This is a genomic window from Clostridium sp. AF12-41, assembly GCF_003461685.1.
GTDB lineage: Bacteria > Bacillota > Clostridia > Lachnospirales > Lachnospiraceae > Otoolea > Otoolea fessa.
The window spans coordinates 49,595-142,323 of record NZ_QTXO01000007.1 but is presented as its reverse complement, the minus strand read 5'-3'; the positions used below and the strand labels follow the sequence as shown (position 1 = coordinate 142,323).

The 92,729-nt window shown below is 49.9% G+C and carries 84 protein-coding genes and 2 tRNA genes; 70 read left to right on the top strand and 16 right to left on the bottom strand.

All coding sequences use genetic code 11. The annotated features are described in order from the left end of the window. Positions 1–59 precede the first annotated feature (59 nt). From DWV73_RS11355 to DWV73_RS11340, 4 genes are all read left to right on the top strand, one after another. Positions 60–131, top strand: a tRNA-Glu gene (locus DWV73_RS11355). A 5-nt stretch (positions 132–136) separates the two neighbouring features. Beyond that, a tRNA-Cys gene (locus tag DWV73_RS11350) sits at positions 137–207 on the top strand. 188 nt (positions 208–395) lie between these two features. Beyond that, positions 396–782 carry a thioesterase family protein gene (locus DWV73_RS11345; RefSeq protein WP_117796753.1) on the top strand — a complete coding sequence of 129 codons (387 nt, stop codon included), beginning with the start codon at positions 396–398 and terminating at the stop codon, positions 780–782. A gap of 87 nt (positions 783–869) precedes the next feature. Continuing rightward, a complete protein-coding gene (locus DWV73_RS11340) occupies positions 870–1,529 on the top strand; it encodes a hypothetical protein (RefSeq protein ID WP_117796752.1) in 660 nt (219 codons plus the stop codon). A gap of 269 nt (positions 1,530–1,798) precedes the next feature. On the opposite strand, the gene DWV73_RS11335 is transcribed toward DWV73_RS11340, so the two are convergent. Continuing rightward, positions 1,799–3,163 carry an MATE family efflux transporter gene (locus DWV73_RS11335; RefSeq protein WP_117796751.1) on the bottom strand — a complete coding sequence of 455 codons (1,365 nt, stop codon included), beginning with the start codon at positions 3,161–3,163 and terminating at the stop codon, positions 1,799–1,801. Positions 3,164–3,491: 328 nt separating this feature from the next. Here DWV73_RS11335 and DWV73_RS13155 point away from each other — a divergent pair, with 328 nt between their 5' ends. The 21 genes from DWV73_RS13155 (at position 3,492) to DWV73_RS11230 (ending at position 24,105) form a co-directional block, all read left to right on the top strand. Beyond that, positions 3,492–5,546 (top strand): GNAT family N-acetyltransferase, encoded by a 2,055-nt coding sequence (locus DWV73_RS13155; RefSeq protein WP_117796750.1) that lies wholly within the window; start codon positions 3,492–3,494, stop codon positions 5,544–5,546. A gap of 102 nt (positions 5,547–5,648) precedes the next feature. Beyond that, entirely contained in the window at positions 5,649–6,371 is a 723-nt protein-coding gene (locus DWV73_RS11325) for an NAD-dependent protein deacylase (RefSeq protein WP_117796749.1), read from the top strand. Positions 6,372–6,394: 23 nt separating this feature from the next. Beyond that, positions 6,395–6,589, top strand: a complete 195-nt coding sequence (locus DWV73_RS11320) for a DUF951 domain-containing protein (protein ID WP_022358896.1) — start codon at positions 6,395–6,397, stop codon at positions 6,587–6,589. A 240-nt stretch (positions 6,590–6,829) separates the two neighbouring features. After that, a complete protein-coding gene (gene rpsF, locus DWV73_RS11315; RefSeq protein WP_107001800.1) occupies positions 6,830–7,117 on the top strand; it encodes a 30S ribosomal protein S6 in 288 nt (95 codons plus the stop codon). 25 nt (positions 7,118–7,142) lie between these two features. Continuing rightward, entirely contained in the window at positions 7,143–7,604 is a 462-nt protein-coding gene (locus tag DWV73_RS11310; RefSeq protein WP_022358894.1) for a single-stranded DNA-binding protein, read from the top strand. A 77-nt stretch (positions 7,605–7,681) separates the two neighbouring features. Then, on the top strand, positions 7,682–7,948 hold the full coding sequence (gene rpsR, locus DWV73_RS11305; RefSeq protein ID WP_022358893.1) for a 30S ribosomal protein S18: 267 nt from the start codon (positions 7,682–7,684) through the stop codon (positions 7,946–7,948). A gap of 290 nt (positions 7,949–8,238) precedes the next feature. Continuing rightward, the gene (locus DWV73_RS11300; RefSeq protein WP_107001801.1) at positions 8,239–9,096 is read left to right on the top strand and encodes an amino acid ABC transporter substrate-binding protein; all 858 of its coding nucleotides are present in this window, start codon (positions 8,239–8,241) and stop codon (positions 9,094–9,096) included. A 199-nt stretch (positions 9,097–9,295) separates the two neighbouring features. After that, on the top strand, positions 9,296–9,946 hold the full coding sequence (locus tag DWV73_RS11295; RefSeq protein ID WP_333489850.1) for an amino acid ABC transporter permease: 651 nt from the start codon (positions 9,296–9,298) through the stop codon (positions 9,944–9,946). A 20-nt stretch (positions 9,947–9,966) separates the two neighbouring features. Continuing rightward, entirely contained in the window at positions 9,967–10,731 is a 765-nt protein-coding gene (locus tag DWV73_RS11290; protein WP_022358890.1) for an amino acid ABC transporter ATP-binding protein, read from the top strand. 514 nt (positions 10,732–11,245) lie between these two features. Continuing rightward, positions 11,246–11,512: a TM1266 family iron-only hydrogenase system putative regulator gene (locus tag DWV73_RS11285; protein WP_022358889.1), complete on the top strand. Its 267-nt coding sequence runs from the start codon at positions 11,246–11,248 to the stop codon at positions 11,510–11,512. Between the two features lie 90 nt (positions 11,513–11,602). Beyond that, positions 11,603–12,658, top strand: a complete 1,056-nt coding sequence (gene hydE / locus DWV73_RS11280; RefSeq protein WP_242995805.1) for a [FeFe] hydrogenase H-cluster radical SAM maturase HydE — start codon at positions 11,603–11,605, stop codon at positions 12,656–12,658. Between the two features lie 165 nt (positions 12,659–12,823). Then, complete coding sequence (gene hydG, locus DWV73_RS11275) at positions 12,824–14,251, top strand: [FeFe] hydrogenase H-cluster radical SAM maturase HydG (protein WP_117796747.1); 1,428 nt, start codon at positions 12,824–12,826, stop codon at positions 14,249–14,251. Between the two features lie 19 nt (positions 14,252–14,270). After that, positions 14,271–15,470 (top strand): [FeFe] hydrogenase H-cluster maturation GTPase HydF, encoded by a 1,200-nt coding sequence (gene hydF, locus DWV73_RS11270; RefSeq protein WP_117796746.1) that lies wholly within the window; start codon positions 14,271–14,273, stop codon positions 15,468–15,470. A gap of 346 nt (positions 15,471–15,816) precedes the next feature. After that, positions 15,817–16,770: a biotin synthase BioB gene (gene bioB / locus DWV73_RS11265; RefSeq protein WP_117796745.1), complete on the top strand. Its 954-nt coding sequence runs from the start codon at positions 15,817–15,819 to the stop codon at positions 16,768–16,770. 18 nt (positions 16,771–16,788) lie between these two features. Further along, the gene (locus DWV73_RS11260; RefSeq protein WP_117796744.1) at positions 16,789–17,364 is read left to right on the top strand and encodes a biotin transporter BioY; all 576 of its coding nucleotides are present in this window, start codon (positions 16,789–16,791) and stop codon (positions 17,362–17,364) included. A 319-nt stretch (positions 17,365–17,683) separates the two neighbouring features. After that, positions 17,684–18,298, top strand: coding sequence for a cytidylate kinase-like family protein (locus DWV73_RS11255; protein ID WP_117796743.1), 615 nt, complete (start codon positions 17,684–17,686; stop codon positions 18,296–18,298). Positions 18,299–18,768: 470 nt separating this feature from the next. After that, entirely contained in the window at positions 18,769–20,817 is a 2,049-nt protein-coding gene (locus tag DWV73_RS11250; protein ID WP_117796762.1) for a DHH family phosphoesterase, read from the top strand. Between the two features lie 2 nt (positions 20,818–20,819). Then, entirely contained in the window at positions 20,820–21,266 is a 447-nt protein-coding gene (gene rplI / locus DWV73_RS11245) for a 50S ribosomal protein L9 (protein ID WP_022358874.1), read from the top strand. Between the two features lie 16 nt (positions 21,267–21,282). Beyond that, positions 21,283–22,614: a replicative DNA helicase gene (dnaB, locus tag DWV73_RS11240; RefSeq protein ID WP_022358873.1), complete on the top strand. Its 1,332-nt coding sequence runs from the start codon at positions 21,283–21,285 to the stop codon at positions 22,612–22,614. 78 nt (positions 22,615–22,692) lie between these two features. After that, on the top strand, positions 22,693–23,175 hold the full coding sequence (locus tag DWV73_RS11235) for a GNAT family N-acetyltransferase (protein WP_117796742.1): 483 nt from the start codon (positions 22,693–22,695) through the stop codon (positions 23,173–23,175). A gap of 207 nt (positions 23,176–23,382) precedes the next feature. Then, on the top strand, positions 23,383–24,105 hold the full coding sequence (locus tag DWV73_RS11230) for a helix-turn-helix domain-containing protein (RefSeq protein ID WP_117796741.1): 723 nt from the start codon (positions 23,383–23,385) through the stop codon (positions 24,103–24,105). 83 nt (positions 24,106–24,188) lie between these two features. On the opposite strand, the gene DWV73_RS11225 is transcribed toward DWV73_RS11230, so the two are convergent. Then, a complete protein-coding gene (locus DWV73_RS11225) occupies positions 24,189–24,359 on the bottom strand; it encodes a 4Fe-4S binding protein (protein ID WP_107001811.1) in 171 nt (56 codons plus the stop codon). Positions 24,360–24,498: 139 nt separating this feature from the next. Then, on the bottom strand, positions 24,499–25,248 hold the full coding sequence (locus DWV73_RS11220; protein WP_117796740.1) for an adaptor protein MecA: 750 nt from the start codon (positions 25,246–25,248) through the stop codon (positions 24,499–24,501). A gap of 323 nt (positions 25,249–25,571) precedes the next feature. Here DWV73_RS11220 and DWV73_RS11215 point away from each other — a divergent pair, with 323 nt between their 5' ends. The 4 genes from DWV73_RS11215 to DWV73_RS11200 all read left to right on the top strand — a co-directional run bounded on the left by DWV73_RS11215 (position 25,572) and on the right by DWV73_RS11200 (position 29,976). Next, positions 25,572–26,993, top strand: a complete 1,422-nt coding sequence (locus DWV73_RS11215) for a serine/threonine-protein kinase (protein WP_117796739.1) — start codon at positions 25,572–25,574, stop codon at positions 26,991–26,993. Between the two features lie 72 nt (positions 26,994–27,065). Continuing rightward, complete coding sequence (locus tag DWV73_RS11210) at positions 27,066–27,683, top strand: hypothetical protein (protein ID WP_146143932.1); 618 nt, start codon at positions 27,066–27,068, stop codon at positions 27,681–27,683. Between the two features lie 91 nt (positions 27,684–27,774). After that, the gene (locus DWV73_RS11205; RefSeq protein WP_022358865.1) at positions 27,775–28,029 is read left to right on the top strand and encodes a hypothetical protein; all 255 of its coding nucleotides are present in this window, start codon (positions 27,775–27,777) and stop codon (positions 28,027–28,029) included. A gap of 261 nt (positions 28,030–28,290) precedes the next feature. Beyond that, positions 28,291–29,976 (top strand): glycosyl hydrolase family 18 protein, encoded by a 1,686-nt coding sequence (locus tag DWV73_RS11200; RefSeq protein ID WP_117796738.1) that lies wholly within the window; start codon positions 28,291–28,293, stop codon positions 29,974–29,976. A gap of 321 nt (positions 29,977–30,297) precedes the next feature. Here DWV73_RS11200 and DWV73_RS11195 read toward each other — a convergent pair whose 3' ends face one another. Next, on the bottom strand, positions 30,298–31,182 hold the full coding sequence (locus DWV73_RS11195) for a gamma-glutamyl-gamma-aminobutyrate hydrolase family protein (protein ID WP_181357266.1): 885 nt from the start codon (positions 31,180–31,182) through the stop codon (positions 30,298–30,300). Between the two features lie 411 nt (positions 31,183–31,593). Between DWV73_RS11195 and DWV73_RS11190 the strand changes: the two genes are divergently transcribed. The 19 genes from DWV73_RS11190 (at position 31,594) to trmL (ending at position 54,236) form a co-directional block, all read left to right on the top strand. Continuing rightward, positions 31,594–33,555, top strand: coding sequence for an aconitate hydratase (locus DWV73_RS11190; protein ID WP_117796737.1), 1,962 nt, complete (start codon positions 31,594–31,596; stop codon positions 33,553–33,555). 326 nt (positions 33,556–33,881) lie between these two features. Next, positions 33,882–34,763 carry a LysR family transcriptional regulator gene (locus DWV73_RS11185; RefSeq protein WP_117796736.1) on the top strand — a complete coding sequence of 294 codons (882 nt, stop codon included), beginning with the start codon at positions 33,882–33,884 and terminating at the stop codon, positions 34,761–34,763. A gap of 169 nt (positions 34,764–34,932) precedes the next feature. Next, entirely contained in the window at positions 34,933–35,814 is an 882-nt protein-coding gene (locus DWV73_RS11180; protein ID WP_117796735.1) for a LysR family transcriptional regulator, read from the top strand. Positions 35,815–36,077: 263 nt separating this feature from the next. Then, positions 36,078–37,124, top strand: coding sequence for a beta-propeller fold lactonase family protein (locus tag DWV73_RS11175; protein ID WP_117796734.1), 1,047 nt, complete (start codon positions 36,078–36,080; stop codon positions 37,122–37,124). A gap of 9 nt (positions 37,125–37,133) precedes the next feature. Next, entirely contained in the window at positions 37,134–38,387 is a 1,254-nt protein-coding gene (locus DWV73_RS11170; RefSeq protein ID WP_117796733.1) for an SLC13 family permease, read from the top strand. Between the two features lie 84 nt (positions 38,388–38,471). Next, positions 38,472–39,149 carry an RraA family protein gene (locus DWV73_RS11165; protein ID WP_117796732.1) on the top strand — a complete coding sequence of 226 codons (678 nt, stop codon included), beginning with the start codon at positions 38,472–38,474 and terminating at the stop codon, positions 39,147–39,149. 411 nt (positions 39,150–39,560) lie between these two features. After that, positions 39,561–40,730 (top strand): alanine dehydrogenase, encoded by a 1,170-nt coding sequence (locus tag DWV73_RS11160; RefSeq protein ID WP_117796731.1) that lies wholly within the window; start codon positions 39,561–39,563, stop codon positions 40,728–40,730. A gap of 153 nt (positions 40,731–40,883) precedes the next feature. After that, positions 40,884–42,251 (top strand): sodium/glutamate symporter, encoded by a 1,368-nt coding sequence (locus tag DWV73_RS11155; protein ID WP_022358860.1) that lies wholly within the window; start codon positions 40,884–40,886, stop codon positions 42,249–42,251. A gap of 149 nt (positions 42,252–42,400) precedes the next feature. After that, positions 42,401–43,855, top strand: coding sequence for a sigma 54-interacting transcriptional regulator (locus DWV73_RS11150; protein WP_117796730.1), 1,455 nt, complete (start codon positions 42,401–42,403; stop codon positions 43,853–43,855). 110 nt (positions 43,856–43,965) lie between these two features. Beyond that, on the top strand, positions 43,966–44,838 hold the full coding sequence (locus DWV73_RS11145; protein ID WP_107001826.1) for a YitT family protein: 873 nt from the start codon (positions 43,966–43,968) through the stop codon (positions 44,836–44,838). An 87-nt stretch (positions 44,839–44,925) separates the two neighbouring features. Next, entirely contained in the window at positions 44,926–45,663 is a 738-nt protein-coding gene (locus tag DWV73_RS11140) for an N-acetylmuramoyl-L-alanine amidase (protein WP_333549907.1), read from the top strand. Positions 45,664–45,867: 204 nt separating this feature from the next. Further along, the gene (locus tag DWV73_RS11135) at positions 45,868–46,920 is read left to right on the top strand and encodes an L-threonylcarbamoyladenylate synthase (protein ID WP_242995804.1); all 1,053 of its coding nucleotides are present in this window, start codon (positions 45,868–45,870) and stop codon (positions 46,918–46,920) included. 4 nt (positions 46,921–46,924) lie between these two features. Further along, positions 46,925–48,730, top strand: coding sequence for a B12-binding domain-containing radical SAM protein (locus DWV73_RS11130; RefSeq protein WP_117796728.1), 1,806 nt, complete (start codon positions 46,925–46,927; stop codon positions 48,728–48,730). A gap of 260 nt (positions 48,731–48,990) precedes the next feature. Beyond that, the gene (locus DWV73_RS11125; RefSeq protein ID WP_022358853.1) at positions 48,991–49,716 is read left to right on the top strand and encodes a 3'-5' exonuclease; all 726 of its coding nucleotides are present in this window, start codon (positions 48,991–48,993) and stop codon (positions 49,714–49,716) included. A 127-nt stretch (positions 49,717–49,843) separates the two neighbouring features. Next, the gene (locus DWV73_RS11120) at positions 49,844–51,346 is read left to right on the top strand and encodes a VanW family protein (RefSeq protein WP_242995802.1); all 1,503 of its coding nucleotides are present in this window, start codon (positions 49,844–49,846) and stop codon (positions 51,344–51,346) included. 115 nt (positions 51,347–51,461) lie between these two features. Further along, positions 51,462–52,079 (top strand): AIR synthase-related protein, encoded by a 618-nt coding sequence (locus tag DWV73_RS11115; protein ID WP_242995801.1) that lies wholly within the window; start codon positions 51,462–51,464, stop codon positions 52,077–52,079. Positions 52,080–52,093: 14 nt separating this feature from the next. Then, positions 52,094–52,576 carry an Lrp/AsnC family transcriptional regulator gene (locus DWV73_RS11110; protein WP_022358850.1) on the top strand — a complete coding sequence of 161 codons (483 nt, stop codon included), beginning with the start codon at positions 52,094–52,096 and terminating at the stop codon, positions 52,574–52,576. Next, positions 52,573–53,748, top strand: coding sequence for an aminotransferase class I/II-fold pyridoxal phosphate-dependent enzyme (locus DWV73_RS11105; protein ID WP_117796727.1), 1,176 nt, complete (start codon positions 52,573–52,575; stop codon positions 53,746–53,748). Before DWV73_RS11110 ends, DWV73_RS11105 begins: the two co-directional genes overlap by 4 nt. Beyond that, the gene (gene trmL / locus DWV73_RS11100) at positions 53,742–54,236 is read left to right on the top strand and encodes a tRNA (uridine(34)/cytosine(34)/5-carboxymethylaminomethyluridine(34)-2'-O)-methyltransferase TrmL (RefSeq protein WP_022358848.1); all 495 of its coding nucleotides are present in this window, start codon (positions 53,742–53,744) and stop codon (positions 54,234–54,236) included. The genes DWV73_RS11105 and trmL overlap by 7 nt, the downstream gene beginning before the upstream one ends. Before the next feature lie 51 nt (positions 54,237–54,287). Here trmL and DWV73_RS11095 read toward each other — a convergent pair whose 3' ends face one another. Continuing rightward, on the bottom strand, positions 54,288–54,719 hold the full coding sequence (locus DWV73_RS11095) for a NifB/NifX family molybdenum-iron cluster-binding protein (RefSeq protein WP_117796726.1): 432 nt from the start codon (positions 54,717–54,719) through the stop codon (positions 54,288–54,290). Positions 54,720–54,830: 111 nt separating this feature from the next. Here DWV73_RS11095 and DWV73_RS12775 point away from each other — a divergent pair, with 111 nt between their 5' ends. After that, a complete protein-coding gene (locus DWV73_RS12775) occupies positions 54,831–54,971 on the top strand; it encodes a hypothetical protein (RefSeq protein ID WP_181986255.1) in 141 nt (46 codons plus the stop codon). Positions 54,972–55,053: 82 nt separating this feature from the next. Here DWV73_RS12775 and DWV73_RS11085 read toward each other — a convergent pair whose 3' ends face one another. Genes DWV73_RS11085 through DWV73_RS11070 form a run of 4 tightly spaced genes read right to left on the bottom strand, consistent with a single transcriptional unit; the run spans position 55,054 to position 59,468 of the window. Next, positions 55,054–56,982 carry an extracellular solute-binding protein gene (locus DWV73_RS11085; protein WP_117796725.1) on the bottom strand — a complete coding sequence of 643 codons (1,929 nt, stop codon included), beginning with the start codon at positions 56,980–56,982 and terminating at the stop codon, positions 55,054–55,056. Further along, the gene (locus DWV73_RS11080; protein ID WP_022358845.1) at positions 56,982–57,803 is read right to left on the bottom strand and encodes an ABC transporter permease; all 822 of its coding nucleotides are present in this window, start codon (positions 57,801–57,803) and stop codon (positions 56,982–56,984) included. The genes DWV73_RS11085 and DWV73_RS11080 overlap by 1 nt, the downstream gene beginning before the upstream one ends. 18 nt (positions 57,804–57,821) lie before the next feature. Continuing rightward, positions 57,822–58,898 (bottom strand): spermidine/putrescine ABC transporter ATP-binding protein, encoded by a 1,077-nt coding sequence (gene potA / locus DWV73_RS11075; RefSeq protein ID WP_107001835.1) that lies wholly within the window; start codon positions 58,896–58,898, stop codon positions 57,822–57,824. 36 nt (positions 58,899–58,934) lie between these two features. Continuing rightward, positions 58,935–59,468, bottom strand: a complete 534-nt coding sequence (locus tag DWV73_RS11070) for a helix-turn-helix domain-containing protein (RefSeq protein ID WP_107001836.1) — start codon at positions 59,466–59,468, stop codon at positions 58,935–58,937. A gap of 397 nt (positions 59,469–59,865) precedes the next feature. On the opposite strand from DWV73_RS11070, the gene DWV73_RS11065 reads away from it, so the two are divergent. From DWV73_RS11065 to DWV73_RS11015, 11 genes are all read left to right on the top strand, one after another. Continuing rightward, on the top strand, positions 59,866–60,942 hold the full coding sequence (locus tag DWV73_RS11065) for a lactonase family protein (RefSeq protein ID WP_107001837.1): 1,077 nt from the start codon (positions 59,866–59,868) through the stop codon (positions 60,940–60,942). Between the two features lie 25 nt (positions 60,943–60,967). Further along, positions 60,968–62,071: a chorismate synthase gene (gene aroC / locus DWV73_RS11060; protein WP_117796724.1), complete on the top strand. Its 1,104-nt coding sequence runs from the start codon at positions 60,968–60,970 to the stop codon at positions 62,069–62,071. Positions 62,072–62,162: 91 nt separating this feature from the next. After that, positions 62,163–62,753 carry a TIGR01440 family protein gene (locus DWV73_RS11055; RefSeq protein ID WP_022358840.1) on the top strand — a complete coding sequence of 197 codons (591 nt, stop codon included), beginning with the start codon at positions 62,163–62,165 and terminating at the stop codon, positions 62,751–62,753. A 30-nt stretch (positions 62,754–62,783) separates the two neighbouring features. Next, positions 62,784–64,304: a 23S rRNA (uracil(1939)-C(5))-methyltransferase RlmD gene (gene rlmD / locus DWV73_RS11050; protein WP_117796758.1), complete on the top strand. Its 1,521-nt coding sequence runs from the start codon at positions 62,784–62,786 to the stop codon at positions 64,302–64,304. A gap of 396 nt (positions 64,305–64,700) precedes the next feature. Then, a complete protein-coding gene (locus DWV73_RS11045) occupies positions 64,701–65,567 on the top strand; it encodes an NYN domain-containing protein (RefSeq protein ID WP_022358838.1) in 867 nt (288 codons plus the stop codon). 159 nt (positions 65,568–65,726) lie between these two features. Further along, positions 65,727–66,365, top strand: coding sequence for an endonuclease III (nth, locus tag DWV73_RS11040; RefSeq protein WP_117796723.1), 639 nt, complete (start codon positions 65,727–65,729; stop codon positions 66,363–66,365). Positions 66,366–66,426: 61 nt separating this feature from the next. Next, complete coding sequence (locus DWV73_RS11035) at positions 66,427–67,272, top strand: CPBP family intramembrane glutamic endopeptidase (protein ID WP_181986254.1); 846 nt, start codon at positions 66,427–66,429, stop codon at positions 67,270–67,272. Between the two features lie 75 nt (positions 67,273–67,347). After that, positions 67,348–68,403, top strand: a complete 1,056-nt coding sequence (locus tag DWV73_RS11030; protein WP_117796721.1) for an aminotransferase class I/II-fold pyridoxal phosphate-dependent enzyme — start codon at positions 67,348–67,350, stop codon at positions 68,401–68,403. A gap of 2 nt (positions 68,404–68,405) precedes the next feature. Beyond that, the gene (locus DWV73_RS11025) at positions 68,406–69,149 is read left to right on the top strand and encodes a YkgJ family cysteine cluster protein (RefSeq protein ID WP_117796720.1); all 744 of its coding nucleotides are present in this window, start codon (positions 68,406–68,408) and stop codon (positions 69,147–69,149) included. A 95-nt stretch (positions 69,150–69,244) separates the two neighbouring features. Further along, a complete protein-coding gene (locus DWV73_RS11020) occupies positions 69,245–70,060 on the top strand; it encodes a histidinol-phosphatase HisJ family protein (RefSeq protein WP_117796719.1) in 816 nt (271 codons plus the stop codon). Positions 70,061–70,295: 235 nt separating this feature from the next. Next, positions 70,296–70,886 (top strand): 50S ribosomal protein L25, encoded by a 591-nt coding sequence (locus DWV73_RS11015; protein ID WP_022358832.1) that lies wholly within the window; start codon positions 70,296–70,298, stop codon positions 70,884–70,886. Between the two features lie 173 nt (positions 70,887–71,059). On the opposite strand, the gene DWV73_RS11010 is transcribed toward DWV73_RS11015, so the two are convergent. From DWV73_RS11010 to DWV73_RS10985, 5 genes are all read right to left on the bottom strand, one after another. Beyond that, positions 71,060–72,106, bottom strand: a complete 1,047-nt coding sequence (locus DWV73_RS11010) for a TRAP transporter substrate-binding protein (RefSeq protein WP_117796757.1) — start codon at positions 72,104–72,106, stop codon at positions 71,060–71,062. Positions 72,107–72,238: 132 nt separating this feature from the next. Then, positions 72,239–73,528 carry a TRAP transporter large permease gene (locus DWV73_RS11005; RefSeq protein ID WP_117796718.1) on the bottom strand — a complete coding sequence of 430 codons (1,290 nt, stop codon included), beginning with the start codon at positions 73,526–73,528 and terminating at the stop codon, positions 72,239–72,241. Further along, entirely contained in the window at positions 73,528–74,148 is a 621-nt protein-coding gene (locus DWV73_RS11000; protein ID WP_117796717.1) for a TRAP transporter small permease, read from the bottom strand. The genes DWV73_RS11005 and DWV73_RS11000 overlap by 1 nt, the downstream gene beginning before the upstream one ends. Before the next feature lie 335 nt (positions 74,149–74,483). Continuing rightward, positions 74,484–75,248, bottom strand: a complete 765-nt coding sequence (aroD, locus tag DWV73_RS10990) for a type I 3-dehydroquinate dehydratase (protein ID WP_333549908.1) — start codon at positions 75,246–75,248, stop codon at positions 74,484–74,486. A 31-nt stretch (positions 75,249–75,279) separates the two neighbouring features. After that, positions 75,280–76,494 (bottom strand): MFS transporter, encoded by a 1,215-nt coding sequence (locus tag DWV73_RS10985; RefSeq protein WP_117796714.1) that lies wholly within the window; start codon positions 76,492–76,494, stop codon positions 75,280–75,282. A gap of 458 nt (positions 76,495–76,952) precedes the next feature. Here DWV73_RS10985 and DWV73_RS10980 point away from each other — a divergent pair, with 458 nt between their 5' ends. From DWV73_RS10980 to aroE, 5 genes are all read left to right on the top strand, one after another. Then, complete coding sequence (locus DWV73_RS10980) at positions 76,953–77,909, top strand: LysR family transcriptional regulator (RefSeq protein WP_117796713.1); 957 nt, start codon at positions 76,953–76,955, stop codon at positions 77,907–77,909. Positions 77,910–77,981: 72 nt separating this feature from the next. Further along, positions 77,982–80,003 carry an FAD-dependent oxidoreductase gene (locus DWV73_RS10975; RefSeq protein WP_117796712.1) on the top strand — a complete coding sequence of 674 codons (2,022 nt, stop codon included), beginning with the start codon at positions 77,982–77,984 and terminating at the stop codon, positions 80,001–80,003. 98 nt (positions 80,004–80,101) lie between these two features. After that, entirely contained in the window at positions 80,102–80,989 is an 888-nt protein-coding gene (locus tag DWV73_RS10970; protein ID WP_117796711.1) for a quinate/shikimate dehydrogenase, read from the top strand. Positions 80,990–81,125: 136 nt separating this feature from the next. Continuing rightward, positions 81,126–81,914, top strand: coding sequence for a shikimate kinase (locus tag DWV73_RS10965; protein ID WP_347472259.1), 789 nt, complete (start codon positions 81,126–81,128; stop codon positions 81,912–81,914). A gap of 48 nt (positions 81,915–81,962) precedes the next feature. Next, entirely contained in the window at positions 81,963–82,832 is an 870-nt protein-coding gene (aroE, locus tag DWV73_RS10960) for a shikimate dehydrogenase (RefSeq protein WP_117796709.1), read from the top strand. 69 nt (positions 82,833–82,901) lie between these two features. On the opposite strand, the gene DWV73_RS10955 is transcribed toward aroE, so the two are convergent. Beyond that, the gene (locus tag DWV73_RS10955; RefSeq protein ID WP_117796708.1) at positions 82,902–84,821 is read right to left on the bottom strand and encodes an ATP-binding protein; all 1,920 of its coding nucleotides are present in this window, start codon (positions 84,819–84,821) and stop codon (positions 82,902–82,904) included. A gap of 259 nt (positions 84,822–85,080) precedes the next feature. Here DWV73_RS10955 and clpB point away from each other — a divergent pair, with 259 nt between their 5' ends. The 4 genes from clpB to glyA all read left to right on the top strand — a co-directional run bounded on the left by clpB (position 85,081) and on the right by glyA (position 91,002). Then, positions 85,081–87,672 (top strand): ATP-dependent chaperone ClpB, encoded by a 2,592-nt coding sequence (gene clpB, locus DWV73_RS10950; protein ID WP_117796707.1) that lies wholly within the window; start codon positions 85,081–85,083, stop codon positions 87,670–87,672. Positions 87,673–87,882: 210 nt separating this feature from the next. Then, positions 87,883–88,326: a ribose 5-phosphate isomerase B gene (gene rpiB / locus DWV73_RS10945; RefSeq protein WP_022358818.1), complete on the top strand. Its 444-nt coding sequence runs from the start codon at positions 87,883–87,885 to the stop codon at positions 88,324–88,326. A gap of 129 nt (positions 88,327–88,455) precedes the next feature. Continuing rightward, positions 88,456–89,604 (top strand): FprA family A-type flavoprotein, encoded by a 1,149-nt coding sequence (locus DWV73_RS10940; protein WP_117796706.1) that lies wholly within the window; start codon positions 88,456–88,458, stop codon positions 89,602–89,604. A gap of 150 nt (positions 89,605–89,754) precedes the next feature. Then, a complete protein-coding gene (gene glyA / locus DWV73_RS10935) occupies positions 89,755–91,002 on the top strand; it encodes a serine hydroxymethyltransferase (RefSeq protein ID WP_022358816.1) in 1,248 nt (415 codons plus the stop codon). 156 nt (positions 91,003–91,158) lie between these two features. Here the strand turns inward: glyA and DWV73_RS10930 are convergent, their stop codons facing one another. Next, entirely contained in the window at positions 91,159–92,145 is a 987-nt protein-coding gene (locus DWV73_RS10930; protein WP_181986253.1) for an ornithine cyclodeaminase family protein, read from the bottom strand. A gap of 85 nt (positions 92,146–92,230) precedes the next feature. Here DWV73_RS10930 and DWV73_RS10925 point away from each other — a divergent pair, with 85 nt between their 5' ends. Beyond that, positions 92,231–92,602 (top strand): L-serine ammonia-lyase, iron-sulfur-dependent, subunit alpha, encoded by a 372-nt coding sequence (locus DWV73_RS10925; RefSeq protein ID WP_107001857.1) that lies wholly within the window; start codon positions 92,231–92,233, stop codon positions 92,600–92,602. The last annotated feature ends 127 nt before the right edge of the window (positions 92,603–92,729 follow it).

Here is a 92,729-nt window from a genome sequence, read left to right as displayed (position 1 = left end):
GCTGTTAACCGCGCTGTCGTAGGTTCGAGTCCTACTCGGGGAGTTTTAATTTAATATCTGGCCCCATGGTCAAGCGGTTAAGACATCGCCCTTTCACGGCGGTAACACGAGTTCGAATCTCGTTGGGGTCATTTATGGCGACATAGCCAAGTGGTAAGGCGTGGGTCTGCAACACCCTGATCACCAGTTCAAATCTGGTTGTCGCCTCTGAGGAATCATCGAAAGATGGTTCCTTTTTTTATTTTACAAGAATTTTCGGAATTTTAACTGTTTGATTAGCTGTAAAGTAAGATGCGCTATCCGATTTTCACATCTTCTGCTATAATAGAATCATTCACGAAACGGCATTTTAAATAGCCGCGACAAAATCATTTTATAATATGGAGGAAGCGAAAATGGCAGAAAAATTACAGGAATACAGCCTGACCTGGAAAGTAACGGATGAGATGACGGCAAAGCGAATCGGAAGCGCAGGTTCCCAAATTTTGTCTACTCCGAATATGGTGGCCCTGATGGAGGCGGCAGCGCTGGAACTGGCGAAATCGTATCTGGAGGAAGGACAGACGACGGTCGGAGCGGAGATTCACTGCCGCCATCTGGCGCCGACGCCGGTGGGAATGAAGGTAACAGCGACTGCAAAACTCCGCAGCATTGAACGCCGGAAAATGTGGTTTGATATTGAAGTAAACGATGAGAAGGGCAAATGTGGCGAAGGGTCCCATCTGCGGATCATGGTAAATTCAAAGGCGATGAGCGACAAGGCTGCGAGCAAGGCGGAATAAGGAGTATCAGGTTTAAGTATCATGCACGGAGATAAAGAAAAGTGACTGGCCACGTGTGTGTGCAGCAACATAGAAAGAGAGGCAGCGGTGCGGACAGAAACGATAGGTTGGATCATTGGCATTTTGATTGCGGCAGCGCTTGTCTGGTGGATTTACCGCAAAATAAAGAGGAAAATGCGGCAGCTGGCGAGTACGCCGGAGGTACAGGTGCTTCGGTATATGGCAAAGCATTTATCGGAAGGTGATTTGACGCAGCCAGACGCATCTAAACCGCGTTCGCTGGCGGGAATGGACCGGCTGTGCCTGCCGCAGATTGCAAAAGATTTCCCGGAGTTTAACTGGAGCGAGTGGAAGGCTCAGATCGAGACAGAATTGAGAAAAAAACTGGAAAAAGAGTATCAGAAGGTACATATCCACCGGACGGTCATCAGCCGCTATCAGAAGGAAAAAGGACTCTGCCGGATTCTGTGTGAGTCGGCGGTCGAGTATGAGGAAATGACTGAATATGAGAAAACGCCTGAGATGCAGTCAGAACTGCATTCGAATCTGATTCAGACGGTTTATGAGACGGAACTGGTATATGTCTATGAGGATGCGAAAACAGCAGGGGCAGCGGTTTCGCTTATCTGTCCAAACTGCGGTGCACCGATTCAGAAGCTGGGGTTGAAAAAGTGTGAATATTGTGGTTCCGTGCTGGAAGTCCAGAATAAGAAGGCATGGAGACTGCTGGAGATGCGGGAAAAGTAAGCGGGTGATCTCACGGTAGAATCCGGTGATGGGGAGAGAATGCTCCCGGATAAATTGCAGAAGAGTTTTATATGGGGCAGGAGCTTCCTGATGGCTGTCGCGAAAGCGGACAACCATGCAGGTAGTTTCCTGCCATTTGTCTGTGCTCGGAACGGAGGGAGATTCCGGCGAAATGCCGACACCGACCTTTCCAGGCCAGACCGCTGTTTCAGTCTGAGACTTGTCGAACTGGCGATGGAAGTTTCAAGATTCAGATGGGAATGGAGCATTTATTCAGTTTCAACTGGATGTAAATTCATAACCAGCTTTTCTGGATGCCGTCTAATCCACCGCAATGCAATCAGGCAGATGGCAACGGAGATGAGAGATCCGATCGGCGCTGCGAGTCCCATCGGATACAGTGTTTCCGGGAAATAGCGGCAGGCGAGCCATGCGAGCGGGATGCGCGCTACCACGATCGAGATGCAGTTGTGCAGGAACGACAGCCCGGACAGTCCGCAGGCGCAGAAGAAACCGCTGCAGCAGAAATGGATACCGGCGATCATGCAGTCCAGCACATAGCTCTTCATATACTGGGTTCCGAGTCGGACAACTTCTGCCTCATCAGTAAAGAGGGAGACGGCGGCACCGGCAGCAAACTGCATGGCAATTGAGATGACCAGCCCGAAAGAAAATGTGATGCAGATCGCGTAGCGCAGCGTCTGACGGGCACGCTCAGGTTTTCCGGCGCCCAGGTTTTGAGCGGAGAGGGCGGAAACCGTGGAGAGAAGCGAGGATGGAACCAGAAACAGGATTCCGATCAGCTTTTCAACGATTCCGACCGCCGCCGCATCATTTAATCCGCGCTGGTTGGCAAACATGGTAATAACCAGAAAAGAAACCTGTATAAAGCCGTCCTGAACTGCAACTGGGATTCCGACCTGCAGGATGGAGGCTATGGTAGTCTTATGTGGATGGAGGTCACGGAGACGAAAACCCGGAAACATCCGTTTTTTAATGATTACGACCAGGGCGATCAGGACACTGCACATCTGTGACAGGGTCGTGCCGAGTGCCGCGCCGGACGGACCGAGCGAAAACACGCCCATTAAAAGGTAATCAAGCGCAATATTGATAATACAGGCGATTGCAACGAAATACATCGGACTTTTGGAGTCGCCCATGCCGCGGAAAATAGAGCTGATGATATTGTAGGCGGTGATGAACGGGATGCCGGTAAAGCAGATCATCAGATATGCCGCGGTGCCGTTTATCGCTTCCTCCGGGACAGACAGCAGCCTGATAATGCCGTGAACTGCCGTCAGCAGAAGTCCGGTCAGAAGAATGGACAGACCTGCAAATAAGGAAATCGTGTTACCGATGCCGCGCGCCGCAAGCTTCCGGTCACCCGCGCCGACCGCGCGTCCGATGAGAACTGTTGCGCCCATCGCCAGACCAACGATCATAACCGTCAGCATATGCATGACCTGACTGCCGACCGAGACCGCCGTCGTCCCATCCACGCCTCCAAACTGCCCGATAATAAACAGATCCGCCATGCCGTAGAGTGTCTGCAAAAAATAAGATAACAAATATGGCAGGGAGAAATAGATAACTGTTTTCAGCACACTGCCGGAGGTGAGATTCTTTTCCATGAATAAATCCTCGTCTTTCTGGTAAAAATAGATGACTCTGCCGTCGGCTGTCAGAAAGAAAACGCCGCAGAAATCATCTTCTGAGTATAGTTTATCAGAAATAACTATAATGTCTACAATAATTATGGAGTCAAGGAAAGAAAATCCTTGTTTTTAAGTAGGAAATTTGTGGTATAATATGAGCACTTAGCGAGGTGTTTTCGAGCTTAGTGCGAGTCATACCTAAATACTTAATGAAGCAGAGCCAAAGGCGATAGCTGAATTTAGTATTTATGGTATAATATGAGAAGGCAAATAAAACCCACTTTGATTTTACACAGGAGGTTTCATGAGTTTAGAGTTTAAAAAAATTGAAGTTAACAGTATCCAGGAGATGCTTCCGTTTTACGCGATGCGCCACAATATGACGTGCGACAGCGTATTTCTGGAGAGCTATGTCTGGAAAGATTATTATAATGTCCGTTATGCAATCTGGGAAAATAAGGCGCTTTTATGGCTGATGGAGAATGAAGGACATTGTTTTTCCGCGATGCCGCTGTGCCGGGAGGAAGACCTGCCGGGGGCGTTTGCGGCGATTGAGGAGTATTTTAATGAAGAACTGGGATATCCGCTGGTTATCAATCTGGCGGATGAGTATGCAGTGAAATATTTAAATCTGCCGGAGGACAAATATCTGGTGGAAGAGCAGGTCGATTCGAGGGATTATCTCTACAACGGCGATGCGATGCGTTCCCTGGCGGGAAAGAAACTGCATAAGAAGAAAAACCGCGTCAACGCATTTAAGCGCGAATATGAGGGGCGCTATGAGTACCGCCGTCTGTGCTGTTCGGACAGCCACGATGTCTGGGTTTTTCTGGACCGCTGGAGACAGCAGAAGGGCGAGGAGGTCGAGGAACATCTCGATTATGAGGTAAAGGGCATTCACGATATTCTGAAAAACTGTTCAGAATTCAGCATCCACATGGGCGGCGTGTATATCGACGGTCAGATGGAGGCATTTACGATCGGAAGCTACAATCCGGTGGAACATATGGCGGTTATCCATATTGAGAAGGCAAACCCGGAGATCAACGGTCTGTACCAGTTTATCAACCAAGAGTTCCTGATAGAGGAATTTCCTGAGGCTGAGTGGGTAAACCGCGAGGACGATATGGGCTTAGAGGGACTCCGGAAGGCGAAAATGACGTATTATCCGGCGGATTATGCACGCAAATATCTGGTAGAACAGCTGTTAAACGGCAGCAAGGGCTATCACTGGGCGGAGCAGATCGCCAATACGACGGCGGGAAGTGTGCTGACGTATCTGGATGCGGAGGATAAGGACGAGACGAAGCATCTCTGGCATATGTGTTTCCCGGAAGATTCGGAGAGTTTTATCGAGTATTATTATAAGGAAAAGACGAAGGATAACGAGATTCTGGTGAAAAAGGATAATGGACTTCTGATTTCGATGGTGCAGTACAATCCGTATGCGGTGAAGCTGCGTGGACGCCTCTGGAAGCTCGATTATCTGGTCGGAGTAGCAACCGAGGAGAGCCGCCGCCGCGAGGGACATTTCCGGGACGTATTTGTGAAAATGCTTCACGACGAGGAGGCAGCCGGAAAGCCGATCACGTATCTGGTTCCGGTCAACCCGGCTGTGTATGCGCCGATGGGATTTACCTTCATCGGAAATGTGGCATCCTATGAGCTGACCGAGGAGGCGAAACAGACGCTGACGCGCACGGTGTGCCAGGATACGCCGGAGGACTGCGGGAGGGCTGCCGTCTATATGGAACAGTGGCTGGGCGCACGGTATGAGATGTATACGCGCCGGGATGCGGCGTATGTGAGCCGTCTCATCAAGGAGCTGGCTTCTGAAAATGGCACGTTGGAATTCCTGGAACAGGACGGCAGGCTGGTTGGCCTGGATGCCTACTGGGGCTGGGAAGTCCGTGAACACCGGCTTTTGTATGCGGAGGACGCATACACGGTCAAGACGGGCGAGAAGCCGTGGAATATGGCGCGCCTGACGAATATCGGGGCGCTGCTGGCGGCATTTGGCTTAAAAAAGGCAGAGCAGCAGGGAGAAGAAAAACGTATGCTCACACTGGGCATCCGTATGAATGATCCGATTCTGGAAATGAACAACGGTGAGTTTGTCTGGACGATTGGGGAGAACGGTTCCAGCCTGAAGGTGCGGAAAACGGAGCCGGATACCTGCGGCTGCACGGAAAATGTTTCCATATGGCTGGAGACGAAGCCGGAAGAGCTGGTGAGCTGGCTGTTTGGCTGCCGGAAAGCGGAAGAAATCTGGGGCGGACAGCTTGAAAATAAGGGCCTGGCAGAGATTCTGGCACAGGTGGATACGGTGAACGGCGTGTATCTGGATGAGATCGTGTAGAGTGCGTGCTGTAATTGTATAGGATAGAGAATGTGCTGATTTTATGTAAACTAATAGCAACCGCTTTTATGTTTTCAGAAAAAGGAGAGGAGAGTGCGTCAGATGGGAGAGACAGACACATTAAAAAAATGGATTAATGAGTCAAATTATATTGTATTTTTTGGCGGGGCGGGTGTTTCGACCGAGAGCAATATCCCGGATTTTAGAAGCACGGACGGGCTGTACCATCAGGAGTATGACTATCCGCCGGAAACGATTTTAAGCCACAGCTTTTATATGAGAAAGCCAGAGGAATTTTACCGGTTTTACCGCAATAAGATGCTGTTCCCGAATGCAAAGCCGAACCGGGCGCATCTGGCGCTGGCGAAGCTGGAGCAGGAAGGAAAGCTGAAAGCGGTCATTACCCAGAATATCGACGGGCTGCACCAGGCAGCAGGCAGCAAAGAGGTGCTGGAGCTGCACGGATCGGTGCTCCGCAACCATTGTACGCGCTGCGGCAGGTTTTACGGATTGGATGATATTTTGAAGATGAAGGGCGTGCCGAAGTGCGGCTGCGGCGGCGTGATCAAGCCGGATGTCGTGCTGTATGAGGAAGGACTGGACAATGAGGTAATTGAGCGGTCAATTGCCCATATCCGCAAGGCAGATATGCTGATCATCGGCGGTACCTCGCTGGTGGTGTACCCGGCAGCGGGGCTGATTGATTATTATCATGGAAATAAACTGGTTCTGATCAATAAATCAGCGACCTCGCGCGATGGTCAGGCGGATCTGGTTATCAGCGACAGCATCGGGAAGGTGCTGGGGGACGCGGTCGGAGTATAAGGTAGTAACAGGGGAGAGAGGAAATGGTATACGAGGTTGGAGATATTGTAAAACTCAAAAAGCCGCACCCGTGCGGCAGCCATGAGTGGGAGATCCTGCGGGTCGGCGCGGATTTCCGTTTGAAATGTGCCGGCTGCGGGCATCAGGTGATGATGGCACGACCATTGGTAGAAAAGAGTACCAGAGGACTGAAAAAAGCGGGAGAGAAGTCCGAATAAGAGCGGCGGGTGGGCGTACAGATGCAGGCAGCTTCATGCTCTGGCAGTCAGTAAAAGAATGCAGTAAGAAGGGGCAGAAAGCCCGGAAAAAACGAGAAAATTTACATAGAAAATCTCGAAAAAGTGCTTGCCAAGCCGTTCCTTTTTTGGTATCATAGATATTCGGTAATATATAACACAAAAATCCTTACTCCCTGCTGGAGTCAGGGGGTCAGTGACCACAAGGAGGTAAGAAAGAGCATGAACAAATATGAATTAGCAGTTGTTCTTAGCGCAAAACTCGAGGACGAAGAGAGAGCCGCAGCGATGGAGAAAGTAACAGGTTACATCACACGTTTTGGCGGTACAGTAACTGACATTGATGAATGGGGCAAGAAGAGACTTGCTTACGAGATTCAGAAAATGAAAGAAGGATTCTACTACTTCGTACATTTCGAGTCTGATTCCGTATGCCCGAATGAGGTGGAGAACCACATCCGCATCATGGAGCCGGTTATCAGATACTTATGCGTAAGACAGGATGCGTAAGAGTAGATAAAGAAAGAGTGATCGTATGAATAAAGTAATTCTGATGGGCAGATTAACGAGAGATCCGGAAGTGAGATACTCTCAGGGCGAGAGAGCTATGGCAATCGCCAGATACACGCTGGCAGTAGACCGCAGAGGCCGCAGAGGCGGAAACGGAGACGACAGCGCACAGACAGCGGATTTCATTCCGTGTGTTGCATTTGACAGAGCAGGCGAATTCGCTGAGAAGTATTTTCATCAGGGAACCAAGCTCGTAGTAACCGGAAGAATTCAGACTGGCAGCTATACCAATCGTGACGGCCAGAAAGTATATACGACAGAAGTGATTGTAGAGGATCAGGAATTTGCAGAGAGCAAGAATGCGGCATCTGGCAACAGCGACGGCGGTTACCGTCCGGCAGAGCGCCCGGCTCCGTCCAGCGCAATCGGCGATGGATTCATGAATATTCCTGATGGAGTAGAGGACGAAGGCCTTCCGTTCAACTAGGTTCGGGAATCGGTCCCCCGGCGGACGGAGTGCGCGAGAGCGCCATCAGGCTGATGTGTGTGAAGGAGGAAAGACCAATGGCATTCAATAAAGGCGATAAAACAGACGCTTCCAAGATCAGAAGAGGCGGTATGCGTAGAAGAAAAAAAGTTTGTGTATTCTGCGGCGAGAAGAACGGCGAAATCGATTACAAAGATACAAATAAATTAAAGAGATACGTATCCGAGAGAGGAAAAATCCTTCCGAGACGTATCACTGGCAACTGTGCTAAACATCAGAGAGCTCTGACTGTAGCTATCAAGAGAGCAAGACATCTGTCCCTGATGCCGTATGTTTGCGAGTAATCCTTGTAAAATAAGGTTTTTTTAAGGGTAAAAGAAGATTTTTACTCAAATTTCACTCAATTATTGAGGATAAAAATGATGGGGATTCCATGTGAGAGATCATGTGGGATCCCTTTTTGTATAATAGGAAATTCCATGGAATTCCCTATTACACAAAAAGACAGATTTCAAAAATAAGTGCTTTACAAAAACGCTTTAGTATGCTAATATGGTAGCATATTAAAAAGCGAGACGGAAACCGGCAAAGGGAGAACGGCTTCCACTGTCTGAAAATGAGGAGGACACCAATTATGAAAAAGAGATTTGTGAGCGCAGCGCTGGCTGCAGTAATGGCACTTTCCATGACCGCATGTGGCAGCAGCAACAGCGCAGCAGAGACAACCGCAGCAGACACAGAGGCGGCTGAGAGCCAGGCAGAGGAAACCACCGCAGAAGAGGCGAAGACAACCGACGGCGGCACTCTGATTGTTGGTTTTGATCAGGATTTCCCGCCGATGGGATTTGTAGGCGATGACGGCGAGTACACCGGATTTGACCTGGAGCTGGCACAGGAAGTTGCAAAACGCCTGGGTCTGGAATATAAGGCACAGCCGATTGCCTGGGATTCTAAAGATATGGAGCTTGAGTCCGGCAATATCGACTGCATCTGGAATGGATTTACGATGACGGGTCGTGAGGATGATTACACCTGGACTGAGCCGTACATGGCAAACCAGCAGGTATTTGTCGTAGCCAATGATTCGGATATCAGCAGCCAGGCGGATCTGGCAGGCAAGATCGTAGAGGTTCAGGCAGATTCTTCCGCAGAGGCAGCTTTAAAAGAGGCACCGGAACTGACCGCTACTTTCAAGGAGCTTCTGACAACCGCTGATTACAACACCGCATTCATGGATCTGGAGCAGGGCGCCGTTGATGCCATTGCGATGGACGTAATCGTAGCAGGCTATCAGATTCAGCAGAGAAACGCTGATTTCAAGATTCTGGACGATTCCCTTTCTGAGGAAGAATACGGCGTAGGCTTCAAGAAGGGCAACACCGAGTTAAGAGATAAAGTTCAGAGCACTCTGGAAGAGATGGCAGAGGATGGAACCTTACAGGAAGTTTCTGAGAAATGGTTTAGCAAAGACGTAACTACCATCGGCAAATAGTAATTAATCGTTGATTGTAAAAACGAAACATTATTAAATAATAGGAATAGGGACGGCTGTGAATGATTTCATGGCAGTCCCCATTCGCGGTTTATGTGTTTAACTGTGAAGTCACAGCACATTCCGTTACCGGGCACGTATGCGTGAACAGTAACGAATCTACATTTTAGAAAGCAGGTATGGGATAATTATGGGTAAGATGACACTCCAGCAGATGATTACACAGCTTGCGGGTGGTATGGCAGTCAGCACACAGATTTTTGTGATCACACTGCTATTTTCACTTCCGTTAGGACTCGTGATCGCGTTCGGGCGTATGTCGAAGAACAAGCTGATCCAGACGATTGTAAAAGTATATATTTCGATTATGCGAGGCACACCGCTGATGCTGCAGCTGATGGTGGTGTATTTTGGACCGTATTATCTGTTCCGCATCAAAGTCGGCAGCAGTTACCGTCTGTGGGCTACCTTCATCGGTTTTGTCATTAACTATGCGGCATATTTTGCCGAGATTTACCGTAGCGGCATCCAGTCGATGCCGGTCGGACAGTATGAGGCAGCGGAGATTCTGGGTTATGGAAAGGCACAGACCTTCTTCAAGATCATCCTGCCGCAGGTAATCAAGCGGATTCTTCCGTCGGTGACGAATGAGGTCATCACGCTGGTAAAAGATACGTCTCTGGCGTTTACGTTGAGCGTGGCGGAGATGTTCTCAATCGCCAAGGCACTGGCGGCATCCCAGACGAATATGATGCCGTTTGTGGCAGCAGCCGTCTTTTACTATATTTTCAATCTGGTTGTGGCAGTTGCAATGGAATGGATTGAGAAAAAGCTGGATTATTACCGATAGAAGCGGGAGGAATGTGGAAAATGAACTTGTTAGAATTAAATCATGTGGAAAAATCATTCGGCGATCTGTCGGTTTTAAAGGATATTTCACTGAGTGTGAGCGAGGGCGAGATCGTGTCCATCATCGGACCGTCCGGTTCGGGTAAATCGACGCTTCTGCGCTGCGCGACGATGCTGGAGACGATGGACCACGGCGAGATCGTATATTTAGGAAAGAGAGCAGCCTGGACGGGCGCGGATGGCAAGGTCAGCTATGCGGACAAGAAGGACATGAAGGAGATCCGCAGCCAGTACGGTCTGGTATTCCAGAATTTTAACCTGTTTCCGCACTATTCTGTGCTGAAAAATATCACAGACGCGCCGATCCATGTGCAGAAGCGCGACAAGGAGACGGTTTATAAAGAGGCGCGCGAGCTTCTGAAAAAAATGGGTCTGGAGGATAAGGAGGACTATTATCCGTACCAGCTCTCCGGCGGTCAGTGCCAGCGTGTGGCGATCGCCCGTGCATTGGCACTGAATCCGAAGATTCTGTTTTTCGACGAGCCGACCTCCGCACTGGATCCGGAGCTGACGGGAGAAGTATTGAAGGTTATTAAGTCGTTAGCGGATCTGCACATCGCGATGGTGATTGTTACCCATGAGATGGCGTTTGCGAAAGATATTTCCCACCGCGTGATCTTCATGGCAGACGGACTCATCGTCGAGGAAGGCGCGCCGGAGAAGGTGTTTGCTTCGGATAATGAGAGAACGAAGAGCTTTTTGGGACGGTATGGGAAGATTCTGTAAGAAATAATTAGGAAAATGGGCGTTGCTGGTTTTGGAGTGGAAAATCGGCGACGCCCGTTTTTTATGGGGAAGCATTTTATGGGGAAGCATTTTATGGGGAAGCATATAAGTCTTATTTGCAATTTTACAGTAAATGTGATACGCTTTTATCAAGTATTCCGATTTGCGAGGCAGTAGATACCTTTCAAAAAGGAATGGAACAGAAATAATCGAGTGTTCCGGTGATGCTGGAAGTGGTGAAAAGCGATGCTGACGTTTGAGACGGGTCTTGAAGGAAAGGGGAGCGGTTCATGGAGATTCGTATACCCTTTTTGAGATGGATGGAGTCCGCGTCTGCGCGGGCTCTTTTTGATCCATTTGCTCTATAGAAAGGCGGGGCTGGAAAAAGTGGTGCCTGTGGATGGAAGATTTTGCAGGACAGGATCGCAGCATGGTTTTTAGCGGAGATATTTGAAATGGTATCTGTTGTAGAGAAAAATTTGGACAGATAAACAGGAAGATATGAGGGAAAAACATGGAGACAGAATCAAGAGTTGCCGTGATCGGTATTGTGGTCGATCAGACGGGAGATACGGAAGAGTTGAATAAGGTGCTGCACCAGTACGGGCAGTATATCGTAGGGCGGATGGGGATTCCTTACCACAAACGGAACGTGAATATTATCAGCGTCGTGATTGACGCGCCGGGTGATGTGATCAGTGCGCTGTCCGGGAAGCTGGGGATGCTGCGGGGGATTTCTTCGAAGGCGCTGTATTCGAAGGCGCCGGAAGCACAGGAATGAAAACGAGGTGACGGAATGGCAGATTTTACACGCGCGGGGCTTCGACCGTCTGACTGGTGGCGGGAGGCGGTCCGTCCAGGCGCTGAACAGATAGAAACGATTACAGAATTAAAGAGATTGATTGACCGTCTGGAAGCGGGGGAGTCCCTGACGGAGGATGAGTGGGTCAGTCTGATCGAGGGACGTTCACCGGAGCTGGCGGACTACCTCTTTGAAAAAGCGCGCTGCATCCGGGAAAGAGAGTACGGAAAAGCGGTGTATGTGCGGGGACTCATTGAGTGCAGCAATTATTGCAAAAACGACTGTCTTTATTGCGGCATCCGAAGGAGCAACCGAAATGCAAGCCGATACCGCCTGAGTCGGGAGGAGATTCTTTCCTGCTGTGAGAATGGTTATCAGCTGGGATTCCGCACCTTTGTTTTGCAGGGCGGTGAGGATCCGGCGATGACGGACGACTGGGTGATGGAGATGGTGCAGGCGATCCGGGCAGGATTTCCAGATTGTGCGATTACTTTGTCGCTCGGAGAAAAGAAGTATGATACGTTGAAACGCTGGAAAGAGGCAGGGGCGGACCGGTATCTGCTGCGCCATGAGACGGCGGACGCGTGCCATTACGCGAGCCTGCATCCGGCAGAGATGTCATTTGAACACCGGATGCAGTGCCTGCGTGATTTAAAGGCGCTTGGATATCAGACCGGATGCGGTTTTATGGTCGGTTCGCCGCACCAGACGGCGCGCTGTCTGGCGAGAGATATGCGTTTTATCGAAGAACTGGATCCGGAAATGGTGGGAATCGGTCCGTTTATTCCGCAGCATGACACTCCGTTTGGCGGGGAGGCGGCAGGAACGTTGGAAGAGACATTGTTTCTTTTAGGGCTGCTTCGCCTGCTGAAGTCGAAAGTGCTGCTTCCGGCGACGACGGCGCTCGGAACGATTCACCCGATGGGGCGCGAACTGGGGATTCTGGCAGGCGGAAACGTCGTGATGCCGAACCTGTCTCCGGTCGGGGTGCGCGCCAAATATATGCTTTATGACAATAAAATCTGCACGGGAGACGAGGCGGCGGAGTGCGTCAGCTGCATGAAACGGCGCATGGAAAGCATCGGGTACGAGGTAGTCGTCGACCGGGGAGATTATAAGGGGTAAAAGTCTGCGATTTGGTTTGTTGGCATCGAAAGATGCTTACAGATAAATAAACTGACGGGGAAGGACGCGATGGACGGCTGATCATGCTGGCATTTTTGAAATTGAAAATGCCGGAGGAAAACATGGCAGCTATCATCCTGACCTGTAAGAAAAGGAGAAGAGACTATGAGTTACAATTACAACCCATCATCCAAAAAGGCAGAGGAATTTATCAACCATGAGGAAATTTTAGAGACTCTTTCCTATGCCGAGAAGAACAAAAACAATGTGGAACTGATCGATCAGATTCTGGCGAAGGCGCGGCTTCGAAAAGGGCTGAGCCACCGCGAGGCGGCAGTGCTTCTTGACTGCGAGATCCCGGAAAAGGTGGAGGAGATCTTTGAGCTGGCGCGCCAGATCAAGCAGGATTTCTACGGAAACCGGATCGTCATGTTTGCGCCGCTGTATCTGTCGAATTACTGCGTGAATGGCTGCGTGTACTGTCCATATCACATGAAAAACAAGCACATTGCCAGAAAGAAGCTGACGCAGGAGGAAATCCGCCGGGAGGTAATTGCGCTTCAGGATATGGGACATAAACGTCTGGCGCTGGAGACGGGCGAGGATCCGGTCAACAATCCGATTGAATATGTGCTGGACAGTATCAAGACAATTTACAGTATCAAGCATAAAAACGGGGCGATCCGCCGGGTCAATGTCAATATTGCGGCGACGACGGTGGAGAATTACCGGAAGCTGAAAGAGGCGGGAATCGGAACGTACATCCTGTTCCAGGAGACGTACCATAAGGAGAGCTATGAGCGCCTGCATCCGACGGGACCAAAGCACAATTACTGTTATCACACGGAGGCGATGGACCGCGCGATGGAGGGCGGTATCGACGATGTAGGAATCGGCGTTTTATTTGGTCTGGAGTTGTACCGGTATGAATTTGCAGGACTTTTGATGCACGCGGAACATCTGGAGGCAGTTTTTGGTGTTGGTCCGCACACCATCAGTGTGCCGCGCATCCGCCGGGCAGACGATATCGACCCATCGACCTTTGACAACGGCATCAGCGACGATATTTTTGAGAAGATCGTAGCCTGCATCCGGGTGGCAGTTCCGTACACGGGCATGATTATCTCAACGAGAGAGAGCAAAGCCTGTCGGGAGCGGGTGCTGCGGCTGGGCGTATCGCAGATCAGCGGCGGTTCCCGCACCAGTGTCGGCGGATATGCAGAGGAAGAGCCGGAGGAGGAAAATTCGGCGCAGTTCGATGTGAGCGACAACCGGACACTCGACCAGGTGGTCCGCTGGCTGATGGAATTAGGCTATATCCCAAGCTTCTGTACGGCGTGCTACCGGGAAGGACGGACGGGCGACCGCTTTATGAGCCTGTGCAAGAGCGGGCAGATTCAGAACTGTTGTCATCCGAATGCGCTGATGACGCTCAAGGAGTATCTGGAGGATTATGCGGCGCCGGGGACGAAAGAGATTGGAGAGAAGCTGATTCAGGCGGAGATCGGTTCGATTCCGAAAGAAAAAGTGCAGGAGATCGTGAGAAAAAATCTGGTTGAAATTGAAAAGGGGCAGCGGGATTTCAGGTTTTAACTAAATCAGGAGGATCAAAATGGGAATGAATGAGACGCCGTCCGGCGAGCGGGTACATATCGCGTTTTTTGGACGGAGAAATGCGGGAAAATCGAGTCTGGTCAATGCGGTGACCGGGCAGGAGCTGGCGATCGTGTCGGACATCCGGGGAACGACGACCGATCCGGTCTATAAATCGATGGAGCTTCTGCCGCTCGGTCCGGTGGTTATCATCGACACGCCTGGAATCGACGATGAGGGCGAGCTGGGCTTAAAGAGAGTTGGCAAGACTCGTCAAGTCTTAAATAAGGTGGATCTGGCAGTCCTGGTGGTGGATGCGGTGGAAGGAATCAGCAGCTGGGAAGAAGAGATGATCCGGCTGTTTGAGAAGAAGGAAATCCCGTATCTGGTGGTTTACAATAAGATGGATTTGCTGACGGGAAAATCGGAACAGGAACCGGTTGTGGAACATACCGCCTATGTGAGTGCCCGGACGAGAGAAGGAATCCAGCAGTTAAAAGAGCAAATGGCACGTCTTACGTCACAGGAGACGGATGAAAAACGGCTGGCTGCGGATCTAGTAAAACCGTTTGATACGGTAATTCTGGTTGTTCCGATTGACAAGGCGGCGCCGAAGGGGCGGCTGATTCTGCCGCAGCAGCAGGTCATCCGGGATCTGCTGGACATTGGTGCGATGCCGTTTGTCTGCCGGGAAAGTGAACTTTCGGAGACGTTTGCAAAATTGAAAGAAGCTCCGGCATTGGTAATCACGGACAGCCAGGTATTTCCGCTGGTAGACCGGCTGACACCGCCGCAGGTGCGTCTGACTTCCTTTTCCATTTTGTTTGCGCGGTATAAGGGGGATCTGAAACAGGCAGCGGAGGGCGCCAAAGCGCTGGAAATGATACAGAACGGAGATCCGATTCTTATTTCTGAGGGCTGTACGCATCATCGCCAGTGCGGTGACATCGGCACGGAGAAGTTGCCGGACTGGATCCGCCAGTACACGGGAAAAGCGCCGGAGTTTCATTTTACATCGGGGACGGAATTTCCAGAGGATGTGTCCGGTTATAAGCTGATCGTTCATTGCGGCGGCTGTATGCTGAATGCGCGGGAGATGAAGAGCCGTCTTCGCAGCGCTGCCGATCAGGAGATCCCGATGACCAATTATGGGATTTTGATTGCCTATATGAAGGGAATTTTGAAACGGAGCATGGGGGCACTGGAGCCGGTCAGGTAGGAAATTTGGGCGGAGAAATGAACGGAAAGAGCGTAAATAATTAGAAATTTAGAAATAAAGGCGGATAAAGTTGCTGGACGATGGAAATGCCTGTCGGACAGCAGCTTTTTTCATAAGAAATTGCGTCCTATGAAAAAACGCTCCGCGAGGATGTGCACTCGCGTGAAGCAGTTTTTAGATTTCGCAGATGCCAGAATGTAAACTATATTAATCCAATGTGTTGACATTTAAAAATCAACGGTTTATAATAGCGAAAGTTAGCTAAATGAGAAAAATAGGATATTTTTTAAGTTGGACCGAAGGATAACCAAAAAAAGTGTTTTGATTTTGATAAGGAGTAGAAGATATGAGTTTACAACTGGCAGAAGAGATTATAAAGGGACGCCGTCTGAAACGGGGCGAGGATTTAAGCTTTTTATTGAGTGAGGATCTGGATGAGCTTTGTGCGGGAGCTGATAAAATCCGGAAGGAGCTCTGCGGAAACCATGTGGATCTGTGTTCTATCATTAATGGACGAAGCGGACGCTGCGGTGAGGACTGCAAGTTTTGCGCGCAGTCAGCCTGTCATCATACGAAGGTGGAAGAATATCCATTTCTGGAGCCAGAGGAGATTCTGGAGGACTGTAAGCGTCATGAGGCGAAGAAAGTACATCGTTACTCCATCGTGACGGCGGGACGTGCGCTGACGGGAGCGGAAATGGAGAAGGCGCTTCGGGCATACCGCGCTATGAAGAAGGAATGCAAGGTAGAGCTCTGCGCCTCCCACGGACTTCTGTCACAGGAAGATTTCAACCGTCTGAAAGAGGCGGGCGTGGGACGGTATCATGCCAATATTGAGACTTCCCGGAGAAATTTCCCGAATATCTGTACCACACATACATTTGAGGACAAGCTGGAGGTCATCCGGCGCGCGCAGGCGGCAGGACTTTCCGTCTGTTCCGGCGGCATCATCGGCATGGGAGAAACCTGGGAAGACCGGATCGACATGGCGATCACGCTGAGCGAGCTCGGGATCAAGTCAATTCCGATCAATATCCTGCGTCCGATTCCGGGCACGCCGCTGGAACATCAGGCAGCGCTTTCGGAGGATGAGATTTTGCGGACGATTGCCATTTTCCGTTATATCAATCCGACCGCGATGGTCCGTCTGGCAGCAGGACGAAATTCAATGGAACATTCCGGCGAACAGGCATTCCGTTCCGGCGCAAACGCAGCCATCACCGGAGATATGCTGACAACCTCCGGAAACCGCATCAGCGAGGACCAGGAAATGCTGGCGGCGATGGGATTCACATTATAAAAAAGGAGTATCCATATCATGAGTAAAACACTTTCCGCAGAAGTGGAGCACAAACCTTACTTTACAACTAAACGGATGGCGCTGATTGGCGTGATGACGGCGGTAACCTGTATTCTGGGACCGCTCTCGATTCCGCTTCCATTCAGCCCGGTTCCGATTTCCTTTACAAATCTTGCTATTTATCTGGCGGCATATGTGCTGGGAATGAAAGCCTGCACGGTGAGTTACCTGATTTATATGCTGCTTGGCATGGTGGGCATTCCGGTATTTTCCGGATTTACGGCAGGAGTCGGTAAACTGGCAGGACCGACCGGCGGCTATCTCGTCGGATTTATCCTGATGGCGCTGATTGTTGGATTTTTCGTAGATCATTTTCCGGGCAAAGTAGCCCTGCATATCGTAGGCATGGTATTGGGACTGGCAATTTGCTATATTTTCGGAACGGTATGGCTGGCAGGTCAGCTTAACATGACCTTTGTAGCCGGACTGGGTGTGGGCGTTATCCCGTATCTGCCGGGCGATGCAGTCAAAATCATTTTCACAGCTTTGATCGGACCGAAGCTGCGCCGGGAAATTTACCGGTTAGGAGACTAAAAAGCGTTTGGCTGTAAAAACGACAGTTTAGATAAAATGATAATTTAAAATGAAGGCCAGATGGGTGAAAGTGGAATACATAAAACGCTTTCACCCATCTTTTTTGTGAATGAAACGAAGAAGTTAGTTGAAATTTTATAGAAAGTAAGAAGAAAAGAGAAAAATAAAAGCAAAAGAAAACAGAAATAATTACATATATGGAATAAGATGCAGAAAAATAAGAAGGATATGCGACTAAACTTGAACAATTTTGAGGCATATGTTATACTAAAGACAGAAAAAGAGGGAGTCCCCGGAGGAACAGGGAGGAGGCAGTTGTATGGAGAAAAAGATTATCACTATCAGTCGTGAATATGGAAGCGGAGGTCGTCAGATTGGTCTGACAGCCGCTAAAAAACTGGGAATGGAATTTTATGATAAGGAATTGATCGATGCTGCTGCGAAGGAGATCGGTTTTCCAGCGGAAATTATTGCGGATCGTGAGCAGCGCTTGACAAATAGCCTGCTTTACAATTTCGCGATGGGAACTTTGTATGGACTTTCCTATCCGAAGGAGCCGAAGCTCAGTGAACTGCCATTGACAGAGCAGATCTATGTGGCGCAGAAGAAGGCGATCGAGGAGGCGGCAAAGCGCGGAAGCTGCGTATTCATCGGCAGATGTGCTGATTATATTCTGAAAAGCCGTCCGGATGTACTGCGTGTCTTTGTTTATGCGGATCGTGATATCCGGCTTCGCCGCGCGATTGATGAGTACGGGGATCTGGAAGAGCATATTGATGAATTTATGCACCAGACCGACAAACGCCGCCGGATCTACTATGAAAACTATACGAATCAGCGCTGGGGCGACAGAGAAAACTATGATCTGATGCTGAACAGTGGAGATTTGGGAATTGAGAGGTGCGTGGAGTTGATTTGCCAGGCGGTGAAGTAAAAGAAGAGTGGCATTTATAGTTTCATGCAGTCGATATGAGGATATCTAAGATAACAGATGCAAAGAAGATGATTGAAATTTTTTGTAGTTATGTTATCTATATATAAAGGATCTCACCGATAGACGGTTGGACCCTTAAATGATAAGTTAAAAATAACCGCTCAAGTTTGCAGGACCGGGGCGGTTATTTTTGTGTCTTATTACTAGCTCGACCAACTTTATAGCCGAGACTAAAGCATATAAAGCATTTTGTAAAAGATATACGAGCGCAGGTTACTGGGCACGTATGCGTGCACAATAACTAGCACGGCGGCTCTGGTTTGTCAATGGGGGATTGTCTGGACGAATCCCCCTCACTATGCTATAATAAGGGGCATCAAGTCATTTTGGTTGCTTTATCGTTACTGCTCATGGCAGGTGTTTTGAAAATCGGCACATGGACAGCAACATTTTATGCACGGGAGAATGAGATGAAGGAAAATATGAAAATACGGGGTCAGCTGCGGACGTATCTGCAGTGGCCGATTATACTGTCAGTCTTCCTGTTGGCGGCAAATCTGGCAGTTGGGATTGTGAGCCCGGCTGCCGGTCTTGTGATGTCCGGATTTACGGTTATGTATGTGCTGGTGGCACTCTGGCTGTTCATGTACCGGAGAAAACGTCTGATGGGCGGATTGGTGGAGTTTTCGGCAGAGTATGCGTGGGTGCAGAAACAGCTCCTCTATGAAATGGCGGTGCCGTATGCCATTGCGGACACAGAGGGACATTTCCTCTGGTTGAACCACTCCTTTTCGGAGATCGTCGGGGAAGATAAAAACTGCCGTAAGAATATCGCAGCGGTCTTTCCGGAATTGACGCGGGAATTTTTGGATGAGATGGACGAAAAAACGAGCGTTCATTCTTCGTTTGACGGCAGATTTTACCGGATCGATATCCAGCAGGTGGCTCTGAGCGAGACGGAAGGTATGAAGCTCGGTGCGGTGGACGAGGATAGCGGCGAGATGCTTTTAGTGCTCTATCTCTGCGATGAGACAGAGATCCTGCGCTGCAAGCAGCAGATCAACAACCAGCGTCTGGTGGCGGGACTTATCTATCTCGACAACTACGATGAGGCGCTGGAGAGTGTCGAGGAGGTACGCCGTTCCCTGCTGGTTGCCCTGATTGACCGGAAAATTACGAAGTATTTTATGGCGATGGAAGGTATCGTCAAGAAGCTGGAAAATGACAAGTACCTGTTTGTGATCAAGCAGCAGTACACGAAAGAGATTCAGGAGAGCCGCTTTTCGATTCTGGAGGATGTCAAGACGGTTAATATCGGAAATGATATGGCTGTCACGCTGAGTATCGGCATGGGTATGAACGGCGACAGCTACATCCGCAACTATGAGTATGCGAGAACGGCGATTGATATGGCGCTGGGACGCGGCGGCGATCAGGCGGTCGTCAAGGATGGCACGAAGATCCGCTACTACGGCGGCAAATCGCAGCAGCTGGAAAAAACGACCCGCGTCAAGGCACGTGTCAAAGCGCATGCGATGCGCGAGCTGATGGATACGAAGGATAAGATGCTGATCATGGGGCACAAGATCGGCGATACGGACTCTTTTGGCGCGGCGATTGGTATCTGGCGGATTGCGACCTCTTTTAATAAAAAGGCGCGGATCGTCATCAATGGGGTCAATTCTTCCGTGAAACCGATGATGGCGCGGTTTGAAAACAGCTCTGATTACCCGGAGGATCTGTTCTTAACCGGCGAGGAAGCGGCGGAGTGGGCGGATTCCAACACGATGTTAGTTGTGGTTGATGTCAACCGCCCGAGTATCACGGAGGCACCGGAACTGCTCAAGCAGATCAAAACCATCGTGGTGCTCGACCATCACCGCCAGAGCAGCGAGATCATCGACAATGCGGTGTTATCTTATGTCGAGCCGTATGCGTCTTCGGCGTGTGAGATGGTAGCCGAGGTATTGCAGTATATCGGCGACGACGGCATCAAGATCAAGCCGGCGGAGGCGGATGCGATGTACGCCGGTATCGTGATTGACACAAACAATTTCATGAACCAGGCAGGCGTCCGCACCTTTGAGGCGGCGGCGTTCCTGCGTAGAAACGGCGCGGATGTCGTGCGTGTGAGAAAGCTGTTCCGCGACCGGCTGGAGGACTACCGGGCGAGAGCTGAGGCGATCCAGAAAGCAGAGATTTATCACGGCGCATTTGCGATTTCCGTGTGTCCGTCCGAAGGACTTGAAAGTCCTACCGTGGTTGGTGCACAGGCGGCAAATGAGCTGCTGGATATTGTAGGCATCAAGGCGTCATTTATCCTGACGCAGATGGGCGACACGATCTATTTCAGCGCGCGTTCGATCGATGAGATCAACGTGCAGATTATCATGGAGCGCTTGGGCGGCGGCGGACACCGCACGATTGCGGGTGCACAGCTTAAGGGTGCGACGATCGATGAAGCCAGAGAGAAATTAAAAGATCTCATTACGGATATGATGGAGAAAGGAGAAATATAACGATGGAAGTTGTATTATTAGAGGATGTAAAGGCACTTGGCAAAAAAGGTCAGATTGTAAAGGTAAGCGACGGCTATGGACGCAACTTTATTCTGACAAAGAAACTGGGAATCGAGGCAACACCGAAGAACTTAAATGATCTGAAGCTGCAGAAGGCAAATGAGGCGAAGATCGCGGCAGAGCACCTGGCAGCAGCGAAGGATCTGGCAAAACATCTGGAGGATAAGTCCATCACCCTGTCCATCAAGGCAGGCGAGGGCGGAAAAGCATTCGGCTCTGTTTCTTCCAAGGAGATTGCAAAGGCGATCAAAGATCAGTTAAATCTGGATATTGACAAGAAGAAACTGGTTCTGCCGGAGCCGATTAAGACCTTTGGCACACACGAAGTTCCGATCAAGCTTCACAAAGAAGTAACCGGAAAACTGGCAGTAAAGGTTGTAGAAGCTTAATATGGAGGACTGAATCATGGATGAAGCCCTGATAAAGCGGGTTCTCCCGCACAGTGTAGAGGCGGAACAGTCAGTCATCGGATCCATGCTTATGGATCGGGAAGCAATTATCGCGGCGTCTGAGATTATCACAGGCGCCGATTTTTACCAGCACCAGTACGGCGTCATGTTTGAGTCGATGGTCGAGCTTTTCAATGAAGGAAAGCCGGTCGATCTGGTGACGCTTCAAAATCGGCTGCGCGAAAAAGATGTTCCGCCGGAGGTCAGCAGCCTGGACTTTGTCCGGGATATCATGACATCTGTGCCGACCTCGGTCAATGTCAAATCGTATGCCAATATCGTGCGGGAAAAGGCAGTCCTGCGCCGTTTGATAAAAGTGAATGAGGAGATTGAAAACCTCTGTTACGGCGGAAGGGACAAGCTGGAGGATATTCTGGCGCACACGGAGAAATCGGTGTTTGACCTGCTTCAGAGCCGCGGAGGCGGAGAGTTTGTGCCGATCCGCCAGGTGGCGTTGAATGTTCTGGAAAAGATTGAGGCGGCGTCGAAGAGCAACAGCACCGTCACGGGTATTCCGACCGGATTTATCGATCTGGATTACCGGACGTCGGGATTCCAGCCGTCCGATTTTATTTTGATTGCGGCGCGTCCTTCGATGGGTAAGACGGCGTTTGTTCTGAATGTCGTCGAGCATGTGGCGGTCAAAAAAGGGCTTCCGTGCATGGTATTCAGCCTGGAAATGTCGAAGGAACAGCTGGTCAACCGTATGCTGTCGATGGAGTCGAATGTCGATTCCCAGAAGCTGCGTACCGGTACGCTGACGGATTCCGACTGGGATGCCGTCGTGGAAGGCATCGGTACGATCGGAAGTTCCAAGCTGATCATCGATGATACGCCGGGTATCTCGATCTCGGAGCTGCGCTCGAAATGCCGCAAGGTGAAGCTGGAGTACGGTTTAAGCCTTGTCATTATCGACTATTTACAGCTGATGAGCGGCAGCGGAAAGAGCGGAGAGAACCGCCAGCAGGAGATTTCGGAGATTTCCCGTTCACTAAAGGCGCTGGCGCGAGAGCTGAATGCGCCGGTTATCTCCCTGTCGCAGCTTTCCCGTGCCTGCGAGACACGTCCGGACCATCGCCCGATGCTTTCGGATCTGCGTGAGTCTGGTGCGATTGAGCAGGATGCCGATGTGGTTATGTTTTTGTACCGTGATGATTATTACAACAAGGATACGGATACGCCGAATATCGCGGAGGTAATCATTGCCAAACAGCGTAATGGTCCGATAGGAACGGTGCAGCTGATGTGGAGACCGGAGCTGACGAAGTTTGCGAATTTGGCGAAATAACGATAGAATCGTGTAAGGGACGGGACCGGATAAATATATGATTGATAAAAGATTATTATGTAAAAAGGAATATGAGAAATGTTTGAATTGATAAAAGAATCGGATCTGGACACCGTCCGCCATTTTTACCGTGCCTTAGCTGGAACCGAGTTCTGCGCGTGGACGGACATCTATCCAGGGGAGCCGGAGCTACAGTCGGATTTTTCTAGGGATTCGCTTTTTTGTATCCGGGATGATGTGTCGGGGGAGATCGCGGGGCTGGTTTCGATCGATGATGATCCGGAGGTGGAATCGATTGCTTGCTGGTCGGAGGAGCTGCAGCCGTCGGCAGAAATTTCCAGACTGGGTGTGGCGGAGAAGTACCAGAACCGAGGCATCGCACGCGAGCTTCTGGCAGGCGCGATGGAGGAACTTAGAAGACGCGGCTGCAAGAGTGCCCATATGCTGGTGGCGAAGGACAATGTGAAAGCGCTGCGGTCATACGCGAAGCTGGCCTTTGAGAAGGTCGGTAAGTATGTGCTGCAGGGGCATGATTACTGGTGCTTTGAGAAGAAGCTGTAGAATGGAGAGGGGAAATTTAATCCCCTCTTTTTATTTATGTCATTCATTCGCCTTCTACCGTCAGCGAGCTGGCATTTAGCTACGATATGGTAATCGTTCCGATCGATGGTGAAGGAGTTCCGGAACTTGTTTTTTATGTAAATGCTATTCATATTTAGTTTGAACCCCGCATATAGTAGTAGTAAGGTACCGGGGAGGACAAGCAGAATGAATAAGAACAAGCATTACCTGATTTCGGATGCTTCCAGACAGGTGCAGGTGGAGGCTCACGTGCTCCGGTACTGGGAGGACGAGCTGGGGCTTCCGATTCCGAGAAATGAACTGGGGCATCGGTACTATACGGAGTTTCATATCCGGCTGTTCCGTCAGATCAAGCAGTTGAAGGAACAGGGGTACCAGTTGAAAGCCATACGGGGAATCCTCGGAAAAGTGGAAGAAAATCAGAAAACAGAACCGGAAGCGCTTTTGGAAGCGCAGGCACAGGCGGTTTTCCGGGAAACGGGAACAGGAGAGCGTAACATGAGCAGGCAGGAAAATATGGAAATGAAAAAAAATACAGAGGTAGAAAACAAGGAAACAGAACTGCCGCAGGCAGAGGTTTCCCAGCCTCTGGCGGGGGAGAAGATGCGCCAGTTTCAGGAGATCATGAACCAGGTCATCGGGCGCGCGATCGAGGAAAACAGCGAAAAACTGAGCCAGGACGTCAGCTATCTGGTGCATGATAAATTGATGAAGGAGCTGGAATACCTGATGCGGGTCTCTGATGAGCGGGAGGAAGAGCGCTTCAAGCGCCTCGACGAGGTCATTCGCGCGTATCAGCGGGAAAACCAGGGGCGAGCGGAAGCAGCGGCTGCTGCGCCAGGGCGGTTTCCATTTTTCCGGTCCCGTGTAAAGAAAAAGAAATTTGGACGGAATGGGAATAAGATGTGATAAGTTCTGCAAAAGGGCATAAAAAAACCTGTCGGAAACGACAGGCTTTTTTATGTAGATATTTCGTTTTTGTTTGTGTTTAATTAGCCCTGCTCGATAGCGCCGGTCGGACATACGCCTGCACATGTACCGCAGTCGATGCAGCTGTTAGCGTCGATATCGTATTTGCCATCTCCCTGAGAGATTGCTCCAACTGGACATTCGCCAGCACAGGAACCACAACTTACACAAGAATCAGTAATTACAAATGCCATGATAAAATCCTCCTTTTATATTTATGCGTTTGGCTATATTCTATACTAAAAATGCGAAATATTCAAGGAGAAATTGATGGTTTTCATGTTCTAAAATAAAAGCAATGGAAAAAACCGATTTTTCTGGAAGTCAGTATTCCTACAGGGTCGAGAGCGTTGAGAGCGCGTGCTCCCGGACGATCGTCTCATAATGCTCCTCATAGTATGCCTCAAATGCATTCGGGGCAGCGGCAGTCTTTAATGGTTCGCTGTACTCGGACAGGAGATTGCACAGGCGGTTGAATGCGTCGGTGCTGTCGGCTGTCTGGCGGACAACAAGGTAGTAACGACCATCGGACGGGTGTTTATAAAGCGTGTTCGGTGTTTCGCAGACTGGAGCTGCGATGCGCGCTGCCCGGCAGACCTCGTCGAGGGAGCCGAAAGTAAAAATACGCGCTGCCGGCAGTTTGGAACCTGGCTCTGCATTTTCAGTGGAAGGCGCGTCCGAACCGGTCAGCGGGCTTGCGGCGGTATTTTTGCCATTGTCAGTAAATAGGCTTAAAAGCCCGTCCGCGCCCTCTAAAAGCTCGTTGGCAAGCGCTGTCAGAGGCTCGTCCTCGTTTCCCGGGGAAAAGCGTGAAAAGCGGGTGTCCAGCTCTTCCGGGTCCTCGATCTTGGTAATGATCAGCATGATGCTCTCACTGGAGAGCGGAATTGCTTCCACCATCAGAGGAATATTGTCCGCCTCGAAGCCGACTTCATTCGATGCCTTCTGGATCATTTCATGGAACAGTTTTTTCGCCTTTTCCGTGCCATAGGCGAGTTCGCCCAGATTTAAGTTGCGGGCGCTCAGATCGCTGCTTGTCAGGGTGCAGCGGATCTGGTTTTCGTTGATGCGTTCTATTTTCATGGATTTTCACTTCCTTGTCTTTTGGGTGGTTAAGATACCGAATGCTTCGTGCTTCGCACTTCCGCAATTTTGCAAGACATTCGTAAGCCGCTCATTTTTCTGCGGAAAAAGGCTGCTTACTCATGTTTTGGACTTTGGAACCTTGGTATTCATCATACTATATAATATAATCACTTGGCAATTTGAATATGAAAAAAAAGCATAAAATCTTTCTAAAAACGATTGCGGGAACCGAGGGGATCGTATACAATGAATCTTGAGAGGTGGTATAGACCGAAAGGAGGCGCGGTACGGAAGCAGCCGTTCTATTTGGAAAATACCAGCTGGAACGTGTGATCGGACGCGGTCGGAGCGGAACTGTTTTTTTAGCCAGGCATCTGGGGCTTGATGAAGAGAGAGCGATTAAGCGTGTCAGGCGGACAGAGAGCGGTTTCATTCAGGAAGCAGCGCTTTTGAAGCGGCTGCGCCATCCGGGAATCCCGATCATCTACGATCTGGAAATTGACGAAAATTATTATTATCTCATCGAGGAATATCTGTGCGGTGAGTCGTTGTATGCCCGAATTGAGAGAACGGGCAGTCTGCAAACGGGAGAGCTTATCCGTCTGGGAATTGAGCTTTGCCGGATCATGAATTATCTGCATTCATTCAAACCAAATCCAATCTTATATTTAGATCTCCACCCCGGGAATCTTCTAATCTGCCGGGAACAATTAAAATTGATTGATTTTGATCAGGCGGCACTGGCGTCTTTGAGCCAGGAACGATCTGTTTGCTATGGAACAAAAGGCTTTGCAGCCCCCGAACAGTACGAGGGAGGGACTCTGGATGAGAGGACCGACATCTATGCCATTGGCGCCCTCCTGTACTATATGGGGACAGGGCATGCCCCAGAGGGGGAGATAAAAGCAGGACAGGGAAGCTGTCGGGGAGATCTGTACATTCTTATGGGGCGATGTCTCAGAATAGAGAAAAAAGAGCGCTGCCAGAGTGTCCGGGAAGTGTTAGAGGCATTGGAAAAACTGGAGGCTCGCATATTTGCAGAACGTCATATACCACTTCTCAGGATTGCCGCAGCAGGCAGCCGGAGCGGAATCGGGGTTACACATACCGCATTTGGCGCGGTCCGATATCTGCGGCAGAAAGGAGTTTCCTGCCTTTACAGGGAGCAGAATGACACGGGGGCAGTCCGCAGGCTGGCATCCTGGTATGGGCTGGCGCCGGATGAACATGGAATTTATTACATGGACGGTCTGGCGTTGAAACCCAGATACAGCGATGTGGTGCAGCTGGAACAGCCAGTGTTTGAAGTGATTTTAGATGACTGCGGAACCGAGCTCCAGACGGTTCTGGAGGGGGAGTATGATTTGATTCTTTTCGTCTGTGGATTGCAGCCGTGGGAGAAAGAAGATTCTCTGCGGGCGATCCGGTTTCTGGGAGCAGAAGAGGGACTCCAGATTTTATTAAATCACAGAAAATGCGGGCGGGATTATCTTCCGGAGGAGGTCCGGCATCTTAGGTATCTGCGGCTTCCGTTTTTAACCCCGCCGTTCGATGCAGGCGGAAGGCGGGGGCAGGAAAATGAGGCAGCGGAGGAGACAGAATTTTTTGAAAGGATTTTCTGGGAGGCAGCTCTCAAAAAAGGACGGGGGACCAGGCAGGCAGCAAAAGAAGGGGGACTCTGGCGGAACATCCGGCGAAGGTGGGAGCGCTTTATGGGTGGATTCCCGTGGCAGTGGAAATAGGAGGAAATACAGATTAAAATCGGAAAACGGGGCGAAAGCTCAAAAGTGGGGCGAAAATTCAGGCAAAAACCAGTGCCAGACACAAAGCAGGTCGGGACAGAACGCTTGGAATGTATCGGGATAGCCGGGAGCGGACCATCGGTTGGGGTGACACACTTTTCGCTTATGACGGCAGCATATCTGTCCGGGGTTCTGTGCCGGCGAACGGCGGTTCTGGAACAAAATGAGAGCGGCTCATTTGCACAGCTTGAAAAGATATTCCGGACGGGAAAAAGAAGGGAAAAACCGGTTATAGACGGGGCAGGACAGCCGTTTGAAATTAGGGGAATTTTTTTCTATCAAAAGGCTGAACGTGCAGAATGGTACGATTGTTCGGAAAGGGGGATGGAGGCGATGGTGATCGACTTCGGAGCCTTGACACAGAAGAATCAGGATGCCTTTTTTCGATGCAGCCGCTGTTTTCTGGTCGGTTCGGTCAGCGGATGGCAGCTGGCAGATTTTGCGGCATTGGCAGCAGAAAAGCAAAAATGGAAAAAATGGTGTGAGTATTTCGTCTCATTTGGAGAAGAGGAAGCTGTAAAAATGGCAGAGCAATATCTGGATATCCGGATCCGGCGAATCCCACTGCAGAAGAACGCATTGATGGTTACGGGAGAGTCCATGACTTTTTTTGGAAAATTCCTACGATAAGCGAGGCAGACCTGGGGTTATAAATTACCGATTATCTCCGAAAGGTCAAAAGTTAGAAGGGGCTGTTTTCGCGGAATGGAGAAGGTGTGGAATGGTAGTGAGAAAAAGTAAAAAAGAAGAGGCAGAGAGGAGGCGTAGGGAACAGCAGAGAATATTTGTCGAGGGATTACAGCGATATAAAAGCAAAGGAATCCAGATTTTAATTGATGGGAGGGAGTGCAGGCCAGAAGAATACAGGAAGCTGTGTGAGTTCCGGGAGGACGGCTCGTTTTATATGGCTGATTACGTCGGAGCGGAGACAGGAGTGCTGACAGAGATACATTTTGACCGGGTTTACAACCGGTGATAAGAGAGGTGCCGTTTTGTCCGTATCTGGACAGTCCGCCGGATTTTTCTTTCGGAGAAAATGGTGAGAACTGTTTAGATGGTGCTATTACAGTTACTGGGCACGTATGCGTAAACAGTAACCTATTACAGGGAAAATGAAAGAGGAGTTAAGAAAAAAGTCAACATTCCATGGAGCTGGTGTGATATAATAAGGGCACTTAGCGAGGTATTTTCGAGCTTAGTGCTTATGGTATTACCTTAACATACACCGGAGGAAAACATGGAAAGAGGAAGATCAAGGAAAGCACGTTCGGGCTGTCTGGGACGGATTTTCGGGTTTGTGCTGTTTTTAATCGTGGCAGCCGTTGGTGTGATTGCAGCGGTCAAATATATGCCAAGCCGGGAGAGGGCGGATCTGGATGCTCTGTACGCGGCGGGCGGCAGCGACCGGGTGGCGCTGTATCTGAACTATGAACGTCAGGAGGAGAGCGGGGTCTACGTGGACGGGCAGACGTATCTGCCGGCTACGTGGGTAGATGCGAACTTAAATGAACGTTTTTACTGGGATGCCAATGAGGAAATACTGGTGTACGCCCTGCCGGAGGAGATCGTGAAAAGCGACGAGACGACAGTGGATGAGGACGGAAAAAAGATCCTTTACCGGGATGGCGATGCAGTTTATCTTTCACTGGCTCTGATTCAGAAATACACCGATGTGCGTCTGCAGGCGTATGATGGTGAGGCACAGAAGCGGGTTTTCGTGGAAAATAACTGGGATCCGGTCACGGTGGCAGATGCGGCGTGGAGCGCCAAGATCCGCTTAAGAGGCGGCTTGAAAAGCCCGATTGTGACTGAGATAAAGCGCGGCGGGACAGTGACGGTGCTGGAACAGTATGACAACTGGGCGAGAGTCATGACACCGGACGGTCATATCGGATATATGCACAAGTGGAAGATGAAAAATCTGCATGAGGAGACGTTAAAGAGTGATTTTACTGCTCCGGTCTACCAGAATATTTCACTGGATCAGAAGATTGTGATGGTCTGGCATCAGGTAACGATCGCGGCGGCAAACCAGGCGATGGATTCTCTGATTGCAAAGACGAAAGGTGTCAATGTCATCGCGCCGACGTGGTTTACGCTTAGCAGCAACAGCGGCGCGTATGAATCTCTGGCAGATAAGTCCTATGTGGATCGGGCGCATGAAAAAGGTCTGCAGGTCTGGGCGGTACTCGACAATTTCAGCCGCGAATGCAGCAAGAACGTGCAGGCGGAGGTGCTTCTTTCCAGGACGTCTGTGCGCGAAAAACTGATTGAAAATATGATGACAGAGGCGGACCGTTATGGATTTGACGGTATCAATCTGGATTTTGAGAGTTTGAAGACGGCGGCGGGTGTCCATTACATTGAGTTTATCCGCGAGCTGTCGGTTTCCTGCCGTAAGAAAGGGCTGGTGCTGTCGGTCGATAACTATGTTCCGGCGGTATATAACCGTTTCTACAACCAGAAAGAGCAGGGCAACGTCGCAGATTATGTGATTATCATGGGTTATGATGAGCACTATGCAGGCGGCGAAGCCGGTTCTGTTTCTTCGATCGGATATGTCGAAAACGGCATCAAAGATATGCTTTCCCTGGTTCCGAAGGAAAAGGTAATCAACGCAGTCCCGTTCTACACAAGGCTCTGGACGGGAAGCGGCGACAATGCGTCCTCCCGTGCGATGGGAATCTCCGAGGAGACAAAATGGGTGTCGGAGAGCGGCATGGATCTGACCTGGGATGATTCGGCTGGTCAGTATTACGGCAGGCTGGACAGCCAGAACGGCGAACAGCAGCTCTGGATGGAGGAGACAAGGTCTCTGGGACTCAAGATGGATTTAATCAAGAAATACGACCTGGCAGGCGTAGCCGGATGGCGGCTGGGGCTGGAAACCAGCGACGTCTGGGATGTGATTGGCTGGGAGTAGAGACAATTTAATTAAGATTCAATGATTCAAAGTAGGGTGGAAGTCTCATGCGGGAGCGTGGGGCTTCTGCTTTTTTATGTAATAGGAAATTCCTTGGGATCCCCTATTACACAAAAAGGCACTAACGTGCCAATGATGCGCACTCGCGCGAAGATGTAGTTTGTCGCAAGCGACCGCGCTCGGCGCGAGAATGTGCCAAGGCACATTCTTCTTTATAAAAAAGAGCGTCTTGGACAAAAAACCTCCGGGCGGAAAGATTGATTCATCCGCCTGGAGGTTATTAAAACATCAAAAATATTGTTTTGTCTGGGAGAAATGTGATTATTCTGCCTCTTTTGCCTGATCGATCAGGTTGGTGTAGAAAGCAAGAAAACTGTCATCACCTTCAGCGATCATAGCTTCCGGATGGAACTGTAAGCCCATCACGTAGTCTTTATCTTCTCTGACGATTGCTTCGATGATTCCATCTGGAGCAGTAGCAACGACTTTCAGGTTGTCACCTAACTGATCGACTGCCTGATGATGCCAGGAGTTTACAGTGTAGGTGCCTTCTCCGCCAAATGCGGCAGCAACGATGTTATCTTTGTCTACGGTAATCTCATGTTTTGCGAATACCTTACGGTCCGGATCGCGATGTTCGATATCGGACGGATTCTGAGTCGGAAGATCCTGATATAAGGTACCGCCGCTTAATACGTTTAAGAACTGCATGCCACGGCAGGTGCAGAGCATCGGGATATCCTCATCGAGAGCTGCCTTGATTAAAAGAGAATCAGAAGTATCTCTGACTTCGTTTACAGTCTCTAATTTTTCGTTTGGCTCTTCGCCGTAGTAGCTCGGATCAATATCTTCGCCGCCGGTCATAACCAGAGCATCGATTTCTGCCAGAGCATTTTTCGCGTCATCCTCGGTTTTGATCTGAGGAAGATAAATTGCTTCGCCGCCAGCTTTGGTAACGGCATCTATATATAACTGTGCATCTTCGTCGATTTCGTCTGCATTCCATGAAACGCCGACTTTGACTTTCTCTTCTTCGTCATTCGCCGCTTCTTCGGCAGTCTCTGCTTCGCCTTCTGTCTCGGTGACTTCGGCTTCAGCCGCTGTTGTATCGGCTGCCGGTTCAGACTTTGTTCCACAAGCTGTTAAAGAAAAAGCCAGGGATAAAGAAAGAAGCACTGCACTGGTCATCATTTTAATTTTTCTCATTCGAATTTCCTCCCTAATACAAATTGTCCTCCCAAACATGGCTGGATTCTAACATAAAACAGTCAGAAAAATACAAAAAGATACATAAAATTACAAAATAAAATAAAATAACTTTTAATGCTACCTAAAAGATATAATATAATTTTGTAGATATACGAAAAATGAGCGAAAATAAGGAGGCGTAAATGGAAGCGAAGAATTGAGTAGGGAGGAGTACGGGGAAAAGCCCTGATAACAGAAAGTTATACCTTCATTCCCTTTCTTAATTGGATTTTCCCCGCAGGCAGGCGTTACAATAAGGACGGAAAAAACAGACGGGCAGCCGGGTCAAGGCTGCGGGGCTGATAGAGATGGCGGAGTGCAGGAAAGACTCCGAGAGAATATGACAAACCAAATGGAGGAAATCAAAACATGGGGAAATCACTTACCAGAAAGATTATTGAGTCACATTTCGTATCGGGCGATATGACGCCGGGCAAAGAAATTTTTATCAAGGTGGATCAGACATTGACACACGATATCAATGCCGTTATGACTTATCTGGCATTCGAGGCGATCGGGCTGGACCGTGTCCGCACGGAGTGCAGCGTCAGCTACCTCGATCACAATTTATTATATGTAGATAATAAGACGCCGGACGACCACATTTATTTGCAGTCCGCAGCAAAGAAATTCGGCGTGTATGTGTCCAGACCGGGCAACGGCATCTGCCATACCGTTCATGTATCCCGTTTTGGTGTGCCAGGCAAGGTATCGATGGGCGGAGACAGTCACACACCGCATGGCGGCGCGATCGGTATGCTGTGTATCGGTGTCGGCGGCATGGATGTAGCAACGGCGATGACGGGTGTTCCGATGCGTCTGACGATGCCGAGAGTCGTCCGTGTCAACCTGACCGGTAAATTAAGACCGGGCTGCAACTCGAAGGAAGTTATCCTGGAAATGCTTCGCCGCGTGACCATCAAGGGCGGTCTGGGAAATGTATATGAGTACGTGGGACCGGCAGTTGCCGAGATGGAGATTCCGGCACGTGCGACTATCGCAAACATGGGTGCGGAAATGGGCGCGACCACTTCCATTTTCCCGGCAGATGCACAGGTAAAGAGATTTCTGGCTGCACAGGGACGTCCGGAAGCATACACAGAGCTTCTTCCGGATGAGGACGCCGAGTACGACGAGACGATCGATATCAATTTAAGCGAGTTAGAGCCGTTGATCGCATGTCCGCACCAGCCGGACAATGTTATGCCGCTGCATCAGGCGGAAAAGAAGAGAGTACAGCAGGTATTTATCGGAAGCTGTACCAATGCAAGCTATGCCGATATTGCAAAAGCAGCACTTGTATTTAAGGGACATCATGTGAATGAGGATGTAAGCTGTACCTGTGCGGTTTCTTCCAAGCAGGTGTACCGTCAGCTGATGCGCGATGGATATGTGGAGATGCTTCTGGATGCAGGTGTCCGTCTTCTGGAGATTGCCTGTGGTCCGTGCTGCGCAATCGGTCAGACTCCGGCGACCGACGGTGTGGCAGTCCGCACCTCCAACCGTAATTTCAAGGGACGTGCCGGAAATCCGACCGCGAAGATTTACCTTGTCAGCCCGGAGAGTGCTGCGGCAACTGCGATTGTGGGAACTTTCGCAACGGCAGAAGATATTATGGGTGAAAATGTGAAGATTCTGGATACCATCCATGAGCCGGATCAGTACGATATTGATGATTCGATGATTCTGCCGCCACTGTCACCGGAAGAGGCTGCCAAGGTGGAGATTGTCCGCGGACCGAATATTAAATTCCTTCCGGTTCCGGAACCGCCGCAGGAGACCCTGGATGCCCCGATCAGCTTAAAAGCACGTGATAATGTATCAACCGATGATATTACACCGGCAAGTGCTGAGTTCAGCAGCATGCGTTCCAATATTCCGCTGATGTCCCAGTATTGCTATCACCGCTATGATCCGGAATTTGCAGCCCGTGCGAAAGAAATGGGACAGAGCATCATCATCGGCGGTGAAAACTATGGACAGGGTTCCTCCCGTGAGCATGCGGCAATCAACCCGATGTATCTGGGTGTTAAGGCAGTCATTGCCAAGAGTATTGCCCGTATCCATAAGGGAAACCTGGTAAACCACGGCGTAATTCCAATGTTGTTTGAGGATGGAGCTGATTATGACCGCCTGGAGCAGACAGATGAGCTTCATATCGATAACCTGCGGGAGCAGATTGCAGCACGCCGTGTGCAGATTACTGATAAGACAAAAGGATTCTCTTTCTGGGCTAAATTAGAATTGACGGATAAAGAAATCGAAGTTGTCTTAAATGGCGGACAGCTGAGAACACTGAAAAAACAGCTGGAAGCGGAGAAAGAAGCGTAGTCATTTATTAATTATGCCTCCATTATATTTTTTATATACAATAACTACTTATTCACCAACCTATTTATTTTAGAAAAAGGCGCCTGTGCAAATGTGCAGGCGCTTTTTCGTGCGAGTTGACGGAAGAAAGACATTTGTAGTAATCTTGTGGTAGAATAAGAGTGAAGATTGTGAAAGAAATTGAGAAAAAGACATTGTTTGGAGCGCTTTTTGGATATGCGGATTCAACAAGGATAACACAGGAAGAAACAGCGTATCCAAAAGCGGCAGAAGAGAAAGAAAAATAACGACAGAATCAATTTAAGTGATAAAATGGGGGATGTTCCGTGAGAGATACAGACTGGCAGATCTTACAGGCACTTTATAAAAATCCAAATATGACGAAGGTTGCCAATTCGTTTTACATGACGCAGCCGTCTTTGACCAAGCGGCTCAAGCAGATGGAGGAGGAATTTGGCGTGACGATCGTCAACCGGACGCCGAAGGGGCTTTCGTTTACACCGGAGGGACGCTACCTTGCCGATCAGGCGGAGCGGTATCTGGTGTTTATGAAGGAGACGACGGAGACGCTGGCGGCAATGCAGAAGAGCACGGAGGAGACGATCGTGATCGGTTCTTCCTATACATACAGTAAATACATGCTTTCGGAACTTTTATTCCAGTATCGGAAAGAACATCCGAGTGTGCAGTTTGAGGTTGTGACGGATCAGAGCGATGCGCTGTTTCGCAAGCTGCTTGACGGGACGGTGGATGTCGGATTTATCCGCGGCGATTATGAGGGGGCGCTGGAGCGCATCCGGGTCGGTAAAAGCGCTGCCTGTCTGGTGACGAAGGAACCGGTTAAGATGGAAGATTTGCCGGGGTTAGATCGAATCGAGTATAAGACAAATGATCGGACAAGAGAGATTCTGGAGCGCTGGTGGAATGAAAATTTCAGCACCCCGGTTGGGAATGGTATGCCAGTTGGTTATATTGATGTGGCATGGCAGATGATAGAACGAGGGTTTGGTTATACACTTTGTTTTCTTCCAGAACATTTTGCCAATGAACACAACCTGTGTCTGACCCCGCTTTTCTGGAAAGATGGGACGCCGGTGGAACGGAATACCTGGTTTTTCTATCCGAAGAGTAAGCGGCTGTCCCCGGCGCTTTCGCAGTTTGTGGAGTATGTGGCGGAAGGTGCGAAAACTGGGAAAAATAGAAAATAAAATTCATCCTGAGTTATTCACGAAGCAATCTCTAACCTAAAAATTGCACCATGAATCGAAAAAATGATCCGTTCAATAATTTTACCACAAATGGGTGCTTTTTTCATTCATTTAACAAGTACAAAGCAATATGCAATTAAAATGTTGAGATAAAGGAGAACTGGAAGAAATGCGGGAACTAGACTGGCTGATTCTTAGAAAATTATATGAAAAACGCAGCATCAGCAAGGCGGCGGAGGATTTGTACGTGACGCAGTCCGCCCTGACGAAGCGCGTCAAGACGATCGAACAGGAATGGGGCGTGGAGGTTGTGAAACGGAGCAACCAGGGCGTGACCTTCACGGAGGATGGGCGCTACCTTGTCAAAAAAGCGGGGATCATGCTGGATTTCCTCGGTGAGATCCGTGAACATTTCTCTGAGCGCCACGGCGTCAAGGAGCTGGTGCGCGTCGGTGTCCCGAACTCCTTTGCAAGACTCCATATGCCGAAACTGCTGAAAGGTTATGTGGACGCGTACAACCGCCTTCAGTTTAAGACATTTCCAAACTCCAGCGATATGCTGATCCGCCAGATTACCGACGGAACGATCGATATCGCGATCGTCTGCGGCGATTACCCATTTCTCGGGGAGAAAATCTGCCTGTTTGAGGAAGAACTTTACATCATGGCACCGATGGGGACGGCACTGGAGGATGTCGAGCACCTGCCGATCATCGAATCGTATTTAAATCCGATGGTAAAATTGCTGCTCAACCAGTGGTGGAAGGATCACTTTGGAGAATCCCTCCATGCCGCTCATTTCGTTCCATATTCGGATATCGCGATCGAGATGGTAGAAAATGGACTTGGCATCTGCTTCCTCTTCGGCTCCGACTGGGCGTTTGACCGCAGCCGTTTCCAGCTCATCCCGATCTACAATAAAGAACAGGAACCTGTCTCCCGCCGCGTCTGGATGATGCTTTCCGATTCCTGCTATCGGAACCAGGATATCATGGATTTTATATCCTTTACAGAAGAGTATTATCACATCAATAAGATAGAACGGAAATAAATATGATAACAAGCGCAGACCCAAGAGCGCAAGCATTTTCTGGAAGAATATCCCTGGGACTGCGCCGTCCCTCTCGCGATCTCATCCATCACCCGCACCATTCCATTCTGGAATACCCCTACATTCAAATCCTGAATTTCCATTTGTCAATTCTCCATGTTACAATTTTATCAAACCAAGAAATAAAGAATCCGCATATTCGAGGGAACGCGGATTCTTTGGGTAAAAATAAAATGCATTAAAAGGGTCAGGAGGAAACAAACATGAGTTACGCATACGTAGGATGCCGTACCACCCGCGAGAGAAATGCACGCGGCAAGGGTTTAAAGGTTTACGAAATTTCGGAGGCAACCGGCGAATGGAAAGAGATTCAGTGCTTAGAGACGCTGCCGAATCCGTCCTATCAGGCGATGGATCTGGAGGAGAAATATCTCTACTCCGTACACGGCGATAATACGCAGGTCAGCAGCTATAAGATCGAGGCAGACGGAACCTTATCTGCCTTAAACACCATCGAGATCGGCGGCAAGAATCCGGTCTTCATCACACCGGACCGCACCAACCAGTACATGGTAGTGGCAGCTCTGCAGGGCGGCGCTGTCTATGTCATCCGCCGCAATGCGGACGGAAGTCTGGGAGAGATTGTCCACACTGCGCACATGGCAGGGAAGAAAGAAGGCGCTATCTCCTTTGCACACCAGTGTATTTGGGATCAGAAGAAAGAATACCTTTTTGTTGTATGCCAGGCGAGACTGCAGGGCTACGGCCAGATCGTCGTATTCCATTTCAATCCGGTGGACGGCAGCCTGACACAGACTGACTGCTACCGCGGACGCGAGTACGATGAGCCGCGTCACGTATCGATTCACCCGAACAACCGCTTTGTTTACTTAATCAATGAAAAAGGAAATTCGATGACCTACCTTTCATTTGATGAAAAAAACGGTAAATTAAAGGCGCTGCAGGTACTTCCGACTCTGCCAGATACCTATACGGGCGAGGGACAGGCGAGTGCATCCTTGCTCAGCAAAAATGGCGAGATTCTCATCGGTTCCAACCGCATCCATGAGTCTATCGTGCTCTACCGCATCGACCAGAACACTGGATATATGAAGGAATTGGGCTATTACCCGACTCTGGGTCTGACACCACGTTTTATCTCCTTCAACCGCGATTACAGCCTGTTTTATGCGGCAAATGAGGACAGCGATACCATCGTAGAGATGCGTCTCTGCGAGGAAACAGGCCGCATGGAATACACGGGACGGATCATCCACACCGAGAGTCCGGTCTGCATTACATTTCGATAGGAGGTTGCTATGAACTTAGGTCTTATTTCTTTAATCTGCCTTCTGGCAGCCATTGTGATTGGATTTGTGAAAAACTGTAACGTCGGTATTCTCTGTACCGGTATCGCTGCCGTGCTGGCGCTGGTATTCGGCATCAAGGCGTCCGATATCATCAAGGGATTCAGTGCATCCCTGTGCATCCAGATGGTCGGTATTACTTATCTGTTTGCGATTATTAACGGAAACGGAACCCTGGAACTTTTAGCACGCAAGATGGTAGCGCTGGTTGGCAAACAGAAACGTCTGATTCCGTTTGTTATCTATATTTTAGGATTTATCATCAGTGCCGTAGGACCGGGCGCAATCCCGAGCCTGGCAATCATCCCGGTTATCGCAATCCCGGTTGCGGCATCCGCAGGCATCAACCCGATTATGACGGCGATCATCGGTGACCTGGGCGTTATGTCCGGACGTATGAGTCCGCTGACCCCGGAGGCAGCCGTTGTCCGTGAACTGATGGCAGCACAGGGACTGGAGGCAGACACCGTTCCGATCATGTTCTGCCTGATTCTGACGGCGTTGGCAACCATGGTACTTGTCTACATTTACTATAAAGGCTGGAAAGTGGATATAAAGGCAGTCGGAAAAGAAGCAGAGCTTCCGAAATTTACCGGAAAACAGCTCCTTTCCCTGGCAGCACTGGCTGGTCTGGCAGTCGGCGTTCTGTTCTTCTCCTGGAATGTCGGTCTGATGGGATTTTTAATGGGGTCGCTGTTAATTATCTTTGGCTGCGGTGATGAGAAGAAAGCAGTTCAGATGGTGCCGTGGAATGTGATTATTATGGTTTTGGGCGTTGGCATTTTAATGAATGTTATCTCCCTGTCCGGCGGTATCGATATCATGGTAGCGGCTCTGGAGCATGTTATGAGCAAACGGACTGCTGCGATGATCATGGGTATTACTTCTGGGTTTATGTCCTTTTTCAGTTCCGGTCTTGGAGTTGTATTCCCGACTTTGATTCCGACAGCAGGCGGACTGGCTTCAACGCTGGGAGCAGATGCCATCGAACTGGTATCGGTGATTGTAATCGGTGGAACGATCGTAGGATTTACTCCGATTTCCACAACCGGCGCACTCATCATGGCAGGTGTTTCTCAGCAGGAGAATGCGGAAGAACGTTTCCCACAGAACCGCATGTTTGTAGAGCTGTTTGCCGTTTCCTTCCTGGCACTGGCAGTAGTAGCGGTATTTTCTTTTTTGGGAATCTATCATCTGTTTGTATAGTGGAAAAAAAGCATCATATCGGATAGATGGAAGAGCCGGGCAGAAGCCTGTAAAGATATGGTTTGAGAATAGGAAGAGGAAAATATGACAGCAGAAGAGAGAATGATGTGGGTGGAGCGCTATAGCGCCCTCCCGACCGGAAATGTGGCAGATGCCATGGACGGACTTGGTTTAAAACGCGGCAGTGTGCTGGGACTTCATCCGATCGATCCCTCCCAGAAGCGTGCAGCCGGATTTGCCCGCACGATTTTGCAGAAGCGCCGGAGTACGCCGTGGGACGGCGTGAACCTGGCAAAGCACGGAAAAGTGATTGATGACAAAACGGAACCGGGCGACCTGCTGGTGATTTCCATGGGCGGTATTATGGATGTATCGACGGGCGGTGACCTGCTGGCACTCCGGGCACAGCTTCGCGGCGTGCAGGGCGAGCTGACCGACGGCTGCCTGCGCGATACCGATGACATCGCGGCATTTGGTTTTCCGGCATACAGCGCCGGAACTGCACCGAACAAGAGTGCTTACGATATCGAGACGGTCGGCGTGGATGTGCCGGTGACACTCTGCGGCGTCCTGATTTTTCCGGGCGACATGGTCGTGATGGACCGGACCGGCGTAGTTGTGGTTCCGTCCGGAAAGATCGCGGAAGTCTATGAATCTGCCTCCCGGATCGCGAAGCGCGAGGAGCGCGTGGCGGTTCATCTGCGCGAGGGAAAGACGCTGACGGAGTCGCGAAAGCTGGCAGCGGCGGAAGTTGGGCAGTAGGACTCAAACTGGGTGAAAAAAATAAAAAGTTTATCAGCGAAAGCGCAGAAACCAAAATGAGCACCCTAGAAATGAAAGACTCAAAAATCGGCATATGACTTAAAAATAAAATTTGAATGACTCATTTATGAGCACATAAAAGCTCATAAATGAGTCATTTTTTTACATTATGAAAAAAATGAGACAAGAACGAGTCATTCCTGGAAGGTTATCAAAAAAATAAATAAAAATTTTAATTCGACAAAAACCTTGTATTTACAAGGAAAACCTCGAATTTTTTGGAAAATAAAAAAGAAAAATATTAAATAAAATCGAAAAACGTAAAAGTTGGCACGGAACTTGCTGTATATATGAGTATCAAGCAAAAGTATCAAGCAAAAAGAAAAATATATTACATGGAGGGAACACATTATGAAAGTTGGCGTATTGAAAGACATCAAAGTAGGCGAGTACCGTGTCATCGCAACCCCGGCAGAGGTAAGCATGCTGGTAGGTGACGGCAATGAGGTTTACGTTCAGAAGGGCGCGGGCGAAGGTTCTGGATTCCCGGATGAGGCATATGTGAAAGAGGGCGCGAAGCTGGTTGATACAAAGGAAGAAATTTATGCAACCTGCGATTTCGTCGCAAAGGTAAAAGAGTTTGAACCGTGCGAGTACAAGCTGCTCCGTGAAAACCAGATCGTATTTACCTGCATCCATCCGGCAGCACATCCGGAGGAGGTACAGGCACTTCTCGACAGCAAGTGTATTGCATTTACCGCAGAAGATTCCCACCGTTACGGTTCACCGAACTGCGAGGCAGCTGGTAAGGCGGGCGCACTTTTTGGTCTGGAATCCCTGCTCTCCATCAACGGCGGCAAGGGCAAATTCGTCAACGGTCTCGGCGGTGCTCCGGGCGTTAAGGCGCTGGTCATTGGAGGCGGCGTGGTAGGACGCGCAGCAATCTCTGTTCTTCATGCGCTGGGCGCGTGGGTAACGGTTATGGATATTAATATCGGAACCCTGCGTGATATCGGAAAACAGTTCAATGAGGAAGTCAATACCCAGATTTCCAACCGTTATAATCTGAAAAAGATTTTACCGGAGATCGATGTCGTGTATAATTGTGTTAGATGGCCGAAGGATGCCAAAGAATACATGATCGACCGCGAGATGGTCCGCTCGATGGAGAAAGGTTCCGTTATCGTAGATATTAGCAACGATTATGGTGCAATCGAGACATTCCATGAGACCACCCATGAAAATCCGCGCTACATCGAAGAAGGTGTCGTACATTATTGCGTAAGCAACATTCCGGGTGCAATTTCCCAGTCTACCTCGATCGCATACGCAGCATCCGTACTGCCGCACTTCAGAAGCATCATCAACAATGGTGTGGCGCAGGCGTGTGCAAAGGATGGTTTCCTGCGCCGCAGCTTAACTGCCTACAAGGGATACTTAACCCATGAGGAGACAAGTGCTATCCAGGGCAGACCGTGGGTTCGTCCGGAAGACATCTTAGAGATCGCAGATCAGAAACTGGATCTGGCTCCGTCGGCAACCAAGAGCCATTCGGATAACTTTATCAAATTAGAGAAGTGATTTTTCAGATAAAGGATACCGGCAGAACGCTTTTCGTGAAACGTATGGGGATACGGATGAAAAGCGCTCTGCCATTTGAGGGGAGAATAGAAGCGCTTCCGGATGGGAAATAGCTGGAGGCGCATTTGATACAGAAGAATAGGAGGGGTATCTGTGAGTGTTACAGACATTTTAGTGGACTTTGCGATCGCATCGTTTTTTATCGCGGTTGGTCAGCTTTTACGTGCAAAAGTGCCGTTGGTACAGAAATTTTTCATTCCGCCAAGCATGATTGCCGGATTTATCGCGCTGGCACTCGGGGCGCAGGGACTGGGAATCCTGCCGTTTTCTGAAAATATTGGTTCTTATGCAAGTGTTCTGATTATCCTGATTTTCGCAGGTGTCGGAATTAATGGATTTTCTTTCAATAAGAAAGATTTTAAAGCGGAAATTGACCGGATTGGTTCTTATTTTTCCTATAAAGTGCTGGCACAGGCGATTCAGTTCTCACTGGCACCGTTGTTTAGTATTTTAGTAATTTCGAAATTATTCCCGAACATTAACTATGGCTTCGGTCTGCTGCTGGCAGCTGGTTTCTCCGGCGGACACGGAACGGCAGCGGCTGTTGGTACCGCGTTTGAGAGACTGGGTGATCTGGATGCAATGGATATCGCGATGACCTGTGCAACTGTTGGTATTTTATCGGGTATCTTTGGCGGTCTGTTCTTCATCAAGCTGGGAACGAAAAAGGGCTGGACCAAATATATGAAAGGCTTCAATCAGATCTCCGATGATCTGCGCTGTGGTCTGGTGCCCAAAAATGAGCGCAAGTCGATGGGCGAGGAAACTATTTCATCCAACGTCCTGGATCCGCTGGCATGGCATCTGGCAGTGATGCTGATCGCATCCGGTATCGGTGTGGGACTCAGCAAGGGAATCTATGCAGCGATCGGTCTGGATCTGCCGAATTACCTGATGGCATTTTTGACCGCGATCGTGATGTTCCTCGTTTTCCGAAAAGTCGGCGTCGGTGATTATATTGATGAAAATGTAGTGGGACGTATCTCCGGTACTGCGACGGATTATCTGGTGTTTTTCGGAATCGCTTCCATCAAACTGGCAGTTATCGTTAAATATGCAGCTCCGCTGGCACTTCTTCTGCTCTGCGGTATTGTAATCGTAGTGGCAACTCTGATGTTCTTTGGTCCGGCGATGAACCGCGGCAGCTGGTTTGAGCGCGCGATCTTCGTATTTGGCTATTCAACGGGCGTTTTTGCGATCGGCTTCATCCTTCTTCGAATCGTTGATCCGGAAAACCGCTCCAAGACGCTGAACGATACTGCATTTGCAGCGCCGTTTACAACTCCGGCAGAGATGTTTGCGTGGTCGATGGGACCGATGATGCTCTTAAATGGCAGCCATTGGAAGTTTATCGGCATCTATTTGGTAATCATGGCAGCATGCATCATCGCAAATATCGTATTTAAATGGTGGTGGCTGAAACTTCCGCTGGATCGCCCAGGTGTGGAGGAGATCGGATAAACTTGTCTTTGCCTGTTTCCTCTGATACACTTGGAACAGGTGTAAACATAACACCGTTGTCAGGCCGGATGAACGCAGATTCAAGTCGAACGTCCGTGAGACTTGGCGCGTGATTCCGGTCAGCGGTGTTTCAGACAGGGGAGAAATGCATGGAGTTTTTAAGACAGTTATTTCATGGAAAAGGATATATTGACGGAATCACGATCATCAACCTGGATGGCGAGATTCTGTTTTCAGCAAAGTTAAATAGTAAATTTTCAAACCGGAAAGAGAGAGAAGCTTACCAGGCGCTGGTGGGACAAAATTTTTTCGATGTATTTGAAAACCTGAACGCTAAGAACAGCAGCATGATCCGGGCGATGGAGGTCGGACTGCCGGTTTACGTGGAAAATCAACTGCTTCAGACCAAGGGGCAGGAGGGCATCCATATCAGCTCTCTTTCGATTCCGATCAAGAGCGGGCGCGCCGTGGTGGGCGCGATCGATCTGTCGATGGAGGAGATGACAGACGGCGAGGAAGAGCCGGAGAGTGTGGAACTGACTTCGGAACAGATCCCGGTCGGCGGCGCTGGAAAGCTGAAAAAACACAGCGGCGCATCTTTTACGATGGAAGATATCATCGCAGTGGATGAAAAAATGAAAAATGCCAGAGACTATATACCGGTGGTGGCGGCGTGCGATCTGCCGGTTATGATCTATGGGGAAACGGGAACCGGAAAAGAGGTGTTTGCACAGTCGATCCACAATGCCAGTGAACGGAGGGATAAACCGTTTATCGCGCAGAACTGTGCGGCGTTGCCGGATACCTTGCTCGAAAGTATCTTATTTGGAACGTCCAAGGGCGCGTTTACCGGGGCAATGGAAAATAAGGGACTCTTTGAGCTGGCGGACGGCGGAACACTGTTTCTCGACGAGATCAATTCGATGCCTCTGTTTTTGCAGTCAAAGCTTCTGCGGGTTCTGCAGGACGGTAGTTTCCGCAGCCTGGGCGGCAGTGAGACGAAACGCACGAATGTGAAGATCATTGCGGCGACCAATGTGGAACCGCTTGAGGCGATCGAGAAAGGACAGCTTCGGCGCGATATTTATTATCGTCTGAGCATGATGTCGATCCGGATTCCGCCGCTGCGGGAACGGAAGGCGGATATTGGACATTTTGTCAAGTTTTATGTAAACAAACACAATGGCACGTTCCACAAGCAGGTTCAGTATGTGTCAAAGGATCTGCTAAAAAAATTGGAAGAATATGACTGGCCGGGCAATGTCCGGGAGCTGGAACACGTGATCGTTTACGGCATGAGCATGGTGGACGAGGCGAGCTCCCTGCTCCAGTATAAAGACATCAAGGGAAAGCTTCTGCTGGAAAAGCAGGCGGACAGGAAAAAGACGCCGGAAAGCTTGGAAGAAGTTCCAAAACTCTGCTCGTCGCTTCGTGAGGCGGTGGCTGCCTATGAGGAAAAACTGATTTGGCAGGCATTGGAGGCGGCGCACGGAAATATATCTGAGGCAGCGCGGATTCTGGATGTGCCGAGGCAGACGCTGCAGAGAAAGGCGAGCCAGCTGCGGGGCGAAAAGGCGAAGGAAAAACAGGAAAAAGAAATCTGAGCGATGGAGGATAGATACGGAAAATTGAGGACGATGCGGGAAGCAGAACCAGCAGAATCAGCCCGGAAAGGATGGAACGCTCAGACAGAATAACAGGAGGAAATGCAGAAATGGAGAAATACATTGGAAAATATTCTGTAAAAGATTTTTTATATCTGATTCTGGGCGCATTTATCTACAGTATCGGCACGCACAGCTTTATTGAGACGGCGAATATTGCGCCGGGCGGTGCGGTCGGCGTGGCACTGATGTTAAACCATGTGACGAACCTGCCGGTCGGACGGCTGACACTGATGGTCAATGTGCCGCTTTTAATATTGGCGTGGTTTCATTTGAGCCGTGCCTTTGCGCTGCGGACGGCGTTTGCGTGCGGAATCTGTTCGGTGGTGCTTGACTACGTGATCGCCCCGGTCTTTCCGGTTTATATGGGCGACCAGCTTATGGGAAGTCTCTACGGCGGCATTCTGGTCGGCGTCGGCATGGCGTTCATCTTTCTGTCCGGTTCGACGACGGGCGGCAGCGATGTGGTCGGCTACCTGCTCCAGAAGAAATATCCGCATGTCTCGATCGGGCGCGCCCTGATGATGATCGATGGAATCATCCTCTCCACCTCGATCTTCGTCTTTGGAAATGTTGATGCGGCACTGTTCGGACTGATTTCCCTGTACGCGCAGACGAAGGTCATCGACATGATCATCTACGGAAATGATGCCGGAAGCGAGGCGTCGATCGTGACGAAATACCCGCAGAAAATCGCAGAACGTGTCATTAAGGAAATTGACCGTACGGTAACGCTGCTTCCGGGCAAGGGCGGCTACAGCGGCGAGGACACGACGGTGGTTTTATGTACCGTCCGCAAAACGGAGTTCAATCGTTTAAAACGCATTATTGCGGAGACGGATGAGAATGCGTTTGTGATTGTGAAGGAAACCTCGGGCATTTTTGGACTTGGGTTTAAGGATGTAGCGGAGGCACAGCAGTAGGAGCCGGGATTAGAATTAGAAAATAGCGGGATATGCCGCGAACAAGGCGAATATAGATATCATAAGAATGCATCAGGAGCGGTGCACTTGAACGAATGGTTTGAAACACACCCGTTTCTAAAACAAATGCGAAGGCGGCTGTCAGTGGAATTGGCAGTCTGCCTTCTTTTATTTTGCGGCGTCTTTCTGGCGGCACGGTATGCGGGGCTGGCATCAGCGGGGGCGGACGCTGTGCTTGGAAAGCAAAAGCCGGTTGTTTTCTTGGACGCCGGACATGGGGATTTTGATCCGGGAAAGGTGAGCGTGGACGGAAGCCTGGAAAAGGACATCAATCTGGCAATCGCGAAGCGCCTGAAATGGTATCTGGAGCAGTCGGATGTGGAGGTCGTGATGAGCCGGGAGGATGACCGGGGACTTTACGATACGTCAGCCGGAAGCCGGAAAATGTCCGACATGAAAAACCGCTGCGCCCGCGTCGAGGAATCCGGCGCGGATCTGGTCGTCAGCATCCACCAGAACAGCTACCACCAGGAGGATGTATCCGGTGCGCAGGTATTTTATTACCGGAAGTCAGAGAAGGGGAAACGGCTGGCGGAAATACTGCAGAAGCGCTTCGACTATGCGCTGGGAGACCAGAACCGCAGAAAAGCCAAACCGAATGACAGCTATTACCTCCTGCTCCACGTCAAATGCCCGATTGTCATCGTCGAGTGCGGATTTTTGTCTAACTGGAAAGAGGCGGCACTGCTGAAAACAGAAGAATATCAGGACCGCGTGGCGTATACGCTGCATATGGGGATCATGGAGTATCTGAATGGGCGCTGAAACCTTGAACTGGCGAGGAATCTTGTGTATACTAGGAGTACTTAGCGAGGTATTTTCGAGCTTAGTACGAGTCATGCCGCGCATACTAGGAGTACTTAGCGAGGTGTTTTCGAGCTTAGTACGGAAGATAGATTTATTCATTGTGAGATAGTAGAAAGAAGAGTCAATATGCAAAACGAAACGAAAAAAGAACTTCACACCCAGATGTGGAAGATAGAAAATCCAAAGGACTTTACGGCGCATGACCGGGAGGTGCTTGAGAAGGCGGCAAAGATCATCCGCGCGGGCGGTCTGGTGGCATTTCCGACGGAAACTGTGTACGGCCTGGGCGCGAATGCGCTGGACGAGGCAGCAGCGAAGAAGATTTATGCGGCGAAGGGACGCCCGTCTGACAACCCGCTGATCGCGCATGTGTCCTGTCTGGAGGAGATCGCGCCGCTGGTATCGAATATGCCGGAAAATGGCAAAAAGCTTGCAAAGGCATACTGGCCGGGACCGATGACGATGGTATTTCCTAAGAGCGCGATCGTGCCGTATGGAACGACCGGCGGGCTTGACACGGTGGCAATCCGGATGCCGTCTGATCCGATCGCGGCAGAGTTAATCCGTCTGTCAGGCGTGCCGATCGCGGCTCCGAGTGCAAATACATCGGGACGCCCAAGCCCGACGCGCGCGGATCACGTGCTTCAGGATATGGACGGAAAGATCGATGCGATCATCGACGGCGGTCCGGTTGGAATTGGTCTGGAATCGACGATCGTGGATGTTACGGAGGAAATGCCGATGGTTTTAAGACCGGGTGCGATCACCGTGGAGATGCTGCGTGAAACGGTCGGGGAAGTCGGCATTGATCCGGCGATTTTAGGACCGGTCAGCGCGGATGTGCGCCCGAAAGCACCGGGAATGAAATACCGCCATTATGCACCGAAAGCCGATCTGACACTGGTCGAGGGCGAGACGGAGGCAGTTGTGGAGACGATCAACCGCCTGGCAGGCGAAAAGCTGGCAGAAGGGCGCAAGGTTGGAATTATCTGCACGGACGAGACGAAAGACCGTTACCCGGCGGGGATGCTGGAAAGCATCGGTGCGCGGGCGCGTCAGGAGACTGTTGCACACAACCTGTATGCGGTTCTGCGCGATTTCGACGATCGCGGCGCGGAATATATCTTTTCGGAGGGATTTTCGGAAGACAATTTAGGACGGGCGATTATGAACCGGCTCAATAAGGCGGCTGGCTATCATATTTTGAAGGTGTGAGACGATGCGGTACTTATTGGCGGCGATTAATGCCAAATATATACATTCAAATCTGGGGATTTACAGCCTGAGACGGTATGCGATGGAGCGGCTGGGGCTGGGACAGAAGGATGAGCAGGGTGCGGCTGTTGGAATGGAAATGGTTTCGGAGGCAGCAGAAGGCGCGAATCGAACGAAAACCGTGTCGGAAATCCAGATCGATCTCGGCGAGTACACTATCAACCACCAGATGGATCAGATTTTGCAGGATATTTACCGGAGAAAACCGGATGTGGTGGGATTTTCCTGTTATATCTGGAATATCGTTTACGTGAAGGAACTGATCCACGATTTGAAGAAGGTTCTTCCGCAAGTCCGCATCTGGCTGGGAGGTCCGGAGGCTTCCTATGACGCGGTTCACCTGATGGATGAGCTGCCGGAGGTCGAGCTGATCATGCAGGGCGAAGGCGAGGAGACATTTACGCGGCTGGTGGAGGCGTGTGAGCGCGGGACGGAAGTTTGTTTTTCAGAGATCCCCGGCATTGTCCTACGCTGTTCGGACGACACCGTCGAGGTTCATCGCCCGGCACCGCTCATGAATCTGGACGACATTCCGTTTTCCTACGGAGATTTAAGCGGGCTGGAACACCGCATTATCTACTATGAGAGCAGCCGTGGATGTCCATTTTCCTGTAGTTACTGTCTGTCTTCGATTGACAAAAAAGTGCGGTTCCGCAGCCTTTCGCTGGTAACAAGGGAGCTGCAGTTTTTCCTTGACCGGAAGGTGCCGCAGGTGAAGTTCGTAGACCGGACGTTTAACTGCAAAAAGAGCCATTCGATGGCAATCTGGCAGTATTTGCTGGAACATGATAATGGAATTACCAACTTCCATTTTGAAATTTCATCGGATCTTCTGGATGATGACGAGCTGGCGCTGATGAAACAGATGCGTCCGGGGCTGATTCAGTTGGAAATCGGTGTGCAGACGACGAACCTGGTGGTTGTGAAGGAGATCCGGAGGACGATGGATCTGGACAAGGTGGCGCGCCGTGTGGCGCAGGTCAACACCTTTGGCAACATCCATCAGCATCTCGACCTGATTGCGGGGCTTCCGTATGAGGATATCGAGAGCTTTCATCGTTCCTTCAACGATGTATACAAAATGGAGCCGGAACAGCTTCAGCTTGGCTTTCTGAAGGTGCTGAAGGGTTCCTATATGGAAGAAATGAAGCAGAAATACGGTCTGCTCAGCCAGAGCAAGCCGCCGTATGAGGTGCTTAGAACCAACTGGCTTTCCTATGAAGAGGTGATCCGTCTCAAGGGTGTGGAAGAGATGGTCGAGGTCTATTACAACAGCGGGCAGTTCCGCCGCACGATGAAATGCCTGTCGCAGGAATGGGGCGATGCGTTTGATTTGTATGACTGCCTGGCGGCATTTTATGAGGAAGAGGGACTGAATGGAGTGAGCCATAACCGGCTGGCACGGTATGAGATTTTGTATCTGTTTATTCAGAAATGGGGGAACAAAGAAATTTCCTATCAGGATCTTCTCATTTATGACCTCTACCTCCGTGAAAACGTCAAGAGCCGTCCATCTTTTGCCCCGGATCCGTCGGAGTGGAAGAACGAGACGAAGCAGTTTTTCATGCGCGAGGCGAAGGAACGCCGTTATTTGAAGGGCTACGAGGCATACGATTCCAGGCAGATGGCGAAAATGGCGCATTTAGAGCGGATGGAAGACGGGAGGTTTGTGCTGTTTGATTACAAAAACCGGGACGTTCTGTTTGGCAATGCGGCGGCATTTTCCATTTCTCAGGATGAGATACAGTGAGGAATGGGATTTTCCAGAGAAAGCCGGGAAAAAGAAATTGCGTATGGCGGCAGTCTGAACACCTGAGAATGGGAAGAAATGTAAGACAGCCATATTTTAAATTAGATGGATAGTAAACTGTTCAGTAGGTCTGTGCATTTACTGCGCTGACCGTACGAAAACATGGGCCAGCAGGCAAAAATCCCATTGCCGTAGGCAATTTTTAATGGATTTTTGCGCGTGACTGTGAAGGTACTGAACAGTTACGATGGATAAATAAAATGGAAAAAACAGACAATTCTTATATAGCGATTGACCTGGAGACAACAGGGTTAAATCCCAAAACCGAGCGGATCATCGAGATTGGCGCGGCGCGGGTGGAAGATGGAACCGTGGTGCAGACGTATTCGACGTTTGTCAACCCGGAGCGGGAACTGGATGCGCGCATCCGGGAGCTGACGGGAATCTGTGACGATGATTTGAAGGATGCGCCGGTGCTGGATACAGTTTTGCCGGAACTTCTGGCATTCTGCGGGGAGCTGCCGCTTCTGGGGCATCATGTTATCTTTGATTTCAGCTTTCTCAAGCGGGCGGCGGTCAACCGGAAGTATACATTTGAGCATGCGGGGCTTGATACCTTGAAAATCTGCCGCCATTTTATGCCAGAGGAGGAAAAAAAGAATCTGGCAGCCGCGTGTCGGTATTTTGCGGTGGATCCGGGCGAGAGCCATCGGGCGCTTTCGGATGCGCTGGCGGCGCACCATCTGTATCAGGAGCTTAAAAACAGGTATTTTCTGGAAGTGCCGGAGGTGTTTGCACCGCAGCCTTTGATTTACAAGGTAAAACGCGAACAGCCCGCGTCAAAAAAGCAAAAAGAAGTCTTGCGGGAATTACTAAAATATCATAGAATAAATTTATCTGCGCAGATTGATTCGCTTTCGAAAAATGAGATTTCGAGACTTACGGATCAGATTATCGCGCAGCATGGCAGAATGCAGAAGAGGTGAGAGATATGTTTAAATTTTCAAATCAGAAAACACGCCAGATCGTATCAGCGGTTGTTATTATAATCGTAGTAGTAGCGATGGTAGCGGGAACCATTTTGGCAGGTCTTATGATGTAAAGGTTCGGTAGATGATGAAAAAAAGAAATTGGATGGCAGGCGTATGCGGTGCGGCAGTGATGGGACTGCTTATAGCCGGTACGGGCACCGCGTCAGCGGGGACGATTCCCACGGGTTTTCAGGTCGGTGGGTTTGATCTTTCCGGGATGACGCGGGAAGAGGCGGATCAGACGATTGAAAAATCCATCGGGGAGATGGAAAATCAGACCATTTCGATCCGGGTAGAAGGTCATGAGGTTCAGACGAAGGCGGCGGAGCTGGGATTTTCCTGGGTCAACCAGAACGAGATTGATGAGGAAGTGGAGAAACTCTCCGGCGGAAATCTTCTGCGCCGGTATCTGAATCAGAAGGAATTAGAGCAGTCCGGTGTGGATCTGCAGATTGAGACAGCGGTCGATGAAGCGAAGGTTGCCGAGTTTGTGCAGACCCGGTGCGCGGAATTTACGACAGCGCCGCAGGACGCCGTGATCACGCATGAAAATGGAGTCTTTCAGGTCAGCCAGTCTTCGGCGGGACAGGAAGTGGACATAGATGCGACGACAAAAGCACTGAATGAGGCGCTCGCGGGCGGTCTTTCGGAACCGGTTTCGGTGGATGCAACAGTCAAAAATGCAGAGCCGACCCGCACGACAGAGGCATTATCTACGATTCAGGATGCACTTGGAACATTCAGTACCGGATTCAACCCGGGAAATGTGTCGCGTTCCAAGAATCTGCGGAACGGTGCGGCGAAGATCAACGGCACGGTTCTGATGCCGGGAGAAGAATTTTCGGCTTATACATGGCTGACCCCATTTACGGTGGAAAATGGCTATGCATCGGCAGGTTCCTATGCGAACGGTCAGGTAGTCGATACGGTCGGCGGTGGCGCCTGCCAGATCTGCACGACGCTCTACAATGCAGCGCTTCTGGCGGAGATGGATATCACCCAGCGCCAGAATCATTCGATGATTGTTACTTACGTTCCGGCATCGCAGGATTCGGCGATCGCGGGTACTTATAAGGACCTGAAATTTAAAAATCCATACGATACCCCGATCTATATGGAAGGGGCAGTGAACGGCGGAACTATTTCATTTACGATATATGGAAAAGAGACACGGCCGGCAAACCGGACGATCAAATACGTTTCGGAGACACTGTCGAAGAAGGATCCGGGCGAGCCGATCACAAAGGTGGACGCATCTTTGAAGCCGGGTGCGAGGGTGAAGGAACAGTCGGCGCACTATGGGCTGCAGTCACGGCTCTGGAAATACGTCTACGTGGACGGCGTGGAGACGGAGAAAACCTTGCTGCAGACGGATACCTATATGGCATCGAAGGCAATCTACCGTGTAGGTCCGGCCGTTGCAGCTGCGGCACCGGCGGTTCCGGCTGGACCGCAGCCTGAGACACCACAGCCGGAAAATCCGGTTCCGGCACCGACGGAATCACCGGCAGCACAGGAGCCGACTCCGGCACAGCCGCAGGGACCAGCCGGTCCGGCGCAGGAAGCAGCGCCGCCGATGGAGTGATAGCTTATATCGGATCATATATAGTGATGGTATGAGAGCAGAGATTTGTGGTAACATGGCGTGGTAAACGCAGAAAATTACTGTACTTGAATGTGAAGCTGGGAAAGGAATCAGAATGAACATAAAAGATGAAATTTTCGAGGCATACGGGGAGATGAAAGCCGAGCAGGATCTTCTGGCGGTCGGTTACACCGCGCTTCTTGGTACCTCGATGGCGGCAAAAAGCGGCGAGGCGGCGCTTTTGAACCGATTTTCTGCACGGTATGTGAGAGAATGCCAGAATCTCTATGAGAAATGGAATCCGTCTCCGCTTCTGGAGGCATTTGCTGCACATAAAGAGCGGAAAGTGCTGACCTGTCTCGGCGCATCTGCGTGGTATCCAGCGGGCGGGGGCGGCGTCATGGCAGCGCTGTGGCATTTTTTTGATGGATTCGGACTCGGATTTGAGATGGATCTTAGGAAACTTCCGATCCGCCAGGAGACGGTGGAGGTCTGCGAGGTATTTGACCTCAATCCATACCGTTTACAGTCGCAGGGCTGCATTTTGCTGACAGCGCCGAGCGGTCCGAAACTGCTAAAGAATCTGGAGAGAGAGGGCATTCCGGCGGCGCTCATCGGTCGGACGCGCACCGCGATCGGACGTGAGATTTACAGCGGCGAAGTACATAGCTTTCTTGACCGGCCAAAACCGGATGAGATAGATAAAATGAAAGACTTACCAAAATCCCATTAACAGGAGGTAGTAAAGTGAGAGAGAGAATTTTAGCGGTCATTGAAAAAAACAGCCGCATCAGCGTCAAAGAGCTGGCGGATTTACTCGGGGAGAATGAAGCTGCGGTCGCGGCGGAGATCGCCGAAATGGAAAATGAACATATCATCTGCGGTTACCATACCCTGATTAACTGGGATAATACAGATGAGGAGAAGGTCATTGCACTGATCGAAGTAAAGGTAACGCCGCAGCGCGAGATGGGCTTTGACAAGATTGCCGAGAGAATCTATCAGTACAGCGAGGTGACTTCGGTATACCTGATGTCCGGCGGCTATGATTTTACCGTTATGATCGAGGCGAAAACCATGCGTGCAGTTGCACAGTTCGTGGCAGAAAAGCTTTCCACGATCGATTCTGTGCTGAGTACCGCGACCCATTTTATTCTTAAAAAATACAAAGACCATGGTACCGTTCTCTGCGACGGTCCTCAGGATGAAAGGATGTTGATTGTTCCGTGAGAAACCCATTATCAGATACGATTGTAAATATTCCGCCGTCCGGAATCCGGAAGTTTTTTGACGTTGTCAGCGAGATGAAGGGCGCGATCTCCCTGGGCGTGGGCGAACCGGATTTTGATACACCGTGGCATATCCGCGAGGAGGGCATTTATTCGCTGGAAAAAGGACGTACCTTCTATACGTCGAACTCTGGTTTAAAGGAACTGCGCCAGGAGATCAGCCATTATCTGAAACGTCGTCAGCGCCTTGAGTATGATCCGAATACAGAAGTGATGGTAACGGTCGGCGGCAGCGAGGCGATTGATATCGCCCTGCGTGCGATGCTAAATCCGGGCGATGAGGTTCTGATTCCGCAGCCGAGTTACGTTTCCTATGTGCCGTGTACGGTGCTGGCGGGCGGTACGCCGGTCATTATCGAGCTGGAGGAGAAGGATGAGTTTCGTCTGACGCCGGAGAAGCTGCTGGAGAAAATCACACCGAAAACAAAGGTGCTGATTCTTCCATTCCCGAACAATCCAACGGGCGCGATCATGAACCGCACCGATCTGGAGGCGATCGCGAAGGTGATTGAGGAGAAGGATCTGTTTGTGCTGAGTGATGAAATTTATTCCGAGCTGACCTACAGCGGCAAGCACGTTTCCATCGCGGAGATTTCCGGGATGCGTGACCGCACGGTGCTGATCAACGGATTTTCCAAGGCATATGCGATGACCGGGTGGCGTCTCGGCTATGCGGCGGCTCCAGCGCTTATCTTAAAACAGATGCTGAAAATCCATCAGTTTGCGATTATGTGTGCGCCGACCACCAGCCAGTATGCAGCGGTTGACGCCCTGCGGAATGGCGATGAGGACATTGCCCGCATGAAGAAAGCCTACGATGAGCGCCGCCGCTATCTTTTGAGAGAGTTCCGGGGGCTCGGCATGGACTGTTTCGAGCCGTATGGAGCATTTTATATGTTCCCGTGCATCAAACGGTTTGGCATGACCTCGGATGAATTCGCAAACCGCCTGTTACAGGAAGAGAAGCTGGCGCTTGTGCCGGGCACCGCGTTTGGAGACTGCGGCGAGGGCTATCTGCGTGTTTCCTATGCGTATTCGCTGGAGGATCTGCAGAAGGCGATCGAGCGCATCAAGCGGTTTGTGGCACGGCTGGATGGAGAGAAGAAATGTTAAATATTGTACTCTATGAACCGGAGATGCCGATGAATACAGGAAATATAGGACGAAGCTGCGTGGCAACGAACACGCGGCTTCATCTGATCGAGCCTCTCGGTTTTAAATTGAATGATAAAATGGTAAAAAGAGCGGGTCTTGATTACTGGCCACATCTGGACGTGACAGTTTACAGCGATTTTAAAGATTTTCTGGAGAAGAATCCGGGCGCGCGCCCGTATATGGCGACCACGAAGACGACGCAGGTGTATACGGACGTTCACTACGATCCGGACTGCTATATCATGTTCGGACCGGAAAGCCGCGGCATCCCGGAAGAACTCCTGATCGAAGACCCGGAGCGCTGCGTCCGCATCCCGATGTGGGGTGAGACGCGTTCTCTGAATCTGTCAAACTCGGTGGCGATCATTCTGTATGAGGCGCTGCGGCAGAATGGGTTTGAGAAGATGAATACGGAGGGGCATCTGCATCACCTCCAGTGGAAATAAGGTGGATTCTGTCCCACACGTGCGTCATCAACGTCTCAGATGAAACAGGAATTAGTGGCACCAAGTCCCACAGGCACTGATATTTCCGTCGCATTCGGCGTCGGAGTCAGTGCCATTTTTATTGTTGTCCGGCAGGTGGACGCCGCAGGATGGTCCGTTATTTCCGCTCCGGTCAAAGTGAAGCATTCCGTTTAAGAAGTCTTCGATGCGGTCTTTAGGAGCGCCTTTGGCGCCGCCGAGAACCTGAATGCTGGTTTCGCGCAGGGCGATCATCATCGGGATCGGAAGGGCGTCGCAGAGGAGAACGGCAGTATTTTCTTTTTTCAGAAACTCGACCAGCGCGCCGGGATCGTTTGCATAGGTCTGTTTCACGGTTTTGGTGGAAATAATCTCATCGTCAACTACATCAAAAATTAAAAATTCTTTCACCTGAGCCAGGTGGGAGCAGATTTCTCCGTTTTCATAAGGGACTGCAATTTTCATGAGTGACCTCCTTTTTTAGAGATAGTATAGCGCTTAGAATTGAAAAATCAATATAAATGTATATGTTATTTATGAAAAAATATATAATAGACATATATGTAGGTGGCTTGTATGGATGAAGTAAATATTGAGAAGAATGAAAAGAAGGATGCGTTACTGATAGCAATCGAAGAAGGAAGAACGATTGTAAAAGATCCAAATGCACCGAGATATTCCAGTATGGAAGACTTAAAAGCGGCATTGGAAGTATAATATCTTTGATAGAAAAAGAGAGCCAGCAGAATGCACTTCTGTTGACTCTTTTTTACAATTATGATTTGAAGCAGCAAGCCCCTTAATCCGACTTAACTTCTTTCCACAAACTATTATAAAGCTCGTCCGCCTCATCCCCAAGATACCGGTAAACCTCGCAGTTTTTCAGCTGCTTCGCATCTGGGAAGACGGCTTTGTTGTTCTGGATTTCTTTGTCCAGCATTTCCTTGGCTGCCTTGTTTGGCGTCGCGTAGGTAATGTACTCAAAGTTTTTGACTGCGACATCCGGGCGGCAGAGAAAATTGATCCATTTTTCTGCGTTTTCCTTATTTTTCGCATTTTTCGGAACTACCCAGGAATCGAGCCAGACGTTGGTTCCCTCTTCCGGGATCACATATTCCAGAGAGAATGGGAGGTTCTGTGCGGCTACCTCATCCTGGATGTACATGATCTCGCCGGAGTAGATGACGCCGATGGCTGCCTCGCCGCCGATCATCTTGTCACGCACCTGATCGATGACGTAAGCCTGTATGAGCGGTTTCTGGTCAATCAGATCCTGCTTTGCCTGCTGGAGTTCGGTTTCGTCGGTCGAGTTGGCAGAGAAGCCGTCTTTTTTGAGCGCTACCATGAAGGCATCGCGGACGCTGTCCTGCATCAGGATCTCGCCTTTATAAGCCGGATTCCAGAGATCGGACCATTTGGCCGGAACTGGAAGTCCTTTTTCTTCGATGAGCTTCGTATTATAAAGAATACCGACGGTTCCCCAGGTGTATGGCACGGAATATTTGTTTTCCGGGTCGAACTGCTTGGACATTTCCATGTACTGCGGGTCAATGTTTTTGACATTTGGAATATTGTCAAAGTTGAGTTCGGCAAGCAGGTCATTTTCCTTCATTTTCTGAATCATGTAGTCGGATGGGCAGACTACATCGTAGTTGACGCCGCCGGCTTCGATGACCGGATACATTTCTTCCAGTGTCTCAAATACGTCGTAGGTAACCTTGATTCCGGTTTCCTGTTCAAATTCCTCAATCAGGTCTGGATCAATATATTCGCCTGCATTGTAGACGTACAGTTCGTTTGAATGAGTTGTGGTGTAGCGGCTGTAGGTGCTGACACCAACGACAAGCAGAATCAGCGTGCAGGCAAGTCCCAGAACGCCGTTCTTGATCTGGTTGTTGCGTTTGCGGCGCTTGATGGTCTCTGTGTCAATCACAGTCGCATTGCCGGTGGATTTTTTCTCCGGGGCAAAGTTGGTGATTACCAGGAGCACCAGGACTGCCACGAAAATCAGCGTGGACAGGGCGTACATCGTCGGCTGGATGCCTCGGCGCACCTGGCTGTAGATCAGGGTGGATAAGGTATCCATACCGGCACCTCTTGTAAAGTGCGTAATGATAAAATCATCGAGGGACATCGTAAATGCCATCAAAAAGCCGGAGAGGATACCTGGGACGATGTCTGGAAATACGACCTTGAAGAAGGCATATAGTGGGCTGGCACCGAGATCCAGAGCGGCTTCGTAGGTGTACCGGTTCGTCTGCTTGAGTTTCGGCATGACACTTAATATCACATATGGAATGTTAAATGTGATATGCGCGATCAGCACGGTTTTAAATCCGAGAGAGATACCGAACGCGATAAATGCCAGCATCAGGGAGATACCGGTTACGATATCGGAGTTCAGCATCGGGATGTTGTTGATTCCCATGACGATGGTGCGCGGAATCCGTTTCATGCTGTTGATGCCGATGGCGGCGATCGTGCCGATGACGGTCGCGATCAGAGCCGACGCAAACGCGATGAGCAGCGTATTGTTTAAGGCATTCATGATGGCGGAATCCTGGAACATCTGCGTATACCAGCGGGTGGTAAAACCGCCCCAGACGGTTCTCGATTTTGTGTTGTTAAAGGACAAAACGATCATGGTCACGATCGGGATGTATAAAAAGAGCAGGATGAGCGCCAGGTAAAAGTCCTGGAAAAACAGTTTTAAGCGGTTATGTTTCATCAGAACGCATTGCCCTCCCCTTCTTTATCGTATTTGGCGATGAGCGCCATACTCAGTAAAATGAAAATCATCAGAACCAGCGAGAGACCGGAACCTAAGTGCCAGTTGCTTCCCTTGGTGAACTCCTGCTCGATGACATTTCCGATGAGCAGGATCTTGCTGCCGCCTAAGAGACTGGAAATAACGAAGGTTGTCAGCGCCGGGACAAATACCATGGTAATGCCGCTGATGATGCCCGGGATGCTGAGCGGAATCCAGATGTGAATGAGTGTCTGGAAATTGTTTGCACCCAGGTCTTTGGCGGCGTTGATGGTATTGTCGTCGATCTTTGCCAGCACATTATAAATCGGGAGAATCATGAAAGGCAGGAAGTTGTATACCATACCCAGAATGATCGCCCACGGGGTATTGATGATGGCAATATTTGGCAGATGGAGAAAGGAAAGAATGCCGTTGATAACGCCATTTTTCTCCAGGAGCGTCTGCCACGCGAGGGTGCGGAGCAGGAAATTCATCCACATCGGAAGGATGAAGACGAATACCATGAAGCTGCCTGCCCCAATGCCGCGGCGGCGCAGCACCAAAGCCAGCGGATAGGACAAAAGCAGGCAGATGGCGGTCGCAGCCAGAGACAGACCCAGGGATAAGAGCAGCGCCTTCATATGCTCCGGTGTCGTGATGGAACAGACATTTGCCAGTGTAAATGCCCCGCTTTTGGTTGTCAGACCGTAGTATACGATCAGCAGGAGCGGGATGATGGTAAAACCGATCATCCAGAGAATATAAGGACCGGCGAAGAGCCGTTTCACGTTTGATTTCATGCTAAGTCCGACTCCTTTCTATTCATTGACGCCCACAGCTTCCTCGTCCTCTGACGCCGGCTTGTTCATGATCTGGATGTCAAACGGGTCTACATGGATGCCGACCTTCTCGCCGACCGGGAACATATCCGTGCTGTGAACCAGCCATTCATAGCCGTCCGGTGTGGTGACTTCCATCTCATAGTGGACGCCCTTGAAAATCAGGTGGGTGACAATGCCCTGCAGCGTGCCTTCCTCCGGTTTTACGAGGTCGATGTCCTCCGGGCGGATGACAACGTCTACCGGTTGGTTTGTTCCGAATCCCTTATCGACGCAGGCAAATTTCGCACCGAAGATTTCAACCAGCTCGTCGTGGATCATCAGACCGTCCACAATGTTGCTCTCGCCGATGAAGTCGGCAACGAATGCGTTTTCCGGCTCGTTGTAGATCTGTTCCGGGGAACCCATCTGCTGGATATAACCCTGGTTCATGACAACGATGGTATCGGACATCGTCAATGCCTCTTCCTGATCGTGGGTAACATAGATAAAAGTGATGCCTAACTCATTTTTCAGACGGATCAGCTCATACTGCATGTCCTGTCGCAGTTTTAAATCTAGGGCACCGAGCGGCTCATCGAGAAGCAGGACCTTTGGCTCGTTGACAATCGCACGCGCAATGGCGATACGCTGCTGCTGACCGCCGCTCAAAGAGTCAATGCTGCGATGCTCAAAGCCGTTTAGGTTTACAAGCTTTAAAGCGTACTTAATTTTGTCATCAATATATGCTTTTGATTTATTCTTAATTTTTAGCCCAAATGCGATATTATCTGCGATGCTCATATGCGGAAACAGTGCGTATTTCTGGAATACGGTGTTTAGCTGGCGCTTGTTTGGCGGAAGTTTGGTGATGTCTTCGCCGCCGAAAATTACTTTTCCTGTATTTGGGGATTCAAATCCGCCGATGATGCGGAGCGTGGTCGTCTTGCCGCAGCCGCTGGGACCTAAGAGCGTTACAAAGGAATTTTCCTTTACTGAAAGGCTCAAGTCATCCAGGACCAGGGTGTCGTCAAAGCGTTTCGAGATATGCTGTAAATCGATTAATGGCTGGCTCATGCGTTTCCTCCGTAAATAGTAAAATAATGTGTAGTATTAGAAACTTGGCGGCGAGCTGACCCAGAGGATCGTCGCGCCGGAGCGGCTTTCAAGGTAATGCGTCTTGTCGCTCGTATAGTAAAAAGATTCGCCCTTTTTGGCTTTGTACGTCCGGTTCCCCAGATGAATCAGGATGCTGCCGGAAAGAACGTAGCCAAATTCCTCACCCTCATGCGGGCTGTCCGGATAGGTGGAGCCGCCGACACCGAGTGTCAGGCGGATCGGTTCCATCGTGTTCTTCTGGGCGTTCGGGATGATCCACTGAATCTCATTTTTCAGTTCCGGATCTTCCTTGATAAAATAGTCGTTTTTTTCAAATACAATCTGCTCTTCCGGAGCCTCGTTGAAAAACTCCCCTATGGTTGTGCCGAGACACTGGAGAATATCCATCAAAGTAGCGATGGACGGGGAGGTCAGATCGCGCTCTACCTGGGAGATAAATCCCTTCGAAAGCTCTGCGCGGTCAGCCAGCTCTTCCTGCGTCAGACCCTTTAAAATTCGCAGTTCCTTTAATTTTCCTCCTATACTCAACAGAGGGAACCTCCTTTCCTGGTTTCATAGGAAATTGCGTCCTATGAAACAAAAAACGCTCCACGAGGATGCGCTAGGGCACATTCTTTTTTATAAAAACTGGGTGGGAAAACCATCCGTCCGGCGTTTTTTAGAAACATGCAAAAGTAAGATGAAAGTTTAGAAATTCTAAAATGAATGTAAAATTAATCTTTTTGTTTAGAAATAATAAACTTGCTTCCGAGTATCTATTATACAGAATGTGGGGAAGGTGTCAAGGAAAAAAACGGGAAAATCCGGGGGTTCTCAAATTGTGTGAAAAAAGAGTGCAAAAATGGCGGTATGATGATAAAATAGGGGCAGATAATTTGATAGAAACCGTTATAACGGTTCTGGGGGATCAAAGGAGGAACATTTCATGCAGGATAAGTATATGGCATATGTGGGTTCTTACTCATACAACGGTCAGGCAAAGGGAATTACCGTGTATGATGTGGATGTAAAAAAGGGAAAATTTATCTACCGGTGCGAGGTGGAAGTGGACAACTCTTCCTATTTAACTGTTTCACATGACGGGCGGATGCTCTATTCCATCGCGGATGAGGGCGTTGTGGCGTTCCGGATTCTGGAAAACGGCGCACTCAGCCGTGTGAACAGCGCAAATATCAAGGCGATGCGCGGCTGCCATATTGCGACCGATGCGGAGGACAAGTTTATCTTCGTATCCGGCTATCATGACGGCAAGGAGACGGTGGTCCGCCTGAAACCGGACGGTTCTATCGGGGAAGTGACCGACGGCGTTTACCACAAGGGACTTGGAAGCGTGGCAGAGCGCACGTTCCGCCCGCATGTGAGCTGTGCGGAGCGCACGCCGGATGGCAGATTCCTGCTGGTAGCCGATCTGGGAATTGACCAGGTCAAGATTTACAGGTTTGATGGCGAGAAGGGAACCCTTTCATTGGTGGACGCGATCCGCTGTGATTTGGAATCTGGTCCGAGACATTTCATGTTCAGCAAGGATGGAAAATTCTTGTATTTGATGTATGAAATCAAAAATGTGATTGATGTATACACGTATGAAACGGGCGATCGTGTGCCGAAGATCGAGAAGATCCAGACGATCCCATCGACCGCACCGGAGCGCACTAGCCAGCTGACTGCAGCGTGCACGATCCGGATGTCCGAGGACGAGACACATCTGTTCTGCAGCAATGCGGGCGATAATTCAGTCAGTGTCTACGAGCGTGATGCACAGACGGGGCTTTTGAAGCTGCTCTGCTGTCTTCCGATCAGTGGAGATTACCCGAAGGATATCGCGATTTTTCCGGATGGAAACCATCTGGCGTCGATCAACCACGGCAGTAACAGCATTTCTTTCTTCCAGGTGGAATATAAGGAGAAACTGCTGGTGATGAGCGGACGCAGTATTTCGGTGAATGAGCCAAACTGCTGTGTGATTACAAAGGTACCTACGAGAGGAAAGAAAGCAGACTAAATGGCAGAAGGAGTTAATAGCGAGAATGGCAGGATCAACATACGGAAAAATACTGACAATGACAACGTGGGGCGAATCCCACGGCGCAGGCGTGGGCGTGGTCGTAGATGGCTGTCCGGCGGGGCTTGCGCTTTGTGAGGAAGACGTTCAACGTTATCTGGACCGCCGCAAACCGGGGCAGAGCCGTTTTACGACGAAGCGCAGCGAGAGCGATACGGTGGAGATCCTGTCAGGCGTTTTTGAAGGGCGGACGACGGGCACGCCGATCTCGATGTTGGTGCGGAACCAGGATCAGCATTCGAAGGATTACAGTGAGATCGCCAGTTATTACCGTCCCGGACATGCGGATTATACCTTCGATGAAAAATACGGTTTCCGGGATTATCGGGGCGGCGGACGTTCTTCGGGACGCGAGACGATCGGACGCGTGGCAGCAGGCGCTATCGCGGCAAAGCTGCTGGAATCCTTGAACATTCAGGTAAAAGCATACACGAAAGCGATCGGACCGGTGGAAGTGGCGCCGGATCGGTTTGATCTGGCGGAATGTGAAAAGAATAAGCTGTATATGCCGGATGCTGCCGCAGCCGCAGAGGCAGAGCAGTATCTGGAAAGGAAGATGGCGGAGAAAGATTCTGCTGGCGGTATCGTGGAATGCGTGATTGCCGGTCTTCCGGCAGGGCTTGGTGAACCGGTTTTTGATAAATTTAATGCGAACCTGGCAAAGGCAATCTGCTCGATCGGTGCTGTTAAAGGCTTCGAGATCGGAGAGGGTTTCCATGCGGCGCAGATGGCAGGAAGCGAGAACAACGACGCATTTGTCATGGATCCGGATGGAAGCATCGGCAAGGCGACGAACCATGCAGGTGGCATTTTAGGCGGTATGACGGATGGAAGCGAAGTTGTGTTCCGTGCGGCATTTAAACCGACCCCGTCAATTGCCGCAGAGCAGAGAACCGTCAATAAGAGCGGCGAGGAGATCGGTATCAGCATCAAGGGACGCCATGATCCGATCATTGTGCCGAGAGCGGTTGTCGTGGTTGAGGCGATGGCGGCATTTGCGGCGGCGGATATGCTGCTGGGCGGCATGACGGCGAGGCTGGATCGGATTCAGGAGTTTTACCGGAAGTAAGGGAATGTAAATAAAAATTTTGGAAAAGCTGCGGCGGGCTCAGCCTGTTTGGTCCGCGGCTTTTTCTGGCATTAAATCAGGAGGCAGCAGGATGAGTGCAACAGGAATTTCAAAAGAAATAGAGACAGCAGGACAGTTAGAGGAGCTGCGCCAGGAGGTACGGATTGCCGCAGAGGAACTTCTCAGTGCGGCAAATATGAAGCCGGGACAGATTTTGGTGGTCGGATGCTCGTCCAGCGAGATTGCATCGCATAAGATCGGTTCCTATTCCAGTGCCGAGATCGGAAAAGCGGTGTTTGAGGAGCTGTATGCAGTTACCAAGTCGCAAGGGCTTTATCTGGCGGCACAGTGCTGTGAACATCTGAACCGGGCGCTGATTGTGGAAGAAGAAGCGGCGGAAAAATATGGTCTGGAGATGGTAAACGTCGTGCCGCAGCTAAAAGCAGGCGGTTCCTTTGCAACGGCAGCCTATGCGGGATTTGAACATCCGACAGCCGTAGAGCGGATTCAGGCACACGCGGGCATCGATATCGGAGACACTTTCATCGGTATGCACCTGCGCCCGGTTGCAGTTCCGGTGCGGACCTCGATCCGTGCGATCGGCGGCGCCCATGTGACGTGTGCGAGAACGAGGCTGAAATATATTGGCGGAGAGCGGGCGCATTATCTGGATGCGAAATAAAGAAAATGAGGAGTACAAAAAAACGTGGAAATCAGGAAAAATGATGAATTTGAACTGACAATCGAAGATATGAGCGAAGATGGAGCCGGGATCGGAAAGCAGGACGGTTATATCTGGTTTGTAAAAGATGCCGTGATCGGGGATCGGATCCGGGCGCGGGCGATGAAAATGAAGAAAAATTACGGCTTTGCCCGTCTGATGGAGGTGCTGGAAGCATCCAAAGACCGTGTGATGCCGGAATGCCCGGTCGCAAGACAGTGCGGCGGCTGCCAGCTTCAGATGATGAGTTATGAGGCGCAGCTTCATTTTAAGGAGCGCAAGGTCTACAATAACCTGCGCCGGATCGGCGGGATGGAGAACCTGCGGCTGCCGGAGCGGGCGGATGAAGTGAGTGTGCCTGAGAATGTATCTGAAAGAAATACATCCGAAAGGATGGAGACAACCGATGCGGGGGTGAAAGCAGAGAACGTGTCGGGGAAAAGTGCCGGGGAAGGTGTGGATAAAACTATCACCATGGAGCCGATCCTGGGGATGGAGCACCCGTGGCGCTACCGCAACAAGGCACAGTTTCCGTTTGGACGCGATAAGGATGGAAGAATCATTGCCGGATTTTACGCGGGACGCACCCACCATATTGTGGAAGCGGAGGATTGCCTGCTGGGTGTCGAAGAAAATGCGGTAATTCTGGATATTATCAAGAAAATCATGGAAGAATACCAGATTGCGCCATATGACGAGGAGACGCATAAGGGTCTGATTCGCCATGCATTGATTCGGAAGGGATTTTCAAACGGCGAGCTGATGGTCTGTCTCGTCATCAATGGAAAGAAGCTGCCGCACGCGGATATTTTTGTGGAACGCTTAAAAGAAGTCCCTGGCATGACCAGTATTTCCTACAACATCAATCAGGAAAAAACAAACGTGATTCTTGGTGCGGAGCTTGTAAACTTATACGGACCGGGTTATATCACAGATAAAATCGGAAATGTATCGTACCAGATTTCGCCGCTTTCTTTCTATCAGGTCAATCCGGTGCAGACGGAAAAACTCTATGGAACGGCGCTGGAATACGCGGGGCTGACCGGTGGGGAGACTGTATGGGATCTGTACTGCGGAATCGGAACCATTTCCCTGTTTCTGGCGCAGAAAGCGAAGAAAGTGTACGGTGTAGAGATCGTCCCTCCGGCGATCGAGGATGCCCGCCGGAACGCGGCATTAAATGGCATGGAAAATGTCGAGTTTTTCGTCGGAAAAGCTGAAGAGGTACTTCCAAGGGAGTATGAAAAAAATCAGGTCTATGCCGATGTCATCGTCGTCGATCCGCCGCGCAAAGGCTGTGACAGCGTCTGCCTCGACACGATCGTCCGGATGCAGCCAAAGCGGGTAGTCTATGTCAGCTGCGATTCCGCCACATTGGCGCGCGATGTGAAGTATCTGGATGAAAGAGGATACGCGGTGGAGCGCGTGAGATGCTGTGATATGTTCGGGATGAGCGGGCATGTGGAGACGGTAGCTTTATTAACTAAAAAGATAGCGACAAGAGAAGTGTAAAATTCAGGGTATCCTGCGTGCGTATATCGCACAGGGCGAGGTGCTTCCGGTCGCGACGCATTCCTTTGGTTTCATCGGAATTTTTGCCATCCCGGAGATTGGCTTTAACCAGCCGAAGGGAATGCTTTATAAGACGGAGAATCCATTTGCCTGAACAATAAAAAGAATATTTGCTGATTTCTCATGAACGTGATACACTTATAGATAAGCTGTATCGGCTGTCGATCACGACCGTTTCGGCGGTGTGAAAATGAGAAATTCCGGCACCGGAGGCTTTCAGAGTCACGATCATGCGACCGTGCGAAAGTTCCGGTGCCTTTTTATTTCAAAGGAAAGTGCGCCCTGATGAAAGCGGCAGAGAATATTTTGAGCGGTATTTGAGAAAGGAAACAGGAGATGGATGACAAAAAAATAGCCGTACTGATCGATGCGGAAAATGTGTCCGGCAAGTATATCAAGCTGATTTTAGATGAGGTCAGCAATTATGGAAGTGCGACATACAAGCGCCTTTACGGCGATTTTCAGACGCCGAGCGTGCGGGCGTGGATGAAGAACCTGCGCGACTATGCGATCACGCCGGTTTTCCAGTACAATTATACGCAGGGGAAAAATGCCTCCGATTCGGCGCTGATCATCGATGCGATGGATATTTTATATTCGGGCAATGTGGATGGCTTCTGTATCGTCACCTCGGACAGTGATTTTACGAAGCTGGTGCTGCGCCTGCGTGAGTCAGGCATGACGGTGATCGGCATGGGAGAGCGCAAGACGCCGAATGCATTTGTTTCGGCGTGTGAGACATTTAAATTCCTGGATATTTTATTAAACGATGAAAATCCGTCGCAGAATCCGTCCCTGCCGCAGACGCGCAAGGAGAGTGAGGCGGATGGTTCCAGAAAAGAGGCAGAGAAAGAAAGCGATCCGAATGCAGTCAGCAATATTCCGAACATGGAGGAGATGGAGAAAGAGATTATCTCGATCATCAATACACATGCGGACGATGACGGATGGGTGGATTTATCGGAGCTGGGAGACAATCTTCCAAAGCGTGTGCCGGGATTTGACCCGCGAAATTATAAATGCACGAAGTTGAAGCAGTTTATCGAGCTGTTTGATTCCGTTGAGGTTCGGTCAGCGCGCAATCCGCACAATAAGATTCTGTCGATCATCTATGTGCGTGTCAAACAGAAAGAAGAAAAGCCGGTACTTTCCAAGGTACGGCGCGGCGGAAAACGAAAGAAGGATGCGGACGCGGAAGAATAGTAAGCATATGCGGTTCGTATGAGAATAAAAAGTTGCAGAAGCGGCTGTGATTCGTATGAGGCTGGAAGAATGCAGCAGTGGTTGTAGTGTTGTGTCAGCTGTTACAAAGACAGACTGTAAATTGAAAAGTGAAGGATAGAAGATAGGAGAGACAGGAACATGACAAAGGAAGAGCTTGCATTAGAGGTAATTGACCGCCTGAAAAAAGAATATCCGGATGCGGGTTGTACGCTGGACTACAATCAGGCGTGGAAGCTGCTGGTCAGTGTCCGTCTGGCGGCGCAGTGTACCGATGCGCGTGTCAATGTGGTAGTCAAGGGATTGTTTGAGAAATATCCAAATGTGGCGGCATTGGCGGATGCCCCGGTGGAAGACATCGAGGCGATTGTGAAGCCGTGCGGTCTGGGACACAGCAAGGCGCGGGACATCAGCGCCTGTATGAAGGTGCTGCGCGACGAGTACGGCGGGCATGTGCCGGATGATTTTAACGCTCTGTTAAAGCTTCCGGGAGTCGGCAGAAAGAGTGCCAACCTCATTATGGGGGATGTGTTTGGAAAACCGGCGATCGTCACGGATACGCACTGCATCCGCCTGGTAAACCGGATAGGGCTGGTGGAAGGAATCAAGGACCCGAAGCGCGTGGAAATGGCACTCTGGAAGCTGATTCCACCGGAGGAGGGCAGCGATTTCTGCCACCGCCTGGTGTATCACGGGCGTGAAGTCTGTACGGCGCGGACGAAGCCGTACTGTGACAAGTGCTGTCTGCAGGATATCTGCGCGAAGGCAGGCGTGGAGTAGAAAGTCTGAAAAAGTCATGGAAACAGATGCAGATAGGAAAAGGATGACAGGAGGCAGAAAAATGGACGAAGAACGGCAGGAGACAGCGGATTGGCGTATCGTCTGGCAGATGTTTTTTCCGTGCGTCATCAGCGATTTAATCGGCGGATGTGTGGAGGCGCTGGGACATCTGGAGGGAAATGTGGGAAGAACCGTGTCGTCGTTTCTTACATTTGCTGTGATTTATCCATTTTACTGGCGGAGGATCCAGAAAAAGAAAGAGAACAGGCGCATAGCAGAGGCAGACGGGATGAAAGAGCAGGTCTCTCCACAGATAAAGACGACAAAGGAAGAAAAATGTGGATATTTCTGGGAAAAAGTGCCGGATGTGTGGAAAATCCTGCTGGGGGCAGCTGCGTTCAGTGCTGTGTTTAACATGATTTTCTGGGCATTAGAAAAAAAGGAGATTTTCCTGGGAGTGCTGCATATTGCAGTGCAAAAGGTTCGGATGACTGGGCAGGTAGCTGAAGCGGTGTCTCTGTGTTTGAAAATGCCTCAGGGGGATATGCTTGCGGCAGCTCTGGGAAAAGGTGCGTCGGAGGGCACCGCCGCTTTATTTTCCGGCGCCCTGTGGCAGCAGTTCTTTCTCATGGGCATTGCCGCCCCACTTTCCGAAGAACTGCTGTTTCGCGGCATTATATTTGAGCGCCTGCGTATGGCGCTCCCATTTTTCTGGGCGGCACTTGGGTCGGCGGCATTTTTCGGGTTGGTGCATGGAAACTGGGCGCAGGGGATTTATGCGGCGCTCATGGGACTTATACTGGCGTGGCTGTATGAAAAAAAGAACCGTCTGTGGGAACCTGTGTTATTTCACAGTGCAGCAAATTTGACGGCGATGCTGATGCGGGGGCTTCTCTGGCACTGGTGAGGACATAAAAATATAAACAATTTTGAGAACGCAGGATTGTGTTTGCTCGAAGAAAGGACAGGAGGAGATATTAAGATGCTTTCATTTGCAAGCGATTATACAGAAGGCGCCTGCGAGGAGATACTCCAGAAGCTGGCGGAGACGAACCGGGAGAGTCTGCCGGGATATGGCATGGACCGGTACAGCCAGAGTGCTGCCAGAAAAATACAGGAGGCGACCGGATGCCCGGAGGCGGAGGTTTATTTTCTGGTGGGCGGTACCCAGACGAATGCGGTTGTGATCAGCAGTATTCTTGCACCGTATGAGGGAGTAGTGGCAGCGCAGACAGGGCACGTGAGTATTCATGAAGCCGGGGCGATCGAGTACACCGGGCATAAGGTGTTACAGCTTCCGGAAAAGGATGGGAAGATTGATCCGGCGGATCTGCAGGAATATCTGCAAAATTTCGAGGCGGATGGAAACCACAATCACATGGTGTTTCCGGGAATGGTGTATATTTCCCAGCCGACGGAATACGGAACCTTATACAGCCGGAAGGAGCTGCAGGCGCTTTCGGAGATCTGCCGTTCGTATGAAATCCCGCTCTATCTGGACGGGGCGCGTCTTGGATATGGTCTGGCGGGAGAAGGAAATGACCTGAGTCTTTCGGAGATCGCGCATCTGTGTGATGTATTTTATATCGGCGGCACGAAGGTGGGCGCATTCTGCGGAGAGGCAGTTGTATTTGGTGAGAAGAAGAATGTCCCGGCGCATTTTATTACCCGGATCAAGCAGCAGGGCGCGCTGATGGCAAAGGGACGCCTGCTGGGAATCCAGTTTGATGTGCTGTTTACTGACGGGCTGTATGAGCGCCTGGGACGCCATGCGGTAGAGATGGCGGTGGCTTTAAAGAAGGGATTAAAACAGCGTGGTTATACGTTTTTCCGTGAGTCTCCGACCAACCAGCAGTTTGTGATTCTGGAAAATGACCGGATGGAGCAGATTGAAAAAGAGGTTTCCGTGAGCTTCTGGGAGCGGTATGACGAGGATCACACCGTTGTCCGCTTTGCGACGAGCTGGGCGACCAGAGAGGCGGATCTGGAACATTTGTGGGAGATTCTGGATCGGATTGAGGCAGAAAGAGAGAAGTAGAGATGGAACGTAATGTAACGATGGCGGAGATTTCAGACGGAAAGCTGTACAGCCGGGATGATATGGTGAAAGCTGGATGCGATGATTGCCGGGGCTGTTCGGCGTGCTGCCGCGGAATGGGTAATTCGATCGTGCTGGATCCATATGATGTGTACCGTCTGACCGCCTTGCGCGGGGACACACTGGAACATCTGCTGGAGGAAAAAAAGGTAGAGTGGAACGTCGTGGACGGACAGATTCTGCCAAATCTGGCGCTCCGGAGTGGGGCGGAGGAAGCCTGCGGATTTCTTGATGAGGCGGGGCGCTGCCAGATTCATGCGTACCGGCCGGGCATCTGCCGCCTGTTTCCACTGGGTCGCTTTTATGAAAATGGAAGTTTCCAGTATTTTCTCCAGATTCATGAGTGTAAAAAGGAAAACCGGACGAAAGTCAAAGTGAAAAAATGGATCGATACGCCAGATTTAAAGCGGTATGAGGCGTATATCAGCCGGTGGCATTATTTCTTAAAAGATATAAGAATGGCGGAAACGGAGGCGGCGCAGAACCTTTTGGCAGAACCATGCATCGGAACGCCGGAGGAACAGGAGATACAGAAGAAAAACCGTGCCACTGCGGCAGCCGAGCGCGAAAAACGGCGCAATCTGTTGATTATGAAACTGTTCTATCTGCTTCCGTATGATGGAGAGAAGGACTTTTACGAGCAGTTTGAAAAGCGGATGCAGATGGCGGAGCGGAGTTTGCGATAAATCCTTTGTTGAAGACAAATCCGCAAGGATGTTTGCCCGCAGCTGTGAAGAGGCAGAAACGTTTTGACAGAGTGAAATAAGAAAGGAGATTACCGATGCTTCATACAGATTTTCACACCCACACCACGTTCTGCGACGGAAAGAGTACACCGCGGGAGATGGTGGAGGCGGCATACCGGATAGGAATGACCGATTTTGGTGTTTCAGGACATGCTGATTTTTCGATGTTTGAGCCGGGATTCGGGATGGACGACGAGAAGCTTTGCCAGTATACCGAAGAACTTCAAGAACTCCGGGAGGAATACCGGGGAAAGATGAATCTCTATATCGGGATCGAGCTGGATGGACTGGGACCGGTGCAGAAAGCAGAGTACGCGATCGGCTCGACCCATGCGCTCATCAAGGATGGCGAGTATGTTTGTGTGGATGATACGGAAGAGAAACTGGTAAAAGCAGTCGAGACGCTGTGGCATGGTGACTGGTACGCCTTTGCACAGGAGTATTTCGAGGCAGAGGCGCAGATTTATGACCGGACAAAATGCGATTTCATCGGACATTTTGACCTGTTGACAAAATTTAACGAGGGATATAAACATTTTGACGAGACGAAAGACGCCTATCTGGAACCGGCGATCACGGCGATGCACAAACTGGCGGCTCTGGGGATTCCGTTTGAGATCAACACAGGCGCCATGTCCCGCGGCTATCGGAGTGCGCCGTACCCGTCCGCAGCTCTGTTAAATGAGCTGTGTGCCTGCGGCGGACGTATCCTCATCAACTCCGACAGCCACAGTGCCGACACGATCGGATATGGGTTTAAGCAGGCGCAGGAGCTGGCGGTGGCGTGTGGATTTAAAAGTGTGTGTGCCCTGAAACCGGGTGGCGGATTTAGGGAGATACTTCTTGTATAAAAAAGACAGAAAGAAAAATATACAAATTCTAAATTTCAATCTTAAAAATGCTGAAAATAAAGCCGAAATATTTTTATTTTTGGTGAATCGTTTTCAGAGAACACTGCTATAATATGAGCCGTAACAAGGAGATAGATACTTAACAAAACCCCATGGCTGAGGGCTGCTAAGCACAATGTGTTTTCCACACAGGGTGTGCGGAAGGCGCAGATCAGATTTTTGGAGGAAAAGACAAATGACTACTTTAAAAGCTGAAAAAAGAAGCATGGATGTTAAGGCAAAGAGACTCAGAAGAGAAGGCTATGTAACAGGCAACGTATTTGGTAAGAAGATTCAGGGCTCCATTCCTGTTAAGATGGAAAAGAAAGACGTGGATCGTCTGCTGAAGACCGAGACCAAGGGCGGACAGATTATGCTGGATGTAGAAGGTGAAGTCTACGATGTCCTGATCAAGGAAGTTGACTATGATGCAATGGCAAATCAGGTTGTAGAGATAGATTTCCAGGCGCTGGTAAGCAATGAGAAGGTTCATTCCGTTGCTGAGATTATCTTCGAGAACCACGACAAGGTAGAAGCTGGCGTTCTGCAGGAGGTACTGAAAGAAGTATCGTACCGCGCATTACCGGCTGCACTGGTTGAGAAAGTCAAAGTTGATGTTGGTGAGATGGAGATTGGTGATACGATTCGTGTCAAAGACCTTTCGATCGCAAAAGATAAAGACATTGATATTCTGACCGATCTGGAGGCAGTAGTTGCTACCGTCACAGCGGTTCACAACAATGTACCGGAGACCGATGAAGAGGCTGACGCAGAAGAAGCTAAATAATTGAAGCGCAGTGCCAGGATGAAGCGAAACGGGATGCTGTCCGCAAGGCAGATAAAAAGTTTCGCGGAATGATTGAAACATGAGAAAAGGCGGATGTACTGACCAGATGGTCGGTATATCCGCTTTTGAATTTTGTATGAACTTTTTTTTGCAGACGGTAAAAGAGGATGAGGTTATGGCTCCATATATGCGTCATAAATTTCCGGATCAATATTCTCGCGGATATTCTCATATACGCTTCCAGCCGCCTCCCGGATGGCATCGCGCGTTTCATCCGAGAGAGTTAAAATCGCGGTGCCGCTCGCTTCGATCGTAGCGATACGGTTGGAGATGCGCGCGTCGGACTGTTCTCTGGCATACTCGGTCGCGGTTTTGGCTGCCTGCGTCATGATTTCCTGTTCTTCTGGAGTCAGGTTCTGGAAGAAATCGTCATTGACAATCAAGGAGATCAGATGCGGCAGGTGGTTCGTCTCGACCACATAATCCTGCTGTTCGTAGAGACGGTTGGAGACGATGACCTCATACGGGTTCTCCTGCGCGTCGATCGTGTGCTGCTGGAGACCGATATACACCTCGCTGAAGGTCATCGGCGTCGGATTGGCGCCGATTGCTTTCCAGAATGCGAGATGATAGCTGTTTTCCATGGTACGGATTTTCTGCCCTTTGAAATCTGCCAGGGAGTAAACTGGTTTATTTGTGCTCATGATGCGGAATCCTTGATCTGCCATGCCGAGCAGGTGGTAACCGCCGTCGGTGTACACCTGGCTGATGAGATTGTAAAAATCCGGATCATCCAGCTTTTTGCGGCAGTCATCCAGCGAATCAAAGACGCATGGAAGGTCAAAAACGGCGAGATCCTTCATGAAAGAAACCTGAGGGGCGGTGTTCTGCACGACAAACGGGATATCGCCGTCCGCGCACGTTTCGAGCAGGTCGCGGTCACCGCCGAGTGTGGAGTTGGCGTAAACCTGAATCCGCATTGCGCCGTTGCTTAAGTCATGTACTTCCTCCGCAAATTTTTCGGCAAACAGCTGCGTTACCGTGTCCTCTGGGCTGGCGGTCGCCAGTGGCCAGGAATAGCGCTGTTCTTCCTTGCTGGAGGCGCAGCCGCTCAGCGCAAGCGAGGCGCCGAATAAAAGAACCGACGAAGAAATGAGCGCCGTAGCGAATCGGGAAGAAGTCCGGCATCGGCGGGACACTAGGTTTGAAATATAAATCATAATGGGAGATCCTTTCAAATTTAAAAACATCCATTTCATATGTGAAATATTCCATTCACAGCCTGAAAGCGTGAAGCAAGTCGTTATATGAAATCTTTCAGAACTTCAACATTTCCAAGCGTCCATTCAGCATTATAACAATCCCAGCGACAAAGCCGGTATAAACGTAATCAGCAGCAGCGCCACCAGGAACAATCCAATCATCGGCATCGCTTTTTTTGCGATCGCCATGATCGGGACGTCGGTCAGGGAGCTGGCGACAAAGAGGTTGACGCCGATCGGCGGGGTTACGAAGCCGATTGCCAGATTGACAACCATGATCACACCGAACTGGACCGGATCCATGTTGATCGCTGTCACGATCGGGAGCAGGATCGGGGTCAGAATCAGGATCGCCGGGGTTGTATCCATGACCATTCCCACGATAAGCAGGAACAGGTTGATGACAAGCAGGATCATGATCGGGCTGTTGAAATGTTCCAGGATAAAGCTGCTGACCGCCTGCGGCACCTGCATCAGGGTCAGGACTCTGGAAAATGCCGTGGAAGCTGCCAGAATAAAGAGGATCGGTGTGAATGTGCGGATCGCTTCCACAAAAATCGGCGGGATATCCCGAAATTTCATGGTCCGGTAGAGGAACAGGCTGACAAACAGGGCATAGAAAACGGAGATAACTGCTGCTTCCGTGGGGGAGGCGATGCCGCTGTAGATACAGCCAAGGATGATGACCGGGCTTAAGAGAGCGAAAAAGCTTTCGCGCAGCACCCGGAACAGTCCTTTTTCGTGCAGCAGATGGGTTTCAGCGTGGATTTTTTCTCTATCTTCACCGTAACGTCGGCAGTGATAGATGGCATACAGCATCAGGAGCAGACCAATCATCAGACCCGGAATGACGCCGGCTAAGAACAGACTGCTGACAGAGGCACCGGACGCCATGCCGTACATGATAAACGGGATACTCGGCGGAATGATAACGCCCAGACCGCCTGCGACTGCCACGATCGCGGTAGAGAAAGTCCGGTCATAGCCGAGGGCGCTTAAAATCGGGATCGTCATGCTTCCGACGGCTGCGACGGTTGCCGGGGCAGAGCCGGAGATAGCGCCGTAGAAGAGGCAGGTCACGATAACCGCGCATGGCATACCGGCGGTAAAATTGCCAAGAAAGAAGGCGAATACGTCAAACAGCTTCTTGGAAATACCGCCCTTTGCCATGATGATGCCGGATAAGACGAACATCGGCACGGCGAGCAGGGGAAAAGAATCCAGTCCGCCGAACATGGCGCGGATCAGATACTTAGCGCCGACCGTGAAGGACGGGTCAAAAACGGAAGGGAGAACCGAGGCGATACCGAGCGTGATCGATACCGGGATTGCGATGACAAGCAGCACGACAAAGATAACAAATAAGAGAGCAGCAGGCATCAGTGTTCCTCCTTTCCAGATGGTGTATTTGCCTCGATGAGAGATTCGATTTCATTGGATTCCTTTTCCGGCATATCTGCATTTGCATGGATAAAGGATTCCGGTGTATTGCGCTCCGGGTGGGCCGGATCGTAGACATCTTCGCCGCGGGCAACCTTAAATTCGATGATCCAGCGCTGCAGAATGCGGAATGTTACCAGAAGAAAGGAAACAAACGGCGCTGCCTGAATATAGTACATCGGAATCCCGCAGGCGGGGGATAACTGTCCGCTGTGAATGGCGGACATCATGTAAGAGTATGCAAATGGGATCATATAGAGGAAAAAAATCAGCTCAAAGGTGTGGTTGACAACCTTAAAAAGAGCCTTACCTCTGCGTGGAAAGGCAGCGACGAACTGTTCGATCTTGATAGACAGGCACTTTTTGCTGCAATAGCTGACGCTTAAAAAACCGCTCCAGATAAAGAGAAAACGAGTAACCTCCTCGGACCAGGACAGCGACTGCCCAAGCGCGTAGCGGGAAAATATCTGGATTCCCATAATGAGTGTCATCGCAGCCAGCATGACAACCAGCAGAAATTCTTCCAGGTTTTCATCCAGCCAGTGAAGTGTTTTTTTCATGAATAATCCCCTTGTAAATACGGATAATAGGTTGCTGTTTATGCAGGCACGTTTGAAAACGGATGTGCCGCTTGATAACAATAATAGACCTGCGATGGAGGTAGCAGGTCTTGAGTGTCTCGCGGAAAATCCCTCCGTACCCGCAGGTACAGGGATTTCCGGGAGTAAAAAAATAGGTGGCTAAAAGTATAATATAGGCACTTTTGGAACCGAAAGTGCCGTAAGATAGCGTGGTGGCAGCTGGAATTTGCCGTATTTAAATGCGAAGCCACGGCAAATTCAGTTACTGGGCACGTTAGCGTGAACAGTAACCGAATAACTGGATAAGCCAGATATTACATCGCACTGTGAAGCAGTCCCAGTACAGTCTCCAGATCCTTTACGCCCATCTGACCCGGTGCGGATGCTTTCTTGGCAGCGCCGAAGGTCATGGAAGAACCAAATACCTCGCCGCAGAGACGGCTGATAACGCCGGTGCCAGCCATCGACATGGTAATGATTGGACGGTCCGCATAGAGGGAAGTCATTTCCTCAGTGGCAGAGAGAAGTGTTAAAACATCTTTCTTGTTCTGCGGCATAACTGCGATCTTCGGGATATCTGCATTCATCTCCTGCATCTTACGCAGGCGGTAGATGATGTCGGATTTCTCCGGCGTCTTGTGGAAGTCATGATTGGAAGCGATGACTTTCACGCCAGCCGCATGTGCGCCGTCGATGATCTTGGTTACAATCGCGTCGCCGGTAAAGATCTCTACGTCAATGAAATCGACATAGCCGGTCTGAGCTGCCTTGATGTTCAGCTTTGCGTAATCTTCCGGCTCGATGGATTTCTCGCCGCCCTCTTTGGAGGTACGGAAGGTCATCAGAATCGGAGTCTCGCCGAGAACGGCACGCAGTTCTTTTAAGACGTCTTCTACCTTCTCAAAATCAAAGACACCTTCGAACCAGTCTACACGCCATTCTACCACATCAACCGGAATAGAATCAAACGTTTTGGCCTCGTCGATGATTTCCTGTTTGGTAACGCCTACGATCGGAACGATGATCTTCGGTGTGCCGGAGCCGATTTCGATATTTCTAACTTTGATAGTATTCATAATCAGAGAATCCTTTCATTTTATCAATAAATATTTATTCGTCGCTTTCTGCCAGAGACACCATTTTCGCGTAGCGGGCATTGACAAAGAGTCCCAAGAGAACGCCGATGGCAGTCAGTACGATATTCATTATCATAACATGGGATGGTGCCATTTTGGAAGCGGCAGTCAAAATTGTGTAATTACATAAGGAAGAAGCAATCATAACCAGTGCGGTTACGGTTCCCTTGATCTTCGGGAACAGCATGTTGCAGACGGAGGTTACAATCTGTAACAGACCGCCCGCGCCTGCCCAGCCGATGATGAAAGCGCCTGCAATCATAAGGGTCTGGCTGTGACCGATGAGTACGGCAACCAAAGTAACGAGGCAGATAACCGGGTAAACGAGGATGAAACGTACATCCTTGATTTTACGGGTCAGCAGGGAGGTAACAACGAGCGCCATCAGGGTACCTGCGGAATAGTAGGTCTGCATGATGGACGGGTTCGCCCAGCCTGCATTTTCTTTTGCGAAGTTCTGCGCGCAGTTTAACCATAACTGGAAGGTACCGGTGCAGGTGAAACCAATCACGATCATGGCGATGGACTCAAACGAAAAATTTGTGTGTTTTAAGCTGGCGATGAGTCCCTCGGATTTGCCCTCTGCCTTCTGCTCAGAATCTGGCAGCGGGAACAGGAAAATAAGTACAAATAAAACAGCGTAAATAATACCGCATCCGATAAATAACGGATTGTAAGATACCATGCCGGTGGCGGTGGTTGTCACAGCAACACCGAGTACGAACGGCAGAAGCATCTGCGCGATCGCAATGAAAAATTTGATTCCCATGGTAGCGACACCCGGAGCACTGCTGATAATCTCGGCAACCGCCGGATAGATACCGGTATCAAGGAACGAGTTGGAGATACCTCCGATGATTGCACATACATAAGCGATTTGATAGCCGCCGTTTTGTCCGGCGTTGAATGCGAAAGCAAGTCCAATCAGGTAAACTGCGTAGGAGGCGCTGCCGATCGCGGTTGAGATGCGGCGTCCCAGTTTGTCGGAAAGTGGTCCGGCAAATGGAAGTGCAATCAGACGTCCGAGTCCTAAAGCAGCGGAAATCGCGGTGATCGCCATTGCCTCAACGCCCCAGGCTGCGGCAAGTGCTTCCTTGATGACTGCCTGTCCGAGAATCGAACAGCCGACGCCATGGATAAAGTAGTTTAAGTACATGATAAGTGCACTTGGCAGATATTTCTTGTTCATGATTTTCTCCTTAATTCAAGATCCGCTAGTCGGGCTGCCGTTTCGGAAACCGGGCGGATGATGGCTGATGTTCTGTCACAAACACAAAGGAGATGCCGATATAAAAAGTTCTGTTTTAGTGTTAGAAAAATAACACGTTTGATGCCTTTATTCTAATAATTATTATAGCCGAAGTCTAATACTTTTATAGCAAAAAAACAATGCATTTTAAGCATTAATGTGTTATAAATATGATTATGGGTTACTGTTCACGGGTAGGCACTTTTGGAACCGAAAGTGCCGTAAGAAAACGTGGTGGCAGCAGGAATTTGCCGTATTTAAATGCGAAGCCACGGCAAATTCCGTTACTGGGCACGTATGCGTGAACAGTAACGATTATGGAAGTTTGGTGTGATGCATTTACGGCTGATATTGCGAAGAGTTAATACGAAGATACATAAAGACGGGGGACGTTAGGAATGACATTGAATCAGATTTTATATTTTCAGAAGATAGCGAATCTGGAAAATTATCATCAGGCGGCGGAAGAATTATATATATCACAGCCATCCCTGAGCCGGTCGATGGCGTCACTGGAAAATGAGTTGGGCGTGACGCTCTTTGAAAAAGAAGGACGCGGGGTGACCCTGACGAAGGCGGGGAAGATGTTTTTGGAGTACGCGGACCGGATTCTCACAGACTGCCACATAGCGGTCGGGAAAATGCGGGAAATTTCGATGGATGGGGGAAAGATCGACATCGGTTACGTGTTTCCGCTGGCCGGTCACTATATCCCGCACCGGGTCAAGCTCTTTTTAGAACAGCCGGAAAATCAAAAGGTTGTGTTTAATTTCTGGCAGAATCACACACCGGCGATTGCAAAAAAGGTAAAAACGGGTGAATTAGATGTAGGCTTTGGCGGCTGTCTGGAAAAGGATGACATGGAATTTTTCCCGGTGGCGAACCAGAAGCTTGTCATCATCACGCCGAAGGATCATCCGCTGGCAGAGCGGGAGAGTATTCCATTTGCGGAGCTGAACCGGTATCCGGTAATTGGATACGATAAGGACTCCTGGATGGGGACGCGCACCCGCGCGCTCTATGCGAAATACAACATCCAGCCGGACATCATTGTGGAGTGTCCGGACGAATATTCGATCGTCGCACTGGTGCGGGAGAGTTTTGGCATCGCACTGATGCCGCGCACGGACATTCTGGAGCTTTCTCCGGGAGTCTGCATTCACCCGATTGAAAATCTGGACATTTATCACCAGATTTTTATGTTCTGGATGAAAGAACGCTACCGGCTTCCGGCGGTGGAACGCTTTATTGAATATATGAAACAGCAGGCGCGTCAGGACGGTCTGCAGGCGGAACGGGAAACCGATAGCAAAAACGTATTGAAAATTTACTTGAAAGATATTGTTAATTTTTAAGCAAAACGGTTAAGATAAAAGTGTCACAAACACAGGGATGCCTCTCATGCAATGGAGAAGGAGAATTTCATCATGAAGAGCAAATACCCGAAAATTTTTGAACCGATTACCATTAAGCGCATGACGATCAAAAACCGTGTTGCCATGACGCCGATGGGTACTAACTATGGCGAGACGAGCGGTGAGATGAGCAACCGCCATATGAATTATTATTCCCTGCGTGCCAAGGGAGGAACTGGTCTGATTATTCTGGAGAATGCCAATATCGAATATCCGGTTGGTTCCAATGGCACAAGCCAGATCCGCATCGATCACGACAGCTTTATGCCGCGTTACTATCAGTTAGTCGAGAATCTTCACAAGAATGGCGCGATGGTAGCGATTCAGGTCAACCATGCGGGTGCTTCTGCATCCTCTGCCAGAACCGGTATGGAGACGGTGTCTTCCTCCAATATCCCGACCAAGGCAGGCGGCGAGATTCCGCGTCCGATGACAAGGGAAGAGATCCTGACGACCGTAAAAAAATACGGCGAGGCGGCGAAACGTGTACAGGCGATCGGATTTGATGCGATTGAGATCCACTGTGGTCATTCTTATCTGATGAGTCAGTTTATTTCCCCGTATTACAACAAAAGAACCGATGAATTCGGCGGCTCCGTCGAGAATCGTCTCCGTTTCCCGAAGATGGTTCTGGAAGAGGTGCGGAAAAATGTAGGTCCGTGGTTCCCGATCATCGTCCGTATCTCTGCGGAAGAGCGCGTGCCGGGCGGCAACACGCTGGAAGACACACTGGAATACCTCGAATATCTGGATGAGTACGTAGATATGTACGATGTATCCTGCGGTCTGAACCCGTCCTTACAGTATCAGATTGACTCGAACTTTCTGCCGGATGGCTGGCGTTCCTACATGGCAAGAGCCGTGAAGGATAAATTTGGTAAACCGGTTATCAATGCGGGCAACTACCGCGATCCGGAGGTCGTTGAGAAAGTATTGGAGAGCGGCGATGTCGATATTGTCGGCATGGGACGCGGACTCATTGCAGAGCCGAACTGGGTCAGCAAGGTGCAGAACGGCGAGGAGGAGATTCTCCGTAAATGTATCTCCTGTAACGTCGGCTGTGCGGGAAACCGAATCGGCGTCAACCGTCCGATCCGCTGTACCGTCAACCCGGCTGTTCCGGAGGGCGATATCTACAAGAAGCTGAAAGTCAATAAAAACTGCAACGTAGTTGTAGTCGGCGGCGGTACAGCCGGTCTGGAAGCAGCCTGCACGGCAGCCGAGGTTGGATGCAACGTATTCTTATTAGAAAAGAGTGGTAAATTAGGCGGACTTTCCACCTTCATTTCCGACCTGCCAAGCAAGAACCGTATGAAAGACTTCCCGAAATATCTGGAAGCACGTGCGAAGAGACTGAAAAATCTGTATGTATTTCTGAACTGCGAGGCAACCGTGGACAAGATCAAACAGTTCAAGCCGGATATCATTGTCAACGCAACCGGTTCCGTTCCAGTCGTTCCGCCGATCAAGGGACTCAAGGAAAACATCGCAGCCGGTCATGTCGATACCATTTTCGAGATGATTCAGAAAGTAAAAGCCGGAGAATACCCGGATGATTTCTGCAAGGGCAAAAAAGTGGTTGTAGTCGGCGGCGGCTCCGTTGGCCTGGATGTTGTGGAGTATTTCGCACCGCGCGGCGCGAAGTGTACCATCGTGGATATGCTCCCGCAGATTGGTATGCTGGCAGATCCGATCACAAAATGTTCCATGCGTGAGACACACGACAAATATGGTGTGAAAGAGTATGTGAATACTGCGCTGCAGGAAGTCAAAGAAAACGCATTTACCGTGAAGCTGCCGGATGGCACGATCGAGGATCTGAACTTTGACCTCGGTTTCAACTGTCTGGGAATGCGCGCCAACAATCCGATTCTGGCACAGCTTGAAGAGGCATTTGACAACACAGATACATTCATTTACCCGATCGGAGATTCCGTCCGCGCCCGCCGTATCATGGAGGGAACGATGGAAGGACGTGCGATTCTGAACGTGCTGGAAGCGAGAGGATTTTTAGAGCTGGCACCGTTGGAGTAAGAAATTGAATATTGCATTTGAAAGATTCTGACTGTTCGCTGAACGAATGATATCGTTTTATTTGATTATAAAAATAGAGAAGAAAAGAGGAAATTATCATGCCAAACATTACAGGACATACCGAATTAGTAGGATTAATGGCTTACCCGATCCGTCATACACAGTCTCCGACCACCCACAACCTTGCCTATGACAAGAATGGCGACGATGTTATCCAGCTTGCGTTCGAGGTAGACAACGATACCCTGGAAGCAGCGGTTGAGAGTATCCGTGCGCTGAAGATGCTGGGCTCCAACATCTCCATGCCGAACAAGACCGTCGTTCACAAATATCTGGATGAGGTAGACGAGGCTGCAAAGCTGTGCGGCGCGATCAACACTGTAGTCAACACCCGTGACAAAGACGGCAATGTAACCGGATACCTGAAGGGTTACAACACCGACGGTATGGGCTACTGGCAGGGAATCAAGGAAGAAGGTATTGATTTCAAGGGAATGAAGATGGTTCTCATCGGTACCGGCGGCGCAGCAACCGCCATTGCAGTACGCGGCGCACTGGACGGCATTGCAGAGCTGCATATCTTCAATATTAAAGATAAGTTCTATGCACGCGGAGAGGAGATCGTTGACATCATCAACAAGAACTCTAACTGCAAGGCCGAGATGCATGACCTGGGCGATCTGGCACTCTTAAAAGAGAAAATGCACGAAGCAGACATTTTCTGTGATGCAACCGGCGTTGGTATGCACCCGCTGGAGGATCTGTCCAATATCCCGGAGCCGTCCTATTTCCGCAAGGATCTGATCGTAACTGATACAGTATATGCACCGCGTGAGACCGTGATGATGAAGCAGGCCAAAGAAGCTGGCTGCACCCGCGTATACAACGGCATGAGCATGATGCTGTTCCAGGCGCTGATCGCGATTGAACTGTATACAGGAAAATCAACACCGGTGGATTACATGAAGGAGAAGCTGGGAATCTAATTAAACTATATCCCCTGCAGTTATACCTGCTATTCCGCATTAGCACTTGCGTTCATATCCTGATTCGGGTATAATAATAAAACACACTTTCAATGTAAAGTGCAAAAGTGATTTGAATGAATACAAGTGAAGAAGGATGAGACAGATGGATGAATTAAAGAAGCTGCGAAATGATCTGGACATGTGCGACGAGATTCTGATCGATGCCCTGCGGATGCGCTGCCAGATTATCCAGGAGATCACAAATTATAAACAGAAAAACGGACTTCCGATTTATCAGGCAGAAGAGGAAGAGCGCAAGAAGAGCAAGATGCTTGCGAAGCTGGATGATTATGAATACAAAAAGTCAATCATGGCAGTTTACGACAGCGTCCTCTACCGGAGCAAACGGATCCAGTCCCATGAGTTGTTTGGATTCAATATTTTCCTGATCGGATTTATGGGAGTCGGAAAGAGCACCGTTTCGAATGCACTGCAGAATACCTTTGCGATGGATGTGGTGGAAATGGATGAAATGATCGCGAAAAAGAACAACATGAGCATTTCCGAGATCTTCGATCTGCACGGCGAGGAATATTTCCGCAACGAGGAGACAAACCTGCTTAAAGAGGTAGGAAACGAGAAGAACAAGATTGTATCCTGCGGCGGCGGCGTAGCGATGCGCGAGGTCAATGTACAGGAGATGCGAAAGAGCGGCAAGGTTATACTTCTGACCGCGAAGCCGGAGACGATTCTGGAGCGTGTCAAAGAGAACCATGACCGTCCGCTTCTGGAAAATAATAAGACAGTGGAATATGTTTCCGAACTGATGGAGAAGCGCAGACCGGCGTATGAAGCGGCAGCGGATATTGTGATCGCGACCGATGGAAAATCAGCGAATGAGATCTGCGAGGAGATCATTGCACAGGTGAAGAAGTTTAAATAATGTGACTGCTCAGAAAGTTCTGACAGAGAAAACGAAAGGGGAAAAAAGATGTCGAATCATATCACAGGACACACAGGTTTACTTTGTTTACTGGGAAGCCCGGTCGCACACAGTGTTTCGCCGGAGATGCACAACGAGGCGTGCAGCCAGTTGGGTCTGGATTATACATATCTGGCGTTTGATGTGCCGGAAGAGAAGATGCCGCAGGCGGTTGAGGGACTGCGGACGATGGGCGCGCGCGGCTGGAATATCACGATGCCGGGCAAAAATATCATGTGCAAGCTGGCAGACAAGGTTTCACCGGCTTCCGAGATTTCCGGCGCCTGCAATACGATTGTCAACGACGACGGTGTTCTGACTGCTTATACGACCGATGGCGTCGGATTTATGCGTGCAGTTGCAGAAAATGGTGTAGACATCATTGGCAAGAAAATGACGCTTTTAGGCGCTGGCGGCGCCGCAACCGCGATTCTTGTACAGGCAGCTTTAGACGGCGTGGCAGAAATTAACGTATTTAACGTCAAGGACGCGTTCTATCCGAGAGCCGAGGAGATTGTAAAGAAACTGAACGAGCGCACAGGGTGCAAGGTAACCCTGCATGATTACTCCGATCCGGAGATCCTGCGCCAGTCCATCGCAGACAGCGCGATTCTGGTAAATGGTACTTCCGTCGGCATGGCTCCGAAGACAGACAACACGATCATTACTGATACAACGATGTTCCACAAAGACCTGTTCGTATTCGATGTCATCTACAATCCTCAGGAGACCCGTTTACTGCGCGAAGCAAGAGCGGCAGGCTGCAAGACCAGCAACGGTATGTACATGCTTCTCTATCAGGGAGCTGCATCCTTTGAACTCTGGACAGGACAGCAGATGCCGGTGGAGATCATTAAAGAGAAATATTTTACAAAATAGGATTTGAAGAACGGCACACCGCATTCTCGTTACTTAGTGATGAGAATGCGGTGTGCCGTTTTTCATCATTTATAAACCTTTATGCCCATAAATCTGCTCCTCCAGCACACTCATCAGCACCTTCATATCAATCGGCTTCGCCATATGATCATTCATTCCGGATTCCAGCGCCCGCTCTTTATCCTCTGTAAATGCATTCGCTGTCATCGCAACGATCGGAATGCCAGCCTTCTTCTTATCCGAAAACCGCCGGATCGCCCGCGTTGCCTTGTAGCCGTCCATGATCGGCATCTGGATATCCATCAGAATCAAATCATAATAATCTTCCGGCGCTTTTTGCAGCATTTCCAGGCAGGCAACCCCGTCATTTGCCCGTTCGACCAAAAGCCCCTCGCGGGTCAAAAGTTCGATGGAAATTTCGGCGTTCAGATCATTATCCTCCGCAAGAAGAATCCGGCAGCCGGATAGAGTCTGGGCAGCTGTTTCATCGAATGCGGTAGGCTCTGTTTCCTCCCGCGAGGAAATCCGGCATGGGATCCGGACGGTAAACGTTGAACCTTCTCCGAGCTTGCTCTTTACCTCGATCGTTCCATGCATCAGATCCACCAGATTTTTCACGATTCCCATGCCAAGCCCGGTGCCTTCAATGCCGCTGACGGTGGAAGAACGCTCCCGTGAAAATGATTCAAAAATATGCGACTGGAATTCTTCGGAAATGCCGATGCCGGTATCGGTGATTGCGATTTCTGTGATACACCAGCCGTCCGTTTCACCAGGCTCCTGGCGGAGGGCACAGGAGATCGTCCCGCCCTTGGCGGTATATTTGATCGCATTGCTCAAAATATTCAATACAATTTCGGACATATACGTCGTGTCAATGTAGATATATGGGTACGAAATGTCCTTAGTCACATGAAAATGCTGCTGTTTTTCTTCCAGGGCAGTCTGAACCATGACGATACAGGAATCAAAACTTTTCTCAGTCTGGATGGAGGTTTCTTCAATGTGTATCTGGTTATTCTCAATCTGTGAAAACTGAAGAATATTGTTGATGATAGAGAGCATCTTTTCACCGGAAATATGGATCTTGTCCATATATTCACCGATTTTTTCCGGTTCCTGCAGATGGTTTCTGGCAAGTTCTGCGTAACCGAGGATCGCATTCATCGGTGTCCGGATATCATGCGACATATTGAACAGGAAGGTCGATTTCGCCTTGTTGGCTGCCTCTGCTGCTTTTGCGGTCTGTTCCAGAAGCTGCTGCTGGGTGAGTTCTCTGGACTTCTGTTTCTTTGTATAAAAATAGGAAATAACAATTAGCAGAAGTGCTATCATGCTCGCGGCAGCGGCGATTCCAAAGGAGGAACGGTTGATCGCCTCAATCGATCGGTAAGTGTCTTCCATATCAATCTCGATACAGAGGGCACCGAGAATGTCATTGGTTCCGTCGGAGGCAATGACCGGATAGCAGGCGGTAAAAATATGCCCCCATGTGGTATCAATGATCTTTTGTGAGTGGATCGTTTTGCCGGAGAGGGCAGCTTCCAGATATGGAGCCATTTCCTCTTCCAGGTAGGTGCCCGGATAAGCAAAATCAGGTGCTTTCAGATCCAGGCCATCGATCAGGTAGATGGGTTTTCCGCCCGGTCCACGCTTGGCGGTGTATAAGTAGCGCGTCGAATTGAGGCTGCGAAGCTCATTTAAATAAGACTGCAGGCTTCGATACTGCGCGGAGCTTATATCGGATTTTGTGTTGATTTGTTCAAAATCTGCCCGCGTCAGCCGGCTCGATATCGCCCGGTGAACCGCGTCCGAACAGGAAATATTCCGTTCTACGGCGGCGGTCAGGGTGATGCGGCTGTTGCTTTTCAGCAGTGCAACGGTGTATAAGGAAATGAAAAATATTGCCAGAAGAAGCAAAAAGGTAAAGTTAAAGGCATGATAAGAAAAGCTTCTTGATGGGATATTTTCGTTGGATGGATGGTTCATAAGTTAGATTCAACTTTCATGTAAATGCAGGGTTTATAGTTAAAAAACAGATCGAGTTGTTGATAATAAATGTAACATAAAACAGGTAAATCAGCAAGAAAGATATGCTTACATGAAAATTTTAAAAAAAAAATTTCACAAATTCTTCATAAAAAATTAGCACTCTACACTTGACAGTGCTAACAACAAGTGTTATATTACTGCTAGAACAAAAGAAGACCAAAAGGTTTTCACAGATTGTTCGAAAGGAGGCAGGTTTATGAATATCAGTAAATTTACCCAGAAGTCTCTGGAAGCCGTTCAAAATACGGAAAAGCTGGCGTATGAATATGGAAACCAGCAGATTGATCAGGAACATTTGCTGTACAGTCTTTTGACTGTGGAAGACAGCTTGATTTTTAAATTAATAACAAAGATGGGAATCTCGGGCGACCAGTTCCGTGATGAGGTGCAGCAGGCGATTGGAAAGCTGCCGAAGGTATCCGGCGGTCAGGTGTATTTCTCCAACGATGCCAACAAGGTGCTGGTGAACGCGGAGGACGAAGCCAAGGCGATGGGGGACGAGTATGTTTCCGTCGAGCACTTATTTCTGGCGATGTTAAAACAGCCGAATAAGGCGGTCAAGGAACTGTTCCGTCTCTACGGCATTACGAAAGAGAGCTTTTTGCAGGCGCTTTCGACAGTGCGCGGTAACCAGCGTGTTGTCAGCGATAATCCGGAGGCAACGTATGACACTTTAAATAAATACGGTTACGATCTGGTGGAACGTGCGAGAGATCAGAAGCTCGATCCGGTCATCGGCCGTGACGGTGAGATCCGTAATGTGGTTATGATTCTCTCCAGAAAGACGAAAAACAACCCGGTTCTGATTGGTGAACCTGGCGTCGGTAAGACAGCCGTTGTCGAAGGACTGGCACAGCGTATCGTGCGCGGCGATGTCCCGGAGGGCTTGAAGGACAAGAAATTGTTTGCTCTGGATATGGGAGCTCTGATGGCGGGCGCGAAGTACCGCGGCGAGTTCGAAGAGAGACTGAAAGCGGTGCTTGACGAGGTCAAGAAGAGCGAGGGACAGATTATTCTGTTTATCGATGAGCTGCATACGATCGTCGGCGCGGGCAAATCCGAGGGCGCGATGGACGCCGGGAATATGCTGAAGCCTATGCTGGCTAGAGGTGAACTGCACTGTATCGGTGCGACGACCCTGGATGAGTACCGTAAATACATCGAAAAAGACGCAGCTCTGGAACGTCGTTTCCAGCCGGTTCACGTTGATGAGCCGACCGTGGAAGATACGATTTCCATTCTGCGTGGTCTGAAAGAGAGATATGAGGTTTACCACGGGGTCAAGATTACCGACTCTGCGCTTGTATCGGCGGCAATTCTCTCGGATCGTTATATCACGGATCGTTTCCTTCCGGATAAGGCGATCGATCTGGTTGATGAAGCGTGCGCGATGATCAAGACAGAGATGGATTCAATGCCGGCGGAGCTGGATGAACTGTCGAGACGTATCATGCAGCTGCAGATTGAAGAGGCTGCGCTTAAGAAAGAGACTGACCGCTTAAGTCAGGATCGCCTGGCAGAACTGCAGAAAGAACTGGCAGAGCTCAAGAGCAGCTTTTCGACCCAGAAAGCCCAGTGGGAGAATGAAAAATCTTCCGTTGATAAGCTGTCTAAACTGCGTGAAGAGATTGAGCATGTAAATGGCGAGATTCAGGCAGCGCAGCAGGCATATGACCTCAACAAAGCGGCTGAACTCCAGTACGGCAAGCTGCCGGAACTGCAGAAACAGTTGGCGGAAGAGGAAGAAAAAGTGAAAAATCAGGATCTTAGTCTGGTACATGAGAGTGTCACCGAGGATGAGATTGCCCGGATTATTTCGAAGTGGACCGGTATTCCGATTGCAAAACTGACTGAGAGCGAGCGCAGCAAGACCCTGCATATGGACGAACTGCTGCATAAACGTGTTATCGGACAGGATGAGGGCGTTACCAAGGTAACGGAGGCGATTATCCGTTCCAAAGCGGGCATCAAGGATCCGACGAAACCAATCGGTTCGTTCCTGTTCTTAGGTCCGACTGGTGTCGGCAAGACAGAGCTTGCAAAAGCGCTGGCGGAGGCATTGTTTGACGATGAGAACAACATGGTTCGTATCGATATGAGTGAATACATGGAGAAACATTCCGTTTCCCGTCTGATCGGAGCGCCGCCAGGATATGTCGGATATGACGAGGGCGGTCAGCTGACCGAGGCAGTACGGCGCAAACCGTATTCCGTTGTCCTCTTCGATGAGGTTGAGAAAGCGCACCCGGATGTATTTAACGTCCTGCTGCAGGTTCTGGATGATGGACGTATCACGGATTCGACCGGAAAAACTGTCGATTTCAAGAATACGATCCTGATTATGACCTCCAACATCGGTTCCCAGTATCTGCTGGACGGCATCGATGAAAAGGGACAGATCAAGCCGGAGGCGGAAAGCTCCGTTATGCATGACTTGAGAGCTCACTTCCGTCCGGAGTTCCTGAACCGTCTGGATGAGATTATTCTCTTTAAGCCGCTGACGAAAGGCAACATCGGAGGCATCATTGAGCTTCTGATTGCAGATGTCAACAAACGTCTGGCGGATAAGGAGTTAAAGATTGCCCTGACGGACGAGGCAAAGGATTTCATCATTGAAAATGGCTACGATCCGGTTTACGGTGCAAGACCGCTGAAACGGTACCTGCAGAAGAACGTTGAGACACTGGCAGCGAAGCTGATTCTGGCGGACGGCGTCCGTGCGGGTGATACGATAGAGATCGGGCTTTCGGATGGCAAGCTGACGGCTTCGGCTGTCCATAGCGCGTAAGCGGAAAACGTCTTACGGCGGATTTATAACTATTATATAGAAGAAACAATAGGGCGCAGAGAAGTGCGAAAGAGCTTCCTCTGCGCTCTTTTTATGTGTTTCTGAGATTTTCACAGTCTTGACATTGCCCGGCAACTTTACTAAAATGATTCCATAATGACCGGATTATATCATTTGTTCCGGAAGTCAGTCAGATGAGGAGAAGATAAGATGAAAATTGCGATTGGAAATGACCATTCGGCGGTAGAACTGAAGAACATTATTGTGGATTTCCTGAAAGAAAAAGGAATCGAAGTGTTAAATCTGGGTACAGACAGCAGCGAGAGCTGTGATTATCCAGTTTACGGAGAGAAGGTAGGCCGTGCAGTTGTTTCCGGCGAAGCCGATCTGGGTATTGCAATCTGCGGTACCGGTCTTGGTATTTCACTGGCAGCTAACAAGGTAAAAGGCGTGCGCGCCTGCGTATGCAGCGAGCCGTACACAGCGGTGATGTCCCGCCGCCACAACGATGCCAATGTACTCTGCTTCGGCGCCCGCGTGGTAGGAAGTGAGCTTGCGAAGATGATCGTTGACGAGTGGATCAACGCAGAATTTGAGGGCGGACGCCATCAGAGACGCGTGGATATGATTATGGCGATTGAGGAGAAAGACTGATTCAGAGTCAGAGGTAACGGATGAAATCATAAGGCAGGCTGACAGCAGGATGCGAGATGCCTGTGAGAACAAAAAGAGGCAGCTGTAAAGAGATGGAGCAGCTGCGAAAAGAACAGGAGGAAGCAGGAGATGATCACAGAAGATATTCGCTACATCGGTGTAAACGACCATGACATTGACTTATTTGAGGGGCAGTATCAGGTGCCAAATGGTATTTCATATAACTCATACGTGATTATGGATGAAAAGATCGCGATCATGGATACGGTAGACAAGCGCAAACAGACAGAATTTCTGGAAAATCTGGAAACCGCACTGGCTGGAAGAACCCCGGATTATCTGATAATCAGCCACATGGAGCCGGATCATGCATCAAGTATCCAGGCAGTCTTAGAACGGTACCCGGAAATCACACTGGTAGGCAATGCGAAGACATTTCCGATGCTGAAACTGTACTTTGATCTTGATACCAGCTGTGCGCTGACGGTCAAGGAGGGCGATACCCTGAAACTGGGGCGCCATGAGCTGACGTTCGTCATGGCACCGATGGTACACTGGCCGGAGGTTATGGTAAGCTATGATTCCTGCGACAAGGTGCTGTTCAGCGCCGACGGTTTCGGCAAGTTCGGTGCGCTTGATGTGGATGAGGACTGGGACTGCGAGGCGAGACGGTATTATTTCAATATTGTAGGAAAATATGGAATGCAGGTGCAGGCACTTCTTAAGAAAGAAGCCGGTCTTGAGATCCAGATCATCTGCCCGCTGCATGGACCGGTTCTGAAAGAGACGATCGGTCATGTGCTTGAAAAATACCAGATTTGGAGCAGCTACGGCGTCGAGTCTGAGGGTGTATTTATCGCATATGCGTCCCTGCATGGCAACACCGAGGATGCGGCGAAGAAATGCAAGGAAATTCTTGAGAAAAAAGAATGCCCGAAAGTGGCAATCGCGGATCTGGCGCGCGGTGATATGGCGGAGGCGCTGGAAGATGCATTCCGGTATGGAAAAATTGTATTGGCAGCACCGTCCTATGACGCGGGTGTGATGCCGGTTATGGCAGATTTCCTGCACCACTTACAGAGCAAGAATTACCAGAAACGCACCGTTGCCCTGATTGAAAACGGTTCCTGGGCGCCGAGTGCAGCGCGCACGATGAAGGGAATGCTGGATGCGATGAAGGAGATCACGGTGGTTGAACCGGTCGTTACGGTTCGCGGGGCGCTCAAGGAGAGCGATATTCCGTCGCTGGAGCAGATGGCGGAAGCGCTGCTGGCATAAGAAGCGTCTGGTGACAGTATTTAATGAGACCTGAAAAAGGCTTTTTTAAATAAAAAATCCGGAGAGACAAAAGTGTGGTTTTATATTTATATATGAAAAATCCACTTGATGATTTTGTATGGATGACAGAAAAGAATAGGAGAAACAGACATGGTAGATGAGGTAATGAAGTTCATTACAGAGGCAGACCCGGAAGTGGGAGAAGCCATTGAAGCAGAGGCAGCCCGTCAGAGAAGAAACCTGGAGCTGATCGCGTCGGAGAATATTGTATCGGAGCCGGTTATGATGGCGATGGGATCGGTATTAACCAACAAATATGCGGAGGGATATCCGGGAAAACGTTACTACGGCGGATGCCAGTGTGTCGATGTTGTAGAGTCCATCGCGATCGAGAGAGCGAAAAAACTGTTTGGCTGTGATTATGCAAACGTACAGCCGCATTCCGGCGCGCAGGCAAACATGGCGGTATTTATCGCAATGCTGAAACCGGGTGATACTGTTATGGGCATGAACCTGGATCACGGCGGACATCTGACACACGGAAGCCCTGTCAATTTCTCCGGTTTATATTTCAACATTGTGCCGTATGGTGTCGATGACAATGGCGTGATTGATTACGAAGAGGTAGAGCGCATTGCACTGGAAGCAAAACCGAAGCTGATCATTGCAGGTGCAAGTGCCTATGCAAGAGAGATTGATTTCAAACGTTTCCGTGAAATTGCAGACAAAGTAGGCGCATACCTGATGGTCGATATGGCTCATATCGCTGGTCTGGTAGCAGCCGGTCTTCACCAGAGCCCGATTCCGTATGCAGATGTTGTTACGACAACCACACATAAGACACTGCGCGGACCGAGAGGCGGTCTGATTCTGGCAAATAAGGAAGCAGCTGAGAAGTTCAACTTCAACAAGGCGATTTTCCCGGGAACCCAGGGCGGTCCGTTAGAGCACATCATTGCTGGCAAGGCAGTCTGCTTCGGCGAGGCGCTGAAACCAGAATTTAAAGAGTATCAGCTTCAGGTAAAGAAGAATGCAGCAGCGCTGGCAGCCGCACTTCAGAAGCAGGGATTCAAGATTCTAACCGGCGGAACCGATAACCACCTGATGTTAGTTGATCTGCGCGGCATGGATATTTCCGGTAAAGAGCTGCAGAACCGCTGCGATGAAGTATACATCACCCTGAACAAAAACACCGTTCCGAACGACCCGAGAAGCCCGTTTGTTACTTCTGGTGTCCGCATCGGTACTCCGGCTGTTACCACCCGTGGACTGAAAGAAGAGGACATGGAAGTGATTGCAGAGTGCATCTGGCTGGCAGCTACCGACTTTGAGAACAAGGCTGATTACATCCGTGCGGAAGTGACGAAGCTGTGTGAGAAGTATCCGTTATATAAATAAGTAGAGAAGAATATGGAGCGAAAAATTTGCCGGTCTATAGATTCAGAAAAATGCTGGAAAATTAATGCACATATAACAATAAGAAAAAGGCTGTATTGCCTGCCGCATGGAAGTGCGCGGTAGGTGATACAGCCTTTTCTATACCAACCATTTTTTCTAGAAATTAAGTTTTTGTCCAATTCCTTTGCCCAATGCTTTTTCATAGATAAGCTGTGCCGTCCGCACATCAAAGAGTCCCATGCCGACTGATTTAAAGCAGCGGGTCTCGTTCTGCTCATGCGGATGTCCCTGCTTGGTATCTTCGATCAGATCCTCGATAAAGTGGACGCGCTCCTGTGTCAGAACGCCCTTTTCCAGCGGAATTTTCAGATCGCCGCTCTCCTCGCAGGCATACGGAAGCTCGGTGTACGCGTTCTTGACGAGTTTCCACACCGCATCCGGCAGTTCGCGCCGTTCCGGACGCCAGGAGCCGATGGCAACAAAGCATTTGCCGCGAAGCAGCTCTTCATCATCCGGGTAGACCGGATCGACCGCCTGGGTGGCGGAGATCAGGACGCGGCTGTGCTCAGCCAGTTCACGGGTATCCGCGCAGGTATGAATCTGGATGTCGTTTTTTCCAAACGATGCCAGACGCGCCGATAAGCGCTCGATAAAGCCGGAAAGATCCTTAGCGTATGCGTCATACAGATAAATATCTGTGATCGGGCGCACCTCGCAGGCATAGAGAAGCTGGTGTAGTCCCTGCATACCGCAGCCAACCAAACCAACTGAGGCAGCATCCTCTGGAGCCAGATAGCGCAGTGCGACACCGCCGACCGCACCGGTCCGCATTGCGGTCAGGACACTTCCGTTCATAATCGCCTTCGGCAGACCGGTCTTTGCGTTATTTAAAATCATAAGTCCGTTCAGATACGGAATTCCCAGAGAGGAATTGTCCGGAAATTCGGATAACATCTTTGTACCGATGACGGAATCCAGAAAACACGGCATATAGAGCATCATATTTTTATCACGCTGTGCGATAAAACGATCCGGCATCTTATAATTGCCGCTTTTGTGAATCGCATACGCATCTTCGATCGCGTCCATGACATCCTCTAAGGTGATGGACTGCCACATTTCTTGTTCGCTGAGAAATAACATATCAAAACCTCCTGAATATTTATGAATGAAATAAAACATATATACTAAAAATAGATTTATCACAAATCAAATGTGGTTTGTATAGCTGGATTGTAGCAGTTTCACGTTTCATTGTCAAGATGAAAACAGAATAAACCGGCAATCTCTGGATGCGGCGTCTGTAGGGCTTCAGAATATCACAGGGCTTGCCTGCGATCCGGTTGGAAACCGTGTTGAATGGCCGTGCCTCGGCAAAAATATCATGGGCGGAAGCAATGCGCTCGCCAGCGCCAATATGATTCTGGCAGGCTACGACAAGGTGATCCCGCTGGATGAGACGATCGGCGCGATCTATGAGATCGGTCTGTCGCTGCCGCTGGAACTGCGTTGTACCTTTGGTGGTCTTGGAAAGACAAAGACTGCCCGGGAGATTCTGAAGCGATCCGACGCGCATTTTCCGGGGGAAGAGGCGCGGTAGGTGTAATTCGAAACATCGTGAAAGGACAGTTACAGTTTGTGTAAGGTACGTACTGTAAGGTGGCATATCTTTTTAAGATCTGAAATAAAAATTGATTAAATAACTCTATAGAGATATAATATTAATA

Excerpts from the sequence above, each read along its gene's own strand:
- DWV73_RS11345 (WP_117796753.1), top strand. The coding sequence starts at position 396 with ATGGCAGAAAAATTACAGGAATACAGCCTGACCTGGAAAGTAACGGAT.
- DWV73_RS11335 (WP_117796751.1), bottom strand. The coding sequence starts at position 3,163 with ATGGAAAAGAATCTCACCTCCGGCAGTGTGCTGAAAACAGTTATCTAT.
- DWV73_RS13155 (WP_117796750.1), top strand. The coding sequence starts at position 3,492 with ATGAGTTTAGAGTTTAAAAAAATTGAAGTTAACAGTATCCAGGAGATG.
- DWV73_RS11325 (WP_117796749.1), top strand. The coding sequence starts at position 5,649 with ATGGGAGAGACAGACACATTAAAAAAATGGATTAATGAGTCAAATTAT.
- DWV73_RS11320 (WP_022358896.1), top strand. The coding sequence starts at position 6,395 with ATGGTATACGAGGTTGGAGATATTGTAAAACTCAAAAAGCCGCACCCG.
- rpsF (WP_107001800.1), top strand. The coding sequence starts at position 6,830 with ATGAACAAATATGAATTAGCAGTTGTTCTTAGCGCAAAACTCGAGGAC.
- DWV73_RS11310 (WP_022358894.1), top strand. The coding sequence starts at position 7,143 with ATGAATAAAGTAATTCTGATGGGCAGATTAACGAGAGATCCGGAAGTG.
- rpsR (WP_022358893.1), top strand. The coding sequence starts at position 7,682 with ATGGCATTCAATAAAGGCGATAAAACAGACGCTTCCAAGATCAGAAGA.
- DWV73_RS11300 (WP_107001801.1), top strand. The coding sequence starts at position 8,239 with ATGAAAAAGAGATTTGTGAGCGCAGCGCTGGCTGCAGTAATGGCACTT.
- DWV73_RS11295 (WP_333489850.1), top strand. The coding sequence starts at position 9,296 with ATGACACTCCAGCAGATGATTACACAGCTTGCGGGTGGTATGGCAGTC.
- DWV73_RS11290 (WP_022358890.1), top strand. The coding sequence starts at position 9,967 with ATGAACTTGTTAGAATTAAATCATGTGGAAAAATCATTCGGCGATCTG.
- DWV73_RS11285 (WP_022358889.1), top strand. The coding sequence starts at position 11,246 with ATGGAGACAGAATCAAGAGTTGCCGTGATCGGTATTGTGGTCGATCAG.
- hydG (WP_117796747.1), top strand. The coding sequence starts at position 12,824 with ATGAGTTACAATTACAACCCATCATCCAAAAAGGCAGAGGAATTTATC.
- hydF (WP_117796746.1), top strand. The coding sequence starts at position 14,271 with ATGGGAATGAATGAGACGCCGTCCGGCGAGCGGGTACATATCGCGTTT.
- bioB (WP_117796745.1), top strand. The coding sequence starts at position 15,817 with ATGAGTTTACAACTGGCAGAAGAGATTATAAAGGGACGCCGTCTGAAA.
- DWV73_RS11260 (WP_117796744.1), top strand. The coding sequence starts at position 16,789 with ATGAGTAAAACACTTTCCGCAGAAGTGGAGCACAAACCTTACTTTACA.
- DWV73_RS11255 (WP_117796743.1), top strand. The coding sequence starts at position 17,684 with ATGGAGAAAAAGATTATCACTATCAGTCGTGAATATGGAAGCGGAGGT.
- DWV73_RS11250 (WP_117796762.1), top strand. The coding sequence starts at position 18,769 with ATGAAGGAAAATATGAAAATACGGGGTCAGCTGCGGACGTATCTGCAG.
- rplI (WP_022358874.1), top strand. The coding sequence starts at position 20,820 with ATGGAAGTTGTATTATTAGAGGATGTAAAGGCACTTGGCAAAAAAGGT.
- dnaB (WP_022358873.1), top strand. The coding sequence starts at position 21,283 with ATGGATGAAGCCCTGATAAAGCGGGTTCTCCCGCACAGTGTAGAGGCG.
- DWV73_RS11235 (WP_117796742.1), top strand. The coding sequence starts at position 22,693 with ATGTTTGAATTGATAAAAGAATCGGATCTGGACACCGTCCGCCATTTT.
- DWV73_RS11230 (WP_117796741.1), top strand. The coding sequence starts at position 23,383 with ATGAATAAGAACAAGCATTACCTGATTTCGGATGCTTCCAGACAGGTG.
- DWV73_RS11225 (WP_107001811.1), bottom strand. The coding sequence starts at position 24,359 with ATGGCATTTGTAATTACTGATTCTTGTGTAAGTTGTGGTTCCTGTGCT.
- DWV73_RS11220 (WP_117796740.1), bottom strand. The coding sequence starts at position 25,248 with ATGAAAATAGAACGCATCAACGAAAACCAGATCCGCTGCACCCTGACA.
- DWV73_RS11205 (WP_022358865.1), top strand. The coding sequence starts at position 27,775 with ATGGTAGTGAGAAAAAGTAAAAAAGAAGAGGCAGAGAGGAGGCGTAGG.
- DWV73_RS11200 (WP_117796738.1), top strand. The coding sequence starts at position 28,291 with ATGGAAAGAGGAAGATCAAGGAAAGCACGTTCGGGCTGTCTGGGACGG.
- DWV73_RS11195 (WP_181357266.1), bottom strand. The coding sequence starts at position 31,182 with ATGAGAAAAATTAAAATGATGACCAGTGCAGTGCTTCTTTCTTTATCC.
- DWV73_RS11190 (WP_117796737.1), top strand. The coding sequence starts at position 31,594 with ATGGGGAAATCACTTACCAGAAAGATTATTGAGTCACATTTCGTATCG.
- DWV73_RS11180 (WP_117796735.1), top strand. The coding sequence starts at position 34,933 with ATGCGGGAACTAGACTGGCTGATTCTTAGAAAATTATATGAAAAACGC.
- DWV73_RS11175 (WP_117796734.1), top strand. The coding sequence starts at position 36,078 with ATGAGTTACGCATACGTAGGATGCCGTACCACCCGCGAGAGAAATGCA.
- DWV73_RS11170 (WP_117796733.1), top strand. The coding sequence starts at position 37,134 with ATGAACTTAGGTCTTATTTCTTTAATCTGCCTTCTGGCAGCCATTGTG.
- DWV73_RS11165 (WP_117796732.1), top strand. The coding sequence starts at position 38,472 with ATGACAGCAGAAGAGAGAATGATGTGGGTGGAGCGCTATAGCGCCCTC.
- DWV73_RS11160 (WP_117796731.1), top strand. The coding sequence starts at position 39,561 with ATGAAAGTTGGCGTATTGAAAGACATCAAAGTAGGCGAGTACCGTGTC.
- DWV73_RS11150 (WP_117796730.1), top strand. The coding sequence starts at position 42,401 with ATGGAGTTTTTAAGACAGTTATTTCATGGAAAAGGATATATTGACGGA.
- DWV73_RS11145 (WP_107001826.1), top strand. The coding sequence starts at position 43,966 with ATGGAGAAATACATTGGAAAATATTCTGTAAAAGATTTTTTATATCTG.
- DWV73_RS11135 (WP_242995804.1), top strand. The coding sequence starts at position 45,868 with ATGTGGAAGATAGAAAATCCAAAGGACTTTACGGCGCATGACCGGGAG.
- DWV73_RS11130 (WP_117796728.1), top strand. The coding sequence starts at position 46,925 with ATGCGGTACTTATTGGCGGCGATTAATGCCAAATATATACATTCAAAT.
- DWV73_RS11125 (WP_022358853.1), top strand. The coding sequence starts at position 48,991 with ATGGAAAAAACAGACAATTCTTATATAGCGATTGACCTGGAGACAACA.
- DWV73_RS11120 (WP_242995802.1), top strand. The coding sequence starts at position 49,844 with ATGATGAAAAAAAGAAATTGGATGGCAGGCGTATGCGGTGCGGCAGTG.
- DWV73_RS11115 (WP_242995801.1), top strand. The coding sequence starts at position 51,462 with ATGAACATAAAAGATGAAATTTTCGAGGCATACGGGGAGATGAAAGCC.
- trmL (WP_022358848.1), top strand. The coding sequence starts at position 53,742 with ATGTTAAATATTGTACTCTATGAACCGGAGATGCCGATGAATACAGGA.
- DWV73_RS11095 (WP_117796726.1), bottom strand. The coding sequence starts at position 54,719 with ATGAAAATTGCAGTCCCTTATGAAAACGGAGAAATCTGCTCCCACCTG.
- DWV73_RS12775 (WP_181986255.1), top strand. The coding sequence starts at position 54,831 with ATGGATGAAGTAAATATTGAGAAGAATGAAAAGAAGGATGCGTTACTG.
- DWV73_RS11085 (WP_117796725.1), bottom strand. The coding sequence starts at position 56,982 with ATGAAACATAACCGCTTAAAACTGTTTTTCCAGGACTTTTACCTGGCG.
- DWV73_RS11080 (WP_022358845.1), bottom strand. The coding sequence starts at position 57,803 with ATGAAATCAAACGTGAAACGGCTCTTCGCCGGTCCTTATATTCTCTGG.
- potA (WP_107001835.1), bottom strand. The coding sequence starts at position 58,898 with ATGAGCCAGCCATTAATCGATTTACAGCATATCTCGAAACGCTTTGAC.
- DWV73_RS11065 (WP_107001837.1), top strand. The coding sequence starts at position 59,866 with ATGCAGGATAAGTATATGGCATATGTGGGTTCTTACTCATACAACGGT.
- aroC (WP_117796724.1), top strand. The coding sequence starts at position 60,968 with ATGGCAGGATCAACATACGGAAAAATACTGACAATGACAACGTGGGGC.
- DWV73_RS11055 (WP_022358840.1), top strand. The coding sequence starts at position 62,163 with ATGAGTGCAACAGGAATTTCAAAAGAAATAGAGACAGCAGGACAGTTA.
- DWV73_RS11045 (WP_022358838.1), top strand. The coding sequence starts at position 64,701 with ATGGATGACAAAAAAATAGCCGTACTGATCGATGCGGAAAATGTGTCC.
- nth (WP_117796723.1), top strand. The coding sequence starts at position 65,727 with ATGACAAAGGAAGAGCTTGCATTAGAGGTAATTGACCGCCTGAAAAAA.
- DWV73_RS11035 (WP_181986254.1), top strand. The coding sequence starts at position 66,427 with ATGGACGAAGAACGGCAGGAGACAGCGGATTGGCGTATCGTCTGGCAG.
- DWV73_RS11030 (WP_117796721.1), top strand. The coding sequence starts at position 67,348 with ATGCTTTCATTTGCAAGCGATTATACAGAAGGCGCCTGCGAGGAGATA.
- DWV73_RS11025 (WP_117796720.1), top strand. The coding sequence starts at position 68,406 with ATGGAACGTAATGTAACGATGGCGGAGATTTCAGACGGAAAGCTGTAC.
- DWV73_RS11020 (WP_117796719.1), top strand. The coding sequence starts at position 69,245 with ATGCTTCATACAGATTTTCACACCCACACCACGTTCTGCGACGGAAAG.
- DWV73_RS11015 (WP_022358832.1), top strand. The coding sequence starts at position 70,296 with ATGACTACTTTAAAAGCTGAAAAAAGAAGCATGGATGTTAAGGCAAAG.
- DWV73_RS11010 (WP_117796757.1), bottom strand. The coding sequence starts at position 72,106 with ATGATTTATATTTCAAACCTAGTGTCCCGCCGATGCCGGACTTCTTCC.
- DWV73_RS11005 (WP_117796718.1), bottom strand. The coding sequence starts at position 73,528 with ATGCCTGCTGCTCTCTTATTTGTTATCTTTGTCGTGCTGCTTGTCATC.
- DWV73_RS11000 (WP_117796717.1), bottom strand. The coding sequence starts at position 74,148 with ATGAAAAAAACACTTCACTGGCTGGATGAAAACCTGGAAGAATTTCTG.
- DWV73_RS10985 (WP_117796714.1), bottom strand. The coding sequence starts at position 76,494 with ATGAACAAGAAATATCTGCCAAGTGCACTTATCATGTACTTAAACTAC.
- DWV73_RS10980 (WP_117796713.1), top strand. The coding sequence starts at position 76,953 with ATGACATTGAATCAGATTTTATATTTTCAGAAGATAGCGAATCTGGAA.
- DWV73_RS10975 (WP_117796712.1), top strand. The coding sequence starts at position 77,982 with ATGAAGAGCAAATACCCGAAAATTTTTGAACCGATTACCATTAAGCGC.
- DWV73_RS10970 (WP_117796711.1), top strand. The coding sequence starts at position 80,102 with ATGCCAAACATTACAGGACATACCGAATTAGTAGGATTAATGGCTTAC.
- DWV73_RS10965 (WP_347472259.1), top strand. The coding sequence starts at position 81,126 with ATGAGACAGATGGATGAATTAAAGAAGCTGCGAAATGATCTGGACATG.
- aroE (WP_117796709.1), top strand. The coding sequence starts at position 81,963 with ATGTCGAATCATATCACAGGACACACAGGTTTACTTTGTTTACTGGGA.
- DWV73_RS10955 (WP_117796708.1), bottom strand. The coding sequence starts at position 84,821 with ATGAACCATCCATCCAACGAAAATATCCCATCAAGAAGCTTTTCTTAT.
- clpB (WP_117796707.1), top strand. The coding sequence starts at position 85,081 with ATGAATATCAGTAAATTTACCCAGAAGTCTCTGGAAGCCGTTCAAAAT.
- rpiB (WP_022358818.1), top strand. The coding sequence starts at position 87,883 with ATGAAAATTGCGATTGGAAATGACCATTCGGCGGTAGAACTGAAGAAC.
- DWV73_RS10940 (WP_117796706.1), top strand. The coding sequence starts at position 88,456 with ATGATCACAGAAGATATTCGCTACATCGGTGTAAACGACCATGACATT.
- glyA (WP_022358816.1), top strand. The coding sequence starts at position 89,755 with ATGGTAGATGAGGTAATGAAGTTCATTACAGAGGCAGACCCGGAAGTG.
- DWV73_RS10930 (WP_181986253.1), bottom strand. The coding sequence starts at position 92,145 with ATGTTATTTCTCAGCGAACAAGAAATGTGGCAGTCCATCACCTTAGAG.